The organism is Massilia sp. HP4 (genome assembly GCF_005222695.1).
GTDB lineage: Bacteria > Pseudomonadota > Gammaproteobacteria > Burkholderiales > Burkholderiaceae_D > Telluria.
Genome location: NZ_STGG01000011.1, coordinates 113,072 through 226,245 on the forward strand (window position 1 = coordinate 113,072; position 113,174 = coordinate 226,245).

104 protein-coding genes (1 of these 104 cut by a window edge) are annotated in these 113,174 nt (G+C 66.3%); 42 read left to right on the forward strand and 62 right to left on the reverse strand.

Features of this window, described 5'->3' with window-relative positions:
* Window positions 1-30 precede the first annotated feature (30 nt).
* The 9 genes from E8M83_RS04360 to E8M83_RS04400 all read left to right on the forward strand — a co-directional run bounded on the left by E8M83_RS04360 (window position 31) and on the right by E8M83_RS04400 (window position 6,819).
* Complete coding sequence (locus E8M83_RS04360; RefSeq protein WP_137172166.1) at window positions 31-813, forward strand: hypothetical protein; 783 nt, start codon at window positions 31-33, stop codon at window positions 811-813.
* A complete protein-coding gene (locus E8M83_RS04365; RefSeq protein WP_137172167.1) occupies window positions 810-1,100 on the forward strand; it encodes a hypothetical protein in 291 nt (96 codons plus the stop codon). Before E8M83_RS04360 ends, E8M83_RS04365 begins: the two co-directional genes overlap by 4 nt.
* 112 nt (window positions 1,101-1,212) lie before the next feature.
* Window positions 1,213-1,725 (forward strand): ferritin-like domain-containing protein, encoded by a 513-nt coding sequence (locus tag E8M83_RS04370; protein ID WP_137172168.1) that lies wholly within the window; start codon window positions 1,213-1,215, stop codon window positions 1,723-1,725.
* Window positions 1,726-1,913: 188 nt separating this feature from the next.
* Complete coding sequence (locus E8M83_RS04375) at window positions 1,914-2,360, forward strand: SRPBCC family protein (protein ID WP_137172169.1); 447 nt, start codon at window positions 1,914-1,916, stop codon at window positions 2,358-2,360.
* Window positions 2,361-2,443: 83 nt separating this feature from the next.
* Window positions 2,444-3,913, forward strand: coding sequence for a sorbosone dehydrogenase family protein (locus E8M83_RS04380; protein WP_137172170.1), 1,470 nt, complete (start codon window positions 2,444-2,446; stop codon window positions 3,911-3,913).
* 15 nt (window positions 3,914-3,928) lie between these two features.
* On the forward strand, window positions 3,929-4,372 hold the full coding sequence (locus tag E8M83_RS04385) for a thioesterase family protein (protein ID WP_137172171.1): 444 nt from the start codon (window positions 3,929-3,931) through the stop codon (window positions 4,370-4,372).
* A gap of 121 nt (window positions 4,373-4,493) precedes the next feature.
* Window positions 4,494-5,099, forward strand: coding sequence for an RNA polymerase sigma factor (locus E8M83_RS04390; protein ID WP_137172172.1), 606 nt, complete (start codon window positions 4,494-4,496; stop codon window positions 5,097-5,099).
* Between the two features lie 39 nt (window positions 5,100-5,138).
* Complete coding sequence (locus E8M83_RS04395; protein WP_137172173.1) at window positions 5,139-5,639, forward strand: hypothetical protein; 501 nt, start codon at window positions 5,139-5,141, stop codon at window positions 5,637-5,639.
* A 22-nt stretch (window positions 5,640-5,661) separates the two neighbouring features.
* On the forward strand, window positions 5,662-6,819 hold the full coding sequence (locus tag E8M83_RS04400; protein ID WP_137172174.1) for a hypothetical protein: 1,158 nt from the start codon (window positions 5,662-5,664) through the stop codon (window positions 6,817-6,819).
* A gap of 82 nt (window positions 6,820-6,901) precedes the next feature.
* Here the strand turns inward: E8M83_RS04400 and E8M83_RS04405 are convergent, their stop codons facing one another.
* Entirely contained in the window at window positions 6,902-7,396 is a 495-nt protein-coding gene (locus tag E8M83_RS04405; protein WP_137172175.1) for a DUF3016 domain-containing protein, read from the reverse strand.
* A gap of 165 nt (window positions 7,397-7,561) precedes the next feature.
* Between E8M83_RS04405 and E8M83_RS04410 the strand changes: the two genes are divergently transcribed.
* A complete protein-coding gene (locus E8M83_RS04410; RefSeq protein ID WP_137172176.1) occupies window positions 7,562-8,299 on the forward strand; it encodes a DNA-formamidopyrimidine glycosylase family protein in 738 nt (245 codons plus the stop codon).
* A gap of 192 nt (window positions 8,300-8,491) precedes the next feature.
* Entirely contained in the window at window positions 8,492-9,997 is a 1,506-nt protein-coding gene (locus tag E8M83_RS04415; protein ID WP_137172177.1) for a response regulator, read from the forward strand.
* 56 nt (window positions 9,998-10,053) lie between these two features.
* On the opposite strand, the gene E8M83_RS04420 is transcribed toward E8M83_RS04415, so the two are convergent.
* The 5 genes from E8M83_RS04420 to E8M83_RS04440 form a co-directional block, all read right to left on the reverse strand.
* Window positions 10,054-10,236 (reverse strand): hypothetical protein, encoded by a 183-nt coding sequence (locus E8M83_RS04420; RefSeq protein WP_137172178.1) that lies wholly within the window; start codon window positions 10,234-10,236, stop codon window positions 10,054-10,056.
* Window positions 10,233-10,712, reverse strand: a complete 480-nt coding sequence (locus E8M83_RS04425; RefSeq protein WP_137172179.1) for a hypothetical protein — start codon at window positions 10,710-10,712, stop codon at window positions 10,233-10,235. Before E8M83_RS04425 ends, E8M83_RS04420 begins: the two co-directional genes overlap by 4 nt.
* A gap of 152 nt (window positions 10,713-10,864) precedes the next feature.
* Window positions 10,865-12,814 (reverse strand): GAF domain-containing protein, encoded by a 1,950-nt coding sequence (locus E8M83_RS04430; protein ID WP_137172180.1) that lies wholly within the window; start codon window positions 12,812-12,814, stop codon window positions 10,865-10,867.
* Window positions 12,815-12,904: 90 nt separating this feature from the next.
* Complete coding sequence (locus tag E8M83_RS04435) at window positions 12,905-13,411, reverse strand: hypothetical protein (RefSeq protein ID WP_137172181.1); 507 nt, start codon at window positions 13,409-13,411, stop codon at window positions 12,905-12,907.
* A 117-nt stretch (window positions 13,412-13,528) separates the two neighbouring features.
* Window positions 13,529-13,759 (reverse strand): hypothetical protein, encoded by a 231-nt coding sequence (locus tag E8M83_RS04440; RefSeq protein ID WP_137172182.1) that lies wholly within the window; start codon window positions 13,757-13,759, stop codon window positions 13,529-13,531.
* Between the two features lie 219 nt (window positions 13,760-13,978).
* Between E8M83_RS04440 and E8M83_RS04445 the strand changes: the two genes are divergently transcribed.
* Window positions 13,979-14,350, forward strand: coding sequence for a hypothetical protein (locus E8M83_RS04445; RefSeq protein ID WP_137172183.1), 372 nt, complete (start codon window positions 13,979-13,981; stop codon window positions 14,348-14,350).
* 47 nt (window positions 14,351-14,397) lie between these two features.
* Here E8M83_RS04445 and queC read toward each other — a convergent pair whose 3' ends face one another.
* Window positions 14,398-15,114, reverse strand: a complete 717-nt coding sequence (gene queC, locus E8M83_RS04450) for a 7-cyano-7-deazaguanine synthase QueC (RefSeq protein WP_170976692.1) — start codon at window positions 15,112-15,114, stop codon at window positions 14,398-14,400.
* A gap of 157 nt (window positions 15,115-15,271) precedes the next feature.
* On the opposite strand from queC, the gene E8M83_RS04455 reads away from it, so the two are divergent.
* Genes E8M83_RS04455 through E8M83_RS04475 form a run of 5 tightly spaced genes read left to right on the forward strand, consistent with a single transcriptional unit; the run spans window position 15,272 to window position 23,913 of the window.
* Window positions 15,272-17,137, forward strand: a complete 1,866-nt coding sequence (locus E8M83_RS04455) for an autotransporter assembly complex family protein (RefSeq protein WP_137172184.1) — start codon at window positions 15,272-15,274, stop codon at window positions 17,135-17,137.
* Window positions 17,137-21,606 (forward strand): translocation/assembly module TamB domain-containing protein, encoded by a 4,470-nt coding sequence (locus E8M83_RS04460; RefSeq protein WP_137172185.1) that lies wholly within the window; start codon window positions 17,137-17,139, stop codon window positions 21,604-21,606. The genes E8M83_RS04455 and E8M83_RS04460 overlap by 1 nt, the downstream gene beginning before the upstream one ends.
* Before the next feature lie 12 nt (window positions 21,607-21,618).
* Window positions 21,619-22,650, forward strand: coding sequence for an RsiV family protein (locus E8M83_RS04465; RefSeq protein WP_137172186.1), 1,032 nt, complete (start codon window positions 21,619-21,621; stop codon window positions 22,648-22,650).
* Window positions 22,651-22,669: 19 nt separating this feature from the next.
* Entirely contained in the window at window positions 22,670-22,969 is a 300-nt protein-coding gene (locus E8M83_RS04470; protein ID WP_137172187.1) for a hypothetical protein, read from the forward strand.
* 50 nt (window positions 22,970-23,019) lie between these two features.
* Window positions 23,020-23,913 (forward strand): LysR family transcriptional regulator, encoded by an 894-nt coding sequence (locus E8M83_RS04475; RefSeq protein ID WP_137172188.1) that lies wholly within the window; start codon window positions 23,020-23,022, stop codon window positions 23,911-23,913.
* Between the two features lie 16 nt (window positions 23,914-23,929).
* Here E8M83_RS04475 and paoC read toward each other — a convergent pair whose 3' ends face one another.
* From paoC to E8M83_RS04500, 5 genes are all read right to left on the reverse strand, one after another.
* Complete coding sequence (gene paoC, locus E8M83_RS04480) at window positions 23,930-26,128, reverse strand: aldehyde oxidoreductase molybdenum-binding subunit PaoC (RefSeq protein ID WP_137172189.1); 2,199 nt, start codon at window positions 26,126-26,128, stop codon at window positions 23,930-23,932.
* A 17-nt stretch (window positions 26,129-26,145) separates the two neighbouring features.
* Complete coding sequence (locus E8M83_RS04485; protein ID WP_137172190.1) at window positions 26,146-27,099, reverse strand: xanthine dehydrogenase family protein subunit M; 954 nt, start codon at window positions 27,097-27,099, stop codon at window positions 26,146-26,148.
* Window positions 27,096-27,752, reverse strand: coding sequence for an aldehyde dehydrogenase iron-sulfur subunit PaoA (paoA, locus tag E8M83_RS04490; protein ID WP_137172191.1), 657 nt, complete (start codon window positions 27,750-27,752; stop codon window positions 27,096-27,098). The genes E8M83_RS04485 and paoA overlap by 4 nt, the downstream gene beginning before the upstream one ends.
* Before the next feature lie 101 nt (window positions 27,753-27,853).
* Window positions 27,854-29,053, reverse strand: coding sequence for an MFS transporter (locus E8M83_RS04495; protein ID WP_137172192.1), 1,200 nt, complete (start codon window positions 29,051-29,053; stop codon window positions 27,854-27,856).
* An 81-nt stretch (window positions 29,054-29,134) separates the two neighbouring features.
* A complete protein-coding gene (locus E8M83_RS04500; protein ID WP_137172193.1) occupies window positions 29,135-30,184 on the reverse strand; it encodes an NAD(P)-dependent alcohol dehydrogenase in 1,050 nt (349 codons plus the stop codon).
* A gap of 110 nt (window positions 30,185-30,294) precedes the next feature.
* Between E8M83_RS04500 and E8M83_RS04505 the strand changes: the two genes are divergently transcribed.
* Window positions 30,295-31,284 carry an AraC family transcriptional regulator gene (locus E8M83_RS04505; RefSeq protein WP_229491418.1) on the forward strand — a complete coding sequence of 330 codons (990 nt, stop codon included), beginning with the start codon at window positions 30,295-30,297 and terminating at the stop codon, window positions 31,282-31,284.
* 6 nt (window positions 31,285-31,290) lie between these two features.
* Here the strand turns inward: E8M83_RS04505 and E8M83_RS04510 are convergent, their stop codons facing one another.
* From E8M83_RS04510 to E8M83_RS04520, 3 genes are read right to left on the reverse strand one after another with little or no spacing between them, the layout of a single operon-like run.
* The gene (locus tag E8M83_RS04510; protein ID WP_137172194.1) at window positions 31,291-33,492 is read right to left on the reverse strand and encodes a xanthine dehydrogenase family protein molybdopterin-binding subunit; all 2,202 of its coding nucleotides are present in this window, start codon (window positions 33,490-33,492) and stop codon (window positions 31,291-31,293) included.
* Window position 33,493: 1 nt separating this feature from the next.
* Window positions 33,494-34,486, reverse strand: coding sequence for a xanthine dehydrogenase family protein subunit M (locus E8M83_RS04515; RefSeq protein WP_137172195.1), 993 nt, complete (start codon window positions 34,484-34,486; stop codon window positions 33,494-33,496).
* 3 nt (window positions 34,487-34,489) lie between these two features.
* A complete protein-coding gene (locus tag E8M83_RS04520) occupies window positions 34,490-35,113 on the reverse strand; it encodes a (2Fe-2S)-binding protein (protein ID WP_137172196.1) in 624 nt (207 codons plus the stop codon).
* 191 nt (window positions 35,114-35,304) lie between these two features.
* On the opposite strand from E8M83_RS04520, the gene E8M83_RS04525 reads away from it, so the two are divergent.
* Together E8M83_RS04525 and E8M83_RS04530 are read left to right on the forward strand one after the other, a co-directional pair.
* Window positions 35,305-36,873: a diguanylate cyclase gene (locus tag E8M83_RS04525; RefSeq protein WP_137172197.1), complete on the forward strand. Its 1,569-nt coding sequence runs from the start codon at window positions 35,305-35,307 to the stop codon at window positions 36,871-36,873.
* Window positions 36,874-36,975: 102 nt separating this feature from the next.
* The gene (locus E8M83_RS04530; RefSeq protein WP_137172198.1) at window positions 36,976-38,190 is read left to right on the forward strand and encodes an MFS transporter; all 1,215 of its coding nucleotides are present in this window, start codon (window positions 36,976-36,978) and stop codon (window positions 38,188-38,190) included.
* 15 nt (window positions 38,191-38,205) lie between these two features.
* Here E8M83_RS04530 and E8M83_RS04535 read toward each other — a convergent pair whose 3' ends face one another.
* Window positions 38,206-38,904 carry a YjjG family noncanonical pyrimidine nucleotidase gene (locus E8M83_RS04535; protein WP_137172199.1) on the reverse strand — a complete coding sequence of 233 codons (699 nt, stop codon included), beginning with the start codon at window positions 38,902-38,904 and terminating at the stop codon, window positions 38,206-38,208.
* A gap of 69 nt (window positions 38,905-38,973) precedes the next feature.
* Window positions 38,974-39,168 carry a hypothetical protein gene (locus E8M83_RS04540; RefSeq protein WP_137172200.1) on the reverse strand — a complete coding sequence of 65 codons (195 nt, stop codon included), beginning with the start codon at window positions 39,166-39,168 and terminating at the stop codon, window positions 38,974-38,976.
* Window positions 39,169-39,287: 119 nt separating this feature from the next.
* On the opposite strand from E8M83_RS04540, the gene E8M83_RS04545 reads away from it, so the two are divergent.
* On the forward strand, window positions 39,288-39,806 hold the full coding sequence (locus E8M83_RS04545; RefSeq protein WP_137172201.1) for a hypothetical protein: 519 nt from the start codon (window positions 39,288-39,290) through the stop codon (window positions 39,804-39,806).
* A 160-nt stretch (window positions 39,807-39,966) separates the two neighbouring features.
* Here E8M83_RS04545 and E8M83_RS04550 read toward each other — a convergent pair whose 3' ends face one another.
* From E8M83_RS04550 to E8M83_RS04575, 6 genes are all read right to left on the reverse strand, one after another.
* Complete coding sequence (locus E8M83_RS04550; protein WP_137172202.1) at window positions 39,967-42,789, reverse strand: ATP-binding protein; 2,823 nt, start codon at window positions 42,787-42,789, stop codon at window positions 39,967-39,969.
* An 8-nt stretch (window positions 42,790-42,797) separates the two neighbouring features.
* Window positions 42,798-43,532 (reverse strand): hypothetical protein, encoded by a 735-nt coding sequence (locus E8M83_RS04555; protein WP_137172203.1) that lies wholly within the window; start codon window positions 43,530-43,532, stop codon window positions 42,798-42,800.
* A complete protein-coding gene (locus tag E8M83_RS04560; RefSeq protein ID WP_137172204.1) occupies window positions 43,525-44,904 on the reverse strand; it encodes a hypothetical protein in 1,380 nt (459 codons plus the stop codon). The genes E8M83_RS04555 and E8M83_RS04560 overlap by 8 nt, the downstream gene beginning before the upstream one ends.
* Window positions 44,905-45,091: 187 nt before the next feature.
* On the reverse strand, window positions 45,092-45,853 hold the full coding sequence (locus tag E8M83_RS04565; RefSeq protein ID WP_137172205.1) for a DUF3108 domain-containing protein: 762 nt from the start codon (window positions 45,851-45,853) through the stop codon (window positions 45,092-45,094).
* 1 nt (window position 45,854) lies between these two features.
* Window positions 45,855-46,994 (reverse strand): DUF3108 domain-containing protein, encoded by a 1,140-nt coding sequence (locus tag E8M83_RS04570; protein ID WP_137172206.1) that lies wholly within the window; start codon window positions 46,992-46,994, stop codon window positions 45,855-45,857.
* Window positions 46,995-47,054: 60 nt separating this feature from the next.
* A complete protein-coding gene (locus tag E8M83_RS04575) occupies window positions 47,055-48,605 on the reverse strand; it encodes a winged helix-turn-helix domain-containing protein (protein WP_137172207.1) in 1,551 nt (516 codons plus the stop codon).
* 135 nt (window positions 48,606-48,740) lie between these two features.
* On the opposite strand from E8M83_RS04575, the gene E8M83_RS04580 reads away from it, so the two are divergent.
* The 4 genes from E8M83_RS04580 to E8M83_RS04595 are packed head-to-tail and all read left to right on the forward strand — an operon-like array spanning window position 48,741 to window position 53,480.
* Window positions 48,741-49,508 (forward strand): SDR family oxidoreductase, encoded by a 768-nt coding sequence (locus E8M83_RS04580; RefSeq protein ID WP_137172208.1) that lies wholly within the window; start codon window positions 48,741-48,743, stop codon window positions 49,506-49,508.
* Window positions 49,505-50,941: an efflux transporter outer membrane subunit gene (locus E8M83_RS04585; protein WP_137172209.1), complete on the forward strand. Its 1,437-nt coding sequence runs from the start codon at window positions 49,505-49,507 to the stop codon at window positions 50,939-50,941. Before E8M83_RS04580 ends, E8M83_RS04585 begins: the two co-directional genes overlap by 4 nt.
* Window positions 50,938-52,440, forward strand: coding sequence for an MFS transporter (locus E8M83_RS04590; protein ID WP_229491419.1), 1,503 nt, complete (start codon window positions 50,938-50,940; stop codon window positions 52,438-52,440). The genes E8M83_RS04585 and E8M83_RS04590 overlap by 4 nt, the downstream gene beginning before the upstream one ends.
* A gap of 5 nt (window positions 52,441-52,445) precedes the next feature.
* On the forward strand, window positions 52,446-53,480 hold the full coding sequence (locus tag E8M83_RS04595; RefSeq protein ID WP_137172210.1) for an HlyD family secretion protein: 1,035 nt from the start codon (window positions 52,446-52,448) through the stop codon (window positions 53,478-53,480).
* Window positions 53,481-53,487: 7 nt separating this feature from the next.
* On the opposite strand, the gene E8M83_RS04600 is transcribed toward E8M83_RS04595, so the two are convergent.
* The gene (locus E8M83_RS04600; protein ID WP_137172211.1) at window positions 53,488-54,228 is read right to left on the reverse strand and encodes an SDR family NAD(P)-dependent oxidoreductase; all 741 of its coding nucleotides are present in this window, start codon (window positions 54,226-54,228) and stop codon (window positions 53,488-53,490) included.
* 145 nt (window positions 54,229-54,373) lie between these two features.
* Here E8M83_RS04600 and E8M83_RS04605 point away from each other — a divergent pair, with 145 nt between their 5' ends.
* The 5 genes from E8M83_RS04605 to E8M83_RS04625 all read left to right on the forward strand — a co-directional run bounded on the left by E8M83_RS04605 (window position 54,374) and on the right by E8M83_RS04625 (window position 61,591).
* Window positions 54,374-55,045 (forward strand): TetR/AcrR family transcriptional regulator, encoded by a 672-nt coding sequence (locus E8M83_RS04605; RefSeq protein WP_137172212.1) that lies wholly within the window; start codon window positions 54,374-54,376, stop codon window positions 55,043-55,045.
* A gap of 207 nt (window positions 55,046-55,252) precedes the next feature.
* Complete coding sequence (locus tag E8M83_RS04610; protein WP_206077428.1) at window positions 55,253-55,987, forward strand: PhaM family polyhydroxyalkanoate granule multifunctional regulatory protein; 735 nt, start codon at window positions 55,253-55,255, stop codon at window positions 55,985-55,987.
* Between the two features lie 89 nt (window positions 55,988-56,076).
* On the forward strand, window positions 56,077-59,268 hold the full coding sequence (locus E8M83_RS04615) for a patatin-like phospholipase family protein (RefSeq protein ID WP_137172213.1): 3,192 nt from the start codon (window positions 56,077-56,079) through the stop codon (window positions 59,266-59,268).
* Window positions 59,269-59,380: 112 nt separating this feature from the next.
* Window positions 59,381-60,616, forward strand: coding sequence for an EAL domain-containing protein (locus E8M83_RS04620; RefSeq protein WP_170976693.1), 1,236 nt, complete (start codon window positions 59,381-59,383; stop codon window positions 60,614-60,616).
* A 24-nt stretch (window positions 60,617-60,640) separates the two neighbouring features.
* A complete protein-coding gene (locus E8M83_RS04625; protein ID WP_137172215.1) occupies window positions 60,641-61,591 on the forward strand; it encodes an alginate lyase family protein in 951 nt (316 codons plus the stop codon).
* 102 nt (window positions 61,592-61,693) lie between these two features.
* Here E8M83_RS04625 and E8M83_RS04630 read toward each other — a convergent pair whose 3' ends face one another.
* Window positions 61,694-63,538, reverse strand: coding sequence for a hypothetical protein (locus E8M83_RS04630; protein ID WP_137172216.1), 1,845 nt, complete (start codon window positions 63,536-63,538; stop codon window positions 61,694-61,696).
* A gap of 75 nt (window positions 63,539-63,613) precedes the next feature.
* The gene (locus E8M83_RS04635) at window positions 63,614-64,609 is read right to left on the reverse strand and encodes a LacI family DNA-binding transcriptional regulator (RefSeq protein WP_137172217.1); all 996 of its coding nucleotides are present in this window, start codon (window positions 64,607-64,609) and stop codon (window positions 63,614-63,616) included.
* A gap of 131 nt (window positions 64,610-64,740) precedes the next feature.
* Between E8M83_RS04635 and E8M83_RS04640 the strand changes: the two genes are divergently transcribed.
* On the forward strand, window positions 64,741-65,565 hold the full coding sequence (locus E8M83_RS04640) for an NAD(P)-dependent oxidoreductase (protein ID WP_137172218.1): 825 nt from the start codon (window positions 64,741-64,743) through the stop codon (window positions 65,563-65,565).
* Window positions 65,566-65,671: 106 nt separating this feature from the next.
* Here E8M83_RS04640 and E8M83_RS04645 read toward each other — a convergent pair whose 3' ends face one another.
* The 8 genes from E8M83_RS04645 to soxR all read right to left on the reverse strand — a co-directional run bounded on the left by E8M83_RS04645 (window position 65,672) and on the right by soxR (window position 75,331).
* Entirely contained in the window at window positions 65,672-68,197 is a 2,526-nt protein-coding gene (locus E8M83_RS04645) for a TonB-dependent receptor (RefSeq protein WP_137172219.1), read from the reverse strand.
* A 76-nt stretch (window positions 68,198-68,273) separates the two neighbouring features.
* The gene (locus E8M83_RS04650; RefSeq protein WP_137172220.1) at window positions 68,274-69,521 is read right to left on the reverse strand and encodes a glycoside hydrolase family 88 protein; all 1,248 of its coding nucleotides are present in this window, start codon (window positions 69,519-69,521) and stop codon (window positions 68,274-68,276) included.
* Window positions 69,522-69,717: 196 nt separating this feature from the next.
* The gene (locus E8M83_RS04655; RefSeq protein ID WP_229491420.1) at window positions 69,718-71,526 is read right to left on the reverse strand and encodes a response regulator; all 1,809 of its coding nucleotides are present in this window, start codon (window positions 71,524-71,526) and stop codon (window positions 69,718-69,720) included.
* Entirely contained in the window at window positions 71,523-72,224 is a 702-nt protein-coding gene (locus E8M83_RS04660; RefSeq protein WP_137172221.1) for a sensor histidine kinase KdpD, read from the reverse strand. The genes E8M83_RS04655 and E8M83_RS04660 overlap by 4 nt, the downstream gene beginning before the upstream one ends.
* Before the next feature lie 129 nt (window positions 72,225-72,353).
* Entirely contained in the window at window positions 72,354-74,006 is a 1,653-nt protein-coding gene (gene mnmC / locus E8M83_RS04665) for an FAD-dependent 5-carboxymethylaminomethyl-2-thiouridine(34) oxidoreductase MnmC (protein ID WP_137172222.1), read from the reverse strand.
* A 1-nt stretch (window position 74,007) separates the two neighbouring features.
* Complete coding sequence (locus tag E8M83_RS04670) at window positions 74,008-74,574, reverse strand: DNA-3-methyladenine glycosylase I (protein ID WP_137172223.1); 567 nt, start codon at window positions 74,572-74,574, stop codon at window positions 74,008-74,010.
* The gene (locus E8M83_RS04675) at window positions 74,571-74,834 is read right to left on the reverse strand and encodes an antitoxin Xre/MbcA/ParS toxin-binding domain-containing protein (protein WP_137172224.1); all 264 of its coding nucleotides are present in this window, start codon (window positions 74,832-74,834) and stop codon (window positions 74,571-74,573) included. Before E8M83_RS04675 ends, E8M83_RS04670 begins: the two co-directional genes overlap by 4 nt.
* Complete coding sequence (gene soxR, locus E8M83_RS04680; RefSeq protein WP_137172225.1) at window positions 74,831-75,331, reverse strand: redox-sensitive transcriptional activator SoxR; 501 nt, start codon at window positions 75,329-75,331, stop codon at window positions 74,831-74,833. Before soxR ends, E8M83_RS04675 begins: the two co-directional genes overlap by 4 nt.
* 69 nt (window positions 75,332-75,400) lie before the next feature.
* Between soxR and E8M83_RS04685 the strand changes: the two genes are divergently transcribed.
* Window positions 75,401-75,823: a DoxX family protein gene (locus E8M83_RS04685; RefSeq protein WP_137172226.1), complete on the forward strand. Its 423-nt coding sequence runs from the start codon at window positions 75,401-75,403 to the stop codon at window positions 75,821-75,823.
* 178 nt (window positions 75,824-76,001) lie between these two features.
* On the opposite strand, the gene E8M83_RS04690 is transcribed toward E8M83_RS04685, so the two are convergent.
* Window positions 76,002-76,733 carry a hypothetical protein gene (locus E8M83_RS04690; RefSeq protein ID WP_137172227.1) on the reverse strand — a complete coding sequence of 244 codons (732 nt, stop codon included), beginning with the start codon at window positions 76,731-76,733 and terminating at the stop codon, window positions 76,002-76,004.
* 737 nt (window positions 76,734-77,470) lie between these two features.
* Entirely contained in the window at window positions 77,471-78,832 is a 1,362-nt protein-coding gene (locus tag E8M83_RS04695; RefSeq protein WP_137172228.1) for an MFS transporter, read from the reverse strand.
* A 154-nt stretch (window positions 78,833-78,986) separates the two neighbouring features.
* Between E8M83_RS04695 and E8M83_RS04700 the strand changes: the two genes are divergently transcribed.
* The 4 genes from E8M83_RS04700 (at window position 78,987) to E8M83_RS04715 (ending at window position 82,821) form a co-directional block, all read left to right on the forward strand.
* Window positions 78,987-81,116, forward strand: coding sequence for an ATP-binding protein (locus E8M83_RS04700; protein WP_137172229.1), 2,130 nt, complete (start codon window positions 78,987-78,989; stop codon window positions 81,114-81,116).
* Window positions 81,113-81,712, forward strand: a complete 600-nt coding sequence (locus E8M83_RS04705; RefSeq protein ID WP_137172230.1) for a response regulator transcription factor — start codon at window positions 81,113-81,115, stop codon at window positions 81,710-81,712. Before E8M83_RS04700 ends, E8M83_RS04705 begins: the two co-directional genes overlap by 4 nt.
* A gap of 88 nt (window positions 81,713-81,800) precedes the next feature.
* Complete coding sequence (locus E8M83_RS04710; RefSeq protein WP_137172231.1) at window positions 81,801-82,235, forward strand: GNAT family N-acetyltransferase; 435 nt, start codon at window positions 81,801-81,803, stop codon at window positions 82,233-82,235.
* Window positions 82,236-82,272: 37 nt separating this feature from the next.
* A complete protein-coding gene (locus E8M83_RS04715) occupies window positions 82,273-82,821 on the forward strand; it encodes an FMN-binding negative transcriptional regulator (RefSeq protein WP_137172232.1) in 549 nt (182 codons plus the stop codon).
* Between the two features lie 51 nt (window positions 82,822-82,872).
* Here E8M83_RS04715 and E8M83_RS04720 read toward each other — a convergent pair whose 3' ends face one another.
* The 3 genes from E8M83_RS04720 to E8M83_RS04730 form a co-directional block, all read right to left on the reverse strand.
* Window positions 82,873-83,517, reverse strand: coding sequence for a DUF4142 domain-containing protein (locus tag E8M83_RS04720; RefSeq protein ID WP_137172233.1), 645 nt, complete (start codon window positions 83,515-83,517; stop codon window positions 82,873-82,875).
* 136 nt (window positions 83,518-83,653) lie between these two features.
* Window positions 83,654-85,309, reverse strand: a complete 1,656-nt coding sequence (locus E8M83_RS04725; protein ID WP_137172234.1) for an acid phosphatase — start codon at window positions 85,307-85,309, stop codon at window positions 83,654-83,656.
* 265 nt (window positions 85,310-85,574) lie between these two features.
* Complete coding sequence (locus E8M83_RS04730) at window positions 85,575-86,045, reverse strand: GyrI-like domain-containing protein (protein WP_137172235.1); 471 nt, start codon at window positions 86,043-86,045, stop codon at window positions 85,575-85,577.
* A gap of 104 nt (window positions 86,046-86,149) precedes the next feature.
* On the opposite strand from E8M83_RS04730, the gene E8M83_RS04735 reads away from it, so the two are divergent.
* Complete coding sequence (locus tag E8M83_RS04735; protein WP_137172236.1) at window positions 86,150-86,737, forward strand: O-methyltransferase; 588 nt, start codon at window positions 86,150-86,152, stop codon at window positions 86,735-86,737.
* Window positions 86,738-86,858: 121 nt separating this feature from the next.
* On the forward strand, window positions 86,859-87,488 hold the full coding sequence (locus E8M83_RS04740) for a head GIN domain-containing protein (RefSeq protein WP_137172237.1): 630 nt from the start codon (window positions 86,859-86,861) through the stop codon (window positions 87,486-87,488).
* A 33-nt stretch (window positions 87,489-87,521) separates the two neighbouring features.
* On the opposite strand, the gene E8M83_RS04745 is transcribed toward E8M83_RS04740, so the two are convergent.
* From E8M83_RS04745 to E8M83_RS04780, 8 genes are all read right to left on the reverse strand, one after another.
* Complete coding sequence (locus tag E8M83_RS04745; RefSeq protein WP_137172238.1) at window positions 87,522-87,848, reverse strand: DUF4326 domain-containing protein; 327 nt, start codon at window positions 87,846-87,848, stop codon at window positions 87,522-87,524.
* A 47-nt stretch (window positions 87,849-87,895) separates the two neighbouring features.
* The gene (locus E8M83_RS04750) at window positions 87,896-88,216 is read right to left on the reverse strand and encodes a helix-turn-helix transcriptional regulator (RefSeq protein WP_137172239.1); all 321 of its coding nucleotides are present in this window, start codon (window positions 88,214-88,216) and stop codon (window positions 87,896-87,898) included.
* Between the two features lie 136 nt (window positions 88,217-88,352).
* The gene (gene cydX / locus E8M83_RS04755) at window positions 88,353-88,514 is read right to left on the reverse strand and encodes a cytochrome bd-I oxidase subunit CydX (RefSeq protein ID WP_137172240.1); all 162 of its coding nucleotides are present in this window, start codon (window positions 88,512-88,514) and stop codon (window positions 88,353-88,355) included.
* 23 nt (window positions 88,515-88,537) lie between these two features.
* Window positions 88,538-89,695: a cytochrome d ubiquinol oxidase subunit II gene (cydB, locus tag E8M83_RS04760; RefSeq protein WP_137172241.1), complete on the reverse strand. Its 1,158-nt coding sequence runs from the start codon at window positions 89,693-89,695 to the stop codon at window positions 88,538-88,540.
* Between the two features lie 4 nt (window positions 89,696-89,699).
* Window positions 89,700-91,310: a cytochrome ubiquinol oxidase subunit I gene (locus E8M83_RS04765; protein WP_137172242.1), complete on the reverse strand. Its 1,611-nt coding sequence runs from the start codon at window positions 91,308-91,310 to the stop codon at window positions 89,700-89,702.
* 40 nt (window positions 91,311-91,350) lie between these two features.
* Window positions 91,351-93,033 (reverse strand): thiol reductant ABC exporter subunit CydC, encoded by a 1,683-nt coding sequence (gene cydC / locus E8M83_RS04770; RefSeq protein WP_137172243.1) that lies wholly within the window; start codon window positions 93,031-93,033, stop codon window positions 91,351-91,353.
* Window positions 93,030-94,718: a thiol reductant ABC exporter subunit CydD gene (gene cydD / locus E8M83_RS04775; RefSeq protein ID WP_137172244.1), complete on the reverse strand. Its 1,689-nt coding sequence runs from the start codon at window positions 94,716-94,718 to the stop codon at window positions 93,030-93,032. Before cydD ends, cydC begins: the two co-directional genes overlap by 4 nt.
* Before the next feature lie 54 nt (window positions 94,719-94,772).
* A complete protein-coding gene (locus tag E8M83_RS04780) occupies window positions 94,773-95,174 on the reverse strand; it encodes a DUF2946 domain-containing protein (protein WP_137172245.1) in 402 nt (133 codons plus the stop codon).
* A 265-nt stretch (window positions 95,175-95,439) separates the two neighbouring features.
* On the opposite strand from E8M83_RS04780, the gene E8M83_RS04785 reads away from it, so the two are divergent.
* Window positions 95,440-96,009: a GbsR/MarR family transcriptional regulator gene (locus E8M83_RS04785; protein WP_137172246.1), complete on the forward strand. Its 570-nt coding sequence runs from the start codon at window positions 95,440-95,442 to the stop codon at window positions 96,007-96,009.
* Between the two features lie 85 nt (window positions 96,010-96,094).
* Window positions 96,095-96,667, forward strand: coding sequence for a hypothetical protein (locus tag E8M83_RS04790; protein ID WP_137172247.1), 573 nt, complete (start codon window positions 96,095-96,097; stop codon window positions 96,665-96,667).
* Here the strand turns inward: E8M83_RS04790 and E8M83_RS04795 are convergent.
* Window positions 96,651-96,935, reverse strand: coding sequence for a hypothetical protein (locus E8M83_RS04795; protein WP_170976694.1), 285 nt, complete (start codon window positions 96,933-96,935; stop codon window positions 96,651-96,653). The genes E8M83_RS04790 and E8M83_RS04795 overlap by 17 nt on opposite strands.
* Window positions 96,936-97,048: 113 nt before the next feature.
* On the opposite strand from E8M83_RS04795, the gene E8M83_RS04800 reads away from it, so the two are divergent.
* Window positions 97,049-97,942, forward strand: a complete 894-nt coding sequence (locus E8M83_RS04800; RefSeq protein WP_229491424.1) for a LysR family transcriptional regulator — start codon at window positions 97,049-97,051, stop codon at window positions 97,940-97,942.
* 19 nt (window positions 97,943-97,961) lie between these two features.
* Window positions 97,962-98,513 (forward strand): YdeI/OmpD-associated family protein, encoded by a 552-nt coding sequence (locus E8M83_RS04805; protein ID WP_137172249.1) that lies wholly within the window; start codon window positions 97,962-97,964, stop codon window positions 98,511-98,513.
* An 18-nt stretch (window positions 98,514-98,531) separates the two neighbouring features.
* On the opposite strand, the gene E8M83_RS04810 is transcribed toward E8M83_RS04805, so the two are convergent.
* The 14 genes from E8M83_RS04810 to ubiB all read right to left on the reverse strand — a co-directional run.
* Complete coding sequence (locus E8M83_RS04810; RefSeq protein WP_137172250.1) at window positions 98,532-99,305, reverse strand: enoyl-CoA hydratase; 774 nt, start codon at window positions 99,303-99,305, stop codon at window positions 98,532-98,534.
* Between the two features lie 198 nt (window positions 99,306-99,503).
* Window positions 99,504-100,700 carry an acetyl-CoA C-acyltransferase gene (locus tag E8M83_RS04815; protein WP_137172251.1) on the reverse strand — a complete coding sequence of 399 codons (1,197 nt, stop codon included), beginning with the start codon at window positions 100,698-100,700 and terminating at the stop codon, window positions 99,504-99,506.
* A gap of 27 nt (window positions 100,701-100,727) precedes the next feature.
* Window positions 100,728-103,124, reverse strand: coding sequence for a 3-hydroxyacyl-CoA dehydrogenase/enoyl-CoA hydratase family protein (locus E8M83_RS04820; protein WP_137172252.1), 2,397 nt, complete (start codon window positions 103,122-103,124; stop codon window positions 100,728-100,730).
* A 33-nt stretch (window positions 103,125-103,157) separates the two neighbouring features.
* Window positions 103,158-104,948 carry an acyl-CoA dehydrogenase C-terminal domain-containing protein gene (locus tag E8M83_RS04825; protein WP_137172253.1) on the reverse strand — a complete coding sequence of 597 codons (1,791 nt, stop codon included), beginning with the start codon at window positions 104,946-104,948 and terminating at the stop codon, window positions 103,158-103,160.
* Window positions 104,949-104,994: 46 nt separating this feature from the next.
* Entirely contained in the window at window positions 104,995-105,612 is a 618-nt protein-coding gene (locus E8M83_RS04830; RefSeq protein ID WP_137172254.1) for a TetR/AcrR family transcriptional regulator, read from the reverse strand.
* A gap of 278 nt (window positions 105,613-105,890) precedes the next feature.
* On the reverse strand, window positions 105,891-106,274 hold the full coding sequence (locus E8M83_RS04835; RefSeq protein ID WP_137172255.1) for an RNA-binding S4 domain-containing protein: 384 nt from the start codon (window positions 106,272-106,274) through the stop codon (window positions 105,891-105,893).
* A gap of 18 nt (window positions 106,275-106,292) precedes the next feature.
* Window positions 106,293-107,453 carry a cardiolipin synthase ClsB gene (gene clsB, locus E8M83_RS04840; protein ID WP_137172256.1) on the reverse strand — a complete coding sequence of 387 codons (1,161 nt, stop codon included), beginning with the start codon at window positions 107,451-107,453 and terminating at the stop codon, window positions 106,293-106,295.
* On the reverse strand, window positions 107,441-108,271 hold the full coding sequence (locus E8M83_RS04845; RefSeq protein ID WP_137172257.1) for an endonuclease/exonuclease/phosphatase family protein: 831 nt from the start codon (window positions 108,269-108,271) through the stop codon (window positions 107,441-107,443). The genes clsB and E8M83_RS04845 overlap by 13 nt, the downstream gene beginning before the upstream one ends.
* Window positions 108,272-108,399: 128 nt before the next feature.
* Window positions 108,400-108,609 (reverse strand): hypothetical protein, encoded by a 210-nt coding sequence (locus E8M83_RS04850; RefSeq protein WP_137172258.1) that lies wholly within the window; start codon window positions 108,607-108,609, stop codon window positions 108,400-108,402.
* Window positions 108,610-108,965: 356 nt separating this feature from the next.
* On the reverse strand, window positions 108,966-109,421 hold the full coding sequence (nudB, locus tag E8M83_RS04855) for a dihydroneopterin triphosphate diphosphatase (protein WP_137172259.1): 456 nt from the start codon (window positions 109,419-109,421) through the stop codon (window positions 108,966-108,968).
* A 59-nt stretch (window positions 109,422-109,480) separates the two neighbouring features.
* The gene (aspS, locus tag E8M83_RS04860) at window positions 109,481-111,283 is read right to left on the reverse strand and encodes an aspartate--tRNA ligase (RefSeq protein WP_137172260.1); all 1,803 of its coding nucleotides are present in this window, start codon (window positions 111,281-111,283) and stop codon (window positions 109,481-109,483) included.
* Between the two features lie 69 nt (window positions 111,284-111,352).
* The gene (locus E8M83_RS04865; RefSeq protein ID WP_137172364.1) at window positions 111,353-111,976 is read right to left on the reverse strand and encodes a DUF502 domain-containing protein; all 624 of its coding nucleotides are present in this window, start codon (window positions 111,974-111,976) and stop codon (window positions 111,353-111,355) included.
* A gap of 49 nt (window positions 111,977-112,025) precedes the next feature.
* Window positions 112,026-112,364 (reverse strand): FmdB family zinc ribbon protein, encoded by a 339-nt coding sequence (locus E8M83_RS04870; RefSeq protein WP_137172261.1) that lies wholly within the window; start codon window positions 112,362-112,364, stop codon window positions 112,026-112,028.
* 479 nt (window positions 112,365-112,843) lie between these two features.
* On the reverse strand, window positions 112,844-113,174 hold the 3' end of the coding sequence (gene ubiB, locus E8M83_RS04875) for a ubiquinone biosynthesis regulatory protein kinase UbiB (RefSeq protein WP_137172262.1). It continues 1,232 nt past the right edge of the window; the window shows 331 of its 1,563 coding nt (coding positions 1,233-1,563); the start codon falls outside the window, past its right edge — the gene reads right to left on this strand; its stop codon occupies window positions 112,844-112,846.

Here is a 113,174-nt window from a genome sequence, read left to right on the forward strand (position 1 = left end):
AATCTGCTCCGCGTTATTGCTTCGCTCGCCATGGGCTCCTCGCTCATGGCCGCATCGCTGTGCCTGCAGGCCCACGCTGCCGGCCAGAGCACCGTCACCGTCAAGTCCACCCGCGACCCGGTCGACAAGTCCTACCGCAAAATGATCAAGGGCATGGAGCGCTTCGACCGCGAACGCGCCTTCGCCCCGAATGCCACCCTGCGCTTCCAGCTGCTGCCGCGCCTGCCGTCAGTGGATATGCGCGGCATCACCCTGCGTATCGCGGGCGACACCGTGTCGGTGCCGGTCGAGATCGACGCCAATAATTATTTCGTCTTGCCACGCAACGCCCAGGCCCTCCAACAAGACGCCGCCGTGCTTGCCAGCCGCAAGACTGCCAGCATGACTTGGCGCGCGCGCATCGAAACTCCTGGTTTGCCGCCCGGCACGCGCCGCCTGGGCGACCTGCGCCTGGAATGCCGGGTCGGCAAGGAAGCCGGCCTGGTCTCGAACAGCTCGCCGCTCTTCGGCTGGATCTCGGACGCGCTGAATACACCCGAGGGCGTGTGCACCAGTCCGGATGGCAACTACCTGTTCTTCGCCGAACGGCCGATCTTCGCGGTCACCCTGCGCGCGGGCGAGCGGGTCGAAACCCTGCCCTTCAATATGCTGTATGCCGGCGGCGAACAGACGCCCGACATGCTGCCATTCTGCGATTGCCAGGTGCTGCTCGACCGCACCTATTACGTGCCGCTGTGGGATGCGAGCTGGCCCGACGATACGCTGGTCGAGTTCGAGTACATGGTCGACGCACCGAACGAGGCAGCGCCATGAAGCCGTGTCTTGTCTTGTGCGCGGCGCTGCTGGCGGGTTGCGCGACGCAGCCGGCGCCGCCGGGCGCCGTCATCGCGGCCGAGCGGCTGTCCACGACCGTGGTGGCCGGGCGCACCACGAAGGCGGAGTTGCTGGCCGCTTTCGGCCCGACGAAAAACGTGCGCTTCGACAGCGGCTACGAAGCCTGGGTGTATCAGTCGCCGGCCGGCGGCGGACAATTCTCGGAATTCGTCGTACTGATCGATCCGTCTGGCGTGGTGAGCAAGACGCGCACGCGGTCCCCGTGAACGGTCGCCGAATTCATCTACAGTGTGTCACCTAACAAACACGCTGCGCTAACTCTGCGAAGGTATTGGCAGGGCGATCTTCGCCACCTGTACAAACATTCACGGAGGAATCATGACGACCACTGCAGACGACAACTTCAACGACTGGCTGCGCGATGCCCACGCGATGGAGAAGCAGGCCGAACAGATGCTGACCGCGCAGGCCGAGCGTCTCGAACACTACCCTGAGCTGCGCGCGCGCATCGTCCAGCATATCGACGAGACCCGCTGGCAGCATAGCGTGCTCGACGAGATCCTGGCCCGCCGCGGCACCGACAACTCGGTCCTGAAGGACCTCGGCGGCCGCCTGGCGGCCTTTGGCCAGGCCGTGGGCGGCATGGCGGCCAGCGACGAAGTCGTCAAGGGCGCGATGGCCGGCTATGTGTTCGAGAACGTCGAGATCTCGAGCTATACCGCACTGATCGCCGCCGCGAAATCGGTGGGCGATACGGCAACCCAGGCCCAGCTCGAGCAGATCCTGGAGCAAGAGAAAGCGATGGCGGCCTGGCTGCTGGACCACCTGCCGCAAGTGACCCAAGCCTTCCTGGCGCGCTCGGCGACTCCGGGCGTGGAAGCGAAAAAGTAAGTTTCGAGCGCTTGTAGCCGCCCATTTATTGGGCAAAAACAATGGTTTGGACCGGTGCGGTTTGCGCTGATCCAAACCATTCGTCATTTGGTGCATAAAAAAATCGACCACGCTGTCGAATCCTGGACCGTTGCTTCGTCGTAGTATTAGAGGGTTGTCCTCTGTTACTACTTACCCAGGAGTCCAGCATGTCCACCAGTACCGTTGAGCTGCACCGCGTGATCAAGTCCACGCCAGATCGCCTGTTCCGCGCCTTCACCACTGCCGGCGCCTACGCCAAATGGCTGCCGCCATACGGCTTCTTTGGCACTGTCCATGAGATGGACGGTCGGGTCGGCGGCCGCTACCGGATGTCCTTCACCAACCTCACGAACGGCCACAGCCATTCCTTCGGCGGCGAATACCTGGAACTCGATCCCGGCAAGCGCGTGCGCTACACAGCCGAATTCGACGACCCGCAATTGCCCGGCCAGATGCAGACCACGATCGTCATGCGCGAAGTGTTCTGCGGGGTCGAGGTCCATATCAGGCAAGAGGGTATTCCGCCCCAGATTCCAACCGAGCTGTGCTACCTGGGCTGGCAAGAGTCGCTCGAGCAGCTGGCGAAACTGGTCGAACCAGAAATCAAGGACTGACCCCGCTCTGTAGCCCGCGCGCCACGGTCGTGCTGGCATTCGCTGGCACAATTGCGCAAGTTAACACACCTGTGGAGACGGACATGCTTGCCAGGCGCATGTGGAACCTGCTATTGCTGTTCAGTGCCATGCTTATCGGCATCGGCTTGCTTGCCTGCGGCGGGGGCGGCGGCAGTCCTGGTACGCCCGGCCCGGTCACTCCACCGCCGGCAACTACCGGGTCGCTGGCCGTCACCGCCAGCGGCCTGCCGCCCGGCGTCAACGCCGCCGTGCGCGTCACCGGCCCCGGCAACTACCTGCAAGACCTCACGCAGTCGCAAACCCTCGCCAATCTCGCACCCGGCAGCTACAACGTGTCGGCCTCGCCGGTAACAAACGGCGGCGTCACCTACCAGCCAACACCGGCGTCGCAGGCGACGACTGTCGGCGCCGGCGCCACCGTGACTGCCACGGTGAGCTATGCGAGCAGTGCGCTCTCCCTCGGCCTGACGCGCGTCGTCGACAATCTCGACAACCCGACCTTCCTGACCTTCCAGCCCGGCGACAGCCGCCTGTTCGTCACCGAGCGGCCGGGCCGGGTGCGCATCGTCGAGAACGGCAGCACGCGCGACATGCCCTATCTCGATATCCGTGGCCTCGTCTCCACCGATGGCGAAGGCGGCCTGCTGTCGCTCGCCTTCGATCCGCAGTTCGCGCGCAACGGCTATCTCTACGTCTATTACACCGACCTGGAGCGCCATATCGTGATCCAGCGCTTCGACGCCGGCGCCACGCCGACGGTGGTCAATCCGACGTCCGGCCTCGTCATCCTGCGCATCCCGCACCCCACCTACCAGAACCATTTCGGCGGCCAGCTGGCCTTCGGCCCGGATGGCTATCTCTACCTGGCGACGGGCGATGGCGGCGGCGGCGGCGATCCGCAGGGCAATGCCCGCAACCTGGACAGCCTGCTCGGCAAGCTGCTGCGCATCGACGTGAGCGACGCCACGACCACACGCCCCTATACCATCCCGCCCGACAATCCCTACCGCGATAGCGCCGGGCGCCGGCCCGAGATCTGGGCATCGGGGCTGCGCAATCCATGGCGCTTCAGCTTCGATGGCAGCCAGCTCTACCTGTCCGACGTCGGCCAGGACCGGCGCGAAGAAGTCAATATCGCCGCCACAAACCAGGCCGGGCTGGATTACGGATGGAACGTTATGGAAGGCACCTTGTGCTACGGCGCCGCGACCTGCAATCGCACCGGCCTGACCTTGCCTGCCTTCGAGTACGACCACGGCACGGGCGGCGCCAATGGCTGCTCGATCACCGGCGGCTTTGCGTACCGCGGCCGCGCCCTGTCCGAGCTGGCGGGCCATTATTTCTATTCCGATTTCTGCGGCGGCTACCTGAAGAGTTTCCTTGCCACTGGCAACGGCATCGTCGAGCAGCGCGACTGGGAAATCGGCGATATCGGCCGCGTCGTGTCCTTCGGCCAGGATGCCGATGGCGAGCTGTACCTGCTCACGGGTGGCGGCGCCATCCATAAAATTGGACGCGGCGCGACACAATGAGTTTAGAATAAAGAGATGGCACGCTTACAACTCGATCTTCCCGAAGACCAGTATTACTATTCGACGCAGCTGACAGTCCGGGTCACGGACATTAACGCCGCCAACCACCTGGGCAATGAATCGATGATCGCGATGATCTCCGAGGCCCGGGCGCGCTTCCTGTTTGAATTTGGTGTCGCTGAGACCGAGCGCGACGGCAATGGCATCATCGTCACCGACCTGGCCGCGACCTACCGCGCCGAAGCGTATGGACGCGATCAATTGCTGTTCGAAGTCGGCGTCATGGATTTCAACAAATACGGCGGCGACCTGATCTTTCGCATCACCCGCCCGCGCGACAAGACCCTCATCGCCATGGCCAAGTCTGGCTTCGTCTTCTACAACTATAAATCCAGCCAGGTGTGCTACATGCCTGACGACTTCCGCAACAAATTCGATCGCGTGAACTGGATCGACTAGATCGGCCAACTCGACACCCTATGCACGCCCCGTCCCGGTTTCCGGCACGGGGCGTTTTGTTATTGAAAAATAGTTGGAACTTTTTGGGGCGCTCGGCGGAATACAAGAAAAGAACACTGCCATGACCATGACGACCGAATCCACCGATATCGAACTGCTGCGCCAGGTCCACGCCGGACAGGCCGATGCGTTCACGGCGCTGTACCGGCGGCACCAGGGCCCCTTGTACCGCTACGCGCTGCTGCGCTGCGGCTCGGGCGATGCGGCGGCCGATATCGTGCAGGAGGCGTTCATGGGCTTGCTGACGGGCCGGCTCGGCTACGACCCGCTGCGCGGCCAGTTGCAGCACTTCCTGTTTGGCGTGGCGCGCAATCTCGCGCTCAAGCTCGACGAAGCGCGCCAGCGCCATCCGCAATTGCCCGAGCCGCTAGACGACGACGGCGAGCCCGACATGGATGCGGCCAGCGAATCGGCCGGACCGCTGGCGCGCCTGCTCGGCAACGAGGCGGCGGAAGAAGTGCGGCGCGCGCTGTCCCTGCTGGCGCCGCACTACCGCGATCCGGTGATCCTGTACGAGCTGCACGACCTGTCGTACCAGGAGATCGCAACCGTCTGCCAGGTCGATATCGGCACCGTGCGTTCACGCCTGGCGCGCGGCCGTGCAGCACTGGCCAAGCGCCTGCACGCGCTGCAACCCGTACCGTCGCATGACGCACACCTTGCATGAGGCGAATCGAATGCGGCTGACGCTGGAAGGAAAGACACGATGAAACACGACGACGAATTCAAGGACGACACCATCGACCCCGCATTGGCCACCCGCTTCGCCGCGTTGCGCAGCGAGCTGGCCGGGCATGATGCGCCGCGCTGCGTGGAAAAGGAATTGCTGCAGGCCTTCGCCCGCCAGTTCCCCAAACGGCAGCCCTGGTACCGCACGCTGTCGCTGCCCCAGTGGGGCACGGCCGGCGCCCTGGCGTCGCTGTGCGGCGTGGCCCTGCTGCTGGCGCTGGCGCCGCACCAGGCGATCACGGTCGGCCCGCCGGTGATCGGCATCGACAATGGCGCCGCCTTCATCGCGCTCGAATCGCTGGAGCGGATCGAGAGCGAGCCCCATGCCCGGGTGGTCGAGGCCGAACTGCCGCAGACCGCGCTGGCGTCGCTGGGCATGCCGCTCAATCCGCAGACCGCGGGCGACACCGTGCGCGCCGAGATGCTGGTGGCCGAGGACGGCCATCCCCTGGCGGTGCGCCTGAGCGCCGTCAACTGACAAGATTCATCGTGAGGACTGTATGCAGACCAAAAACATCCTGATCGCCACCCTGCTGGCAACCGCCTTCGCCCCGGCCCTCGCCCTGGCCGAGGATTTCACGCTCGAACAAGGCAGCGACGGCGAACGCCGCATCGTGATCCGCCAGGGCACGGTCACCCTGCCGCCCGGCCAGCAGGCCGCGCAGCGCGCCGGCGACAGCGCCAGCCTGAATGGCGCCATGCTCAGGATTTCCACCTCGGGCATCGTCAAGAATGCGCCCTACAGCGCCGAAGCCGTCTCGGAAAGCATGCAGCAACTGGCCGACGGCAACCAGATCGTGAGCAGATCGAGCTCGATGCAGTACCGCGACAACGCCGGCCGCACCCGGACCGAAGTGCGCGGCGACGACGGCAAGCTGCGCACCATCACCATCAGCGATCCCGTGGACGGTGCGCGCTGGATCCTCAACCCCGAGCGCAAGACCGCGACGCGGATCGGGATGACGTCCGAACGGGCCCGGGCCGAAGCGGACGCGGCGCGCGCCGCGGCGGCGCAAGCCCGGATCGCGGCGGCCCAGGCCCGCGCCGAGGCGCGTGCCGAGGCCGACAGCGCACGCGCCGTGGCCGACCAGCAGCGCAAGATCGCCGAGCAGGCCCGCGTGGCCGCCGACCAGGCGCGCGCCCGCATCGACGAGTTGCGCAAGGAAGGCAAGCTGCCCGAGGGCACGCACATCATCGTCAAGGATGCCCAGCGCGGCGCCGAACTGAAGGATGTGCGGGTGCGCGTCGCCCAGCCGGCGCAGGCGGCCCTGCCCGCGACGCGTGCGATGTCGGCCCAGATCGCGCCGTTGATCGTCGGGGCGGTCAACGACGGCAAGTGGTCGGCCAAGGCGGTCACGCGCGAGCTGGGCGAGCGCGATTTCTCGGGCCTGCGGGCCCAGGGCAACCAGCGCAGCTACACGATCCCGGCCGGCGAGATCGGCAACCGCGCGCCGATCGACGTCAGCAGCGAGACCTGGTACTCACCCGAGCTGCAGGTCACGGTCTACCACAAGCGCAGCGACCCGCGCAGCGGCGAGGTGGTGTACAAGCTGGAAAACCTGAAACGCGGCGAGCCGCCTGCCGCCCTGTTCAGCGTCCCGTCCGACTACAAGGTGCACGATCCGCTCAAGGTGGGCAGCAGCACGACGCGTGGCTAGGCCGACTAGCGCCGGGCGCATCCGGCCCCGAATAGAAACGGCGCCCTGCGGGGCGCCGTCGTGCTTGCCTGGATGACTACACTCAGCTGCCGCGCTTCTTGCCCAGGATGGTCTCGTTGAACCAGTCGTCGATCATGCGTTTTTCGGCGCGCAGGCTGTCGCTGTCCGAGAACCGGTTGATGCGCTGCATATAGCTCATGTCGGCCAGCCGCGCGTCGCCACCCTTGAGCACTTGTCCGTTCTGGGTCAGCGAATAACGCAGGTTCATGATCGGCCAATCCGCCGTGCCCTTCAGGATGCGCAGCTCGCGCCCGCCACGGAAGTTCGGGTACTCGCGGCCGGCCAGGTCGATGTCGGTGACCTCGATCGTCAGGTCCTGTCCTTCCGGCAACTGCGCGCCCAGCTTGGTGAAATAGTCGCTCAATTCCTTCAGCACCTGCTCGCGCTCCCATGGCGCGAAAGGCAGGTCGGCGAACTTGTCGGATTCGATGTAATTCACGGTCACGCCGGCCGATGCGGCGCCGGCTGTCAGCGCGAACAGGCCTGCAAAGGCCGTTTTCATCAATAATGATTTCATCGCATTAGCTCCTTGGTTTTGCTTCCATCTTTCTTCTTGCATTGAAATATACGCCGCTTCAAGCTGCGGTGCTCGTCTCAAATCGTCGTAGTTTGTATCCAAATGTTAGGCCTCGCACATGTCTGATAGATGGTGATGGATGAGAATGGCACAAGGGAGAATGCCATGCCAGAAGGTCCATCGCTCGTCATCTTGAAAGAACAAACCGCCCGCTTCGTGGGCCAGGAAATTGCTCACGCCGGCGGCAATGTCCGCGCCGTCGATCCAGGTCGACTGGTGGGCCAGCGCATCGTCGGCCTGCACACCTGGGGCAAGCACTTCCTCATCGAGCTGCCCGACCTGGTCCTGCGCATCCATTTTTTGCTGTTCGGCACCTACCGCATCGACGAGCGGCGCGACAAGGAGCCCCGCCTGTCGATCGGGACGCAGGATGGCGGCGAAATGAATTTCTATGCCTGCGCGATCCGCGAAATCGACCGCGCGACTTTCGAGGCCTACGATTTCAGCGCCGACGTCATGTCGGACAGCTGGGACCCGAAGCGGGCGCGCAAGAAACTGCGCGCCCAGCCCGACCTGCTGGCTTGCGACGCCCTGCTCGACCAGGACATTTTTTCGGGCGTCGGCAACATCATCAAGAACGAAGTGCTGTTTCGCATCCGCGTCCATCCGCTCTCGACCATGGGTGGCCTGCCCGCGCCCAAATTGCGCGCGCTGGTGGACGAGGCGCGCCAGTACAGCTTCGATTTCCTCGGCTGGAAAAAAGCGTACGTGCTCAAGCAGCACTGGCTGGCCCATGCCAAGAAAACCTGCCCGCGCTGCGATATCCCTTTCAAGAAGGCCAATCTCGGCCATACCAACCGCCGCGCCTTTTACTGCGAGCGTTGCCAAAAGCTTTATACCTGAAGCAAACGCTGTCTGCTGCCCGCAACATGTCTCTCCAGCGATAGAGAATATGTGACATTGACGCCGCATAAATTGAATATTGCCTGTTGTTAAGGGTCATGGGTCGTACTACAATCGACTTGACTCCAGGATATTTTTGCGTAGAAAAAATACCTGTACAGACAACTTATTCCATCGATATCGGATTCGCCCATGTCCTTCCTGTCTTCCGCTGCGCCCAAGCTCGCACCATGGAAAGTATTGCTGGTCGACGATGAACCCGATATCCACGACATCACCAAGCTGACCCTGTCGCGCTTCCGCCTCGACGGCCGCGCATTGTCCTTCGTTCACGCCTATAGCGGCGCCGAAGCGAAGGAAGTGCTGGCACGCGAAAAGGACATCGCCCTGGTTTTCCTCGACGTGGTGATGGAACGCGAGGACAGCGGCCTCGAAGTGGCGCGCTGGATGCGCCAGGAGCTCGACAATCAATTTACCCGCATCGTGCTGCGCACCGGCCAGCCGGGCCAGGCGCCCGAGGAACGCGTGATCGTCGACTACGACATCAACGACTACAAGGAAAAGACCGAGCTCGACCGCACCAAGCTGTTCACCACCACCTTCGCCGCCCTGCGCGCCTACCGCGACATCATGAAGGTCGAGGAAGCACGCCGCGTGCAGCAGACCTACCGCGAAGGCCTCGAGCGCGTCATCGCCGCCTCTGCCCACATCTTCCAGCAACGCAACCTGAAGGACTTCGCCAACGGCCTGCTGCAGCAGGTGGTGGCTTTGCTGCGCCTGGAACAAAGCATGCTGCTTCGCCTGAAGGCGGCCAGCGTGATCACCGGCCAGAGCCAGTACGAGGTGCTGGCCCAGATCGGCGATATGGGCGAGGAAGAAATCGGTACGGAACTCATGTCCCAGCTCGACGACGCACGCCACAACCGCATCTCGCGCCTGCATGGCGACACCTATGTCGGCTACTTCCCGAACAATAGCGGCAAGGCCTCGCTGCTGGTGCTCAAGGGCGTGGACGAGATCTCGGACATCGACGCCCAGCTATTGGAAGTGTTCTGCTCAGGCGTGGCGATCGCCTTCGACAATATCTTGCTGAACCAGGAAATCACCGATACCCAGGCCGAGCTGATCCTGCGCCTGGGCGACGTGGTCGAATCGCGCTCGCACGAAGCGGGCAACCACGTGCGCCGCATGTCCCAGGTCTGCCACATGCTGGCGCAGGCGTCGGGCATGCCGGAAGACGAGACAGCGGTGTTGATGCACGCCGCGCCGATGCACGACGTGGGCAAGATCGCGACTCCGGATGCGGTGCTGCTCAAGCCGGGCAAGCTCACCGAAGAAGAGTGGGAAATCATGAAGCAGCACCCGACCGTCGGGCTGCAGATCCTGGACGGCTCGCAGCGGCCGATCCTGAAGGCGGCGGCGGTGATCGCCCACCAGCACCACGAGAAATTCGACGGCAGCGGCTATCCTCAGGGACTGCGCGGCGAGGCCATCCACCCGTATGCGCGCATCGTGGCGGTGGCCGACGTGTTCGACGCCCTGAGCCACAAGCGCTGCTACAAGGACGCGTGGCCGCCGGCGAAGGTGACCGAGCATTTGCGCGAGGTGGCGGGGCACCATCTGGATCCGAAGTACGTCGACCTGCTCATCAAGAATATGGACAAGGCGCTGGCGATCAATGAGAAGTGGCCGGATTGATGCCATAGCATGGTCGGCGTGAACTGGACCGCAAATGGCTGCTGGCGGTAAAGCAGTCAGGGTTTACGTTTGAACCTGTTGAACGATAGCGCTGTGACAATCGAAATAATGACAAAAGCATTCACAATAATATTGCCAGCCTTTTCTACATACATGGTTGGTTCAACAAACAAGATGGCCATGTAGGCCAGCATTGCGGCTAAAAAGCCTGCGCCCAACGAGACCAGTGTGCGTTTCATGGCGTGAATCTCTCCACACTTGGGCAGTTGAAGTACATTCCGGCCCTGCTTCCCCCAGCTTGTACAATCTGCTCTACGAATGTAGTGCAGTTGTTAGGCAACATCAGCCACAACCATTGCCTGGAAACCGCGTCGAGCAGTTTTCGATGTGCGCCAAGAATGTCAGGAGTATGCACCGTCGTGCGGCGGATTTCACGTTTGTCATTTTCTCGTAGGTAGCGCTGATAGCCTTCCTTACGCATGAACCGAGGCCTGTCATGCAGGCCTGCTACATGGAAGTACCAGCCAGGGCCAACGTGCAGTAACGCGTGGCCACATATATTCCAGCCATCGCCAGACACGATGATCGCTTGAGTATGCTTAAAATCGTCAGGCCGGATCGCGCAATGAAGCATCACGTCTCCGTTGTATGGTCCGACGCTGGGCTTGGGCTGGCTCGCCCGCGCCTGCATTGCACTATTCGTTGCTCTACCCATCTATTTCTCCTTAGCTTGACCCGAGCACGATAATTCTCGTTCGTGCTCCACGGCTCAGATTTGCTAAAGAACAGTAGTGGATTCAATGGCGATCAGAAAAGGAGAAGGTGCCGATGCTTACTACTGGTGCGCCCTACGGCACCGGGTTATTTTCATCGTTCATTCTTGCGCAGCGACTGCGGAAACCGCAGGTGATACCGCAGCCCTTCTCCCGGCGCACTCTCTACCTTCACGGACCCGCCCAGGGCCCCCGTCACCAGGTTGTACAGGATGTGCGCCCCCAGCCCACTGCCCCCCGTCCCGCGCTTGGTCGTAAAGAACGGATCGAACAACTTGTCCAGCGTGTCCCTGTCCATCCCCGCTCCATCGTCGGCATAGTCGAGCACCACCCAGCCATCTTCTTCCACGCTTGCGGCCACCGTGATATTGCCCGGCTGATCCCGCTCGAACCCATGCACCAGCGAATTGACCACCATATTGGTGACGATCTGCGACACCGCCCCCGGGTAACTGTCCAGCACTACATCCTTCGGGCACGCGATGTCCACCTTGATCGGCCGCCCCTTCAGCTTCGGCTGCAATGACAGCAGCACCTCCCTCAGGTAGGCATCCAGGTTGAAGCTGCGGATATCGCCCGACGACTGGTCTACCGCCACTTGCTTGAAGCTGCGCACCAGCGCCGCTGCACGCTGGGTATTGGTCGTCATGATGCGCAAGGACTGGTCGACCACGTCGAAGAAGCCGGCCAGGCTCTCTTCCGTCATCTCCCCCGCCGCCAGCTCCTCGCGCGTGAGCTTCAGTTCCTGCACCAGGTGGCTGGTTGCAGTCACGCAAATCCCCAGCGGCGTATTGATCTCGTGTGCCACGCCGGCCACAAGCCGCCCCAGCGAGGCCAGTTTTTCCTGCCGCACCAGTTCCGACTGCGCCTCTTGCAGCGCATGCAGGGCGTCGTTCAGCGCCGCATTCTGCTGCTCGAGTTCCTGCTTGGCCTTGCGGATCCTGCGGTCGGCCTGCATGCGCGCGATCGCCACCGCCACGTGACTGGCCATGAAGGCCAGCAGGTCGAGGTCGGCCTTGCTGTAGACGATCGCCGGGTCGTAGCTCTGCACCACGATCACGCCATACGGCTTTTCGTGGACCAGCATCGGCGCGCCCATCCAGCTTGCGATCTCGGTGCTGCCCAGGGGCTCGTTGACGATGCCGTTGGCGACCAGCTGCCTGAAGCTCCCCAGGTCGTGCAACTGCGCCTGCTTGCTTGCCAGGACGTACGAACACATGGCCTTCCCGAACGGGAAGCGCTGCATGGGCGGCGAGCTGTCCTTCTGGTCGACGAAATACGGGATGCTGATTTCCTGCGTATCCGGGTGATACAGCGCGATCAGGAAGTTATCGGCCACCATCAGCTCGCCGATGATCCCGTGCAGGCTGGCGCTGAGCAGGTCCGTATCGAGCGCCTGGGCCGACAGGTCGGCGATCTGGTACAGCGCGTGCTGCACCTTCTCGGCGCGGCCACGCACGGCCACTTCGTGGGCCAGCGCCGCGGTGCGCTCCTGCACCGCGCGTTCCAGCCGGTCCATGCTCTGCAAGCCCTGCAGCGCATTCGAGACGTGGTTAGCGATCAGCGCGAACAGCGCCTGGTCTTCCTCGCTATAGGTCTGGTCGCGCGAATAGCTCTGGATGACGATCGCCCCCAGCGCCTGGTGGTTCTGATCCAGCAGCGGACAGGCGACGAAGTGTTCCGGCACGCTGCCATCGCCCCAGCGCCCGCTATTCTTCAGCCGTTCGTGGAAATCGCTCGCGGTCAGCACCAGGGTCTGGCGGTTGAGCAGCACCCAGGCCGTCGGCGACTGCTCGGGCGACGCCAGCGTGATGCGTTCCTCGGGATCGCGGCTGCCGTCGGCCTCGTCGACGAAATAGGGGAAACGTACCGTTCCGTCCTCGCGATCGGCCAGGGCGACATAGAAATTGGCTGCATACATGATGCGGCCCAGCGCCCGGTGCACGGCTTCGATGAATGCGGTGATGTCGCTGCAGCTGGTCGATAATTGCCCGATCTCGAGCAGCATCGATTGGACCGCTTCCAGCCGGTCAAGACGTTCCATGCTTCCCCCACGTAATCTTTAAATGCGTAGAGGAAATAGTAGCAGCTTGATGCCCGCCGCAGCAGCAAGACGGCGGGCAATTGTCGTTTTTTAGCGCGGCGCGCGGAAATCGTTCTCGATCCAGGCCAGGGCCGAGGCCTGGGTCAGCTTGAAGGTCGGAGCGACCCGCACCTTCGCCACCTGTTCGCCCATTTCGTCAGTCGCGGCCAGCATCGCATAGGGATCGTCGTCGTCCGGCACGATATCGAGCGTCACTTTCAGCTCGCCCTCGCCGGTCGACACGAACAGGTTCTTGTGCAGGATCGCGTGCATGTGCTGCTCGTGGCGGCGGATCACTTCGGACGCGGTCTTGATCAGCGTGTTGAAGGCATTCACGTCGAGCGGCTTGGGGTTCTTCTTGTCGCGACCCATGGTCCACGGGCCGACCAGCGCCGGTTCTGGCTCGCCGTCCTTGTACATGGCCACCGCCCAGCCTTCGTCATCGTCGTTCTTGATCACGCGCGCGGTCCAGCCATTGCCCTGCCACAAACGGGGTTCTTGCACCGGGCCGGTGTCCTGTGCTTCTTCGTCGTCGTGATCCTGGATCTGGTCGTTCATGTGTCTGTTTCCTTCGGCAGGACTTGCGCCCAAAACCACGATCATAGAGGAAACCAGACCCATGAAAAAGCCCGCACGGGCTTCGATGCGGGCCTTTTGTGAGGTGACTCGACAATACTAGGCGGGACAGTCGTCCACGATGCGCGGACAGCGCCAGCCTGGTCCCGGCGGCGGCATGACCGGTGGGCCGACGGGAATCGGACGCGGGTCGCCCTCGGGCGCCGGCAGATGCCGGTTGAACGGGTTGATGATGATCGGCGGTATGGCGGGCGGCGCCGATGGCGGATCTTTGGGACCGCACTCGACCACGGCCAGGCGGTCCCGGATTCCTTGGAAAGCGGCTTGCATAGGATCCCCCTGTAACAGAGAGAACCAGTATAGGAAACACAGCCGGCATTACAAGCAAAAATTGCCGACAGTTCTGCCTGGCCCCGCCTATGCACGGTTCGTCCCGCAAAACGTGCGGCCTGTCGCACACCGGTGGATGCGCGGCGCGCGCAGGCATACAGTTCGAGCATGCAAGAACAAAACGTTCAATCGACACACCAACAACCTGCGAGGACCGCCATGAAAAAATACGCCCCCTACGTCATCCTGTTCCTGTTCGCCGCCCTGCTGTTCAATAGCTGGGGCAACGACATGACGGTCCACTTCGACGGCGACGAAATCGACGGTCCGCTGGGCTGGATGCTGGCCACCCTGTTCGCCGGCGGCGGCACCTTGCTGGCGATCTTCATCACCATGATGGTGGGTGTGCTGCTGGCGGTGATCTTCGCCGGCGTGGGTGTGATGCTGCTGGGCTCGCTGGCGATCGGCGCCGTCATCCTGGCGCTGGCGATCTCGCCGCTGCTGCTGCCGGTGGTGATTCCGGTGGCGCTGGTCTGGTACTTCATGAGCCGCTCGCGCAAGGTCAGCCTGGACAAGACCGCCAGCGCCTGAACGACGTCACGATTTCCTCTGTTGGCCGGGGCTCGCCCCGGCTTTTTTCATGCCGATTTGCGCGCCGCGTACTGTTCATAGCCGCGCGCGCGCAAGGCGCAGGCCGGGCAGGTGCCGCAACCATAGCCCCAGGGATGCGCGTCCCCGCGCTCGCCCAGGTAGCAGGTGTGGGTGTCGAAGCGGATCAGGTCCACCAGCATGTCGCCGCCCTCCTGCTGCGCCATTTCCCAGGTTTGCGCCTTGTCGATCCACATCAGCGGGGTCTCGACCTTCAGGCGCGTCGCCATGCCCAGGTTGAGCGCCACCTGCAGCGCCTTCATGGTGTCGTCGCGGCAGTCCGGATAGCCCGAGAAATCGGTCTCGCACATGCCGCCCACCAGCACATTCAGGCCGCGCCGGTAAGCCACCGTGGCCGCCACCGTCATGAACATCAGGTTGCGTCCCGGCACGAACGTGTTCGGCAAGCCGTTTTCCTGCATCTCGATCGCAACATTGCTGGTCAAAGCCGTGTCAGAGATCCTGGAGATCAGCGACAGGTCGATCATGTGGTCGTCGCCCAGGCGCGCATCCCAGCCGGGATTGAGCGCGCGCAGTTTCGTCAGCAGCGTAGGACGTACCTCCAGCTCGATCGCGTGGCGCTGGCCATAATCGAAACCGATCGTCTCGACCCGCGCATAGCGCTGCAGCGCCCAGGCGAGGCAGGTGGTGGAGTCTTGGCCGCCGCTGAACAGCACGAGCGCGGTGTCGCTGGATGGAGTGGTCATGGTCTGGAAAGGAGTAGCTGCTATGTAAGCGGCGCATTCTGTCACAAATCGCCGGCACCGTGTGGGCAGGGCGGCCGAGGCGCACACGCAACGTTTCGTGACGACATCGAGTTTGCCAATCAGTTAAGATGCGAACGAGTATTCTTAGTGGAGCGCCATGTTGTTACGTCGATCGATTCCCCGCCAGCGTACCCTGTCCCGGCTAGTGCGGCATGCGCTGATGGGGCTGGGAACATTGTTATTTGCCACTGCCGTCTATGCACAGGGCACGCAGGGCGTCGACTATACAGTGCGCATCGACGCCCCGCGGGCGCTCGAAGACCTGCTCGAAGATAACCTCGACCTGATGCGCTGGCGCGGCAATGCGCGGGTCGACCTCGAACAATTGCAGCGCCTGGTGAAAGAAGCGCCCGAGCAGGCGCGCACCCTGATCGCCACCGAGGGCTATTACTCGCCCAAGGTGTCCGCCGGCCTGGATACCAGCGGCGAGCGTCCCGTCGCGCGCGTGATCGTCGATCCGGGTCAGCCGGTGCTGGTCGGCGACGTCGACCTGGTGCTGCAGGGCTTCGCCCCGTTCGAGGAAGGCGGCGCGCCATTCGACGCCAACGCCCTGCGCAACCGCTGGACCCTACCGGTCGGCAGCCAGTTCAGGCAAGGCGACTGGGAAGGCGCCAAGCGCGGCCTGCTGCGCGACGTCGCCCAGACCCGCTTTCCGCGTGCGCGCCTGGTCGAGACCAGCGCCACGGTCGATCCGGATACGCGCCGCGCCCTGCTGCGGGTGGTGATCGACTCCGGCCCCGAGATGCGCTTCGGCGAGCTGCGCATCCGCGGCCTGAAACGCTATCCGCGCGAAGTCATCACCAACCTCAACAAGATCAACCCGGGCGACGAATACAGCGAAGCCGCCCTGCAGGCCCTGCAATCGCGGGTGCAGGACACCGGCTATTTCAGCAGCGTCGAAGTCAGCACCGATATGCGCGCCGTGCTCAATGCCGAGATCGCCGACATCAAGGAAGACGCCGACAGCGACGCCAACCCGGCCACGCCGGAGCCTCCGACCGGCCCGACCGTGCTGCCGGTGGTCATCCGCGTCACCGAGAACAAGCAGAAGAACGTCGAGGCCGGCCTGGGCTTCTCGACCGACACCGGGGCCCGCGCCTCCTTGGGCTACGACGACCTGAACGTGTTCGGCAAGCGCTTCAAGAGCGACCTGATCTACGAACAGAAGCGCCAGACCGCGAAGGGCGAGTTCTTCTGGCCCACCACGGCCAAGGGCTATAACGACAGCGTCAGCGCCGGTGTCGAGCGCGAAGACCTGCGCGGCGAGATTACCACCCTGGCCAGCGTGGCCGCACGCCGCAGCTGGGGCTCGCCGCTGCTCGAGCGCAGCCTGACCTTCGAGGTGCTGACCGAAAAGCGCGAGGTCGAAGGCCTCGAAGCCACCCGCGCCAAGAGCCTGCCACTCACCTACAGCATCACCCGGCGCAAGCTCGATAGCCTGATCCAGCCGACCAACGGCTATGTGTGGAACGCCCAGTTCGGCGGCGCCGTGCTGCCGATCCTGACCGATGAAAAATTCCTGCGCCTGTACCTGCGCGGCCTGTACTACAAGCCGGTTGGCGCCGCCGGCAGCCTGATCCTGCGCGCCGAAACCGGCGCCGTGGCTTCGAAAGAAAAACTGGGCGTGCCGAGCACCTTCCTGTTCCGCGCCGGCGGCGACCAGTCGGTGCGCGGCTACGGCTACCAGGAGCTGGGCGTGCAAGAAAATGGCGCCACCGTCGGCGGCCGCTACCTGGCTACCGCCAGCGCCGAATACCAGTACTGGTTCAAGCCGCCCTGGGGCGTGGCCGTGTTCTACGACGTCGGCAATGCCGCCGACAAGTTCGGCGACCTCAATCCCAAGTCGGGCTACGGCGTCGGCGCGCGCTGGCGCAGCCCGGTCGGCCCGATCAATGTCGACCTGGCCTACGGCCACGCGGTGCGCAAGGCGCGCCTGCACTTCTCACTCGGATTCACGTTCTGATGGATACACCTGAAGATAAGCCTGTGACCCCGCAGGCCCCGACGCCTGGCCAGCCCCAGGCTGTCAAGCCCCGCCGCTGGCCGCGCCGTGTCGCGATCGGCGTCGTCGCCACCGGCGTCATCGTCGGCGGCACGCTGTGGTACCTCGGCCGCGAGACCACCCTGCAGATGATCGTCCAGCGCGTGGCCGACGCCACCGGCGGCAAACTCACCGTCCTGGGGGTCACCGGCTCGATCTACGGCGCCATGCACATCGAGCGCCTGGTGTGGCGCACCGACGAGCAGATCGTCACGGCGACCAGGATCGACGTCGACTGGTCGCCGTCCCAGCTCCTGTCGGGCGGGATCCTGGTCGACAAGCTGTGGGCCGCCAGCGTGCGCATGCAAACGCTGAAGGAAACCGACGAGCCATCCGTGCTTCCAGCCAGCCTCGCGCCGCCGTTCCGGATCGAAGCCGACGACGCACGGGTCAACCGCCTGACGATGGTGAACATCGCCGGCGCCGAAACCGTCATCGACAAACTTCGCGTGCGCGCCAAGGGCGACAAGCGCAGCTGGGTGGTGCAGGACGCCGCAGCCAGCACGCCGTGGGGCCAGGTGGCGGCCAACGCCACCGTCGGCGCCCAGCGCCCGTTCAAGATCGACGCCTCGGGCAGCCTCACGCAATCGCAGGCCAGCGCCGGCGCCCGCGCCGCCCAGCTGCAATTGAAGGTGAGCGGCGACATCGAGAACGCGACCCAGATCGACGCCACCGGCCAGGCCGGGCGCGCCATCGGCGACGCCCACTTCACGATCTCGCCCTATGCCGAGATCCCGCTGCGCGCGCTGCGCATCAATGGCCGCAACCTCGATCCCGGCTTCTTCAACCCGGCCCTGCCGACTGCCGACCTGACCTTCGCCGTGGCCGGCAAACTCGACGCCAACCGCAATATCAGCGGCAGCGTCGACATCACCAATACCGGGCCCGAAGGCACGATCGACCAGCAACGCCTGCCGCTGCGCTCCGCGCGCGGCCAGCTGGGCGGCAACCTGAATGCGCTGCAGGTGTCCGACGTGCTGCTCGACTTCGGCGCCGCCGGCAAGTTCACCGGCACCGGCGGCGTCAAGCGCGAGCAGGACGAAGAAGGCCTCGGCACCGCGCGCTTTGCGCTGCAGACGGAGCGTTTCAACCTGCGCGAAGTCCATTCCGCCATGAAGCCGACCGCGATCAAGGGCACGATCGCGGTGACCAACGAAGCCACGCGCCAGACGCTCGAGGCCAACCTGGTGGATGCGGGCCTGCGCCTGTCGGCCCTGGCCACGCTCGAAAACAATGTGGCAACGCTCAACGAAGCGCGTCTGAATGCGGGCCGCGGCAGCGTGACCGCCAGCGGCAGCATGAACCTCGAGGGCGACAAGGCCTTCAAGGCCACTGCCAGCGCAAACCGCTTCGATCCGTCGGCCTTCGGCGACCTGCCGGTGGCCGACATCAATGCCACGATCAATGCCGCGGGCGCGCTGGCGCCCGAGTGGAAAGTCGACGCCGACTTCGTCGTGCGCCAGAGCCGCCTGATGAACCAGGCGCTCGCCGGCCGCGGCAAGCTGAGCGCCGATGCAAAGCGCATCAGCGGCATCGACGCCGACCTGGCGCTGGGCCAGAACCAGGTCGATCTGAAAGGCGCCTTCGGCGGCGCCGGCGACCGCCTGGACTGGCGCCTCGATGGCCGCCAGTTGTCGGCGGTACGCAGCGACCTGTATGGCGCGCTGACCGCCAAGGGCGTCGTCAGCGGCACCATGGAGGCGCCGCGCACCACCTTCGAGGTCAATGCGCAAGACCTGGGCTGGGTCGCGGCCCAGCGCAAGAACGGCAGCGGCGTGCTGCGCGCCAGCGGCGAAGCCTGGCTCGGCGGGCCTGAAGGCGCGCGCGCGGTCGAGGTCAAGGCCAGCGGCGGCACCCAGCGCTTCAATCCGGCCGCCTTCGGCTCTCCGCTGGCCGGCAATATCAATTCGTCGTTCAGCGGCAGCGGCCGCGCCGGCGCCGACTGGCGCGGCGCGCTCGATTTCAACCTGGCCGACGGCTCGACCCTGGCCAACTCGCCGCTGCGCGGTCATGCGCGCCTTGTGGCCGACCGCCGCCATGTGTCCAACGCCGACGTCGACCTGCGCATCGGCCCCAACGTCATCGCCGCCACCGGCGCCTTCGGCGCCGCGCGCGATGCGCTGAACTGGAAGATCGACGCGCCGCAACTGGCGGCGCTCGGCCCCGAGTTCGGCGGCGTACTGCGCGGCTCGGGCGTCGTCTCCGGCACCATGGACACGCCGTCGCTGACCGCCACCATCGAGGGCCAGAACCTCAAGGCGCTGGGCACGCACAATGTGCGCTCGCTGCGCGCCAGCGCCAACCTGGGTTCCGGGCGCGGCGCGGCCGATCCGCTGGTCAGTAATGTCGAGGTGCTCGACTACGTCAGCGGCGAGACGCGCGTGGCGTCGGTGCGCCTGCAAACCGAGGGCACGCGCGGCGCGCACACCGTCAAATTGTCGGCACTGGGCGACGCATTCGACGCCAATACCGAGATCCGCGGCGGCTTCAACCGCGACACCTGGAGCGGCACCCTGGCCGCGCTGCAGAACCGCGGCCGCTATGCGATGCAGCTGCAAGGTCCGGTGCCGGTCACGATCGCCGGCGCGCCGGGTTCCGGCATGAAAGGCCTGGCCAGCCCGGAACGCATCGCCTTCAACGGCGCCGTGATTGCCCTGCCGAACGGCAGCATCACGGTCGATACGCTCACCAAGGACGGCCCGCGCTGGAGCAGCCGCGGCCACGCCGACAAGGTGCCGCTGACTTACCTGGCGCAGTTCTCCCCTGCCCTGGCCGACAATGCGCGCGGCGACCTGACCCTGGGCGCTGCCTGGTCGGTCGATATGCGCGCGCCGGTCGCCAACGGCGCCGCGCCTTCGCTGGCCGGCAATGTACGCGTATTCAGGGAGGCGGGCGACGCCATCGTCGGTGGCGACACGCCGGTGCCGCTGGGCCTGCGCCAGCTGGAAGCGTCCGCCGAAGTGGTCGGCAGCAGCCTGCGCATAAATCTGGACTTCGACGGCGCCCGCACCGGCGTGGCGAAAGTCGAGGCCAATGCCCAGATGCTGAACGGCCGCGTGGAGCGCGACAGCCCGCTGCGCATGACGGCCAATGCCGACATCCCGTCGATCGCCTGGCTCGCATCGCTGGCCGGCCAGCCGGGACTGGAACTGGACGGCGCACTGCGCCTGGCCATGACGGGCAGCGGCACCATCGGTGCCCCCAGCCTGAACGGCAACCTCGATGGCGACAAGCTGGCGGTGCGCTGGGCCGAGCAAGGCGTGCGCCTGCAGAACGGCGAACTGCGCGCCCAGCTCGGCGGCGACCAGCTGCGGGTGGAGCGCCTGACCTTCCAGGGCCGCCAGGGCAGCGCCGCAGCCAGCGGCTTCGTGCGCTTCGCCGACGGCGCGCCGACCATGGACGTGCGCCTGAACATGGAAAAGCTCGAGGCGCTGTCGCGGCCTGACCGCACCGTGATCCTCAGCGGCCAGGCCTCGCTGGTGCGCGACGCCAGCCGCTTCGCGCTGGAAGGTAAATTCCGCGCCGACCGCGCACTGATCGAATTCGCGCCGCAGGGCACGCCGACGATCTCGGACGACGTCATCGTGCTGGGCCGCGGCACGGAGAAAAAGACGCCGGTGTCCAAGGAGAAGGAAGTGCCGCTCACGGTCGACCTCGCGGCCGACATGGGCGACGACTTCCACATCCGCGCGATGGGGATCGACGCCTACCTGGTCGGCAGCGCGCGGGTGCGCATGACCGGCGCCGGCCAGCCGCGCATCAACGGCACCATCCGCGCCATCAACGGCACCTATGCCGCCTATGGCCAGAACCTGTCGATCGAACGCGCGGCGCTGACCTTCAGCGGCCCCTACGACAACCCGTCGCTCGACATCCTGGCAGTGAGGAAGCGCCCCGAAGGCGAGCAGCTGTCCGAGACCAATGTCGAAGCCGGCGTGCAGGTGCGCGGCACCGCGCAATCGCCGACGGCGCGGCTGGTGTCGACACCGAACGTGTCGGACAGCGACAAGCTGTCCTGGCTGGTGCTGGGCCACAGCATGGAAGCGGCCAGCGGCGACCAGAAAGGCGTGCTCACCGCGGCGGCGGGCGCCCTGCTGGGCGGCGCCGGCGGCACCGGCGGGATCCAGTCCAAGCTCGCCAATTCGCTCGGCGTCGATGACCTGGGCCTCAAGCAAAACAACAACGGCGGCGACTCGTCGGGCCTGGAAAGCACCGTGGTCACGGTCGGCAAGCGCATCTCGTCGCGTGCCTACCTGAGCTTCGAGCAGGGCACCAGCACTGCCTCGAGCCTGGTGCGGCTGCGCTACAAGCTCACGCCGCGCATCGCGCTGCAGTTCCAGACCGGGACCAATAGCGCGCTCGACGTGCTGTATTCGTGGGCGTTCGACTGAAGGCCGGCGGACATGAGACTGCTCCCCTGCCTGTTCGCCACCCTGCTGGCACTGGCCGCCGGCCAGAGCGCGGCGCAGGACCATGGCAACCTGCTGCAGGCGCCCGGACGCGTCGAATGGGATGCGGGCGGCCTGTATGAAGGACGGCTGCCGGACGGCACGCCGTTCCAGGTCGCGCTGGCTTACCCCGCACCCGAAGGCTTGCCGGGCGAGGCCGGCAAGATCATGGCCAACAACTATTGGTTCCCGCGTGACTACAAGGGAAAGGCCAGTACGCTGGCCGCCCTGGACGCGCCGCCGGGCGCGCTGCAGCTGGCCCCGCTGCTCGACTCCGGCGCCCAGGGCCCTGAACGGTTTTCCATCGTGCTCGATGCCGACCGGAGTGGCGGCAAGGGCAGCTGGACCCAGGCGGGTGAGGAAAAGGCGTTGCCATTCTCCCTCACGCGCATCGTGCGCTACCGGGCCGTCGCGCTCACCCGCCCCTCGCCCGAGGCGCAGGCCGAAGGCTCGGACCAGCCCTTCGTGTTTGCCGCCCTGTTCCCGCTGTTCAAGGACCGCGCCATGGACGAATGGGTGCGCGCCATGGCCAGCCGCTGCGATGCCGACCTCGAATGCACCAACCGGGTCGTCGTGCGCTGGCACTCGAAGGATCTGCTGTCGCTCGACGCCAGCACCTGGACCTATGGCTACGGCGCCGCGCACGAACAATACGGCTCCGAAATGCGCCACTACGTCACGCACGATGGCGCACCGGTCCACTCCCGCTTCACCGCCTTCGTCGCCGCGTCCAGCGAATGCCGCCAGCGAGTCTCCGCCGCGCTGGTGTCCAGGCTGGGCGAGCAGGGCCTGTCGTGGGCCGAGCAGGGAGCGCTGGACGTGTTCAAGGAACCGAAATTCATTCCGACGCCATCCGGCATCGAGTTCCACTGGGATCCGTATGAAGTCGGCAGCTATGCCCAGGGCATTCCCAGCGTCTTCCTCACGCGGGATGAACTGGAGGGCTGCGCCGGCAATCTGCCGCAGCGCGCGGCAGGCCGTCCATGAGCCGGGGTAGAATCCGGCCATGCCGCGTAAAAACCCCATCTTCCCCGGCCCGCGCACCGCGCGCGGCGCCGTGCTGGCCGTCCTGCTGTCCAATGCCGACCAGGCCGGCGCCGAGCCGCTGCGCGGCCGCGTGACCCTGGCCGCCATCGTCCGCGCGCTCAAGCGCAAATACCACTGGCCGATCGAGACCACCAGCTTCCCGTCGAACGACATCGACGGCCGCGCCACCTGGGCCACGGTCTACAGCCTGCCGCAGGACGTCATCGACGCCGCGCTGGACCCAAAAGGCCAAGACTGGCTCAAGAGCACTCATCCATAAAAATTCTTCATCGATGAACGGCCTGATTGATGTTCCTGTATCATCAATCAATGGCCCGTGACAACATCAACGATATCCTCGTCTTTCTCGCCGTCGCCCGCGAGCGCAGCTTCACGCGCGCCGCGGCGAAACTCGGCATGACCCAGTCGGCGCTCAGCCACATCGTGCGCTCGCTCGAAGCCCGGCTGGGCGTGCGCCTGTTGACGCGCACCACCCGCAGCGTGTCGCCGACCGAGGCCGGCGAGCGCCTGCTGCAGAACGTGGGGCCGCGGCTGGAAGAAATCGAGGCCGAGATCACGGCCGTGAGCGACCTGGGCGACAAGCCGGCCGGCACCATCCGCATCACCGCGATCGACCATGTGATCGACACCGTGCTGTGGCCGCGCATCGCGCCCCTGCTGCCGCTGTATCCCGACCTGCATGTCGAGATCAGCTCGGACTACCGCCTGATCGACATCGCCGCCGAACGCTACGACATCGGCGTGCGCCATGGCGACCAGCTCGAGAAAGACATGATCGGCGTGCGCCTGACGGGCGAGGTGCCGATGCGGATCGTCGGCGCCCCCGCCTATTTTGAACGCCGCCCGGTGCCGACGTCGCTGCAGGAACTCATGAAGCACAACTGCATCACGCTGCGCCTGCCCAGCAGCGGCGGCCTGTATGCCTGGGAACTGGCGCACGAGGGCCAGCCGCTGGACGCGCGCGTGCGCGGCCAGTCGGTGTTCACCAACGTCTATCACATGCTCGACGCCGCATTGCACGGCGTCGGCCTGGCCTTCCTGCCCGAGAGCATGGTCGGCCCGCATATAGAGGCGGGACGGCTGGTCAGCGTGATGCAAGACTGGTGCTTTCCGTTCGAGCCGCTGCACGCCTTCTATCCCAGCCGCCGCCACTCCTCGCGCGCACTGATGCTGGTGATCGACGCCATCCGCCACAAGGAATGACGCCGATCGTGCGTGATCAGACCAACGCCGGCATCTTTTCCAGCATCTTGTCGAGCGTGACCGGATAGTCGCGCACGCGCACGCCGGTGGCGTTGTAGATCGCATTCGCCACCGCCGCGCCGACGCCGCACAGGCCCAGTTCACCGACACCCTTGGCCTTCATCGGCGACGTGGTCGGATCGGTCTCGTCGATGAAGATCACTTCCTGGTGCGGGATGTCGGCATGCACCGGCACCTCGTAGCTGGCCAGGTCGTGGTTCACGAAGAAACCGTGGCGCTTGTCGACCGCCAGGTGTTCCATCAAGGCCCCACCGACACCCATCGTCATTGCGCCGATCACCTGGCTGCGCGCCGATTTCGGGTTCAGGATACGGCCCGCCGCGCACACAGACAGCATGCGCCGCACGCGCACCTCGGCGGTGGCGACATCGACCGCGACTTCGACGAAATGGGCGCCGAAGGTCGATTGCTGCACCTTCTTTTCCAGGTCGCCGTATTCCATCGTGTCCTCGGCCACGATCGCGCCGCCCTTGGCCACCTCAAGCAACGATACCGAGCGGGTGCCCACGCGCACCGCGCCGTCGACGAATTCGGCCTTCGCCGCATCCAGTCCTGCCTTCTGCGCGATCTGCTCGCGCAGCTTGACGCAGGCCGCGTACACGCCGGCGGTGGAACTGTTGGCGCCCCACTGGCCGCCCGAACCGGCCGACACCGGATAGCTCGAATCGCCCAGCCGCACATCGATGCGCTCCACGCCCACGCCCAGCATCTCGGCTGCGGTCTGGGCGATGATGGTGTAGCTGCCGGTACCGATATCGGTCATGTCGGTTTCGACCGTGATCCTGCCGTCGCTTTCCAGCCGCACCCGCGCGGCCGACTTCATGTTCATATTGTTGCGGAAGGCCGAGGCCACACCCATGCCGACCAGCCACTGGCCCTCGCGCACCTGGCCTGCCATTGCTTTTCTCTTGCTCCAGCCGAAGCGCTCGGCGCCCTGGCGCAGGCACTGCACGTAGCGGCGCTGCGAGAACTTGCGGCCCGCCTTCTCGGGGTCGACCGTGGTATCGTTGACGATGCGGAAGGTGACCGGGTCCATCTTGAGTTTTTCGGCCATCTCGTCGATCGCCACCTCGAGCGCCATCATGCCCGGCGCCTCGCCCGGCGCGCGCATCGCATTCCCCTCGGGCAGGTCGAGCGTGGCCAGCTGCAGGCGCGTCAGGCGGTGAGCGCCGGCGTACAGCAGGCGGGTTTGCTGGACCGCGGTTTCCGGTCCTCCGCCCGGCAGGTCGCCCGACCAGCTTTCGTGGGCGATGGCGCTGATGCGGCCTTCGCGCGTGGCGCCGATGCGGATACGCTGGATCGTGGCCGGACGGTGGGTGGTGTTGTTGATCATCAGCGCGCGCTGCAGCGCGACCTTGACCGGGCGCCTGGCCGCGCGCGCGCCGAGCGCCGCCAGCACCGCCTCGGCGCGCAGGAACAGCTTGCCGCCGAAGCCGCCGCCGATATACGGCGAAACCAGGCGCACGTTGGCCGGCGGGATGCCGAGCGTCTTGGCCAGGTCTTGCTTGCCCCAGTCGATCATCTGGTTCGAGGTCCAGACGGTGACCTTGTCGCCGTCCCACGACGCGATCGAGGCATGCGGTTCCATCATCGCGTGCGACTGGTCGGGCGTGGTATAGGTGGCGTCCAGCTTGACCGGCGCGCTGGCGAAGGCGCCGTCGAAATCGCCGACCTTCGACTCGGCATCGCCCGTCTTGGGCGTGACAGCCGCATTCATGGCCGCGGCCAGGTCATACACGCCGTTGGCCTTCGCATACTCGACCTTGACGAGCGACGACGCCGCGCGCGCCTGCTCGAAGGTCTCGGCCACGACCACGCCGACCGCCTGGTGGTAGTGCTGCACTTCAGGGCCGGCCAGCAGGTGGGCGGTATTGAAGTTGCCCTTGCCCAGCTTGCCGGCGTTTTCATACGTGACCACGGCGATCACGCCCGGCGCGCGGCGCGCCGCTGCCGTATCGATCGACACGATGCGGCCCTTGGCAATCGCTGCGCCGATCACATAGCCGTAGGCGGCGTTCGGCGCCGCCGCGTGCTGTTCATACGCGTAGGGCGCAGTGCCGGTGGTCTTCTGTGGGCCGTCGATGCGGTCGAGCGGCTTGCCGACGACCTTCATCTGGTCGATCGGATTGGTGGTTTCTGGTTTGGTGAATTTCATGGTCTCAAGCCTTTCTTTCAGCGCGCGCGGGCCTGCGCCAGGATCGCGTCGAGCGTGCGTTCGACGAGCAGGATCTTGAATGCGTTGTCATTGGTCGTGCGCGCGCCAGCCAGCAACTGCGCGGTGGTGGCCTTGCCGCCGCGCGGCAGTTGGCCCTCGGCCGCCGGCACGCGCCATGGCTTGTGCGCCACGCCGCCCACGGCCACGCGGCCGCTGCCGTCCGGCTGCACCACGGCTGCGACAGACACCAGGGCGAAGGCATACGAGGCGCGGTCGCGCACCTTGCGGTAGTAGTGCTTGCCGCCCAGGGGCTTGGGCAGGGTCACCGCCGTGATCAACTCACCCGGCATCAAGCTGTGCTCGATGTGCGGCGTGGTGCCCGGCAGGCGATAGAAGTCCGCGATCGGGATCGTGCGCGCACTGCCGTCCGGACGCACGGTCTCGACGCCGGCGTCGAGCAGCTGCATGGCCACCGCCATATCGCTCGGGTGGGTGGCGATGCAAGCGTCGCTCTGGCCGACGATCGCATGGCCGCGCGTATGGCCGCCGATGGCCGAGCAGCCGCTGCCCGGCACACGCTTGTTGCACGGCATATTGGTGTCGTAGAAATAGGGGCAGCGGGTGCGCTGCAGCAGGTTGCCGGCGGTGGTCGCCTTGTTGCGCAACTGGGTCGAGGCGCCGGCCAGCAGCGCGCGCGACAGCACGCCGTAGTCCTTGCGCACGCGGGCGTCGGCCGCCAGGTCGGTATTGCGCACCAGCGCGCCGATGCGCAGGCCGCCCTCTCGCGTCGCCTCGATCTTGTCGAGCGCCAGGCCGTTGACGTCGATCAGGTGGGCCGGGGTCTCGATCTCGAGCTTCATCAGGTCGAGCAGGTTGGTGCCGCCCGCGATGAAGCGCGCATTGGGGGTATTGGCGGCAGCGGCGGCCGCTTCGGCCGGCGTGGTCGCGCGTTGATAGCTGAATGCCTTCATGCCTTGACCCCTCCCACTTCGGCGATCGCGTCGATGATGTTCGAGTAGGCGCCGCAGCGGCAGATATTGCCGCTCATGCGCTCGCGGATCTCGTCCACGCTCAGCAAGGGTTTCGCATTCAGGTCGCCGGTCACATGGCTCGGAATGCCCTGGCGGATCTCGTCGATCACCGCCACGGCCGAACAGATCTGCCCTGGGGTACAGTAGCCGCACTGGAAGCCGTCGTGCTTCACGAAGGCCGCCTGCATCGGATGCAGTTTATCGGGCGTACCCATGCCTTCGATAGTGGTGACCTCGGCGCCGTCGTGCATGATCGCCAGGCTCAGGCAGGAATTGATGCGGCGGCCGTCGACCAGCACCGTGCAGGCGCCGCACTGGCCCTGGTCGCAGCCCTTCTTGGTGCCGGTCAGGTGCAGGTTCTCGCGCAGCGCGTCAAGCAGGGTGGTGCGGGTGTCGAGCGTGAGTTCGCGCGGCTGGCCGTTCACGCGCAGGGTGACCTTGCTGGTCACCGGCGCCGGCGTCTGCGCTGCGCTGACTGCGCCCTGCGCGGCCGCCTGGGCACCGGCCAGCGGCAGTGCCGCCGCCGTCGCGCCAAGCGCGCCGCCGATCAGGACACCGCGCCGGGCCTGGTTGATGTTCGTGGAGTCATCCATCGCTTATTCTTCCTTCTGTCAGCGGTTAAAAATCCGGTTGATGTTACGGCAAGCCCCTCCCGCGATTCATGAAGGGCGCAGCATGGGCTTATGTCCCTGGCTCATGAATCGGCGTAACGTGCCGAGCGCCCGGCCAGCAGCGCCAGCACGGCGGCGGCGATCAGCAGGGCCGCGCTCAGGTGGAAAGTCGCGCGATAGCCGCTGGCGTCGAACAGCAGGCCGCCGAGGGTCGCGCCGAGCATGATCGCGAGCTGGATCACGGCCACCATCAGCCCTCCTCCCGCTTCGGCGTCCTGCGGCAGGGTCTGGGCCAGCCAGGTCCACCAGCCGACCGGCGCCGAGGTCCCGACCAGGCCCCAGATCGCCAGCAGCACCGTGACCGCCGCCGCCGAGTGGCCGAAGGCGACCAGCGCGCCGGCGATGGCCGCCATCAGCAGCGGCATCGCGAGCAGCACCGGATACAGCCGGTCCTTCAGCACCGAGCCGATCAGGGTGGTGCCGACGAAGCCGGCCACGCCCAGCACCAGCAGCATCAGCGACAGGGTCGTGGCCGTGACGCCGGTGACGCTCTCCAGGAAAGGCCACAGGTAAGTAAACAGCGCGAACTGCCCCATGAACAGCAGGCTCACCGCCGCCATGCCGAGGACGACCACGGGCCGCTTCAAGAGGCGCAGGATGCCGCCCGTTTCCGCGCGTTCGGTGGCGCGCAGCGCGGGAAGGCTGAACAGCAGCCAGGCCAGCGCGATCGCCGCCACCGGCACCAGGCAGAAGAAGGCGCCGCGCCAGCCGATGAGGGCGCCCAGGTAGCTGCCGGCGGGCGCCGCGATGACGGTGGCCAGCGCATTGCCGCCGTTGAGGATGGCCAGGGCGCGCGGCACCTCGCGCGCCGGCACCAGGCGCATGACGGTCGCCGCCGACATCGACCAGAAGCCGCCGATGGCGACGCCGATCAGCGCGCGGCCGACCATGAACAGGAAATAGTTGGGCGCGAACGCGGCCACGGTGCCCGAGACGATCATCAGGAAGGTCAGGCCCAGCAGCAGGAGCTTGCGGTCGAGCCGTCCGACGACGGCGCCGAGCGCGAGGCTGGTGACCAGGGCGAAGGCGCCGGAGATCGCGATCGATTGGCCGGCCTGGCCTTCGCTGATGCGCAGCTCGGCCGCGAGCGGCGTGAGCAGGCTGACCGGCATGAATTCGGACGCGACCAGGGCGAAGGCGGCGAGCGACATCGCCATCACGGCGCCCCATGCCGCGCTCTGGCCCGGCTTGCTGTCGCAAGCGGCGGAAAGTGTTGGATTCATCGTGGAGTAAACAAGTTGATGCAATCGTCCTGCCCGAGGCAGGACGAGCGGAGGCGGCGCGGGCGCCGCCCGAAAGGAGAATTACGCCGCCAGGCTGGCGTTATCGATCACGAAGCGGTACTTGACGTCGCCCTTGAGCATGCGCTCATAGGCGCCGTTGATGTCGTCGGCGCGAATCATCTCGATATCGGCCACGATGCCGTGCTGGGCGCAGAAGTCGAGCATTTCCTGGGTTTCCGGGATGCCGCCGATCATCGAGCCGGCGATCGCGCGCCGCTTGGTGATCAGGTTGAACACCTGCGGCGACGGATGCGGCGACTCGGGCGCGCCGACCAGCACCATGGTGCCGTCGCGCTTGAGCAGGTTGAGAAAAGCGTCCAGGTCGTGCGGCGCGGCGACCGTATTGACGATCAGGTCCAGGCCCTGCGCCTGGGCGGCCATCGCCTCGGCGTCCTTCGACACCACCACTTCATCGGCGCCCAGCGCCAGCGCATCCTGGCGCTTCGATTCCGAGGTGGTGAACGCGACCACGTGCGCGCCCAGCGCGTGGGCCAGCTTGATGCCCATGTGACCCAGGCCGCCGATGCCGACGATGCCCACGCGCTTGCCGGGACCGGCATTCCAGTGGCGCAGCGGCGACCAGGTGGTGATGCCGGCGCACAGCAGCGGCGCCACCGCGGCCAGCTGTTCTTGCGGGTGGCTCACGCGCAGCACGAAGCGCTCGTTGACCACGATCTGCTGCGCGTAGCCGCCCAGCGTATGGCCGGGCGCGTCCGCGGTCGGGCCGTTATAGGTGCCGACCATATTGTCGCAATAGTTCTCCAGGCCTTCGCCGCAATCCGGGCATGCCTTGCAGCTGTCGACCATGCAGCCGACGCCGACCAGGTCGCCGACCTCGTGGCTGGTGACGTGGGCGCCGACCGCCGACACCCGGCCGACGATCTCGTGGCCCGGCACGCAGGGGTAGAGGGTGCCGGCCCATTCGGCGCGCACCGTGTGCAGGTCGGAGTGGCAGACGCCGCAGAAGTCGATGTCGATCTGGACGTCGTGGGCGCCTGGGGCGCGGCGGGTGATGTCGAGCGATTCGAGGGGTTTGTCGGCGCCGTGGGCGCCGTAGGCTTTGATGGTCATGGGTTTTCCGTGAGTGTTGGGTAGTTATCGTGCGCGCATGACGCGATTTGTCAGGGGAGCATGGTAGCCGCATATTCATGTATAGAACGGGCTCAATCTTGACTGGCCTTATGAGCTCCATTCATGAATCGCGCACATCCCGCTGGACAGCTGCACCAACCGGCGGCACACTGGTCGCCATGAACCAGGAATTACTCGACGCCGTCGCCGCCTACGCCCGCGCCCACGCCAACCGCGACGGCCTGGCGCTCACCTGCGTGCCCGGCCTGCGCATGATGTGCCTCGCGCAGCCGGGCGACAAGCTCGAATCGACCTACCGCCCGCTGGTCTGCCTGGTGCTGCAGGGCGAGAAACACCTGCTGGCCGGGCGCCAGGAAAAGCTGTGCGCCGAGGGCCAGGCGATCGTGGTCAGCGCCGACCTGCCGGTGACGGGCCAGGTGGTGACTGCGTCAACAGAGCGCCCGTACATCGCGCTGGCGATCGAACTCGACATGGCCCTGCTGTCCGAACTGGCCGACCAGCTGCATAAGGTTGCCACTGAGACGCCGCCTCCCGCGCCCGATCCGGCGGTGACCATGCTGGTGCAGGGTGCCGACGCGGCGATCCTCGATTGCGCGCGCCGCCTGATGCACCTGGTCGCGCATCCCGAGGCGGTGCCCATCCTGCACCCCGGCCTGATGCGCGAGCTGCATTTCTGGCTGCTCAATGGTCAGCACGGCCGGCAGTTGCGGGCCTCGATGGCGCAAGATGCGCACCCGGTGCGGCTGAACCGCGCGGTGGCGCTGCTGCGCCTGTCCTACCACCAGAAGCTGCGGGTGGACGACCTGGCCCAGGCCGCGTCGATGAGCCTGTCCGCCTTCCACAAGCACTTCAAGGACTACACCTCGCTCACGCCGGTGCAATACCAGAAGCGCCTGCGCCTGATCGAGGCGCGGCGCCTGATGCTGTACGAAGGCGCCACCGCCAACAAGGCGGCGTTCGAAGTCGGCTATGAAAGCACCTCGCAATTCACGCGCGAATATGCGCGCCTGTTCGGCGCGCCGCCGCGGCGCGATGCGCGCCGTCCGGCCACCGTCGCGGCGCCGGAGCTGGCGGCTTAGCGTTACTTAAAGCACGTCCTCGATCCGGATCGGCAGGCGCCGTATGCGTTTGCCGGTCGCATGGTGCACCGCGTTGGCGATCGCCGCCGCCACGCCCACCATCGCCACCTCGCCCAGTCCCTTGACGCCACTGGTGTTCAGGAGCGGGTCGGGCCGGTCGATGAAGCCGACATCGATGTGCCCGATGTCGGCATGCACCGGCACCACGTACTCGGCCAGGTCGGCGTTCAGGAAGCCGCCGTAGCGCGGGTCGACTTCGCTGATCTCGCGCAGGGCGGCGCCGATGCCCCACACCACGCCGCCGCGCACCTGGCTGTCGGCCGTCACCGGGCTCACCACGCGGCCGCAATCGATCACGCTGACCACGCGCGGCACGCGGATGCGGCGCGTGACCGGCTCCACGTTCACCTCGACGAAGTGGGCCGCGTAACTCATCGACACGAACTCGGGATAGACGGGCCCCGCCGGCGCCGGCATGCCGCCCTGCAGGCGGCCATAGACGGCGTCCGGCTGGCCCGGCGCCTTGCGCCGCACCTCGGCCTCGATGCGCTCGCGCCCGGCCAGCGCCAGCACCTCGGCCGGCTTCAAGCGGGGATCGTGACCGGGCGCCAGCTGCGCCAGCGCATCTAGCAAGGCCTGCGCAGCCTCCTCGGCTGCCGGCACCACGCTGGCCGTGCCCCAGGAGCCGGCGGTCAGGTGCTGCGGCGCGCCGCGCGTGTCGCCGATCTGGATCGCCAGCGCCTGCGGATCGACCCGCAAGCGCCGCGCCAGCGCATTGGCAATCGCGGTGCGCATGCCCTGCCCCATCTCGTGCCCGGCCACGCTGAACAGGATGCGGCCATCGCGGGTCGCCGCGATACGCGCGATCGCCGGGCTGGTCGCAGCCTTGTAGGCGCCGCAGGCCACGCCCCATCCGATCGCGGCGCCGTCCGCCGCCTTCATCGACGCCGGGCGCGCGTCGCGCCGGCTCCAGCCGAAGCGGCTCGCGCCGTCGCGCAGGCACTCGGCCAGGAAGCGTGACGACAGCGGCTTGCCGCTCAAGGCATCCGTTTGCGTATCGTTGCGCAGGCGTAGCTCGACCGGGTCGATGCCGAGCAGCGCGGCCAGTTCGTCGACCGCCGATTCGAAGGCGAACGAGGCCGGCTGCTCGAACGGCGCCCGCATATAGCCCGGCGTCTGCACATCGGTGCGCACCAACCGCTCGCGGCCGCGGAAATTCGGGATGCCGTACAGGCGCGCGCTCATCTCTGCATACGAGGCCGGGAACAGGTCGTGGCGCGACGTCTGCTGGTCGGCCTCGTGCACCGCGGCCAGGATCTTGCCGGCGGCATCGGCGCCGAGTTTGATTCGGTGGCGGCTGGCCGGGCGAAAGCTGGCGTCGTGGAACAGCTGGCTGCGCGGCACCACCAGCTTGACCGGCTGGCCGAGCTTGCGCGCCGCCACCGCCGCCAGCAGGGTCTGCATCTGCAGCGAATTCTTCATGCCGAAACCGCCGCCGCACTGCGGCGAGATCACCTCGATGCGCGCCGGGTCCAGGCCCAGCTGGCGCGCCAGGCCGTGACGGATCGCCCCGCTGTTCTGCGTGCCCTCGTGGATCACCAGCGTGCCCTTGCGCCATTCGGCCACCGTCGACACCAGCTCGATCGGGTTCTGGTGCTGGGGCGGGTGCAGGTATTCGGCATCGATCCGATGAAGCGCGCCGGCCAGAACGGTATCGGCATCGCCCGCCACCTTGTCGGCGAACATCTGCTGCGGCAACGGCGAACCCTGCTGCGCCACGATGTCCTTCTCGGGCGCGTCCAGCGTCACCTGGAATGGCTGCGCTTCATATTTCGCCCTCACTAGCGCGGCCGCTTCGAGCGCCGCCTCGATCGTCTCGGCCACCACCAGCGCGATCGGCTGGCCGCGGTAGGCGATTTTATTCGACAGCATCGGCTGCATGCTCTGGAAGGCGAAGCCGCCGGCCAGCACGTGGCCGGCCGGCTGGTACTCGCCCATGTCGGCGTGGGTCAGCACCAGCCGCACGCCGCTCGTTGCCCGTGCGGCGCGGGTATCGATGGAGAGCACCTGGCCGCGGTTGATGGTGGAGACGGCCAGCGCCGCATGCAGCATGCCGGGCCGCGCCTGGTCGGCCGCGTACAAGGCGGCGCCGCAGACCTTGTCGCGCGCGTCGATGCGTGGAGTTGGCGGGAAAGCGGAATCGTTCATATCAGGTCCTTTGTGCGGCGGTCATCAGGGCCTCGGCCACCGTGCGGGCGCCGAGCTCGATACGGAAGGCGTTGTGGTGGCCGGGCCGGGCGTCCATGAAGGCGGCGAAGCCGGCCGCCAGCGCCGTCTCGAGCGTGAGCGCGCGGCCCACCAGGCCCTGCTCGGCCTGGCGCGCGCGCCAGGGTTTCGTGGCGACGCCGCCCAGCGCGATGCGGGCCTGCTCGACCTTCCCGCCGCTGACCGTCAGCGCCACGGCGGCCGAGCCCAGGGCGAAGGCATACGATTCGCGGTCGCGGATCTTGTGGTAGGTGGAGGCGCGCCCGAGCTTTGTTGCCGGCACCCGGATGCGGGTGATGATCTCGCCCGGCGCCAGCGTGGTCTCGATGTCGGGCCGCTCGCCCGGCAGCCGGTGCAGGGCCTCGACCGGGATCGTGCGCACGCCGCCCGGGCCCAGCACATCGACCACGGCGTCGAAGGCGACCAGGGCGACGGCGAAGTCGCCCGGATAGGTGGCGATGCAATGCGGGCTCGTGCCCAGCAGGGCGTGGCCGCGGTCGATGCCCTCCAGCGCCGCGCAGCCGCTGCCCGGCGCGCGCTTGTTGCAGGCGAACGGCTCGCCGCCACGGAAATAGGCGCAGCGCGTGCGCTGCAGCACGTTGCCGCCCAGGCTGGCCATATTGCGCAGCTGCTGAGAGGCCGCGCGCCACAGCGATTCCGACAGCGCCGGATAGTCGCGCACCAGGCGCGCATCGGCCGCCACATCGCTCATGCGGGCCAGGCTGCCGAACACCAGTTCGCGCGCGCCGGAGGTGTCGAAGGCGCCGAGTTCGTCGACGCCGTTGATGTCGACGATGGCCGGCGGGCGTTCGACGCCCAGCTTCATCAGGTCGTACAGGGTGGTGCCGCCCGCCATCAGGCGTGCTTGCGGATGGGCCGCCATGGCTTGCACCGCTTCTTGCGCCGAGCGGGCGCGGATCAGGGTGAATTCACGCATGGATCAGGCCTTTCCCATCGCGCCGGCAGCCTGCTGGACGGCGGCCACGATGCCGTTGTAGGCGCCGCAGCGGCACAGGTTACCGCTCATGTATTCCTTGATGCGCTCGGGCGACGTCGCATTGCCTTCGCGGACGCAGGCGATCGCCGCCATGACCTGGCCGGGCGTGCAGTAGCCGCACTGCAGGGCGTCGTGGTCGATGAAGGCTTGCTGCATCGGGTGCAGGCTGCCGTCGGGCCGCTGCAGGCCTTCGATGGTGTCGAGCCGGCGCCCGTCGAGCTGCGAGGCCGGCGTCAGGCAGGACACGACGCGGCGGCCGTCGAGGTGGACGGTGCAGGCGCCGCACTGGCCGTGGTCGCAGCCTTTCTTGGCGCCGGTCAGTCCCAGGTGCTCGCGCAGCAGGTCGAGCGTCGAGGTCCGTGGGTCGAGCGTCAGGGTGCGCCGCTGGCCATTGACGGTAACGGCGAGCGGCACGCCGCCGGCGTGGACCTCGGGCGCGGCGTCCGCGGGCTGGGCCGGGGCCGCATTGGCGACGCCGCTCGCGGCAGCCGTGGACAGCACCGACAACACGAACTCGCGCCGGTTGACCTGGGCAGGCTGGCTGGATGGATCGGGGCCGGTCGTCATGGCGAACTCCTTTTGTCTGGGGTGGGTATGGCCGTGAATGTAGACCAAGCGCCCCGCGCGCACGAGCCGCAAAAAAGAAAAGGCAACAAGTGTGCAGGATCAGGCAAGCCGGCGCAGTCCGGCGACATGCTTTTCTTTCTAATGGCACAATTTTTTGGACAAGGATCGCAACCACGCATTGGTGAGGCGCATTGAATTCAAGCAACGACAGCCTGGACAGCCATGTGGACCGCCTGAGCGGCAAGCGGCGCCCGGTCGTGCGCCTGGTGGTGGCCGCGACCACGCTGGGCTGCCTGCTGCTGGTCGCCTTCGCCACCTGGTTCGTCTGGTCGTCGCGCCATACGCAGATACGGCAGACCGAGGTGGCAACCTCGAACGTGGCGCGCATGATCGGGGTCCAGGTCGAGACCGCGATGAAGGCCACTACCATGGCCCTGGCGAACGTGGTCGAGCGGGTGGAGCACGACGGCATCGGCGACGAAGCCCTGGCGCGGCTGCAGGCCCACCTGGTCGTGCTGACCAAGACGACGCCCGAGCTGCACGGGATCTTCGTCTATGCCGCCGACGGCCGCTGGCTGGCGACCTCGCTCTCCGGTACACCGCAGGGCAATAATTCGGATCGCGCATACTTCCAGCACCACCGCACCCACGCCGGTCGCGAGGTCTACGTGGGCCACCCCGTCAGGAGTCGCTCCACCGGCGTCTGGGTGCTGCCGGTCTCACGCCGCATCGACCATCCCGACGGCAGCTTCGCCGGCGTCGTGCTGGTGACCCTGAAGGTCGACTTCTTCGAACGCATCTACGATGAGATTGACGTTGGAAAGACCGGCACAGTCCTGCTGGCCCTGGAAGACGGCACGGTGGTCTACCGGCGTCCCTTCGACGACAAGCTGATCGGCACCAACCTGGCCGAAGGCGCGGTATTCCAGGCAATCAGGAAGCAAGCGGCCGGCTCGGACTTCATGGTGGCCCGGGTCGACAATATCGAGCGCCTCTACAGCTACCGGCGGGTGGACGATTTCGCCTTCGTGATCGCCGTGGGTCAGGCCAAGGACGAGCTGCTCGGCCCCTGGAAGCGGTCAAGCATGCTGATTGGGGCCGCCGTCCTGCTCATTGCAGCGATCTTTGCGGCATTCGCCCGCAAGCTGATCCGGCAATTCATCATCCGCGACCGGCTCGACCAGAAACTGCGCGCCTATTCGCACCACCTGCGACGCGACAACTTCGGCCTGCAGGAGCTGGCGCACACCGACACCCTGACGCGGCTGGCCAACCGGCGCCGCTTCGACGAGGTGCTCGCCCACGAGCGGGCGCGCGCCGTGCACGGCAACACCCCGCTGGCGCTGATCATGCTGGACGTGGATTACTTCAAGAAGTTCAACGACCACTACGGCCATCCGGCCGGCGACGCCTGCCTGCAGGCAGTCGGCCGCATCCTGGCCGCCCAGGTCAACCGCAACCGCGACCTGGCGGCACGCTACGGCGGCGAAGAGTTCGCGGTCATCCTGCCGGATACCGGCCTGGCCGGCGCCATGGCGGTGGCCGAACGGCTGCGCCATGAAATCCAGGCCCTGGGCCTGCCGCACCAGCCGTCGCCGTTCGGCGTCGTCACCGCCAGCCTGGGGGTGGCGGCCCTGGGGCCGGATTACCCGCCGAAAGGCCTTCCGGACGCGGGAGAGATGGTCGCGCAGGCCGACCGCCAGCTGTACCACGCCAAGCACGCGGGCCGCAACCGGATCGAAGGCGCCGCGGCAGCGTAATCCTTCCTCCATCGACTTCAATATCGATCGATACAAAAATCATTGACAGGGCGCCTGTGCCACCCTTACATTTGTACCGATTGATAAATAATAGGAGCATCGATGGAAGCAGCACAATCCCGCCGCGCCGCCAGCGCCGACCGCCTGCCGGTAGCGGCCTTGCTGGCCCTGGCCATGACCGGCTTCATCTGCATCGCCACCGAGACCCTGCCGGCCGGCCTGCTGCCGATGATCTCCGGCGGGCTAGGCGTGAGCGGTTCGATGGCCGGGCAAACCGTCACCGCCTACGCGCTCGGTTCGGTGCTGGCCGCCATTCCGCTCACCATCGCCACCCGGCGCTGGCGCCGCCGCAGCGTGCTGCTGCTGACGATCGTCGGCTTCCTGGTCTTCAATACGCTCACCGCCCTGTCGGCCGACTTCACGCTCACGCTGGCGGCCCGCTTCTGCGCCGGGATGGCGGCCGGCCTGGCCTGGAGCCTGCTGGCCGGCTACGCACGGCGGATGGTCGCGGTCCACCAGCAGGGACGGGCCATGGCCATCGCCATGGTCGGCACGCCGATCGCGCTGTCGCTCGGCGTGCCGCTCGGGACCTGGCTCGGCGGCGCGGTCGGCTGGCGCACGGCCTTCGGCGTCATGTCGCTGCTATGCCTCGTGCTGATCGCCTGGGTGCTGGCCAAGGTGCCCGATTATCCCGGCCAGGCCGACCGCCAGCGCCTGCCGCTGCGCGAGGTGCTGGCCACGCCCGGCGTGCGCCCGGTGCTGGTCACAGTCATCGCGTGGATGCTGGCGCATAACATCCTCTACACCTATATCGCGCCCTTCGTGGCGCAGGCCGGCCTGCTCGACCGGGTCGACCTGGTGCTGCTGGTGTTCGGCATCGCCGCGCTAGCCGGGATCTGGATCGCCGGCCGGCTGGTGGACAGCCACCTGCGCGCCGCGGTGCTGGCCAGCCTGGGCGGCTTCGCCATCCTGTCCCTGCTGTTCGCCTGGCTGGCGGCGGCGCCCCTGGCCGTGGTGGCCGGCGTGGCCGCCTGGGGCTTGAGCTTCGGCGGCGCCGCCACCCTGCTGCAAACCGCGCTGGCCGATGCCGCGGGCGACGGCGCCGACGTGGCGCTGTCGATGAACGTGGTGGCCTGGAATGGCGCGATCGCCGGCGGCGGCCTGCTCGGCGGCTTCCTGCTCGACCGCTGGGGCGCGGCGTCCTTTCCCTGGGCCACCGCCGTGCTGGCGGCGGCAGGCTTCACCGTCGCCTGGTCGAGCCGCAGGCATGGCTTCCGGCCGGGCGCGCGCAGCGGGCCGGCGGTCGCCGGGCACTAAAATCGTCTACCCGGGTCAGGCGGCCAGGCCGCGCAGCGAGGCGACGATATCGTGCAGGCTGTCGACCTCGCAGCTCGGAATCGCCTGCGAATCGTTGGCCAGGCGGCCCGGATTGAACCAGCAGCTCTCGATGCCGAAGCGGTTGGCGCCGAGGATGTCGGCGTCCAGGCGGTCGCCGACGATCACGGTCTCGTGCCTGGCGAAGCTGCGCGCCATCTTGCTGGTGAACTCGAAGAAGCGGCTGTCGGGCTTGGCGAAGCCGCAGGCTTCGGACGTTGCGACGAAGGACAGGTGCCCTTGCAGGCCCGAGCTGGCGATGCGGCGGTGCTGGATGTGGTGGGCGCCGTTGGTGATGATGCCCACTTCGCCGATGCCGGCCAGGGTTTCGCACAGCTGGGCGGCGCCGTCGACCAGCACCACGGTATCGGCCAGCGATTCGATATACAGGTCGCTGGCGCGCTGCGGATCGAGGTCGATGCCGTTGTCTGTAAAGGTCTTGCGAAAGCGCTCGACCTTGAGGAAATCCTTGGTCACGGCGCCCTGCTCGAACTGGCGCCACAGCGCGAGATTGGTCAGCTGGTATTGGTGGAACAGGTCGGCCACATGCTCGCGCACGTCGAGCTGCTCCATGGTGCGCATGAAGGAGCGCTGTTCGGAGGCGCGGAAATCGAGCAGGGTGTCGTCGAGGTCGAACAGGAAGAGTCGGTGTTTCATGTACGTCGGGATGAGAGTGCAACTGGATTTCATGGTAGCACGCTCATCCCGGACGTGCCGGGTACCCTCTCAGCTCGGCTTGGGATCGGGCACCGGTTCCTCGTCGTGCGGCAGGTGCACCGGCGGGTGGTGCGGGTGCGGGGTATCGAAGGGCTCGGGCGCCGGTTCTTCGATCGGCGCCGGATCGGGGGCGCGGTGGGCGTGGATCGGACTGCGCAATGGCATCCGGGGCGCCTGCCGGGTGGCATGGGGGGCTGCGTACATGATGCGGTCTCCTTGCGGGAATGCGGATCGGATCACCTTATCACGCGGCCTGGTGGCGCGGCGCGCGCCCGGCAGTGGGCTACAATGCGCTTTTCCTGAACACAGCCTCCTTGCCGCACATGGAATTTTCGATCACCACCCTGGCCCTGCTCGTCCTGACCCCGCTGCTCGTGTGGCGCATCTACCGCCGCATCAAGACGCAAATGCAGCGCCAGCGCTCGATCGTCTCGCGCCACTATACGGGCGTGCTGGTGTTCGGCGCCATGATCCTGGTGCCGCTGACGCAGCTGTTCGACACGCCCTACAACCTGGCGGCGCTGCTGGTCGGCGCCGGCGGCGGCATCGGCTATGCCGTGTGGGGCCTGAAATTGACCCGCTTCGAGGAAACCCCGCAGGGCTACTTCTTCACGCCGAACATGCGCCTGGGGCTGGTGATGGCCATGATCCTGGTGGCGCGCCTGCTGTACATCGGCATCGAGGTGTATGCCAACCAGGGCAAGGGCATTGTCACGCCGCGGCTGACCGACAGCCCCTTGAGCATGCTGTGCGTGGGGATCACGGCCGGCTACTTCGGCTATTACTCGGCGGCGCTGCTGCGCTGGCGGCGCCGGGTGCGCAAGGCGATCGACCAGGTGTAGGGTTGGCGGCTCTGCCGCCGACGCGGTGATAGTTGGCGGCCAGATCATCCGGCACGATATCGGAGGGCGGTAACAATCACCGCGTCGGCGGCGTAGCCGCCGACCCTACGGTCGATAGGCGCGTGCTGATATAAGTGGATCCATCCGGATCCCCGTTCCATCACGCGGCCTTCGCCTCGTCCTTCCTTCGCTGCAGCACGAAGATCGGCTGCGCCCACTGCATGTCCTTCTTCTTCTTGCTCGTGATGAGCGTCAGTTCCGAAGGATCGTAGACGTCGGTATTGTGCGTCAGCGGGGTCGTCATCAGGTACTGGGCGTCGGTGTTCTTCAGGAACTCGCCGACCAGCTGGATATTACGGATATCCAGGTGCGCGAACGGTTCGTCGATGAACACGAAGCCGCCCGAGCCTTCTTCCGATTTCAACAGGCCGATCAGCAGCACCAGCGACTTCATCACCTGCTGGCCGCCCGAGGCTTCGCCGTCGTTCATCCCGATCTGGTCCTTGCCGTCGAACTTGAAGCGCACGTGCAGGCCGGCCTGGGCCAGCTGCACATCGTCGTTCTCGAGCCGCACCGGGTCGGCCTGGACGTCGATGCCGGCCAGCGAACCGAGTTCGCGGATGTTCTTGGTATAGGTCTTGATCGTGTAGCGCAGGCGCTCGATATAGGCTCCGCGCGCATTGCCGGTGGCCTCGATCGCGCGGTTGTTCTGGTAGCGGCGCTCCTCGGTCTCGCTCTGGCGGCTGTCGAGCTGTTCGTGCAGGCGCGCGTACTGGTCGATCACGGTCGGATCCAGTTCCCAGTCCTCGCGCGCCAGCGAGTGTTCCAGGGAACCCAGGCGCAGGTTGACCTGGTGCGCGTTCTGGTGCTTGGCCACCAGGTCGCCGCGCCAGTCGGGGTTTTTCCAGGTGCCCGGCACCGCGCGCCAGCCGCGGCGCAGCTCCAGCAGCGCCTTGGCGTGCTCGCTGCGCTGCTCGATCTGGCGGCGATGGTTCAGGCGCATGCCGGCTTCGGCTTCGGACAGCGCCATGCGCGCGTTCTGCCACACGGTGTCGGCGCGGGTACGGTTCACGGTCGCGTTCTTGCTCAGGGTCTGCAGCTCGCCCAGGCGGGCGCCGACTTCCAGGCGCTCGGCCTTGAGTGGCGCAATCGCGCGCGCCGCTTCCTCGAATTCCTCCTGGCGCGCCGACAATTCCTTGGCGGCGTCGACCCCGGCGATGCGCGCCTTCAGGCCACCGACTTCGGCCGCCAGCTTCGAGATCGCCAGCGTCAGCTCGTCTTCGCGTTTTTCCAGCGCCGGCATCAGTTTCTGGATTGCTTCCAGGCGCTGGGTCTTGCCCGCGGCACCGAAGCGATAACGCGAGGCTTCGACGAACAGCGAGCGGCCGCCGCGGCGTTCGCGGTGGTAGGCATCCGGCGTGATCCATTCGTCCGAGCGGCTCTTGAAACCTTCGTCGACCGAGTCGACGCGCTCGATGCGTTCCAGCTGGTCGATCAGCCAGCCCGGCGCCTTGCCGGAGAAGCGCACCACCGACAGCAGGCTGTCGTCCTTCACCACCGGCGCGTTGACGCAATCGGGCACGATGAAGTGGCGATAGCGTTCCTTCTCCGCCAGGCGGTAGGCCGCCGGCGCATCCTTTGCATTTTCCAGCAGCACCACCGAGGCGTAACCGCCCAGCACGCCCTCGACCGCACCCTGCCACTTCGGATCGGTCACCTCGACGATGTCCGACAGCATGGCGTGGGCGATGCCCTCGTCGCGCAGCGCGCGGCGCATCAGGCGCTGCGCTTCCGGCTCCGGCATCGAGGTCTTGCCCTGCAGCGCAGAGATGGTCGCCATCTCGCCCGCGATCTTGTTCGACACCGCTTCGCGCGCGCTCTTCTGGCGCGCCAGCTCGACTTCTTTTTCCTCCAGCTGCCTGGCGACTTCGGCGATGTCGGCGCCGGCATCCGCCGACAGCTTCTGCAGGCGGTCGCGCTGCTCGAGCAGGCTTTCCAGCGGTTTCAGGCGCGTGTTGACTTCACTGAGGCGCTTGGCCAGTTCGCCACCCTCGGCTTCGAGTTCGGTTTCCTGCTTCTGCGCCTCGGTCAGCGCGCGCTGTTGCGCCGCCAGTTGGCTACGCTTCTCGGCCAGCTGGCCGTCGGCCTGCACCAGCGGTTTCTTGGCCTCGCGCAGCATGCGGCTGTTGTTGCCGGCTTTTTCGCGGGCCTCATGGTATTGCAGCGCCGGCAGCACTTCTTCTTGCAGCTCGCGCTTTTCCTGGTTCAGGTCGGACCACTGGTGGTGATTGGCCACGCGCAGGCGCAAGCCTTCCAGGTTGGTACGCGAGGTCTCGAGTTCGGTCTCGAAGCGTTTCAGTTCGACCTCGGTATCGCGCTGGTGACGCTTGGCTTCGTCGTAGGCGTCCAGCACTTCCTTGTCGCCGAAGACCTGGAACACCAGGTCCAGCAACTGGCGCGGCGCATATTCGCACAGTTTATCGGTCTCGCCCTGCTCCAGCGCCAGCACTTTCGACATGGCCGGCGACAGGCCGGCCGAGGCCAGGCGCTTACGATAATTCTCGACGCCCAGCCAGTCGGTCGCTTCGGTCACTTCCTCGATCTCGACATTCCCCGGGCGCATCAGGTACTGGCGCTTCCAGTCGCCGCCGTTCTTCTGCACCTGGCAGAACAGCGTCACCTCGTCGTCCGCGAAGAAGCCGGAGTGGCGGAACGGGCGGTTCGACAGCTGGCGGCCGACCGGCTTGTTGTCGACCACGGCGCGCAGCCAGGCGCTTTGCTGGCCCGAGTGGCGCGCATAGTGTTTATAAGTCCGCCCCATCGAGCAATCGAGGCCGAACAGGGTGCGCATCGCGTCGAGCAGCGTGGTCTTGCCCGAGCCGTTCTGGCCGGCGATCGTGATGATCTTGGCGTCCAGCGGGATGTTCTTGATCCGCTGCCAGTAATCCCAGTGGACCAGTTCGAGTGATTTAATGTGGAACATCGGCTATCTCAATTCGGGGTATCGGGGGCGTCGTCGGACTGCTCGGCGACGGCCGCGTCGTTGGCGGCTTCGGCCTCGGGCATGTCTACCGTGGCGACCTTGCGCGGCGCGGCCGCCAGCGGCGCGCGCTTGAAGACTTCGGACAGCGCGCCGTTGATGATGCGCTCCTTGAGCACGTCGGTATCCATCATCAGGTCGAGCAGCGGGCCTTCGAGGATCACGTCGCCGCGCCGTTCGATGAAGCCCAGCTTGGACAGCACGCCCAGATTCATGTCCATGCGGGTCTTCTTGCCGAGCTTATCGCCGAAGTCCGACAGCAGCGCGGTATATGAGATGCCGATCGAGGCATCCTCGGCGCGCGGGATCGGCGTGTCCTTCTCGAACATATCGTTCTGGTCGTCGTCGACCGTGGTGTGGGTTTCCTGGCGCTCGCGCTTGGGCAGGATGATCTGCGCCCACAGCACTACCAACAGGGCCACGCCGTCGCGGGTCAGGCCGAAATTATTGTTCTGCCAGATGTCCTTGGCGCCGAAGATCTTCGGCTCGACGTTGCGGTGCAGGGCCACGGTCACGTGGTCGGCATAGACGTTGTCGAGCAATTTGAGGCCCGATTCGAGCAGGCGCTTGTCGACTTCGGCGCGGAACTGGTCGTCCGACAGCGCGCGCTTGACCATCTTGTCGTCGCGGCGCAGGGTCTGGTGCGTCAGCAGGCGCGCGATCAGGATTTGTGCATCGTCATTCATTGGGCGTGCCGTCCGAAGGGATATCTGGATTAATGGAGAGGGTCGCGATCGACATGGCCGCCACTTCCGGGTCGTCGAGGGCGATCATCTGGTCCTGGGCCTCGAAGGTCAACGGCAGGCGCGCCAGGTCGGCGGTCGCGCCCTGCAGGCTGGCCTCGGCCGCGTCGCCCAGCAGCGGCAGCAGCGAAGCGCGGTACGACGCCAAAGCGAAGCTGGCCGGCAGCAGGGATTCGTGCAGCTGCACCCGACGGGGGCCGACCTCCGAAAACTCGGGGAAGTTGCCCAGGTTGGCGAAGTCGGCCAGCTTGTTGATCCAGTCGTTCAGCTCGACCATCATGGCCGGGTTGTCGTTGATCGTCAGCGGCGCATCCTGGCCGCTCGGCAGGCCTTTGGGGCCGGTCGAGATCACGCGCTCGGCCAGCAGCTCGGTTTCGGCCACGTCGATCATCTCGGCCGGGGTGCCGAACAGCGGCGTCACCGGGCGGTCGATGGCGTCGGCCGCCAGGCTCGCCAGGTCGTCGTGGGCCAGCAGCCAGCGCTTGACGTCGGTGGTCGACAGGCCCGACTGGCCAAGGTGCACGCGCTGGCGCTCGATCTGGTTCAGCGCGCGCGAGAACATCCCCTGCATATTGAGCAGCGCGCTCTGGGCGCGGCCGATGGCCTGGGCCGCGCGATGGGTGGCGCTGTCGGCGCGCTCGTCCGAGGTGATGGCGCGCAGGATGACGGAACCCTTTTCCACCCAATCGCAGGCCATATGCCATTTGGCCTGCGAGGTACGCAGGCGGAACTCCGAGCCCGAGGCGATCGCGTCGCGGAATTCCTCGGTCAGCTCGATCAGGCGGCCCAGCAGGTGCTTCAACTGGTCGACGGTGACGCCGCCGACCGCCTGGGCGCCGGCCACCTGCGACAGCAGGAAGCCCATCTCGGCGTCGTCGTCTTCCGGTTTGCCCAGCGCCAGCAGGGTCTCGAGCGCCGACAGGACGTTGCGCGCCAGCGGCGTGATGCGGTAGACGGCGGCCGGGGCGTCCCAGGCCAGGAGGCCGTGGCCGCGCAGGCGGTTCAGCACCGTCTCCAGGCTTTCCGGGATCAGGTAGGCCAGCTTCTGGTTGATGTCGGCGCGCGAGAACGCCGAGCTGGCGGTGTCGCCGGCCAGTTCGCGCAAGACGAGCAGGCGCACCAGCACACCATCCTGGGTGCCGTGGAACAGGGCCGTGAAGGCCGACAGCATCGGCTGGGCACGCTTGAGATGGAAGACTTGCTCGATCTCGTCGGGAGCGATGCCTTCCTGGAAGTGTGCCTGCAGCGGATCAAGTTCCGGCGCCAGCGCCGGGGAGTCGGCAGCGAGGGCCGCGCCGGCTTGTGGATCGATCATCGTTGTTACCAGTCTCTCGTGCGCGGTCGAGACGGGCCTGGATGGCCAATATTGACAATATTGACACAAGCGTACGTACAGGCCCGACCGGCGTCGCGGGGGCGTCAGTATAACAGGCTGGGCAGGTCAATCAGCGATTGTCGGCCCCGACCGGCGACCGACAATTGCAGGAAAGACACAGAGGAGTTTATGGCTTGGCAATACTCTTGAGCGTCTGCTCGATGGTCTCCTTATCCCCTTCGGTGAAGCGGATCTTGACCGGATACCACTCGTGTTCCGGCGCCAGCCAGACCTCGATGCTCTGGTCGCGGCTGCCCGGCAGGGCTTCACGGCTCACCAGCACGGCGTCGACCTCACCGAGCCCGGTCTTCACCTGTTCGCGCTTGACCACCTTGAAGGTCCAGGCTTCGGCGCTGCTGCGCCCGGCCACGAAGAACGGCCATTCCGTGCCCGGCTTGAACTTGTCGCCGGCGGCGCGCGCCACGGCGGCCAGTTGCCAGGTGATCGATACCCGGTCCTGCTCACCACCCTTGAGCGGATAGGTGTTCTCGCCCTCGGAGAAGCTCATGCGCTTCTCGCCACGGTCGAAGGCGATCGAGGTCGGGTCCTTGCGCATGCGCTTTTCGGAAAATTCCGCCGGCGCCAGGCCGAACTCGTCGATGGCGCCCTGGCTGCGGTTATCGAGCAGGGTGCCGAGGATGGCCACGCGCGATTCGACCTGCACATCGTATTTGCCGTCGCCGGCGCGCCAGGTGACGGTGGCGTCGCCCTTGAGCGACAGGCCGCGCTGGCGCGCGCTCAGGTCGTAGTGCAGGTCGGCCGACGGCGGCAACTCGAAGGGGCGCTTGATCGCTGGATGCGCCGGATTGGCGGCCTGGGCGGTGGTGCTGCCGAGGGCGAGTGCCAGCGTGAACGTCACACCGGCTTTTCGAATGTTGTCTAGAAGCATATCAAGATCCTGAATGGTCCAAGACGATATTATTCACTGTTTGCGTGGTTACTGCTCCATTCGCCTCGGTATTGCGAATCCGCACAGGGTACCAGCCGTGTTGCGGGGCCAGCCAGATGTCCAGTTGCGACTTGTAGGAACCGGCCAGCGGCGGGCGCGTCAGGTGCCAGGTTTGCAGCTTGCCCAGCCTCGTATCGATCTCTTCCTGCCCCACCACCTTGAACCTGTAAACGCTGGCGTCGCGGTCTTCGCCGACAAAGATGTCTATATCGCCGCTCAATTGCTTGGCGTCGCCGCGCGCGATCGCCGACAGCTGCAACGGGATGCTGGCCTTGTCCTGGGCGCCCGGCACCAGCGGATAGGCGGCTTGCGAGCCCGAGAACGTCAATTTGTTGTCGCCCCAGTTGAAATGGGTGGCCGTCAGCGAGCGGCCGCGCCGTTTTTCGGTCATCTTGATCGGCGCGAAGCCGGTAGCGGCCACCGCGCCCTCGCTGGTCAAGACCACCAGGTTGACCCGCGTAAATACGACGCGAATGCCGGCCTCGACCTTGATCTTGTAGGTGTCCTCGTTCAATTGCCAGGCCAATACAGCCTCACCCGACCAATCGGTGCCATCGGCATCCTTGCGGGCGACGTCGAGCGTGATCGTGGCTGGAGGCGGCATGTCGACCGCGTAGCGGCGGATTTCGGGCACCGCCGGGGCGGCCGGCGCGGCGGGCGGCGCGGGCGTTTCCGGCACAGGGGGCGGCGGCGCCTCGACCGGCGCCGGGACGGTGGCCTCGGGCTCGGCAGCGCCGCCCCCCCCGGGAACACCATCTGCCGCGGCCGGCAGGTTGCCCAAGGTAATTCCCTCAGCCGGCGCCGGCATGCCGAGTTCGACAGGCAAGGGAGGAATCACGGGCAGCGGCGGCGGTCCTGCGTCCGGCACCGGCAGCGGCGCGGGCGGCGGCGGCGGTGGCGGGACAGCGGCCGGCAAGACTTGCGCCAGGATCGTCGCCGCTCCGCCGTCGGCAGGGCCATGGCGCGGCAGTTCCAGCTTCACATCGAGCAGCACGCCCAGGACGAGCCAGTGCAGCAATACGACCAGCGCGACCGGCAGCAGCCGGCGGCGACGCGGAAGAAGAATTGGTGCAGATTGCATACCGCTAGTGTAGCGCGGGTGCAGCCAGGCCTGCACGAGGCTGGGACAGTCGCCTTGGCCTCATGGAGGCAGGCCGGCCCGTTCCAGTCCTTCCAGCAGCACCGACAGGTGTTCCGGACGGCGGATCGGCAGCCAGGCGGCGACGGCCGACAGGTGCAGGCCCGGATCGAGCTCGCGCACCTGCGCCATCGCGCGCCGCGCGTCCAGCGTGCGGCCCGCCAGCGCATGGCTGGCCGCCAGGACGGCGACGGCCAGCAGGAAACCCGGAAAATCGCGGCGCGCGGCCTCGGCCCAGACCGAGGCCGCGTCGAACTGCCGCTCGAGCAGGTGGGCCACCGCCATCCCGGCCTGCATCCGGTACAGCTCCGGGTCGAGTGGGCTCAGGCGCATCGCGCGCCCCAAGTGGGCGATGGCGGCCGCGGTATCCCCCTGCCACAGCCGCAGGTAGCCACCCAGGTAGCGCGCCGCCGCCAGGTTCGGGTTGAGCACCAGGGCCTTGTCGATCAGGCCGATGCCGGCCTGGATGTCGCCGGCCAGGTAGCCCAGCACGTGGCCGCTGCGGGTCAGGGCCACCGCATCGCCCTTGTCGAGGTCCACCGCGCGCCGCGCCAGCCGCACCGCCTCGGCGACTTCACCGTCATCGCTCATCCAGCCGTTGCCCTTGCGCCAGGAGTGGCACCAGGCGGCCATCGCATACGCCGATGCGAACCCGGGGTCGGCATCGATCGCCTGGTGGAAGAAGGCCAGCGCCCGCTCGCTGGTTTCCCTGCTGGCCTCGTGCAGCTCGGCCAGGCCGCGCAGGTAGTAGTCGTAGGCATCGAGGCTGCCGGTCGGCTTGTGGCGCGCGCGCTCGATCTCGGCACGCTCGAGTTCCGGCGCCACCGCGCCGATCACGCTCTCGGTGATCTGGTCCTGCAGCGCGAAGATATCACCCAGCACGCCCTCGGCGCGGCCGGCCCAGTGGTGCTCGCCGGTGGTGGCGTCGATCAGCTGGCCGGTGATGCGCACCCGGTCGTTGGCCTTGCGCCAGCTGCCCTCCAGCACATAGCGCACGCCCAGCTCGCGGCCGACCTGCTTGATATCGAGGACGCGCCCCTTGTAGGTGAAGCTCGAATTGCGGGCGACCACGAACAGCCAGCGGTGGCGCGACAGGGCCGCGATGATGTCCTCGACCACGCCGTCGGCCAGGTAATCCTGCTGCGGATCGCCGCACAGGTTCACGAAGGGCAGCACGGCGATCGACGGCTTGGCCGGCAGGATGGGGGCTGCTGCCGACGGCGCCTGCGCCGCGTCGGCGGCCCCGGTTTCGCGCACGTCGGCGACGAAGCGGAAACCCTTGCGCGCCATCGTGCGGATCACGCGCTGCTCCTTGCCGCAGTCGCCGACCGCCTTGCGCACGGCATTGATGTGGCTGGCCAGGGTCGATTCAGACACGATCCGGCCGGCCCAGATGGTGTCTGCCAGCTCGTCGCGGCCGACCACGCGCTCGCGGCAACGCACCAAAAGGGCCAGCAGGTCGAATACCTGCGGCGCGGTCGGCACGATGCGGGATTCCCGCCGCAGTTCGCGCCGGTCCAGGTCGAGCACGCAATCGTCGAAGGCGATCAGCATGCGCCGCTCCCGGCTGGACGGAAGCCCAAGCGAAATCCAATGCAAATCCAAGGCCGCGCCAAGGACTTGCGCCCGGCTGCCAAACATACTGCCTTGATCGATCGCCAGGATCGACACTGAATCGAGGAGCGGAACATGAAAATAGTGGTTATCGGCGGCAGCGGCCTGATCGGAGCAAATATTGTAGATCGGCTGCGCCGGAATGGGCATGCGCTGGTGGTGGCATCTCCCTCCAAAGGGGTAAATACGGTCACCGGCGAAGGCCTGGACGCCGCCCTCGCCGGCGCCCAGGTCGTCGTCGACGTGGCCAACTCGCCGTCGTTCGCGCCAGCCGAGGTGCTTGCGTTCTTCGAGACCTCGACCCGCAAGCTGCTGGCCGCCGCCGCCGCGGCCGGCGTCGAACACCACGTCGTGCTCTCCGTCGTCGGCGTCGACCGCCTGCCCGACAACGGTTATTTTCGCGCCAAGCTGGCCCAGGAAGAACTGGTGAAAGCCTCGCGCCTGCCCTACACCATCCTGCGCGCCACGCAGTTCTGCGAATTCATCGAAGGCATCGTCAATGCCGGCGAGGCCGATGGCGCGATCCATTTGTCCCCCGCCCTGATCCAGCCGATCGCCGCCGACGACGTGGCCGCGGTGCTGGCCGACCTGGCCGTCGGCGCGCCGGTCAACGGCATCATCGAAGTGGGCGGGCCAGACCGCTTTCCGCTCGACGAACTGGGACGCAAACTGCTCGCCGCGCGCGGCGATGCGCGCCCGGTCCTGGCCGACGTGCATGCGCGCTACTTCGGCAGCGAGCTCGATGACCGTTCGCTGGTGACGAGCCCCGGCGCACTGGCGGCGCCAACCCGCTTCTTCAACTGGCTGAACCGCGGCGCGGCGCGCCAGGCCAAGCCGTCATGAAACCATGGCTCGTACTTGTCGCAGCAGGCGCCCTGCTGGCCGGCTGCAGCGCCGGTCCCGATTTCGTGCGGCCCGCGGACGCGCTGCAGGCCGCGGCGCTGCAGGCGCGGGAAGACCATGCGGATCCAGCCCCGGTTTCGTCCGAGGCCGTACCCGCCGACTGGTGGCGCCTGCTCGACGATCAAGTGCTGGCCAGCCTGCAGGCGCGGGCGCAGGCCGGCAACCTCGACCTGCAAGCCGCCACGCTGCGCATCGAGCAAGGCCGGGCCCAGCTCGGGATCGCCGCCGCCCAGCTGCTGCCCAGCGTCGGCGTGGGCGCCAGCCATGCGCGCGAAGGGCTCAGCGAGCATGGCAAGTTCGCCGCGCTTGGCGCACCGACCAGCCCCAGCGACTTCTGGCAACTGGCCTTCGATGCCAGCTGGGAGATCGATTTGTGGGGCCGCGCCCGGCGCGCGCGTGAAGGCGCGGCTGCGGCGCTGCAAGCATCCAGCCATGACCGCGAGGCGGTGCGCGTGGCCCTGGCGGCCGAAGTCGCCCGCACCTACCTGCAACTGCGCGGCACCCAGGCCCAGCTCGACATCGCCCGCGACAACCAGGCGCTCGCCGAGCGGCTGCTGCGCCTGGCCGACAACCGCGAACGCCACGGCGTCGCCACCCGCTTCGACAGCGCCGCCGCCCGCGCCCAGCTGGCCACCGTCAACAGCACCATCCCCGATCTCGTCGCGCGCCGCAACACCCTGCTCAATGCGCTGGCCCAGTTGCTGGGCGAAGCGCCACGCGCACTCGACGCGAGCCTGCGCGCGGCCATGCCGCTGCCCACGATGCCGGCCAGCCTGCCGGTGGGCTTGCCGTCCGAACTCGCGCGGCGCCGTCCCGACATCCTGCGCGCCGAAGCGCGGCTGCATGCGGCGACGGCGGCGATCGGCGCGGCCAAGGCCGATTTCTATCCGCGCGTGGGCCTGCGCGGACGGTTCGGGCTCGAAGCCTTCGACAGCGGCGACCTGGCCGGCTGGGACGCGCGCTTCTTCTCGGCCGGCCCGACCGTCTACCTGCCGCTGTTCGAGGGCGGACGCCTGACCCAGCGCCTGGCGCTGAGCGAGGCGGGGCAGAAAGAAGCCGCCCTTGCCTACCGGCAGACGGTCTTGCGCGCCTGGCACGAAGTCGACGATGCGCTCGACGCCCTGGCCGCCCAGCGCGGCCGCCATGCCGCGCTGGAGACCGCGGTCGAACAAGACCGCCAGGCGCTGCACGCCGCGGAACGTGCTTATCAAGAGGGCGCCGCCGACTACCTGGGCGTGCTCACCGCCCAGCGCCAGCTGCTGGCCAGCCAGACCAGCCTGAATGCCAGCGCCACCAATGCCACGCTCACCCTGGTCAACCTGTACAAGGCGCTCGGCGGCGGCTGGACGCCGGATGCCGGGACCACGCCATGAGCGGCGCCGCCACGTCGTCCAAGCGGCCCATGGCCGGCCTGCTCGGCATCTTCATTGCCGCCATGATGGCCGGGATGAACAACCGCGTGGGCGCGCTGGCGCTGGCCGACCTGCGCGGCGCCGGCGGCTTTGGTGTCGACGACGCGTCCTGGCTGGCCACCGTGTACAACGCCGGGGAGCTGATCGCCATGCCGTTCGCGGCCTGGTTCGCCATCACCCTGTCGGTGCGCCGCTTCGAATTGTGGATGCTGGCCGCCTGCGCCGTGCTGGCGGCGCTGCTGCCTTTTATTCGCGACCTCGACCTGTTGCTGGTGCTGCGCTTCGTGCAGGGCGTGGCCAGCGGCACCACGATCCCGCTCCTGATGATGGCGGCCCTGAAATTCCTGCCGCCGCCGGTGCGCCTGTATGGCCTGGCGCTGTACGCGATGACCGCTACCTTCGCCCCCAACCTGTCGATCTGGCTGGCCGGCTACTGGACCGACGGCCTGGTGGACTGGCGCTGGATCTACTGGCAGAGCGTGCCGCTGGCCGTGCTGGCCGGCCTGCTGGTGGGGTGGGGTTTGCCGCGCGAGCCGGTCCAGCCCGGGCGCTTCCGCCAGGCCAACTGGGCCGGCATGGCCTGCGGCGTGCCGGCCCTGGGCGTCCTGGCGGTGGTGCTCGACCAAGGCGGGCGGCTGGACTGGTTCCATTCGCCCTTGATCAATGCGGCGGCGCTGGCCGGCTGCGCGCTGCTGGCGGTCTACCTGCTCACCGAGTGGCACCACCCGTCTCCGTTCATCAAGCTGCAGATCCTGGGACGGCGCAACCTGGCGCTCGGCTTCACCGCCTTCCTGCTGCTGCTGACCGTCCTGATGTCGGCTTCGCTGCTGCCGTCGGCCCACCTGGCGCGGCTGCACGATTACCGGCCCTACCAGCTGGCGTCGATCGGGCTGATGGTGGCCCTGCCGCAGCTGGTGCTGGGGCCGGCGGTGGCCCTGCTGCTGTACCGGCGCTGGGTCGATGCGCGCATGGTGTTCGCGGCGGGCCTGGGCCTGATCGCGCTGGCCTGTTTCTCGGGCGCGGGCTTGACGGCGGACTGGAACCGCGAGCAGTTCGTGCTGGCCCAGGCGCTGCAGGCGTTCGGGCAGCCGATGGCGGTGGTGTCGATGCTGTTCCTGATTACCAGCGTGGTCCAGCCGCCCGAGGGCCCGTATGTGTCCGGCGCGGTCAATACCTTGCGCGCCTTCGGCTCGCTGGTCGGCGCGGCGGTGGTCGGCCAGCTCATGACCGTGCGCGGGCGCTTCCACGGCGACGTGATGATCGCCCATGCCGCGTTGGCCGACGCCAGCGGCGCTCCGGAGCCGGCCGAGCTGGCGGCCATCATCGGCCAGCAGGCGCTGGTGCTGTCAGTGGCCGACGCCTACCGCGTGCTGGGCGTGCTGGCCCTGCTCCTGATCCCGCTGGTGCTGCGGCTGGCCTACATCCCCGCACCTTCCATTCCACCCTCGAACCACGGATAACCATCATGGCATTACCGAACAACGCCCGGATCGCCGGCGCCGTGCTGCTCCTTGCAGCGGCGGCCGGCGCCCTCTATTACCTTGGCCGTCCCGAATCGGACGGCGCGAGCCAGTCCACCGACCACGCCTATGTACAGGCCGATTACACGGTCGTCGCGCCCGAGGTGGCGGGCACGATCGCCGCCGTCCACGTGCGCGACAACCAGGTGGTCGAGAAAGGCGCGCTGCTGGCCACCATCGACGAACGCGACTTCGTGGTCGCGCTCGATGCCGCCAGGGCGCAGGTGGCCAGCGCCCGCGCCGGCATCGCCAGCCTCCAGGCCCACCTGGCGCAGCAGCAGAACGCGATCCGCCAGGCCCGGGCGGCGCTGGCGGCCGACGAGGCGGCCTTCAGGCTGGCCGATGCCAACCAGGCGCGCTATCGCAACCTGGCCAGCGACGGCTCGGGCTCGGTGCAGGCGCTACAGCAGGCCGAAGCGCAGTTCGGCATCCAGGGCGCCACCCGCGACAGGAGCCGGGCCGCGCTGCAGGCGGCGCGCCAGGTGGTCGCCATCCTGGGGGCCGACCTGGACAAGGCCCGGGCCGCGCTGCTCCAGGCCCAGGCGGCGCAGGCGGCGGCTGAACTGAAGCTGTCGTATACCCGCATCACGGCGCCGGTCGGCGGCACCGTCGGCCAGAAGGCGGTGCGGGTCGGCGCCTACGTCAATCCGGGCAAGCCGCTGCTGGCGGTCGTCCCGCTTGACGCGGTGTACATCAGCGCCAACTTCCGCGAAACGCAGCTGGCCCGGGTCGCGCCCGGGCAGCCGGTGGAGATCGAGGTCGACGCCCTGCCCGGCGTGGTGTTGAAGGGCAGCGTGGACAGCCTGGGGCCGGCCAGCGGCGCCACCTATTCGGCCATCGCGCCGTATAACGCCACCGGCAACTTCACCAAGATCGTGCAGCGCCTGCCGGTGCGCATCGCCATCGTTCCCGGGCAGGCCGCGGCCAGCCGGCTGCGCGCCGGCATGTCGGTGACGCCGACGATCCGCACCGAATCCTGACGCTTCGTCAGGTGATCGCGCCGCCGTCGACCGTGAGGACGGCGCCGGTGACCTGGCGCGCCGCCGGGCTGGCCAGGAAGGCCACCGACGCCGCCACGTCGCGCGGCGTGCCGAAGCGTCCCAGCGGAATCAGGGATTTCTGGAAATCGGCGAACTCGCCGCTGGCCGGGTTCATGTCGGTATCGGTCGATCCCGGCTGGACCAGGTTGACGGTGATGTCGCGCGGGCCCAGTTCGCGCGCCAGGCCCTTGGTAAAGGTCTTGAGCGCGGCCTTGGTCAGGAAGTACACGGTGGCGCCATCGCCGACGATGCGGTCGGCGCCGGCCGAGCCGATATTGACGATGCGCCCGCCCGCGCCCAGGTGCGGGATGGCCGCCTGCGCCGCCAGGATCGGGCCGCGGATGTTCACGCCCAGCAGCGCGTCGATGTCCTCGACCGCGATGTCGGCGACGGCGCCATACCTGGCGATGGCGGCGTTGTTGACCAGGATGTCCAGGCCGCCCAGGGCCCGCGCCGCTTCGTCGACCGAGCGGCGGATCGCCGCCGGATCGGCGCTGTCGGCCTGGATCGCAATCGCCTTGCGGCCGAGGCCCTCGATGGTGCGCACGACTTCCTGGGCCCGGTCGGCCGAACGTTCGTAGGTGATCGCCACGTCGGCGCCCTGCTCTGCCAGCACGATGGCGATGGCGGCGCCGATGCCGCGCGATGCGCCGGTCACGATGGCGCGTTTTCCTTGCAAATCAGTCATGATATCCCTTTCTGTAGTGATTGACACAGAAATAGTAAGACCTGCGCCCGCACGCTGTCAATTGATTTATTTAGTGATCGACACATATATAATGATACGCTGTGCGGCGTTGTCCCGACCTGCCGCCGGACATATACTGTGCGCGATGCAAACACCCGAACCAGCCGTCCATACCGAAGCCGCCGAACCCACGGCCAAGGCGCGCACCGCGCGCGCCCGCGGCCGGCCGCGCGCCTTCGACCGCGAGGCAGCCCTGTCGCAAGCCATGCGCCTGTTCTGGGAAAAAGGCTTCGAAGCCACCTCGCTGGCCGACCTCACCGCCGCGATGGGCATCGCCTCGCCCAGCCTGTACGCGGCCTTCGGTTCCAAGGAAGCCTTGTATGCCGAAGCGCTGGAGCATTACTGCACCACCTACGGCGCCTGGGGCTGGAAGAGCTTCCTTGCCGCCGCGACGGCGCGCGAGGCGATCCAGGCCTGGCTGATGGATTCCGCCGCCTTCTTCACCGGGAACGTCGTCGACGTTCCGCTCGGCTGCATGGTGACCCTCTCCAGCATCGGCACCGCAGGTCATACGGAACTGTGCGAGCTGACACGCACGGCGCGCACCGCGCCGCTGGCGGTCGTCAGGACACGCCTCGAACAGGGCGTCGCCGATGGCGACATCCCGGCCTCGGTCGACCTCGATGCGCTGGCCCGCTTTGCCCATACCGTCCAGAACGGCCTGTCGCTCCAGGCGCGCGACGGCGCCAGCCGCGCCGAACTGGAAGCCGTCGTCCAGGTCGCGATGCGCGCCTGGGACGGCCTGGTCAAGGGCTAGGGCGCGGCTGGCGCGCTTGAAAGTGCCCCCCCAGGCGCTTGGCCCTCCATCCCGGCCACAGCATGGCCGTGCTCAATAGACAATATTCCTTTAGTCAATTCGGTCTTGATTGCAGCGCAAGTTCCGCGTCTGTACCCCGCGCCTGCCGCATGGCCCATCCGGGCTTTATCTGCTACGCTTGCCCCACAACCAATGGAGACCCTACCCATGCTGAATCAGCCCATGCCCGGAATGAACGACACGCTGGAATTCGTCAAGAACCTGTGGGGCGGCATGAACATCCCCGGCGCCATGTCCGGCATGGGCGGCATGCCGATGCCGGGCGCCGGCCTGTCGGTCGAAGACCTGGACAAGAAGATCGCCGACCTGAAGGCGGTCGAGTCCTGGCTGAACCTCAACCTGAGCATGTTGCGCGGCTCGATCCAGGCGCTGGAAATCCAGCGCGGCACCTTGGCCACGCTCAAGGCGATGGGCGACAGCATGGCCCAGGCCATGAGCCAGACCGGCGCCGCCAGCGACGCCGCCATGGCGCCGTTCGCGCAATTCTTCACCCAGGCGTCGCAGGCGGCCGCACCAGCCCAGGCCGCCAAGCCGGCGGATGCGCCAGCCGCGCCCCCACCCGAATCCCCGGCGCCGCCGCCAGCCGGCACCGATGCCCAGGCAGCCGCCATGCCGGCCGCCGTCGCCTGGTGGAACCTGTTGCAAGACCAGTTCCGCCAGGCGGTGGCCAGCGCCATGCCGCCGGAAGGCGCCGGCAGTCCCGACGCCGCCCCGCGCGCCGGCGGCGACAGCCCCGCAGCCCCCACGCCGGCGCACGGCGCTGGAGCGACGCCTGGCAAACCGGCCAGTGCCGACAACGGCGCGCAAGACAGCGCCCAGGATGCTGGCGGCGCCCCGGCGTCCGGCAAGCGCACCACCCGCGGCAAGGCCGACAAGGCTTGAGCTTGATCTGAACGCTGGCGGCGGTCTCCAAACCGTGCTGAACTGATCCGGCGGCCCGGCCTGTCCGGCCGCGTCCAGCCGGAGGAGCGATGCTGCCGAGCGACCTGACCCACCTGACGCCTTCGCAGGTCGACGACCTGCGCCGCAAGCTCGCCGCCGCCGGCTGCGATCCGCCGCCCGGCGCGCTTACGGTCGCCGAGCTGCGAGACGCTTTCGCCCTGCTGCGCAAGCGCCACGGGCTGCCCGCATCGGACAAGATCGACCAGGACCTGCTGCGCGTCCTCGACGCCAGCGCCGGCCACCTGTTCGGCGAAGTGCTGCGCGACGAACTCGATATGCTGCGCCCAGAAGACGGCGCCATGCGCGGCGAGGCGCAGGACGCCGCCCTGCCGCCCGACCGCGAGCGCCTGTTGCAGCGCGCCCACGGCGGCATGCTGACCGGCCTGGCCCTGTCCGGCGGCGGCGTACGCAGCGCGACCTTCAGCCTGGGCGCCCTGCAGGCGCTGGCGCGCTGCGGCCTGCTGCGCCATATCGACTACCTGTCGACCGTGTCCGGCGGCGGCTTCGTCGGCGGCTGGCTATCGAAATGCCTGCACGCCAACGGCGGCGACATCGCCAGAGTGGAAAGCATGCTGGCGCCGCCGGCCGGCAGCTTTGAGGCGCCCGAGCTGCGCTTCTTGCGCCAGTACAGCAACTACCTGTCGCCGCAGGGCGGCATGTTCAGCGCCGACACCTGGACCCTGGTCGGCACCTATGTGCGCAACACCGGCCTGAACCTGGCCATGCTGCTGGCCTGGATGTGCGCCCTGCTGCTGCTGCCGCGCTTCGCCGTGTGGGCCGTGCACCGCGTGGTGACGCCTGGCGGGCCCTGGTCGCACCTGGCCGACATCGCCTGGATCCTCGGCGTGCTGCTATTCCTGTTCGCCGTGTTCTGCATCGCCCTGTCGATCTCGAGCAAACCCGAGAGCTCGCGCGGCATGCGCCGCTTTCCGCTGTCGCAGGGCGCGGTCCTGTGGTGCATCAACCTGCCGCTGCTGCTGGCGGGCTTCCTCGGCAGCCTGGGATTGTGGCGCCATGGCGGCGCCGCACCATCGAACTTCCTGCCGGCCCAGCTGGCGGGCCGCTGGCACTGGCTGCTGGCCCCGGGCCTGGTCTATTTCATCGTCTGGGCCTGCGGCTGGTACCTGGCCCACGACCGCTCCAGCCCCTACCGGCGCACCGGCTACACCGTGTGCGCGGCAGGTGCGGCCAGCGTGCTGCTGGTGCTGCTCGAAGCCGGCCGCGCCTTCGCACCCGAGATCCTGGCCCTGCTGCCGCTGGATGCCGGCACCTTGTCGCTGCTGCTGTGCTGGACGGTCGGCCTGCTGCTGGCGCTGGCCGGCTGGCTGGCCATCTATACGCGCCTGCACGCCGATCCACCGCTGCGCGACCTGTCGCGCGCCGAACTGGGCGAAGGCCTGTCGCACTTCCTGTGCGCGATGGGCGCGCTCACGCTCGGCACCCTGCTGCTGCTGGCCGGGATGGCGGTGCTGCCCGATCCCGCCGGCCAGCGTGTGCTGAACGATGCGATCGCCCTGTCGACCTTCGGCATGCCGCTGATGATGGCGCTGTTCGCCGCCACCATGACCCTCATGATCGGCCTGGTCGGCCGCCTGTACAGCGACGCCAGCCGCGAATGGTGGAGCCGGCAGGGCGCCTGGACCGCCATCTTCGCCCTGGCCTGGCTGACCGTGTACGGCATCTGCTTCTTCTTTGCGCCGCTGCTGCACTGGGCCTGGCTCACCTATGAACCTTGGTCGAACCTGGGCACCCTGCTCGGCTGGCTGGCAATGACCGCCTTCGGGCTCAAGGCCGGCAGCGGCATGTCGACCGGCGCGCGCAGCGGCCCGGACCCGAAACTCGAGCTGGTCGCGCGCCTTGCCCCGTATGTATTCACGGTCGGCGTCTTCGCCCTGTTGAGCAGCATGGTGCAGGCCGCGGTCGCGCTGCCCCGGGTGGTTTGCCCCAAAGCGCAGCTGGCTTGCGTGATGCGCGCCCATGCCGACGCTACCCTGGCCACCGGCGGCACGACCCTGCTGCTGGCCTTCGGCGCCTTCCTGGGCGCCGCCCTACTGCTCGGCTGGCGGGTCGACATCAACAAGTTCTCGCTCTATATGCTGTATCGAAACCGCGTGGTGCGGGCCTGGTTCGGCGCCGGCAACCGCGCGCGCCAGCCGCATCCCTTCACCGGCTTCGATCCGAACGACGACATGCTGCTGGCCGAGCTGCGCTACGGACGGCCCTACCCGATCGTCAACACCGCCCTGAACCTGGTCAGCGGCGCCGAGCTGGCCTGGCAGACGCGGCGCACCGCCTCGTTCGCATTCACGCCGCGCTGGTGCGGCTACGAGCAGGCCTCGCCTTCACCGACCGGCGACGGCGCACCATCCGGCTGCTACCGGCCGACCGACCAGTATGCCTCGCGCTCCGGCGTCGGCCTCGACGACGATGCCGGCGTGCGGCTCGGGATGGCGGTGGCGCTGTCCGGCGCCGCGGCCAGCCCGAACATGGGCGCGCATTCGTCGCCGCCCCTGAACTTCCTGATGACGATGTTCAATGTGCGCCTGGGGCGCTGGTGCCCCAATCCGGCGCGCCGCGCCTGGACCAGCGCCTCGCCGCCGATCGGGCTGTTCAGCCTCTTGTCCGAATTGTTCGGCCAGCTCGATTCCGACGCCGCCTATGTGCACCTGACCGACGGCGGCCACTTCGACAACCTCGGCATCTATGAACTGGTGCGGCGCCGCTGCCGGCTGGTGATCGCGGTCGACGTCGGCAGCGACCGCTACCTCGCCTTCGAAGACCTGGGCAATGCGATCCGGCGCTGCGCCACCGACCTGCACGTGCGGATCGACCTCGACGTCTCGCGCTTGGCGGCAATGGGCGAGACCGGCATGTGCGGCGCCAGCTGTGCGGCCGGCAGCATCCGCTACAGCCAGGCCGACCGCGGCGCGGCCGACGGTGTGCTCCTGTACCTCAAGCCGGCCATCGTCGGCAGCGAGAACGCCGACCTGCTCAACTACCGCAAGCTGCATCCCGACTACCCGCACGAGAGCATCGCCGACCAGTGGTTCGACGAGGCCCAGTTCGAAAGCTACCGCGCGCTGGGCGACCACATCGTCGATTGCGCGCTGCGCGAAGCGGCCCGCGCCACCGTGCGCGCCGATGGCGAGCAGGACATGGCTGCGCTGTGCGCGCAGTTGCTGCGCCAGCATGGCCCGGCGCCACGTACGCCATCCGGCTAACCGCAGGCAGACCGGGCGTCCATTGCCCCTAAGGCCGATGACCCGGCACTTGACGAACTGGCAAGCTCGGCGGATAACGTCTCTATCGCATTCACCGCCAACCGGACCTGCCATGACCATCGTGACCGCGGATGACATCGCCTCCGGGCTGAACAACCGGGAATTCGTCCTGTACTACCAGCCCAAGGTGTCCCTGATCAGCAACCGCATCACCGGTGCCGAAGCCCTGGTGCGCTGGCGCCGCCGCGACGGCGAGGTGCTGCCGGCCTCGATGTTCATTCCGGTGGCCGAGCAGGCCGGCCTGCTGCGGCCCCTGACCCTGCAGCTGTTCCCGCAACTGGTGGCCGACCTGGCCGGCAGCGGCCTGGAGCACCTGTTCCGGGTTTCGTTCAATGTCAGTTCGTGCGACCTCGAAGAGCGCACCCTGACCGCGCTGATCCTGGAGGCGGTCGGCGCCGGGCGCCTGCCGCCATCGGCGCTCGAACTCGAGATCACCGAGACCCAGGCGCTGCAGGCCGCGCCCTGCGTGCTGCACAACGTCCAGGCGCTGACCGAGGCCGGTATCGGGCTGGCGATGGACGACTACGGCATCGGCTACTCGAGCATCGACACGCTCAGCCAGTGGCCGTTTACCAGCATCAAGCTGGACCAGGGCATTGTCGAGCGCATGCTCGACTCGCCCAAGAACGCGACCATCGTCCGTTCCTCGATCCGGCTCGGCCACGAACTGGGCATGGAAGTGGTCGCCGAGGGCGTCGAGACGGTGCCGCAGCACGACTTCCTGGTGGAAGCTGGCTGCGGCGTGGCCCAGGGCTTCCTGATCAGCCGCGCCCTGCCGCTCGATGAATTCAAGGCCTTCTGCGCGGCGGCCAGCAAATGCCGCGGCCTGCCGGTCGGCCTGGTGCACATGGCGATCGTCGACCACGTGCAGTGGCGGCGCCAACTGGCCAGCTTCGCGATCCGGCGCGCCGCCCTGCCGCCAGGCGCGCCGCTGCGCCAGTCCGGCGGCCATCCGACCCTGTGCTTCACCAAGTGCGCGCTCGGCCGCTGGTACTTCGGCGAGGGCCGCTATTTCGCGGGCACGCCGATGTATGGCGCGCTCGATGCGCCGCACCGCAGGCTGCATGAGATCGGCGCCCTGATCGTCGAGCGCATCCGTCTTGGGGCTGGCCAGGCCGACATCGCGCCGCTGATGCGCGAGCTCAAGCAGGTGTCGCTGGTCCTGATCGGGCTATTGGAAGATATCGAGGATGCCGGCTTCGAGACCTTGTTCACGCCAGCGCCGCCACCCGGCGCACATGACGGCGCACCTGCCCGTTTACTACCTGCCACGACCGATCTACAATAAGTTAAACGTTTTCGTGGAGGTGTCGTGCGTTCCCTGGTCCCAAGCCTGCTCACTCTCTTGGCGCCGTGCGCCGCGCTTGCCTGCAACGTCCCGCCGCCGGCAGTTCACGACATCGACGCCAACCGCTACTACGTCGATGACAAGAGCTCGATCGTCGACCCGGCGCTCAAGGCACGCAACGAGGCGGCGGTCAAGCCGGTCAACGACTACCTGGGCGTCATCGCGCGCTCGGCCAGCCACTGGCAGGCGGGGAGCGATCCCGATGGCGCGCGCTGCGCCCTGGCCTGGCTGGACGCCTGGGCCCGGCACAATGCGCTGCTCGGCACGATGACCACCCGCCAGTCGTACTACACCCGCAAATGGACGCTGGGCGGCCTGGCGCTGAGCTATGCGCGGGTGCGGCCGGCGGCCACCCCAGGCCAGCGCGAGGCGATCGACGCCTGGCTGCGCCGGCTGGCCGACGCCACCATCGAGCACGCCGAGCAGCACAAGGGCGTGCGCAACAACCACTATTACTGGGAAGGCCTGGCGGTGACGGCGGTCGGCGGCGTCACCGGTGAGGCACGCTACCTGGACTGGGGCCGCAAGGTGTTCCGCCACGCGATGGGGCAGATCCAGCCTGACGGCTCGCTGCCGCTCGAGGTGGCGCGCGCCGGCAAGGCGCTCAGCTACCACCTGTATTCGGCGGCGCCGCTGGTGATGATGGCCTCGATCCTCGAACTGGACGATCCGGCCCTGGAGCGGCTGCTGCGCTTCTCGGTGCAGTCGGTGGCCGATCCTGCGGCCCTCGAACGCATGGCCGGCGCACCGCAAGAGATGCCGCCGCGGGTGCCGGGCTGGATCGCGATCCACGAACGCCGCAGTGGACAGCGGATCGCGCCGCAAGCGCCGCCAGCGAACAACTGGGATGCGCGCATGGGGGGCGATCGCAACCTGGCCAATCCGCTCGAGCATCCGCGCGCCGCACAGGGATAAAAAGAGCGCCCGGACCGGCAGGGAGGTTGCCGGATACCGGGCGCAAGGAGATGACTTGTCGCTGACGTATCGGGCGCCGTGGGCGCCCGCCCTTCTGCATCCTTACTGGTAGCGGATCGTCCAGCTCACCACCAGCGGCTCGCGCAGGCTGAACGCGCCGCTGGCGCAGCTGACCACCGTGTTCATCTGGCCATACGGCGCCTGCCAGGCGGCGTCTCCGGCCGCCGGCCGCGCCGTGCACGCGGCCAGGCCGCCCACCTCGAAGGCCTGCACCGCGCCCTCGCTGAAGCGCACCTTGTTGCCCGCGACCGTGGCGCCGCGCGAGAACGCGCCGAATTCCAGCGTCAGCTTCGCCACCTCCAGCGGCGCGGCCGGGGTATAGCGGTCGGTGCGCGTGATGGCGCCCGGCTGCAAGGTGTATTCGGTCTCGACGCGGATGCGCGGATCGGCAACCGGCAGGTTCTTGCCCAGCCGGGTCAGGGCGTCCTGGCGATACGTGACCGCATGGCCGGCGCCCTTCTCGCGAGTCTGGATATCCTTCAGGAAGGCGGTGGCGATCAACTCGCTGCCATCGGCGAGGGTAAATTTCGGCATCAGCTGCGCATGCGCCGGGCCGCTGTCGGCCACGCCCGACACGATGCCGTGGGCAAACGGCAGCGGGTAATACGGGCTGTTCGCATGCTGGCTCTGGCCGCCGTTGATCAGGGACAGACTGAACACATGGCCCTTGTCGCGCCAGATCGCCAGCGCGCGGTCATGCTCGCCGCGCGCAAAGCGCGTCAGGCTGAATGCGGGCCGGCTGCGTTCTAGCCAGGCCGCCAGGTCCTGGCGCGGCGCCACGTCCTTCATGCCGGCCCGGTTCCACATCTCGTTGGTGGCGATGAGCTGGTGCAGCAGCGAGAAGTTCTCGCCCAGGATGCGGTGCTTGCCGCGATAGGCGTCGGTGCGCCGGCCGTCGTTCCACATATCGACCGAGCGCATGTCGGCGCGATACCAGAAGTTCATGTAGCGCTCGGCGATGCGGGCCGAGTAGGCGTAGGCATACTCTTTTTCTTCGGGCGTGAGCACGTCGAGATAGGCCGCGGTCGACAGGATCTCGAGCATCGCGGTCTCGCCATACGGCCCCAGGCTGCGGCCCATCGTAAAGCCCGTGCCGTCAGCGCGCGCGCTGTTCAGGGCGACGTCGGCCGACTTGCGCAGCAGCGCCTTCAGTTCCGGCGTCACTTCCAGGCCGGTCTCGATGAAGCGTTCGCAGATCTCGGCGCTGAGCAGGATGCTGTAGCGGTCGAAGCGGCCCTGGCCGTCGGTCTCGTCGCTGAAGCCGTATTCGCCCGAGTATCTGGCGTAGTGCTTGAGCATGCGGTCGAGCAGGACCTCGCTGCCGGCGGTATCTTCCCATCCCATCAGCATGCGCAGGCGGGCGATGCTGAAGGCGACGCCGTAGTAATTGGTCGGCAAGTCGATCAGCTCGTAGCTCGGCACGCGCACGAAGGTGCGCCAGTCCAGTTGCTTGCGCAGGCGCTCGAGGGTGGCGGGCCGTACGGCGCGCTCGAGCAGGCCGGCCTTCTTGAGGCGATGCAGGGCGCCGATATAGTAATAGATGCCCCAGGATTCGTTGTTCATGCCGATCGTCATATCGGCCAGGTCGGCGTAGTCGCGCAGCATGCCCGGCAGGCGCGGATCGTTCGCCGGCAGGTGCACCAGCAGGTCGGCCAGGCCGGTGGCGATCTTCCCGGGCAAGAACTTGTCCTTGCTATTCAGGGCCTTCTCGCCGTCCATCACGATGTTTTCCCGTTCCTTCACCAGTTTCTGGATCAGGTATTCGAGCTGCGGGTAGGCTTGCTCGACGCTGCGCTGCAGCGGTGGCGTGGCCGCCGCTGCAGCTGCGGCATGGATGGGAACGGCCAGCAGGGATGCCGTCGCCAGCAGGGAACAGACGTGACGCATGCGAAGTCTCCGATATAGTTAAACGTTTTCCAAAGAATATGGCAACGCTACCGGAAAGTAAAGAAAAAATACCCGCTAGGCGGCCCGGGCCTGGGTCGAGGCGCGCAGCACCAGTTGCGGCGCGACCTTGGTGAGCTTCTCGACCGGCTCGCCGCGGATCACCGCCAGCAGCTTGGTCATCGCGGTCGCGCCCATGCGTTCGCTCTGCAGGTCGACCGTGGTGAGCGCCGGCGACACGTACTTGCCGTAGGCGATATTGTCGAAACCGACCACCGACAGGTCGCGCGGGATCGACAGGCCGAGATTTTCGCACTCCTTCATGAAGCCCAGCGCCATCAAGTCGTTGTAGCAGATGACGGCGTCCGGCCGCTGGGGCCCGAGCACCACGCCCGAGCACAGGCGCTCGCCCTCCGCCATCGACGGGTTCTCGCCGTCGTGCACGGTCAGTTCGATGCCGGCAGCATCCAGGCATTCGCGGATGCCGCCCAGGCGTTCTTCGTCGCGGCGCGAACGCGAAAAACCCAGGTAGGCGATGCGCTTGTGGCCCAGCATGCGCAGGTGCTGGGCCAGCATGAAGGCGCCGCCATGGTCGTCGCTGGCCACCGTCGGAATCGGCAGTTCGTTCAGGGAGCCGAAGAACACCAGTGGTTTATCGATGCTGGCCATCCACCCCATCTCGTGCTCGCGCATGCGCGAAAACACGATCATGCCGTCCACGCGCCGGCTCAGGTCTTCCAGGGTGCGCCGCTCGCGGCTCGGGGTTTCCTCGGTGTCGACCAGCAGGACCGAGTATTCCTGCTCGTGGGCGACCCGGTTGGCGCCCTTCAGGATGCTGCTGAAATGGGGGTTGTTAATGTCCAGCACCGACAGCCCGATGGTGTTGGTACGCCCGGTGATCATCGACTTGGCCAGGGGATTGGAGCGGTAGCCCAGGGTCGCGATGGCCTCGTCGAGCGCCGCCTCGACCTTGGGTGAAAAGCGCTGCGCACCGTTGATGTACTTGGAAACCGTGGCGGTGGATACCTGGGCGGCGGCGGCGACGTCGCGGATGGTCGGTGCGGAGCTCTTCATGATCGGGTAATCGTTATTTGACCGGCCATCTTAGCATGCGCCTGCTGCTCCAATACCCTATTGGCGGCATTGACGCACCACGGTATCGGAGGTAATCTAGTTAAACGTTTAACATACCCTGGAGCCCATTCATGAACGAAGCGATCCCGCGCAAGCCTTTCAAACGTCTGCTGCTGACCGGCGCCGGGGGTGGCCTCGGCACGCTGCTGCGCGAGCGCATCAAGCCCTGGGCCGAGGTGGTGCGCCTGTCCGATGTGCGCGACATCCCCGCCGCCGGCGAAGGCGAGGAAGTGGTGCGCTGCGACCTGGCCGACCGCGATGCGGTGCTGGAGCTGCTCGAGGGCGTGGATGCGGTGCTGCATTTCGGCGGCGTCTCGGTGGAAGAAGAAGTCGACAAGATCGTGCAGGCCAATATCGTCGGCCTGCACCACCTGTACGAGGCCGTGCACAAGAAGGGCATCAAGCGCGTGATCTACGCCAGCTCGAGCCACGTGGTCGGGTTCTACCCCACCACCGAGCGCATCGACGCCAGCATGCCGCTGCGGCCCGACTGCATCTATGGCGTCTCGAAGTGCTTCGGCGAAGCGCTGTCGCGCTACTACTATGACCGCTTCGGCATCGAGACCGTGTGCCTGCGCATCGGCTCCTCGTTCGCCGAGCCGCGCAATGCGCGCATGATGGTGACCTTCCTGGCCCACGACGACCTGGTCGAACTGGTGCGCTGCGCACTGTTCACGCCGCGCGTCGGCCACACAATCACCTTCGGCGTCTCGGACAATCGCGTCAGCTGGTGGGACAACAGCCAGGCCGCCCACCTGGGCTTCGAGCCGCAGCACAGCTCGCGCGACTTCGCCGAGCGCTTCCCGCACGACAGCCACTGGCCGCCGGCCGACGAGATCACCGCCACCTACCAGGGTGGCCCGTTCGTGCTGGCCGGGCCGATCTACAAGGATTGATCGAACCAGGCGATCTGACAAGGCTTTGCCGTCGTGTTTCGCACGGCGGCATATAAAAAGCGGCACTTTCCATCCGGAAGGCGCCGCTTTCGTTGATGACTACCGATCAGAACTTCACGTCGAGCTTCATGCTGAAATAACGGAACACATCGCGCGGCGGCACCCAGCTGTTGACCGTGATCGACGGCGAGGTCGAGGTCGGGCCGGCGCGGAAGCTCGGGCCGCTGGCGTTGGCGTTCGGGATGTAGAAGCGGTCGAACAGGTTCTTGATCTGGAAGCTCAGGCGGTAGCGGTCCTTGTTGTCGCGGATGCCGAAGCCCAGGTCGGCGATCGTGTAGCTGTCGTTGACCGAGCGCGGATCGTTGTTGATATTGGTCTGGTAGTCGCTCTGGTAGCGCACATTACCGTTGATGAAGGCGCCGAACGGCAGCGACGGGAAGCGGATGTCGTAGTTGCTGCCGATATTGACCTTGATCTTCGGCGTGCCCGGGAAGATCCCGCCCGACAGATCCTGCACGCCGGTGGTGGCGCCGGGTCGGATCGCGAAGCAGTCACGGTTCCAGCCGCCCAGCGAACCGCCCTCGCCCGCCCCGGTGCCCGGGATCACCGGATTGGTGTTGTCCTGGTAGCAGGGGCCGTTCTTCCAGTCCTCGATGGTTGGCCGGGTATAGGCCATCGATGCATTCATCGACCAGTTCGTGGCCAGCAGCATATTGGCATCGATCTCGAAGCCGCGGGTGCGGATCTTCGGAATCGAGTTCAGTTGCGTGTAGATGGTCGGATCGTCCGGCAGCACGAAGGAGGTGTTCTGCTGGTAGTGCCTGAAGTCGGTGTGGTACACCGTGGCCGCGATCGACAGGCGGTTGTTGAGCAGGTTGGCCTTGGTGCCCAGCTCGTAGGTGCGGCTCTTCTCGGGGTCGACCGGGAACGCGGCCGAGGGCTGCAGGCCGCTGGTCACGTCATACGCCTTGCCCTTGTGGCCGGTGGCGGTCATGGCGTACACCATCCATTCGCGGGTGAGCTGCTTCTGGAGACTGAGCTTGCCGGTGGTGGCCCAATCCTCGTTGCCGGTGTTCGAGAACACGTCCTTGCCGACCGGGCCGGGCACGAAGGTCGAGCGGTCCAGCTGGTCGGTATAGAAGTTGCGCGCGTAATTGAAGCCCGATTCTTCCAGGTTGCGGCGCAGGCCGGCCACCAGGGTCCAGGTCGGCGCGAAGTCCCAGGTCGCCTGGCCGAATACCGCCTTGTTCACGTTGTAGATATCGGTGTAGTAGTTGGTCGGGCTGGATGGCGAGTTGGCGGCGCAGACTGCCGGCGCCACGCAGAAGCCGCGAATGAAATGGCGCTCGATCTCGTTACGCGCCCACCACAGGCCGGCCACGTAGCGCAAGTTGCCGGCGTCGGGCGAGACCAGGCGCAGCTCCTGGGTCTTGGACGTGATGTCGTAGCTGCCGAACTGGAGGTTCCCGACCGAGAACCGGGTCTCGCCCGGACGGGCGATGGTCGGCACGTCGGTGAAGTCCTGGTCGCGCGAGTCGTTGGCCTTGTAGCGCTGGTAGGACGAGATCGACATCAGGGTCGCATCGTTGGGCAGCGTGTACGACAGCTTCAGGCCGGCGCCATGTGTGCGCGACGCAATCCCGGTCGGGGAATCGCGCCGCACATAGCGGTTGTTCGGGTTGGTCGGGTCGATGCCGGCCAGGACCAGCGAGGCTGGCAGCTGCGGGTTGCCGTTCATGTAGGCGGTCGAGATATCGACCGGGATCCGCTCCAGGTTGCCGGCTGCGGCCGAGCCGGTGGTGCGGTAGAAGCCGTTCACCGCCGTCACGCCGCGCGTGTTCTCCTGCTCGTTATATTGCGGCATGAAGTCGATGTCGAGGTTCTTGATCGGAGTCCAGGAGAACTTCGCCATCATGGTCTTGCCCGACGAACCGTTGACCTTCTCGCCATTGGTCAGGTTGGTGAAGTTACCCGGCATATCGCTCTTGTTGACGGCGATGCGCATGCCGAAGGTGTCGGTCATGCGGCCGCCCACCGAGGCGGCCAGGCGCCATTCCTTGTCGTCGGTGTAGTAGGCGCTGCCGCGGTAGATCACCGGTCCCGAGATCGGCTTGGTCACGATATTGATCGCGCCGGCCACCGCCGACTTGCCGAACAGCGTGCTTTGCGGTCCCTTCAAGACTTCGACCCGCGCCACGTCGGCCAGGTCGCGGAAGGCCTGGAACTGCACCGCGATCGGGATATCGTCGAGGATCACCGAGACGTCCGATTCGACGCCGATGCCCACCGAGACGGTGCCGATGCCGCGCATGAACAGCGCATTGTTGGCGGCGGTGGTGCCCGAGGCCTGGGTCAGCGAGGGCGTCAGCGCCACGATGTCCTCGATCTCGCGCACGTTATTGCGCTGCAGCTCGGCCTCGGAAATGACGGAGATCGCCATCGGCACGCTCTCCAGTTTCTCGACCCGCTTGTTGGCGGTGACGACCACCGATTGCAGCCCGGTGGCGTTCTGCTGCCCCTCCCCGAGTTCCTGGGCATGGACGGGCAAGGCCCATTGCGCAACGGCCAGCGCCACCACGGCCGCCAGCGGTTTCACCGCCATGTCGAAGCCTTCGATTTTGTTCTTGTCCAACGTAGTCTCCTCCGGTTTCCAAAAAAAGTGGCCAGGCGCGGGTAGCGATGTCGATCCCGTGCTCGGGCCGGATGCTTCAGCGTCCCGCCTGCGTGCCCTTCAGGCGCAGCAGTGCCTCGAGAAAGTAGTAGTCCGCATAGTTGAGCGGCACGTCGATCTCTTTCCCGGCCGGCTTGTGGCCGGTCGCATGCTTGAGCAGGAAGTTGCCGTTGTTGTCACCACCTTCGCCGCCGCTGGCCAGGTAGGCCGGCGACGCCAGGCTGCGCAGCTGCGCCTCGGCAAACGTGTGGTAGGCGCGCGCCTGCTCGGCGTTCGAGAAGCCCGCCAGTTCAAGCAGGCTCGATGCGACGATGGCGGCGGCCGAGCTGTCGCGCGGCGCATTCGGGATGCTGGCGTCGTCGAAGTCCCAGTACGGCACCTTGTCGGCCGGCAGGCGCGGATGGTGCATGAAGAAGGCGGCGATCTTGTGCGCCTGGGCCAGGTAATCCTCTTGTTTCGTTTCGCGGTACATCATGGTGTAGCCGTACAGCGCCCAGGCCTGGCCGCGCGCCCACGACGAGGCATCGGCATTGCCCTGCACCGTCACGCGGCTGCGGATCTTGCCCGTCTGCGGGTCGTAGTCGACCAGGTGGAAGCTGGAACCGTCGGGGCGGAAGTGGTTGCGCAGCGTGGTGTCGGCGTGGGTCACCGCGATCTCGCGGTAGCGCGGCTCGACGGCGGTGCGCGCGGCCCAGGTGAGCAGTTCCAGGTTCATCAGGTTGTCGACGATGACCGGGAAGGCCCAGGTGCTGTTCTTCCACAGGTCCCAGGACTGGATGCTGCCGACCTTGGGATTGAAGCGGGTGACCAGGGTGGTGGCGCCGGCCAGCAGCGCGTCGCGGTAGGCCGGGTCGCCCGTCAGGCGGTAGCCGTTGCCGTAGCCGGCGCCCAGCATGAAGCCGAGGTCGTGCTGGCTCTTGTCGAACTTGGCCGGCGCGGTGCGCGCCGTGTAGTCGGCGGCGGCCAGGCGCCATTTGGCGTCGCCGGTCGCTTCGTACAAGTACCACAGCGAGCCGGGGAAGAAGCCGGCGGTCCAGTCGCCAACGCCGACCAGCACCACTTCGCCCTTCTCCACGGTGCGCGGGAAGCCTGGTTTGCGCTGGACCTTGTCCAGCATGCCGCCGTATTGCGCGGCCGCGGTGTCGAAGCTGCGCTGGACCAGTTGTGAAACGGTTTCCTGCGCATTGGCACCGGCTGTGGCGCCGGCAGCGGCGCCTGCCAGCGCCAGCGCCAGCGCGGCGATGAGGCGCACGGCAGCCGTCCCCACGGATGGGTAGCGTGTCATTCCCTGTCTCCTGTTATTTTTTTGCTTGAGTAAATGCTAGTCACAAGCGAAACCAAAGTCAACAGATTTAGGAAAACGATTAACTAGATTGTTTTACGTGTGGTTTTTGGGTTAAAGCCCGTGCAGGCCGGGTCTTATCTTGCTTTTGGGAGAGGAATTTGCGGGATGAGAGAAAACGTTTTTGCTGAGTTTTGCGTCATGGCTTTCTGGAAGGCGCAGCGTCGTCTTGCGCGTCCTTCTCGTCCTTCCCGGCCTCTGGCGGCGCCGGATTGGCCGGCTCGGGCTTTGGCTGCAGCGCGCCCAGCTGCTCCATCAGCTGCGCGAAACGCTGCTGGCTCGGCTGCAGCCGGTCGACATGCTCCAGCACCTCGCGCGCTTCCACGTCCAGTTCGGGTTCGTAGCCGCGCTGCTGCATGTGCGAGATCAGGATCTGCACCGCGTTGAACAGCACCCGCACATTGTCCGGCAGCCGTTCGCGCGCCTTGCGCATCCATTTGACGGCATCGGGCAGCTTGCCGGTCTTCCACAGCACCACGCCCTGGTTCATCAGGTCCACCGCCTCCTTGCGCGCGGTGCGGATGATGAGCGCGCCTTCGTCCGGCAGGCGTGCGCGGTCGAAGATCTTTTGCACCTCGTCCTGCAGCAGGGTGTTGTCGTGGTTGTTGCGGATCACATAGGCCAGCACCTCGTTCGGCGTGCCCTTCACGCCAACCGCGAAAAGCAGGGTCGCCATCTCGATGCAGATCGCGGTGCCCGGCCGCCTGGGATCGGCCTGCAGCATCCCATCGAGCTCGTCGCCGGCGCGGCGCGCGTTCAGGTAGTCGCCGCTCTCGTGGTAGACGTGGCCCTCGGTGATCTTGGCACGCAACACCATGTGTTCGTGCTCGCTGCCGAACTCGCGCTGGACCAGCAACAGCAGCTGCAGCGCATCCTTGGTATTTCCCTTCAAGCCGCACACGCGTGCCAGGCCGAGGTAATCGTCGGGCGCCTTGCGGATCGAGTATTCGCCGATCACCAGGCATTTGCGGAAGGCCTTCTCGGCCATCGGCACATTCCCCAGGCGCAGTGCGGCCTGGCCCAGGTGGCGCTGGCGCGGCACGGAGTTGGGCGACATCTTGGCCGCGCGCTCGAGCACCGCGGCCGCTTCCTCGTGCTGGCCCATGCCCTGATATGCCTTGGCCAGCTGGTCGTAGGCGTCGATATAGTGGCGGTTCTCGGCGATCACGGTCTGGAACATCTGGCGCGCCTGCTCGAAGTCGCCATCGGCCATGCGGATCTTGCCCAGGCCCGCGCGCGCCCAGTGGTATTCGCGCTGGGCCAGCACTTTTTCATAGACTTCGCGCGCGCGCGCCGGCTGGCCGCTGCGTTCCAGCATGCGCGCCTTCATGCGCAGCAGCTCGATCTCGTGCACCCGGCTGGCGGCGATCTGGTCGTCGCACAGGCGCGCCGCGCGCAGGTAGTCCTTCTCGATGAAAGCCTGGTCGATCAGGCGGAAGATCTGCTTGCGGCGCCACACGCGGTTCAGGCGCGTGAGCAGCACGCCTTCGGTGATCGGCTTCACCAGATAGGCATCCGGCTGGTGCTCGGCCGCGCCCATCACCGATTCCACGCTCTTCTCGGCCGACACCATCACGAACACGGACGACGGCATCAGGAGCTGGCGCATGCGCGCTTCCTCGAGCACCTGCTGGCCGTTCTTGCCCTCGCCCAGGTTGTAATCGCATAGCACCACGTCGTAGCGCAGCTTGTTGAGCAGGCCCATGGCTTCGCCGCCGCTGGAGGCCTGGTCGATATTGCGCGCGCCCAGGCTGCGCAGGCTTTCGCGCAGCAGCTGGCGGATGCCGACGAAGTCGTCGACGATCAGGTAGTGCTTGCTGGCCCAGTCGATCTCTTCGAGCACCTTGGGCTTGGACAGCGCCGCCGCCGCCGGCTTGGCGTCGGGCTTGGCGGCGGGGTTCGGGGCCGGATTGGCATCCGGCTTGGGGAGGGCGGCAGGCGTGTTCATGGCAGGGTCAGGATGAAGCAGCCGCCGCCGAGCGGGCCGCCGTTCTCGAGCCGCACCGCGCCATGGCGCTCGCGGTGGCGGTGCATGCGCGCCACCTCGCCCGAGAAGTACAGCCCCAGTCCGGCGCTATTGGTCAGGAAGTTGACGCCGCTGTCGCGGCTGCCTGGCGTACCGGCCGCCAGCAGCGCGGGCGGGAATCCGGCCCCGTTGTCCTCGACCCGGATCTCGAGATCGCCGTCGACGTCGCGCGCCGACAGGCGGATGCGGTCGCGCGTGTAGTGCAGCGCATTGTTGATGGCGTGCGAGACCACGCCCACGATCAGGTCTTCGTCGACATGGGCGATCAGCTCGGGATCGACGTCGAGTTCCAGGGTGACGCCGCGCGACTCGAGCAGCACGCGCTCGAGGGCCACGACCTGCTCGACCAGCTGGCTCACCTCAAGCGGCTGGACATCGAACGGATACGCCGGCTTGCCGACCTGCTTGTACAGCGCCAGCAGCTGCATCAGGTTGTCGTTCAGGCGGCGCGTCTGGTACAGCATCTGCGCCATCTGCGCATACGCCTTCTCGGTCTCGGGCGAGGCGCCGTCGAGCAGGCGTTCCAATGTGCCCGACACGACGCTGATCGAGTTCTTCATATCGTGCGCGGTGGATGCCAGGAACAGGAACAGCTCGGGCGAATATTGTGCGTCTTCCATCCGGACAGGCCCCCTTCGGCCGAAAAAGTTGCTACTGATAAATTATACCCGCAGGCATCCGCTAGTTTCCCCGCAGATGCCCATACCGTGCGCACGTTTGCGCCAACGCAACGCTTAGTCGTCGAACCGTCAAGGGCCGATATCGGTGGCGTTCGGGTCAGGATGGCGGCTGTTACGACGCGCGCGCAGCACGAAACGGGCCGGATCGAGGGCGTCGACCAGGGCCATCTCGAGCGGCAGCGGTTCACCCTCGAGCTGGGCGGCCAGCACTTCGGCCGCCAGCGGCGCCCAGATCAGGCCGCGCGAGGCATAGCCCAGCAAGCCGTACAGGCCGGGATGGCGCGGCACGTCGCGCAGGCGCTCGGTGGCGCCAGCGGCGGCGAAGTCGGGCAGGCGGCCGACCAGCGGCAGGCGGTCCGGCGCCACGCTGCGAAAGCCCACCCGGCCCGCCAGCGGCGCGCCCTCGGCGGCCCGTGGATCGGACACCAGGCCACGCAGGCGCGCCAGGTTTTCTTCGTGGCTGGCGGCGCGCAACAAAGGGTCGGCATCGAGGTCATAGGTCGCACCGGCGCAGGTGATGCCGTTGGCCGCTGGCGTCAGGTAGGCTTCGCGGCACAGCACCAGCGGCAGTTGCGGCGCGTCTTGCGGCGCCAGGTGCGTGACCTGGCCGCGCAGCGCCTGCAGCGGCAGGCCGGCGGTCTGCGCCATGTGGCGGGCGCCGGCACCGCTGGCCAGCACCACGGTCGGCGCCTGGCCGATGACATTGCCGTTTGCAGCGCGCGCCAGCCATTCGTCGCCGAGACGCTCCAGTTGTACATCGCCGGCATCGAAGCGCCTTGTCAGAAGCTCGCCGCAGGACGCCAGCAGCGCCTCGCATACGCCGCCCGGACGCGCCCAGCCGCCTTGCGGGAACAGCCAGCCGCCGTCCGGCGCGGGCAGGCCGAGCAACGCTTCGGCGTCAGGCGGCTCGAGCCAGCGCGCGAAGTCGGGCGGGACCCTGCCCTCTTGCGCAATCGCGCGCGACACCGCCGCGTGGCCGGCATCGCGCGACAGCTGCAGCACGCCGCACTGGTCGCCGTCGAAGGCGCGGCCGATGCCGCCCAGTTGCTCCCACAGGCGCAGCGCATACAGGTAGGCGGCGCGCGCCAGGCGGGTCGGGATATTGTCGTCGCGCGAGAGCAGCGGCATGAAGATGCCGGCCAGGTTGCCCGAGGCTTCCATCGCCGCGTGCGGATGGCGTTCGATGAGCGTCACCCGCCAGCCGCGTGCGCACAGGCGCGCCGCGGCGGCGCAGCCGGCCACGCCGGCGCCCAGCACCAGCGCGCAGCGGTCAGGCTCTGGTGTCGACGGCAGGCGCGGCTTGCGGGTCGAGAAAGTCGCGCCATCGCCATCGAAGGCGAAGCCCTGGGCCGCGAGGGCGGCGCGCTGCTCGGCATCGAGTCCGCTTGACGCCAAGCGGGCGCCGAGCTTTGTCAAGCGCGCCAGCGGGCGGACGAAATGCGTGCCCTGGGCGCCGTGCAGGTAGATGAAATCGGGATGCACGTTCAGCTCGGCCAGCGCGGTCTCCAGAGGCGCCGCGACCAGGTCGAGCGTCAATCCTTCATCGGCCTGCGGGATGCGGTGAAAGCCAGGCTGCAAGCGGTCGGTGAGCGCCACCAGGTGCAGGCGCGCGGGCCGCTGCGCATCCAGGCGCCAGGCGTCGATCAGCGCCTCGACATGGCTGCCGTCGCTGTCGAAGACGGTGTAGCGCGCACGGCCGCGCCAGTGGTCCTGCACCTTCATGTCAACGGCGCCGGCTACGGCAATGGCATTCGCGGTCGTGGTCGTCCACCAGGCCGATGCCCTGCATATAGGCATAGACGATGGTCGAGCCGACGAACTTGAAGCCGCGCTTGGCCAGGTCTTTCGAAATACGGTCGGACAGCTCGGTGCGCGCCGGCCGGGCATGGTCGGGCCAGTCGTTCACGATCGGCGTGCCGTCGACGAAAGCCCACAGGTAGGCTTCGAGCGTGAGGCCCTGCTCGCGCATCGCGAGATATGCCCTGGCATTGGTAATCGCGGCGGCGACCTTCAGGCGGTTGCGCACGATGCCGGGGTTCAGCAACAGCTCGGCCTTCTTGTCGTCGTCATAGGCCGCGATCTTGTGCGCATCCCAATCGTCGAAGGCGGCGCGGTAGGTATCTCGCTTGTTCAGGATGGTTTCCCACGACAGGCCGGCTTGCGCGCCTTCGAGATTGAGCATCTCGAACAGCGTGTTCTCGTCATGGCAGGGCACGCCCCACTCGTGGTCGTGATAGGCGATGTAGCGCGGATTGGCCATATTGGCCCAGGAGCAGCGCTTGACCGTCATCGCGCCGCTCCCGGCTTGGCTGCACGCAGGCAGGCCATGACCTCATCGGTGCGGCCGTCGGCCACCAGCCCAGCCGGCGTGCGTCCATCCAGTGCGGCCTGTGGGGCCTTCATCCAGGCATCGGCGGCATCGTCGTTACCGAGGATCTTGCGGGCCTCGTGCATGACGGCGTAATAAGCCTGGGCCTTGCGCGAGTGGCCGTCGAAACGTGCCTGCAGCGCGGCGATGGCGTCGGGAGAGTGTCGTTCGGGATCGGTCATGGCGTCGGTTTTTCATTCGAGACCGCATCATACCGCGCCCCAACCGGGCGATCGAGGAAGGCCGCGCCGGCGCTGTCTTCGCCGAGCACGTCGGCCGGGTTGCGCAGCGGGCAATCGGTCAGCGAAAGACAACCGCAGCCGATGCAGGTATCGAGTTCGTCGCGCAGCCGCTGCAGCCGCGCGATGCGCTCGTCGAGTTCCGCCCGCCAGCCCGCGCCCAGCACCCGCCATTCCTTCGCGCTGATGGTACGGCCTTCGGGCAGCCCGGCCAGGTTCTCCCGGATCGTCTCGAGCGGGATCCCGGTGCGCTGCGCCACCTTGATGATGGCGATATGGCGCAGCACCTCGCGCGCATAGCGGCGCTGGTTGCCGTCGGTGCGCCAGCCCTTGATCAGGCCTTTCGATTCATAGAAATGGATGGTGGACACCGCCACGCCGCTGCGGCGCGCCACCTCGCCCACCGTAAGGGCCTTCTTTTCGGGATCGATCGTCGTCATTGCGCTTGACCTCAAGTTAAGTTGAGATTTTATACTTTTTTTCACTCCCATCACAAGCAAGGAAAAAGTATGAGCAATCGGATCGACGACATCCTCACCGGCAAGGCATCCTGGCTCGCGGCGCGCGTGTTGCTGACGATGGTGTTTGCCCTGTCGGGCGCGGCCAAGATCGTCGACTTTGGCGGCGGTATGACCGAGATGAGCCGCGCCGGCCTGGAGCCGGCCTGGCTGTTCAATATCGCGGTCGCCCTGGTCCTGCTGGCCGGGACGCTGGCGATCTGGTTCGACCGTCACCTGTGGCAGGCGACGGCGCTGCTGGGAGGCTTCCTAGTCGCGACCATTTTTGTAGTCCACCATTTCTGGAGCTTACCGGAACCTCGCGCGACGCTTTCCATGTACGTCGCGCTCGAACACATATCGCTGGTCGGCGGGCTGGCTTGTGCGGCGGTGGCGAGTGCCTGCCGAAGGACGCTGGTGCGAACGGCTGGGTGAATTCATATTCAACCGCGCTGGGATTTCGCTATCTGCTACATGCTAACCTACGCGACACGTGCCAAACAAAATCTACATTCTTAAAAAAGAGAAAGGTTCGTACCCTATCAGGGATTCGAAGCCACATCTCTCCGCCAGAATGTTTGAAATCTCGTTTGCAGGCCTTCATTACTTTACCCTATCCCCGCATTTTGGTGGGACTGGTCTTCAGTAGTCGAGCACGTCGGATAATAGTTGGCGCTTTTCTGTAGCGATTGTTTACGCCCATCAGTAACTCTGTCTGATGTGCATGACTGAACTGCTCAATCCGAGACAACACTTCTTCTAATTCTAAGCTGAAGCAGCCGCAGTGCGACCTTATGGCTATGCTGTTACCACCAGAGGACGTTAATCCATGCTGCAGCAGTATCAACGGACCATCGTAGCGATTATCACTTATGGATATCCCAAAGCGACCGAGAAACCGAACGTGGAGTCTTCCTTTCCATTCTGGACGCCTCATGTACTCTTCACGAGCCCACGAAGCCGCCTCATAGGATACGTCGCTAAGCAGTATTTCGCCTGATGGCATGCGTAGATCACACAGCTGATCACGACCAAACAGCGCATGGACGTCGAGGCCATAATGACTCGCAGCACTGGCAAGTGGCTGATCACGGCAGCACCCTTCGGCAAAACTGTCGATATTCTTTAATAGCCATTCAACAGAATGGGTTAGGAAGCGCTTGCTGTTGTCATCAGTAAAATAGATCCATGGTTCTCCTCGATTGCCTAAACCAAGATCTCCGCCGTCGTAGCGTAATGGCAAACGAAACGTCAAGCCACCATCAATCAAAAAAGCTGAGAAAACTGAGGCGCCACTATCGCACGCTTCACTTGTTTCTTCGAAGAACTTGCCTTCATGCTCCATTTTCGTGCTCCAGATTGAAATTATTAGAGTTCATCTGGATCGATCTCATCCGCGTGCACAAGTTCGGCTGGGGAGCATGTCGCAAGATCAAGATCAGTATTTCGATCTGTCCTGCCCACATAAAACGACATTTAGACACGCCCCCAGCTTTGTCCCGGTGTAGCGGCGCAGGCGCTGGGCTGGGCTGGTGTAGCATCCCGTCTTGTCAATTCGAAGGTGCAAAGGAAGTTATTCTGCTATCTGGCTCGGCTGCGCAGTTGTCTGCTGGGTTGTCGCCAATAGCAAAGGGCGTTTCGCCGGTGGTTGGTTCCTACTGAGACTGGTCTTCGGCCCTATCGCAGTTTTGGCGTAGCCATTCTCCCATCGAGAGAGCGAGACAAGAATGCGCCATCGCCAAACACCCATTTGCGGTGCGGAGACTGCCGCGAGCTCGTGCGGCGCGACGCGCGTCCGCAAGCATTGCAGCTGTAAGCTAGTGCCGCAATAGAAATAACCAAGGCCGCCGAATGCGGCCCGATCACCACGCCATACACATGCTTGGTCGGGTCGTAGCCACGTTAGTAACTAGGGACGGCATCGCTCCGGCTTTGGTGGAGGCCGATAAGTGTAAGTCAGGTCGGGATGGCCTGACCTTCCAGTCGTCGACGTTGATTGAACCAGAACCTCTCTGCGGCGTGACCAGCCTCTCTCAACATCAGGATCGCATCCCTGAGGACAAGATGGGCAAGTATTTCAGCTTAATGCCCGTGCATCTCCGCATCGATCTTGGAATGCGCCGCGGTATCGCGCATGAACCAGCACACGACCAGCGTGCAGGCGATGACGCCCGTAACATACCAGTAGAAGCCCGATTCCATATCGACCGACTTGAACCACAGCCCGACGTATTCGGCCGTCCCACCAAAGATGGACACGGCGAACGCATACGGCACGCCGACGCCGGTGGCGCGGATCGACGCCGGGAACATCTCGGCCTTTACCAGCGCATTGATCGAGGTGTAGCCCGAGACGATGAGCCAGGCGCAGGCGATCAATCCAAACGCTTCCCATGGACCGCTGGCGTGGCGGATGGCCGTCAACAGCGGCACGGTGAAGATCGTGCCGAGCAGCGCGAAGCCCACCAGCAGCGGGCGGCGGCCGATGCGGTCCGACAGCGCGCCGTACAGCGGCTGCAAGCACATGGCGAACAGCAGCGAGGCGGCCGAGACGGCCGTGGTCTGCGAGTCGGTCAGGCCGACCGACAGGCGCAGGAACTTCTGCATGTAGACGGTGTAGACGTAGAACGCCAGCGTGCCGCCCATGGTCAGGCCGACCACCAGCAGCACTTCCTTCGGGTGCTGGGCCAGCTGCTTCAGGCCACCCATCGGCTTGGCCTTCTTGCGCGCCTTCTCGAACGAATCGGTCTCGGGCATATCGTGGCGCATCATCAGCGCGATCAGGGCCAGCAAGGCGCCGCACACGAAGGGAATGCGCCAGCCCCAGGCGCGCAGCTGCTCGTCGGTGAGCAGGAAGTGCTGCAGCACCAGCAGCAGGACCAGGGCCAGCAACTGGCCGCCGATCAGCGTCACGTACTGGAAGCTGGCGTAGAAGCCGCGCCGTTTCGAGTCCGCCATCTCCGACAGGTAGGTGGCGCTGGCGCCGTATTCGCCGCCGAGGCTCAGGCCTTGCAGCAGGCGCGCCAGCAGCAGGATGCAGGGCGACAGGATGCCGGCGGTGGCATAGGTCGGGGCGCAGGCGATCAGCAGCGAGCCGGCGCACATCAGCAGCACCGAGGCCATGAGCGCGACCTTGCGGCCATGGCGGTCGCCCAGGTGGCCGAACAGGATGCCGCCAATCGGGCGCACGAAGAAGCCCAGCGCGAAGATGCCGGCGGTCGACATCATCTGCGCCGTCGGGTCCTGGGCCGGGAAGAACGAGCTCGCGAAGTACAGGGCGAACGCCGCGTAGCAGTAGAAGTCGAACCACTCGACCAGGTTGCCGGCCGAGCCGACGAAGATGGCGCGCAGGCGCGCGCCGGAAATGGGTTCGGCGGCCTGCAAAGCGGGGTCGGCCGCTTGCGGCCGTGCGCCGGCGGCCGGATTGCCGATGGTTGTCGTCATGGGGTGTCTCCTCTATCAGAGTCCCCATTGTCGGCACCGCTTGAAGGCGACACATCCGCAATGTTGGCGCGGCCTCCTCCGTAAAAATACGGAGAAGGCCGCGCGACGCCCGTGCAGCTGCTATTGTTGGCGTTTTTTGGCCAAGGACTATTCGATGCCATCCTTGTTCAAACGACATCCCTGGCGCACGTTGCCGGTCGTGGCGGTGGCGCTGGCCCTGATCTTCGCGGCCGGCCACTTCGCGGAGCAGCGCGAGCTGCAGGCCAAGATGGATGCGCTGCACCAGGCGACGGCGGCGCATGTGCTGGGCCTGCGCGGCCTGGTGGAGAAGCACGACTTCTTGCCGCATGCGGCGGCCCGCCATCCCGACGTCCAGCACCTGCTGCAGGCGCCGCGTGACGCCGACCTGCAATCGCGCGTCAACGCCTATTTCGCCGACCTGCAGACGACGACCGGCGCCGCCGCGCTGTTCCTGATCGATCGCGAAGGCCTGACCATCGCCTCCAGCAACTGGAACCTGCCGTCGAGCTTTGTCGGCGAATTTTACCGCCAGCGCCCCTACTTCGAGGATGCGGTGGAGGGCCGCCGCGGCCTGTTCTTCGGCCTGGGCCTGACTACCGGCCAGTCCGGCCTGTTCATCGCCGAACCGGTACGGTCGGGGAACGCCATCATCGGCGTCATGGTCGTCAAGATCAGCCTCGACCCATTGGAGCAGACCTGGCGCCATGGCGCCAATCCGGTGCTGCTGCGAGACAGCCGCGGCGTGGTGTTCCTGAGCGGCGTGCCCGAGTGGCTGTTCCAGAGCATCGCACCGGTCTCCACGAACGACGCCGCCTGGATCGCCGACCACGGCCAGTACGGGGCCCGCCGCCGCTTCGACGTCCTGCCCTGGACGATCCGGGTACGCGACGACGTGCCCGGCTTCGTCCTCAGGACCAGCATCGATGGGCGAACGCGCGACTACCTCGCGCTGGATACGCCGCTTCCCGGCCTGGGCTGGACCCTGACGGTCGCGGAGGACATGCGCGAGGTACGCGAAGCGAGGCGCCTCGCGCTGGCCCTGGGCACGCTGGCAGTCGCCCTGCTGCTGCTCGGCGTGCTGTACTGGCGGCTGCGAGAGCGGCGCTACGCCGAACAGCAGTCGGCCCGGCTCGAACTCGAACACCGGGTCGAGGAGCGCACCCGCGACCTCCAGCAGGCGCACGCCTTCCGCAAGGCGATGGAAGATTCCCTGCTGGTGGGCATGCGCGCGCGCGACCCGGAAGGCAAGATCATCTATGTGAATCCGGCCTTCTGCGCGATGATCGGCTACAGCCCGGACGAATTGCTCGGCTGCCGTCCACCCTACCCCTACTGGCACCCGGACGACCTGGAAAAACAGGCGAAGGACAGCGACGACGCCCTGAACGGACGCGCCGCCCCGCACGGCTTCGAATCACGCATCCGCCACAAGGACGGGCATGACGTGCTCACCATGGTGTACACCGCGCCCCTCATCGACGCCGATGGCGTGCACCGCGGTTGGATGAGTTCGATCGTGGACATCACCGCCCAAAAGCAGGCCGAGGCCCGGCAGCGCGACCAGGAATTGCGCCTGCAGCGCAGCGCGCGCCTGGCCAGCGCCGGCGAGATGGCCTCGACCCTGGCGCACGAACTGAATCAACCCCTGATGGCGCTATCCAATTTTGCGCTCGCCTCGCGCGCCCTCGCCGCCCGCGGCGAAGCGGCCATGCTGACCGGCGCACTGGATGACATCGTCGAGCAATCGCGGCGCGCCAGCGAGATCGTCAAGCGGGTGCGCGCGATGATCAACCCGCAGCGCGCCGACTATGCGACCCTCGCCCTCGGTCCCGTGATCGACCACGTCGAAGCGCTGCTCAAGCCCGAGCTGAACGGCCAGGGAGTGCTGCTGCGCCTGATGCTGGACGACCCTGCCGTGAAGGTGCGCGGCGACAGGGTGTTGCTCGAGCAGGTGCTGGTCAACCTCATTCACAACGCGGCGCAGGCGATGCTGGACCAGCCGCGCCATCGCCGCCGCATCGTGCTGGCCACGTGCCGGGTCGCGCACGGCGTGCGGATTGCCGTCGGCGACCAGGGTCCGGGGATCCCGCCGGAGCAGCTCGAACAGATCTTCGCCCCCTTCTTTACCACCAAGCCCGACGGCCTTGGCCTGGGGCTGAACATCTGCCGCACCATCGTCGAAGCCCATGGCGGCGCGATGACGGTCGCGAACGACGCCGATGGCGGCGCCACTTTCTCATTCATCCTGCCCATCGTCCAATGAAAGATGCACCACTGACCCTGTACGTCGTCGACGACGACGAAGCCCTGCGCCGCTCCCTGCTGCTCCTGCTGTTCTCGCAAGGACTGGCGGTGCAGGCATTCGATTCCGGCGAAGCCTTCCTCGAGGCGGTCGACCCGAGCCAGCCGGGTTGCGTGATCCTCGACCTGCGCATGGGCGGCATGAGCGGCCTGGCCGTGTTCGAGCGCCTGCGGGCGGCGCACAGCCCGCTCGTGACGGTCTTCCTGTCCGGGCATGGCGACATCCCGATGGCCCTCGAGGCCGTACGCAGCGGCGCCTGGGATTGGGTGGCCAAGCCGGACACCCAGCAACTGCTGGACAAGCTGCCGGCCGCGATTACGGAAGCGCGAGCGCGCGGCCACGCGGGCCGGCTATGGGAAGAATTGACGCCTCGCGAGCGCGAAGTCGCCCGCCTGGTCGGCCTGGGTCAGCCGAACAAGGAGATCGCCCGGGTGCTGGTGCCGCCCTGCGGCCCGCGTTCGGTCGAGACGCACCGCGCCAATATCTTCCACAAGCTGCAATGCGCCAACGACAACGAGCTGGGAAGGTGGCTGGCGGCTTACCCGTGGCTGCGATAAAGTGTGATCGGACCGACGGCTGCAGCAAGATCGATCGTCGGCGATCGGTTTGCCAACATCAGTGATGAACCAGTAAGGATGACCTCGAATGAACGAACCGCTTCTCGACAGGCACAGGGAACTATTCCCACACTTTGCCGACGAGATTGATGCTTTCTATCGCCAGCAGTTTAGATACAAGAAAAGCTGTGCAGACGCTCGTTTTCCCACCGTTGGCATCAGACGTGCGGCAATCGACCTTTATTTGCGCTTCGAGCAATCGGAAGTGGCAATCGGTCATACCGTTGTCATTGCCAGAATCGGGTTCAGGCACCAACGCCAGGGGCATGGAACCCGGCTGCTTGCAAAACTGGTGGCGATGTCGGAGGACTACGGCATCCGCTCGATCGGCGTCGAACAGACAGGCCCAGACCCCAGCATTCAGAATTTCGTCCGCAAGTTCGGCTTTAACAATCACGTTGACCAGCAGAACTGGATCCTCCCGGTGGATTCGCTCAAGGAACGCTTGCAGCAAGTATCCTGAAACAACACCGCGTCGCAATTCGAAGGAGACTCACTAGATGTACTGCCCTACCCGCTTCGCGCAATCCGACGCGCGCCTGCTGCACGCCCTGATCGCCGACCATCCGCTGGCCATGCTGGTCACGCAGAATGAAGGGGCGCCCGATGCCGACCACCTGCCCTTCGTGCTGCTGCCTGGCGAAGGCGTGCTGCGCGCCCATGTGGCGCGCGGCAATCCGGTGTGGCGGCGCGCCGGGCAGCAGGTGCTGGCAGTGTTTCGCGGGCCGTCCGGCTACGCAACGCCGGACCGGGTCGAGAAGGCCGAGAACGGCGGCAGGGTGGTTCCGACCTGGACCTACAACGTCGTGCATGTGCACGGCCGGCTGCGCACGATCGACGATCCGGCCTGGTTGCGCGCACTGGTCGAGCGCCAGACCGATCATCAGGAAGCGGCGCAGCCAGACCCCTGGTCGGTCGACGACGCGCCGCTTGAATACACCAGCAAGCTACTGGCGGCGATCGTCGGCATCGAGATCGCGATCGAGCGCATCGAGGGGAAGTGGAAGACCGAGCCGCCGCCGCGCGTGGCGGCGGCCCAGCGCGCTTGAGCAAGCGCGCTTCAGCCCTGGCAAGGATTGCCAGGGGCATGGACAAGCGGTTTAGTGGCTGGAACCGGTATGGCCCGCGGCGCCCGAGCTGCCGCTGCTGCCCGACTTGCCCTTCGCCAGTTGCTCTGCGTGCTTCAGGTGTTCCTGGACAACAGGGATCATCTTGTCGACCTGGCCCTTGACGTCCGGATCCTTGGCGCCTTTCGAGGCCGCCTGCAGCTTGGTCAGGGTTTCCTTGTGCGCACCGACGCCGCCCTGCTTGACATAGGCCTTGTCGAAGGCGTCGCCGCTCGCTTTCTCGAGCTGGGTCGACATGGCTTTATGCTTGGCGTCGAGTTCGGTCGGCAGGGTCACGCCCTTCGACTGGGCCAGGGTCTGCACCTCGGTCAGCGCCTTGCCGTGGTCGTCGACCATCTTGCTGGCGAAGGCCTTCACGTCGGCGTTCTGGCTCTTGCTTTGCGCCAGCTTGCCCATTTCGACCTCGGCCATGTTCGACATCGCCATGTCGGTAATGGCCTTGCGGTCGGCGCTGGTCAGCTTGGCGGCGCCGCTGGCGGTGGCGGCCGTGGCGCTGCTGCCCGACTGCTGGCCGGCCTGGCTGGATGCGCCGGTCTGCGCCTGCGCGCCGACGGCGCCGAACATCGCGGCGGCGATCGATACCGCCATCAGGCGCTTGAGGATGGGTTGTGTTTGCATTTGGCTCTCCGTTGAAATAGTTGGATGAGCCGAGTGTAGTCTTGCTTGTTCAAGACTAGCGCGCGTTAGCCGACAAGCAATTTCAAGCAAAAAAACCAGCCCGATCGGGCTGGCTTGCGCGGCAAGATACCGGCGATCAACGGAAGCTGAGCGCCGCCGTCAGGTCGCCCGGCCCGCGTGCGCCGCGCGCCGCGAAAGCGGCGTTGCGGCTGGCCAGGCCCTCGAGCAGCGGCAGGCCGTGCAGGCGCGTGATGAAGCGCAGGATCGAGGTCGTGTCGTAGAAATTGTGGTCGACCGCGCCGCGCTTGGCGTGCGGCGACACCACGATCGCCGGGATGCGCGAGCCCGGGCCCCAGCGGTCGCCTTGCGGCGGCGCCACGTGGTCCCACCAGCCGCCGTTCTCGTCAAACGTGATCACCACCACCATGTCCTTCCACTGCGGCGATTTTTTCAGGTGCTCGATGATATTGGCCACGTGGGCGTCGCCCGACTCGATGTCCGAATAGCCGGCGTGCAGGTTCAGGTTGCCCTGCGGCTTGTAGAAGGCCACCGCAGGCAGCTTGCCCGCAACCGCGTCGGCGATGAATTTGTTGGAGATCGGGCTGTCGCCCAGGCCGCCGTCGCGCAGGTGTTCCGCGCGCTCTTTGGTTCCCGGCGCGAATTGCTTGAAGTAATTGAACGGCTGGTGGTGGTACTGGAAATTCGGCCGCTCGCCGGCGCCGCGGCCGTCGAGCGCCGCCTGCATGCCGCCGCCATACCAGGCCCAGCTCACGCCCTTCTTCGACAGCAGATCTCCGATCGTGTCGTAGGTTTGCGGTGGCAAGGTGGAGGCGTCGGCCGGATCGGCATGCAGCGGGTCGCCGTCGAAGGCCGGACGCACCCAGCTCGGCTGGTACGGCGGCGCCATCGTGTTGACGGCGTAGCCGTCCGGCGTCATCGCGCCGTTGCGCACGAACTTCGGTTTGCCTTCCAGCGCCGATGCCGGCGAATCGGGCGCCAGCGCCAGGCGCACGCCCTGCGGGCCGTCTTCCAGCACCGCGATCTTGTTCTTCGCCGCGGTCTCGGCCGCGTTGAAGTACTCGGGCACGCGGCCGCTGACCAGGAACTGGTGGTTCAGGTAAGAGCCGCCGAAGGCCGCCATGAAGAAGTTGTCGCACAGGGTGAACTCGCGCGCGATCTGGACCAGGCCCAGGTTCTTCGACGTTTCGCCGTAATAGCCCATCACCATGCCGCCGGCATCGGACCAGGCGGCGAAGCAGTCGTTCTTGCCGCCGTTGATCTGCATCTGGTTGTGATAGAACTGGTGCACCAGGTCGCGCGTGATGATGCCTTCGGGCAGCGGCTTGCCTTCGGCATCGACCAGCTTGTAGGGCGCATTCGGCAGGTCGGCCGACTGGGCTTCGGTGGTGATGTAATCCTTGCCGCCGATGTTCTGGCGGCCCGGCACCACGCCGCCCCAGGTCTTGGGCAGCGTCGACAGGAGCGAGCCGTCGCGGTCGCGCTGCTGGACGCTTGCCGCCGGCACGCTCGCCAGCGGCACGGCCAGGCCGGGGAAGTCGGAGAAGAGGTTGTTGAAGCTGCGGTTTTCCAGGTAGATCACGACCACGTTCTTGACGTGGGCGCGCAGCTTGGCGTCGAGCGAACCCCTGGCGACCGGCCTGGCCGGTGCTGCGTTCGTCACGCCCGGCAGGGTGGCGGCGGCGCCGACCGCGGCGGCGGCCTGGAAAACACGCCTGCGCGCGGGATTGTCAGGCTGGGTGGACGCCTCGGGTCCGTGATCTTGCTCTTGCACGTGTCGCTCCTCTTGCTGTCGGCCATGGCGGCCACAAAGGAAGTATTATCCACGCGATTTACAAATGGAAACAATCAGAAACAAATAAAGTGTGGTTCGTCAAAGAGACGTCATATTTTGACGGCACAATGCAAGTGCTCCTTGGGAAGGGCACTCGGCGGTGCAAACCGCCCTACCGGCGCCGGCGGTCGGGAAACATACCGGCACCAATTCCTCCAATGCAGGCCCATTCGTGGGCCTGCATTTTTTTTCTCAGCCGTATTTCTCAGCCGTAGAGCGGGATCAGGATGTCGTAGGCATTGTCGGGCCGCGCATCTTCGTCCACCGTTGGCGTGTAGCGGCGGTCGTAGCGCTCGAGGCGGATGCCGTCCTGGTCTTCTTCCATGCCCAGTTGTTCCATGGTGGCGATGCCGGTCACGGTGCTTGCCTGCGCATGCACCATCGGGCCGCGGTGGGTCATCAGGGCGTAGCGGCGCGGCGGGATGCGGATGCCGATCATGCCGGGCGGTAGATTGTTGAGATCGGCGACTTCGACGGCGATGCACTCCAGCTTGACGCCGCCATACTGCGGCATGCGCACGCCATAGTGCAGGCCATCGGTTGCGCCCAGTTCGGATTCGCGGGCGAGGAAGGATTTCCAGATCTCTGGCAACTCCGTTTCCAGAACCGAGGCGGGCCCTGCGACAGGCAGCCCGACGAGCTTCATTTCAGGTAGTGTAACGGTTGAGATGTGCATGATAGTGGCTTGCTGATAGACGAAAAGATTATAGCCTTATCGCTTCGACAATATTAGCGTCCACGCAATCGTGCGGATCGATTTCTCGTGTCAAAAGGAGAACAATGTTGCCTACTTCACTCAAAGCCCTGCTCAAGGAACTCGAAACCTTCGGCATCAGTCATGACGCGGCGCCCGACAACCGCGCGCGCCGCCTGCTCAACATCACCCACGACACCGGCGAATTCCTGGCCGTGCTGGTGCGCGCCATGGGCGCCCGTCGCGTCCTCGAGATCGGCACCTCGAACGGCTACTCGACCTTGTGGCTGGCCGAGGCCGCGCAAGGCATCAACGGCAGCGTCACGACGGTCGAGCTGTCGGCGGCCAAGGTCGCCATGGCACGCGAGAACTTCGTGCGCGCCGGCCTGCAGGACCGCATCGTGCAGGTCGAGGGCCAGGCTGGCGACTTTTTGGCAAGCAGCGCCGACGAATCCTTCGACCTGGTCTTCCTCGATTCCGAGCGCGCCGCCTACGTGGGCTGGTTGCCGCAGATCGAGCGCATCCTGCGTCCCGGCGGGCTGGTGGTGGTCGACAACGCCACCTCGCACGCCCAGGAACTGGCTCCCTTCATGCAGGCGTTGCGCTGCGCGTCCAGCTGGAGCACCAGCCTGGTCCCGGTGGGCAAGGGCGAATTCCTGGCCACCAAGCATTAATCCGCCCCGCCATCCCGGCGCCCGTGCAGTTCAGGCACGGTTTTATGCAGTCCATCGCACGGGACGCGCGGGGCAAGGACGCGCTCCCTAGAATGGACTCATCAACTTACCGGAGACCACCATGAAACGCGCAGCCATCGCCGCCCTTCTCGCCCTTGCTTCCCTGTCGACCCAGGCCGCCGACCAGGTGCGCAACGTGACGCCGTTCAAGACCATCGATGCGCGCGGCCCGGTCAGCCTGGTGGTCGAGGTCGGCAAGGCCCATTCGGTGCGGGTAGAAGGCAGCCAGAAATTCATCGACCGCGTCACGACCGAAGTGGTGCGCGGCGAGCTGCGCCTGAACTTTGAAGACGAGCGCAGGGGCAACGTCAATATCAAGGATGGCGAGCGGGTCATCGTCACCATGCCCGAACTGGCGAGCTTCCGTGGCGAAGGCGCCGGCCTGATGATCCTGAATAATATTCGCGGCGACCAGTTGGACGTGAACTACCGCGGCGCCGGCAGCCTGCAGATGAATGGCCGCGTCGGCCACCTGCGCCTGAACGCCGAGGGCGTGGGCGAGGTCCTCGCCAAGGACCTGGTGGCGCAAGATGCCGATGTGACCTTCCGCGGCATCGGCGAAGTGTCGGTGCATGCGAAGAACCGGCTCAATGCCAGCGTGCAGGGCCTGGGCAACCTGACGTATTACGGCAAGCCGCAGTCGGTCAGCCGTTCGGTGTCGGGCATCGGTAATGTGACCGCGGCCAAATAACGCAGCCCGCCCCGTTGCGGCGCCGCGCGGGGTTCAACCGTTGACGAGGTCGAGCAGCACCTGCGCATGGCAAGGCCCGTCGAGTCGGCACCAGCAGGCCAGGTGATGCCCGCGCAATATGCTTTGCGCCTCGTGCGCCAACTGGCGGCCGGCGGGATCGTCGTGCAGCCAGCGGCGGTAGGCCGCCACCGCGGCATCCACCGTCGGCATCGCCACGTAGCGGCCAACCGCCGTCCCCGGCGCCACCTCGGGCAGCACCGAGAACGGATTGCCCCAGCGCCCGGGACGCGCCACCGAGATCGTGTTCGGCGGCATGCGCCACCCCTTTTTGCGACTCAATTGCACGCGCTGCGGCGTCATCGGCGACCTCCATGGCTGATTTGCGCCGGCTCATCCGGCGCAAGCCATCATACCGTGGCCAGCCTGTCGTGCATCGACTGCGCGCCAGCGCTGCCGCAAGTGAAAGCAAGGAACTCCATCAGGCGCTGCAAGGTCTCCAGGCGCGCGGCATAGATCACGTAGCGGCCCTGCTGGCGCGGCGATACCAGGCCGGCATGGGTGAGTTCCTTCAGATGGAAAGACAGCGACGAGGCCGGCATTTCCAGCGCGGCGGCGATATTGCTGGCGGACTGGCCCTGGGGGCCGGCCTGCACCAGCAGGCGGAAGGCGGCGAAGCGCGATTCCTGGGCGAGCGCGGCAAGCGCGGCGATGGCGAGATTGGTTTGCATGCGGACAGTACTCATTTCGATTCAAGGACCAGCGCACAGGCGCTGGAAGCCACGGTTCGAATACTGTCGAATTACTTTGACAGGGTGATGACAAACGCGCGCCGGCGCCAACAAAGCCGCCGGCGCGCGTCCTTCGTCAGGCGCGCTTGCGCGGCGCGTCCGCGGCCGGCGCCTGCAGCGGCAGCAGGGGCGGATTCTTCTGGCGCGCAGCGTCGTCCATCAACTCATACCACATCGCGTTCAGCACGCCGAAGGCCGCTGCCAGCGGCAATCCCAACAACCAGGCGAAATACCACATGATGATGTCCTTTCTGTGTTCGGTTAGTAGGCGTGGCCCTTGCCATCGCGGATCTCGGCCGGGTTCACCTTGCCCCACAAGACCTTGTAGACCCAGCTGGTATAGAGAACGATGAGCGGCAGGAAGATGCTGGCGCAGACCAGCATGACGAACAGGGTCAGGTGGCTCGACGACGAATCCCACGCCGTCAGGCTGGCCTGCGGCTGGATCGACGACGGCAGGATGAACGGGAACATCGAGGCGCCCACGCTGAGCACGATGCCGGCCACCGACAAGCTCGAGGCCAGCATCGCCACGCCTTCCTTGCGCCTGGCCAGCGCCAGCCAGGCCAGCAGCGCGCCGGCGATGCCGGCGCCTGGCGCCAGCTGGGTCCAGGGATGGGCGGCGTAATTGGCGAACCAGGTGCCGGCCACGCCCGACTGCACGGTCTTGAACAGCGGATTCGACGGACCGGTCGTCACCAGCGCGCTCGTGATGCGGTAGCCGTCGACCACATTCCACAGCAGCACGCCCGCCACCGCATACAGCACCACGGTGGCGAGCGCAGCGCGGATGCCCCATATGCGCGCGCGGCTGGCCACCAGGCCGTCGGTCTTGAGCACCAGCCAGGCCGCGCCGTGCATCACCAGCATCGCCACCGACACCAGGCCGCACAGCAGCGCGAACGGGTTGAGCAGGCCCAGGAAGCCGCCTTCGTAATAGATCTGCATATCGGGCGCGATGCGGAACGGCACGCCCTGCAGCACATTGCCCATGGCGACGCCGAAGATCAGCGCCGGCACGAAGCCGCCGATGAACAGGGCCGCGTCCCATACCGCGCGCCACCGTGTGCTGTCACGCTTGCTGCGGTACTTGAAGGCGACCGGACGCAGGATCAGCGCCAGCAGGGCGGCCGCCATGGCGAGGTAGAAGCCCGAGAACGCTACCGCATACAGCTGCGGCCAGGCGGCGAAGATGGCGCCGGCGCCCAGCACCAGCCAGACCTGGTTGCCTTCCCACACCGGGCCGACGGTGTTGATGACCACCCGCCGTTCAAGGTCGGTCTTGGCCACGAAAGGCAGCAGGGTGCCGGTGCCGAGGTCGAAACCGTCGGTCACGGCAAACGCCACCAGCAGGACGCCCAGCAGCGCCCACCAGATGACACGCAGGGTGTCGTAGTCGAGAAGCATATGAAGAACCATGTTGTTACTCCGCAGGGATCATTGGCGCAGTGCGCATTGCCGGCGTGGCGCCGGCCAGGGGGCTGTGGGCGCCGGGGGCGAGTTCGAGTTCCTTCTCGGGCCCCTTGCGGATCGCTCCCAGCATCAGCTTCATCTCGACCACGATCAGGATCGAGTACAGCACCACGAAGCCGATCAGGGTGGCCAGCACGGTCTGGACGCCCACGTTCGACACCGCCAGCGCGGTCGGCAGCACGCCTTCGACGGCCCACGGCTGGCGCCCCAATTCAGCCACGATCCATCCCGCTTCGGCCGCGACCCATGGCAGCGGGATCGACCACACGGCCACCTTCAAGAGCCACGGATAGGCATCCAGGCGGCGCCGCGCCGACAGCCAGAAGAAGACGGCGGTGAGCACGATGAAATACATGCCGAGTCCGACCATGATGCGGAACGACCAGAACAGCGGGGCCACTTGCGGCACGGTGTCGTTGGCGGCTTGCCTGATCTGGGCCTCGGTGGCCTGGCGCGGATCGTCGACGTAGCGCTTGAGCAGCAGCGCATAGCCCAGCACCTTGCCGTGTTCTTCGAACTTCGCCTGCAACTCTGCCGGCACCGGCCCCTTGCCGCCCAGCGCGCGGATCTGCTCCAGCGCGTCATAGGCCAGGATGCCCTGGCGTACGCGCACCTCGGCCAGCTTGACCAGGTCGTTGATGCCCGGGATCTCGGTCGAGAGCGAGCGGGTGCCGATCAGGCCCATGACCCAGGGGATGTGGACGGCGTAATGGGTCTCGCGCGCCTCCTGGTCGGGAAAGCCCACCGCGGTGAAGGCGGCCGGCGCCGGCTGGGTGTCCCACATGGCTTCGACCGCGGCCAGCTTCATGCGCTGGTGCTCGGTGGCCAGGTAGCCGCTTTCGTCGCCCAGGACCACCACCGACAGCGAGGCGGCCAGGCCGAACGAGGCGGCCACCGTCATCGAGCGCTTGGCCAGCTCGGCATGGCGCCCCTTGAGCAGGTACCAGGCCGAGACGCCGAGCACGAACAGTGCGGCGATCACATAGCCGGCCGACACCGTGTGCACGAACTTGGCCTGGGCCACCGGATTGGCCAGCACGGCGCCGAAGTCGGTCACTTCCATGCGCATGGTCTGCGGATTGAGGGCGGCGCCGACCGGGTTCTGCATCCAGCCGTTGGCGATCAGGATCCACAGCGCCGAGAAATTGGTGCCGAGGGCGGTCAGCCAGGTCACCATCAGGTGCTGGCGCTTCGACAGCCTGTCCCAGCCGAAGAAGAACAGGCCGACGAACGTCGCTTCGAGGAAGAACGCCATCAGGCCTTCGATGGCCAGCGGCGCGCCGAACACGTCGCCGACGTAATGGCTGTAGTAGCTCCAGTTCATCCCGAACTGGAACTCCATCACCAGGCCGGTCGAGACCCCGATGGCGAAGTTAATACCGAACAGCACACCCCAGAACTTGGTCATCTGGCGCCAGATCGGGCGGCCGGTCATCACGTACACGGTTTCCATGATGGCGATGACCATCGACAGCCCCAGTGTCAGGGGAACGAACAGGAAGTGATACAGCACCGTCAAGGCAAACTGCAGTCGGGAGAGCCCGACGACGTCGAGATCCATGGTGAATCCTTTCTTCTAAGTGTGAATCGATGGTTGTGTTCTAGTCGTGGCGAAGCGCATCGAGCGCCGCGTCGAATCCTCGTGTCCCGCGCCGGTGGTCGGCGACCAGCCGCCCCGCCCGCATCACGAGCAGACGCTCGGCCAATGCAGCCTCGCGCCGCAGGTGGGTAGCCAGTAGCACCGTGCGGCCGCTGGCATGCTGCGCCAGGCGCGCCAGCACGTCGGCGGCGGTGGCGGCGTCGAGCGCCTCGGTCGGTTCGTCCAGCAGCCAGAAATCGGCCCGGAGCAGCAGCAGGCGCGCCAGCGCCAGGCGGCGCGACTGCCCGCCCGACAGGCCCAGGCCGCCCTCGCCCAGCGGCGTGTCGAGCCCGCGCGACAGTTGGCGTACGTCGACCTCGAGGCCGGCGGCGCGCAGCGCGTCCCACAGCTGTTCGTCGCTCGCCTGCGGATCGGCCAGGCGCAGGTTGTCGCGCAGGCTGTCCTGGAACAATTCGGTGCGCTGGGTCAGCCAGGTGGCGGGCAGCGCCCTCACCTGCCCGGCATGGGGCGCCAGCTCGCCGGCAACGAGCCCGAGCAGGGTCGACTTGCCGGCGCCACTGCTGCCGACGACCGCGACCCGCTCGCCGCGCGCGATGCGCAGGCTGACGTCGTGCAGCGCCGCGCCTTCGCGGCCCGGGTGGACCACGCCGGCGTCGCACAGCAGCAGCGCCTCGCCGTCCCCCGGCGTGCCGATCACGATGCCGTCATCGGCTTCGCGCTTCAGGCGTGGCCCCACGCGGCGCGCCGCCAGCCAGCTGCGGCCGGCCTCGATGGCGCCGCGGCGCATCGCGGCGAACGGCTCCAGCGCGGCCAGGGCGATGAGCAGCGCCAGCGCGGCGGCCGGCGCGCCCAATCCACGATGCTGGGCCAGCGCGCCCACCGCCAGCAGGGTCGCCGCCACGGTCAGGTGGCCGCCGACCGCATAGGTCCAGCCGGCGCCGGTCTCGAGCCGGTGCAGTGCATCGTCGGCGCGAGAGAGCGTGTCGTCGGTACGGGCCAGGCGTGCGCACTGGGCCGGCAGGCGGCCGGCCATCGCCAGGTCGGTCTGGCCGGCGACCAGGTCGATGGCCTGGGCCCGCAGCCGCTCCAGCGCGCGGGCGCGGCGCAGCGCCAGCGGACGGGCAAGGCGGGCCACGACAGCCGCCGTACCCCAGCCGAAGGCCAGCAGCCAGACGAAGATCGCCAGTCCGAGCCGCCAGTCGAGATTGGCCAGCACCACGCCGGCCAGCAGTGCAGCACCCAGGGCCGCGATGGCCGGCACGACCAGGCGCAGGTAGATCGATTCGAGCGCGTCGATGTCGCCGGTCAGGCGGAACAGCAGGCGCGACGGACGGCGCAGCAGGGCGCGCGCCGCCTGCGGGCCGGCCCAGCCGCGAAACAGCCGTTCGCGCAGCGCGGCCAGCACGCCCAGGGTGGCGTCGTGGGTCACCATGCGCTCGGCGTAGCGGCCGAAGGTGCGGCCCAGGGCCAGCAGGCGGATCGCCGCGCTGGGCACGAAGACGTTGAACATGGCGCCGGCCAGGCCTGCCAGCGCGGTAGCGGTGATGAACCAGCCCGAGGTGCCCAGCAGCGCCATCCCGGCCAGCACCACCAGGGTGGAAAGGAAGGCGCCGAGCGCCATGCGCCGTCCGCCGGTCCTGGCGAACAGGACGAGCACCTGTTCCAGGTCGTCGGTGGATTTCATGCCGCCCTCCGTTTGGTCAAGGGATCGCCGATGCGCACCACGCGTTGCATGCGCGCGGCCAGGGCCAGGTCGTGGGTGGCGACGATCAGGGTGCGGCCCTGCGCCAATGTCACCAGGGCGTCGATCACGCCCGCCGCGGTGTCGCGGTCGAGGTGGGCCGTGGGTTCGTCGGCCAGCAACAGGCCGGCGTGCGGCGCGCACACGGCGCGCGCCAGCGCCAGGCGCACCAGTTCGCCGCCCGAGAGGCCGAGACCGCCCTCGCCCAGGCGGTCGCCCGGCGTCGCATGGCCCACGTGTCCCAGCCCGGCGCGATGCATGGCCACGCCGACCGCCTCGCTATCGATGCCGTCGCGCTCGAGCGATACGTTGCCGCGCACCGAGCCCGAAAATACGTGCGGCTTCTGGCCGATCCAGGCCATGCGCGCGCGCAGTTCGGCGGCCGCGCGTTCATCCTGCGGCACGCCGCCGATGCGCACCGCGCCGCCATTCGCCGGGGCCAGGCCGGCGATGACCGACAGCAGCGTGGTCTTGCCGCTGCCGCTGGGGCCGACCAGGGCCACGTGTTCGCCGGCGCCGACATACAGATCCTCGCCATCGAACAGCGGCGCTTCGCCGGGATGCCGGAACACCAGTCCCTCGACCTCGACCGACGGCGCGCCAGGTGCGCGACCGGCGCGCAGCTGCTGCCGTTGCGGCGCCAGCGCGCCGGGCAGCGCAAGGCCGGCGTGGCGGAGCTGTTCCAGTTCTTCCAGCGCCGCCTCGCCCGAGGCCTTGTCGTGCCATACAGCCGCCAGTTCGCGCAGCGGCTCGAAGAAGGCGGGCGCCAGCAGCAGGATGAACAAGCCTTCGGCCAGGCTCAAACGCACGCCCCAGCTGCCCGGCCCGATCTCGCCCAGCAGATGAAAGCCCACGTAGACGGCGACCAGCGCCACGCCCAGCGCCGAGAACAGTTCCAGCGCGGTGGACGACAGGAAGGCGATGCGCAGCACGCGCATGGTGCTGGCGCGCACGCTTTCGGCAGTGGCGCGCACGCGCTGCGCGGTGGCGTCCACGGCGCCCAGCGCGCGCAGGGTCGACAGGCCGCGCAGGCGGTCGAGCAGGAAGCCGCTCATGCCGCCGATCACCTGCAGCTGCGCTTCGCTGGCAGCCTTGGCGCGCCAGCCGATGACGGCCATGAAGACCGGGATCAGCGGCGCGGCCACCACCAGGATCAGGGCGGCGGTCCACGAGTAATAGAAGACTGCCAGCGCAATCGCGGGCGGCACCAGCATCGTGCGCATGCGCGCCGGCTGGTAGCGCACCAGCCAGGGCAGCACGGCCTCGGCCTGCTCGGCCAGCGCGCTGGCGGCGCGGCCGCTGGCCAGGCGCTCGGGGTCCAGCGGCGAGCGCGCTGCCAGGGCCTGCGCCGCCTGTGCGCGCAAGGTGGCGAGATGCCGGCGCGACGCCGCGAACAGGCGGCGTGCACCCCAGGCTTCGCTGCCGGCGCGCAGCAGGCCCAGCGCCAGGAAGGCGCCGGCTGGCGCCAGCATGTCCTGCAGGCCGGCGCCATGGGCAAGCCGCTGCACGGCATGGGCCAGCAGGGCTGCCTGTGGGATCCACAGCAGTGCCGCCGCGCTCATCACCAGGGTGGCGCTGCGGGTAGTACGGGCGTGCGTGGCCGGGCCACGGCCTTGACGGCGAAGCATGGTGTTTCTCCAGACGGAAGATGGGTGCGGCGCTCGGCCGCGCTGTTGCCGGGGTCAGGCCGGCAGTGGCGGGGCCCGGCTGCGGTGGGCGGCGCGGATGGCCGCTGCGGGGGGCAAGGCCGGCCCGTGGAGACGCAGGATGCGCTCGACCGGGGCGGCCAGCAGCATCAGGGTTCCCGGTGGGTGGGCGACCACGGCCAGGTCGTATTGCGCGACGCAGGCCGGGCAGTGCATGCCGGGATGGACAGCCTTGTCCTTGCCGGCGTCGTCATCCAGGCCGCCAAGGTCGAGCGCTACCAGCCTGGTGCCGGCCGACATGCAGATGTCGATCCAGGTCTTGCCCTGGTGCGCCGGATTTGACGCAAACGTCGACGCAATAGTCGGTGCAAGCATGCCCCACAGGATCGCCAGGGCGGCGAGCCAGAGGATGATGGAGCGGTTGCGTTGCGAGTTCATGGTGTTCAGTCCAGCGGTGAAGCCGATTCCTTGCTTGCCCTGCGAAGTGCGCGGTGTTGGTCGCAAACTTCAAAACATTTTGAATTTTCAGAAAACATTGAAATTATGCACCGAAACTTCAAGTTTGTCTCGATAGGAGAGTGACTTTGTCGGAAATTGCTCATGTATTAACAATCGCTTGCACCGCAATGGGGAGGCGGTCCGTGTGCTTAAGCTAAGGGCGTGGGATAATCCCTCTTTCAAAAGCATCGAAAAGTTCTCAATCATGACGCCACTCGTCCAAACATTTGTCAGTCACTTCGGTGAGATGGGCAGCCGCTGGGGCATCAACCGCACAGTGGGGCAGATCTATGCGCTGCTCTTCGTGACCGAAGAACAGCTGCATGCCGACGATATCGGCGAAAAGCTCGGCATCTCGCGCTCCAACGTCAGCATCGGGCTCAAGGAATTGCAGTCCTGGGGGCTGGTGCGCCTGTCGCGCATCCCCGGCGACCGGCGCGAGTACTTCACCTCGCTCGGCGACGTGTGGGAAATCTTCCGCGTGGTCGCGGCCGAACGGCGCCGGCGCGAAGTCGCCCCGACCCTGTCGGTGCTGCGCGAATCGCTGATGGCCAACGCCAGGACGCCCGAAGACCAGTTCGCGCAAGAGCGCATGCGCGAGATGCACGAGCTGGTCGACCTGGCCAATAACTGGTTCGACGACCTGCAGCGCCTGTCGCCCGAATCGATGTCGCAGCTGATGAAGATGGGCTCCAAGGTGCAGAAGCTGCTGTCGGCCAAGGACCGCCTGTTCGGCGCGGCCGGCAAAGACGCCAAGGACGCCAGGGAAGAATAAGGCCGTCCTTACGGCCTGGATAGCCGTGCTCGCCGCTTTTGCATGAGCGGATAGACTGGGGTTTTGATTGCCAGGCTATCCACTCATGAACATCGTCTGTATCGCCTGGGGCTCGCTGTTGTGGAAGCCCCAGGGTCTCAAGCTGGCCTCGGGCTGGCATCCCGGCGGTCCGCCGCTTCCCCTCGAATTCGTGCGCCAGAGCGACGACAGCCCCGAGCTGGCGCTGGTGCTGTGCGAGACCGCGCGCCTCGCGCCGACCTACTACGCCTACCTTGCCACGGGCGACCTCGATGAGGCCCGCGCCATGGTACGCGAGCGCGAAAAAATCACGCTTGAACGGCCCGAGTGGATCGGCAGCATTCCGGCGCTGGAAGGCTCACCGGAAGACCAGCGCGTCAGCGCCTGGCTGCGGGCAAAGCGGATCGATGCCGCCGTCTGGACCGCCGTGCCGCCCAAGTTCGATGGCCAGAACGGCCGCGTGCCGACGGCCGACGAAGTCGTCGCGTGGCTGGACAGCTGTACTGGCGAGCAGCGTGCGGCGGCCGAGGACTATATCCGGCGCACGCCGGCCCATATCGACACCCTTTATCGGCGCGTCATCGAAGCGCGGCTGGGATGGCGGCCGCTGCGCGAGGCGCACGTCACGCAGCGGCGCTGACAGCGGAGGACGACCTGCGGGTTTTCTCGCCACGCGGCGACATGGCCTTCATGCTGGCCGCTACGCCGCGTAAGGCCGTCATGCGCTGCGCGCGGAGCGTGCCTTGCAGTGACGATGCCAGCGCGATGAGCAGCACGCCCGCGCCCTGCGGCAGCGCAAGCACAATGAGCGAGCTGAGCAAGCTACGCACCACGACCAGGACCGGACCGGCCGACTGCTGCCGTTTGTCTTGGCCGTCCACTAGTAATGAAGTCTTCTGGATGTCCATTCCTGCCTCCCCCTGGTTGACGATGAAGACATACTGATGCATGCTTGGCTAGTTTGGAATTGCATGCGCTGATCTACCAGCTATGCAAATTCGTATACCTTGGGGATGCCGGCTTGATCGAGTGGGAACTTTATCGCAGCTTCTCGCACGTCCTGCGCGAGGGCTCCCTGTCGGGCGCGGCCCGGGTGCTCGGCATGGCCCAGCCCACGGTCGGGCGCCATATCGCGGCGCTCGAGGACGCGCTGGGACTGGTATTGTTCACCCGTTCGCAGACCGGCTTCCTGCCGACCGAAGCCGCCCTCGCGCTGCAGCCGCACGCACGCGCGATGGAAGCCATCGCCGCCACCCTGGAGCGAACGGCCGGCAGTCTCGGTGATGGCGTCCGGGGGACGGTCAGGGTCAGCGTCAGCGAGTGGGTCGGCGTCGAAGTCATGCCGGCCGTAATTGCGGCATTGCGCGAACGCCATCCCGACGTCAGGATCGAACTCGTCATCGCCAACCACGTGCAGGACTTGCTGCATCGCGAGGCGGACATCGCCGTGCGCGTGACGCGGCCCACGCAAGAGCAGCTCATTGCACGCCGCGTCGGGACGATCGAGTGGGGCCTGCATGCAAGCGCCGGCTATCTGGCGCGGCATGGCGAGCCGATCGAGCTCGCGGACCTGTCCAGCCACACGCTGATCGGCTACGACCGCGGCACGCCTTTCGTGCGCGACGCATTACAGCAATGGCCGCAGTTCCAGCACGCGAACCTTTCGCTGCGCACCGATAACGACCTGGCGCAACTGGCGCTGATCCGTGCCGGCGCCGGCATCGGCATGTGCCCGGCGGCCCTGGCATGCCGCAGCCCGGACCTGGTGCGCGTCCTGCCAGCCGCGTTTGCGATATCGCTTGAAAGCTGGGTGACGATGCACGAGGATTTGCGCGAGAGTGCCAGCTGCCGCGCGACGTTCGACGCCCTGGTCAATGCGATGTCGTCTCTTGCGTCGCCGGCATCGGGGCGATGATGTGCCAACCGGAGGATGTATGCCACACGCCGCCACCCAGTCACGTTTTGAAGCCGTGTTATGCCGCCCTGTGGATCCGCAGGGAGACGACGGCTGGGCATTTGTCGTCTTGCCGAAGCTCGCCAGCGACGCCTTCCCCCGCCGCGGCCGCACCAGCATGCAAGGCACGATCAATGGCCGCCCATTCCAGGCGACTCTGGAGCCGGACGGGCAGTTGAGCCACTGGTTCAGGGTGCCGGCGCCGCTGATGGAAGCAGCCGGAGTGGCGATCGGGGATACGGTCACGCTCGACGTATCCCCTGCACCGGAGGAGCTTGAACCTCCCGTGCCCCCGGAACTGGACGAGGTGCTCGACGCATCGCCGCCGGCCAGGGAGACCTGGGACGCCACCACCACCATTGCCCGCATCGACTGGGTCCACTGGATCGAATCGGCCAAGCAGTCCAAGACCCGCTTGAAGCGCGTGGCCGACGCCGGCCACATGCTCGCTTCCGGCAAGAAGCGGGTCTGTTGTTTCGACCCGTCGGGGTATTACAGCAAGAGCCTCAATCCGCCGCGCGAGGCGAAGTGAGGCCCGGCATCATCGGGTTCAGTCGAACTTGCTGAAATCCGGCTTGCGCTTCTCGAAGAAGGCGGTGAACGCTTCCTTGGCCTCGGCGCCCGTCAGCATGGCGCTGAAGCGCTCGTTCTCGGCGGCGATGGTCTCTTTCACCAGCGCGCCGCGTGCGCGCTTCATCAGCGCCTTGGTGGTGCGGATCGACGCTGGGGGCAGCTTGGCCAGCTTGGCAGCCTGGCCCTGGGCGAAGAACAGCAGCTCGGCGGCCGGCAGCACGCGGGCCACGATGCCCATCTCCAGTGCTTCCTGGGCCACGAACGACTCGCCCAGCAGCAGCTTCTCTGCCGCACGCGTGTAGCCGGCCGACTGCGCCACCAACAGCGACGAAGCGAATTCCGGGCACAGGCCAAGCTGGGTGAACGGCATCGAGAACTTGGCGTTGTCGGCGGCGTAGACCAGGTCGCAGTGCATCAGCAAGGTGGTGCCGATGCCGACCGCGGCGCCGGCGACCGCCGCCACCACTGGCTTGCTTGCGCCTTCCAGCGCGGTCATGAACTGGAATACCGGGCGCTCGGGCGTCATCGCGCCTTCGCCGACGTTGTTCAGAAAGTCGTCGAGGTCGTTCCCGGCGGTGAAGATCTCGGGCTGGCCGGTGATCAGGATGGCGCGCACCGAGGCATCCTGCTCGGCGTCGCGCAGCGCATCGGCCATGGCCTGGTACATCGCGCCGGTGATCGCGTTCTTGCGCTCGACGCGGTTGAATTCGATGGTGAGGATGCCGTCGGCTTTAGTGAGGCGGATGGTCATGCTGGTGTCTCCGGGGTTGTTCTTGCGTTGGTTGGACGCGTCGGCGGCGCAGCCGCCAACCCTACATGGGTTCGTGCGTTGCCTGGACGCGTGGGCGGGAGACCCGCCCACCCACCGTCACGCTCGCGGCATTGACGTCGGGTGCTTGGATGTCCCGCCCACGCTTGAAATGCGGCGGCGGCGATGCCGCCATGTCGCCTAGACGCGCTCGATGATGCCTGCGGCGCCCATGCCGGCGCCGACGCACATCGTCACCATGCCGTACTTGAGGTTGTTACGGCGCAGCGCGTGCACGACGGTCGCGGCGCGGATCGCGCCGGTCGCGCCCAGCGGGTGGCCCAGGGCGATCGCGCCGCCCATCGGGTTGACCTTGCTGGTGTCCAGGCCCAGGTCGCGGATCACGGCCAATGCCTGGGCGGCAAAGGCTTCGTTCAGCTCGATCCAGTCCAGCTGGTCCTGGGTGATGCCGGCGGCGGCCAGCGCTGCAGGGATCGCGACCTTGGGGCCGATGCCCATGATTTCCGGCGGTACGCCGCGCACGGCGAACGACGAGAACTTGGCCAGCGGGGTCAGGTTGTGCTCCTTCAGGATCTTTTCGCTGACGACGATCAGCGCGCCGGCGCCGTCCGACATCTGCGACGAGGTCGCGGCGGTGACCGAACCCTTGGCCGCGAACACAGGCTTCAGTTTCGCCATGCCTTCCGCGGAAGCGTCGGCACGCGGGCCTTCGTCGGCATCCACGGTGCGCTTCTTGATGCTGATCTCACCGGTGGCCAGGTTCGGCGTGCGGGTGATGACTTCGACCGGGGTGATCTCGTCCTTGAAGTAGCCGGCCTGCTGGGCGGCGATGGCGCGGCGGTGCGATTCCAGGCCGAAGGCGTCCTGGTCTTCGCGCGAGATCTTCCACTGGTTGGCGACATTCTCGGCCGTCAAACCCATGCCGTAGGCCAGGCCCACGTTCTCGTCCTTGAAGGTCTCCATATTGATCGACGGGTGGTGGCCCATCATCGGCACCATCGACATCGATTCGACGCCGCCGGCGATCATCACGTCGGCTTCGCCCACGCGGATGCGGTCGGCCGCCATCGCAAGCGCGGTGATGCCCGATGCGCAGTAGCGGTTGACGGTGACGCCGCCCACGGTGTTCGGCAGGCCGGCCAGCACCACGGCGTTACGTGCCACGTTGAAGCCCTGCTCGGCCTCGGGGAACGAGCATCCGATGATGGCGTCGATGATCAAGGAAGGGTCCAGGTTCGGCACGGCGGCCATGGCGCCGCGGATCGCGTGCACCAGGAGGTCGTCCGGGCGGGTCTTGTTGAACATGCCGCGCGGCGCCTTGCCGATCGGGGTACGGGTCGCTGCGACGATGTATGCGTCTTGAAGTTGTTTGCTCATGTCAGTAGTCCTGTTCTGTCGTCAGCGTTAGTTGCGGACTGGCTTACCGGTCTGCATCATGCCCATGATGCGTTCCTGGGTCTTCGGATTGTTCAGCAGCGCCACGAAGGCACGGCGTTCCAGGTCGAGGATCCACTGTTCGCTCACCACGCTGCCCTGGTCGATGTCGCCGCCGGTCACGATCTCGGCGATGGTGTCGCCCAGGTGGTAGTCATAGGCCGAGATGAAGCCGCCGTCGCGCATATTGACCATCTGGCCGCGGATCGTGCCCCAGCCATAGCGGCCGGTCACAGGGAAGGTGCGGCGCGCCGGCGCACGGTAACCGGCGTCGAACATGGCGCGCGCGGTGGTTTTCGCCACGTGCAGCAGTTCATACGCGTTGAAGACGATGACGTCGTCCTCTTTCAGGTAACCCATCGCCTTGGCTTCCAGCGCCGACTTCGACACCTGCGCGGTGGCCGCGTTCATGAAGCCGTTCTTGAGGAATTGCAGGATGTCGTTGCCCTTGGCTTCATTCGCCGCGCGCAGCGCTGCTTCTTTCAGGCCGCCGCCGGCCGGCACCAGGCCGACACCCACTTCGACCAGGCCGATATACGACTCGATCGACGCCACGCGCTTGGACGCATGCAGCGCCAGCTCGCAGCCGCCGCCCAGCGCCAGGCCGGCCACTGCGGCCACGACCGGGATGTTCGAATACTTCATCGCCATGAAGGTGTCCTGCAGCTCGCGCACGATCGGCTCCATCGCCTTCGCGCCGCCAGCCATGAAGGCCGGCAGGGCCGATTGCAGGTCGGCGCCGGCCGAGAAGGCGCCGCCTTCGGCCGCGTCGGTATTCCAGATGACGATGCCCTTGAAGCCCTGCTCGGCTTCTTTCAAGGCGCGCTGGATGCCCTTGATGACGCCATCGCCGATGACGTGCATCTTGGTCTTGAGCGAGATGACCAGGATCTCGTCGTCCGAGTGCCACAGGCGCACGGAGTCGTCTTCGAACACGGTGGTGCCGAAGGTCTTCGCGTCGGTCGTGGTCGAGCCGATCACTGGTGCGCGGAACTGCTGGCGCTTGTAGACCGGCAGGTCCGAGACAGGGACGTAGGCGTTCTTGGTGACCGAGTACGAACCTTCAGCGGTGTGCACGCCCTTCTCTGCAACCGAACCCTCGAACACCCAGGCCGGCAGCGGTGCGTCGCTGAGCGCCTTGCCGGCGTCGATATCTTCCTTCACCCACTGCGCGATCTGGGTCCAGCCGGCAGCTTGCCAGGTCTCGAACGGACCGACGCTCCAGCCGAAGCCCCAGCGCATCGCGAAGTCGATGTCGCGCGCATTGTCGGCAATCGTGTCCAAGTGGAACGCGATGTAGTGGAAGGCGTCGCGGAAGATCGCCCACAGGAACTGCGCCTGCGGATTGGTCGAATCGCGCATGGCCTTGAATTTCTTGACCGGGTCTTTCTCTTTGAGGATGCGGCCGACGATGTCGGCGGCTTTCGCGCCGCCGGCGACGTACTCGCCACTCGCGAAGTCCAGGCGCTGGATCTCCTTGCCGACCTTCTTGTAGAAGCCGGCCCCGGTCTTCTGGCCCAGCGCGCCCTTCTCGATCAGCTTGGCGAGGATGTCAGGCGTCTTGTAGACATTGAAGAACGGATCGTCCTTCAGGTTGTCTTGCATGGTCTTGATCACATGGCCCATGGTGTCCAGGCCGACCACGTCCGCGGTGCGGAAGGTGCCCGACTTGGCGCGACCGAGCTTGGCGCCGGTCAGGTCGTCGACCACGTCGACCGACAGGCCGAATTTCTCGGCTTCGACGATCGTGGCCAGCATGCCGAAGATGCCGACGCGGTTGGCGATGAAGTTCGGGGTGTCCTTGGCGCGCACGACGCCCTTGCCCAGGGTCGAGGTCAGGAAGGTCTCGAGCTGGTCCAGGATTTCAGGACGGGTAGCTTCGGTCGGGATCAGTTCCACCAGGTGCATATAGCGCGGCGGATTGAAGAAGTGCACGCCGCAGAAGCGCGCCTTCAGTTCGCTGTCGAAGCCTTCGGCCAGCTTCTCGATCGACAGGCCCGAGGTGTTCGAGGCGAAGATCGCATGCGGCGCGATGTGAGGCGCGACCTTGGCGTACAGGTCGTGTTTCCAGTCCATGCGCTCGGCGATGGCTTCGATGATCAGGTCGCAGCCGGCCAGCACGTCGAGGTTGTCCTCGTAGTTGGCCACTTCGATCAGGGCCGCGTCATCCTTGTTGCCCAGCGGGGCCGGCGACAGTTTCTTCAGGTTCTCGATGGCGCGCAGGACGATGCCGTTCTTGTTGCCGTCCTTTGCAGGCAGGTCGAACAGCACGACCGGCACCTTGGCGTTCACGCAGTGGGCGGCGATCTGCGCACCCATCACGCCGGCGCCCAGCACGGCGACTTTCTTGACGATGAAATTGGACATGTAAGTATTCCTTAATTGAGCTCGGCGTGATGGTTAGAACAGTTCGGCGTCCAGCGCCGTCAGGTTCGCGGCGCCCGAACGTGCCTGGCGGATCAGCATCGCGGTTTCCGGATACAGGCGCGCGAAGTAGAAGCGGATGGTCGCCAGCTTCGATTCATAGAACTTGTCGCCCGAATCGAGCTTGGAGAGCGCGATCTTGGCCTGTTGCGCGAACAGGTAGCTGTACACCAGGTGGCCGGCCACGCGCAGGTAAGGCACGGCGGCGGCGCCCACTTCGTCCGGGTTCTGGAAGGCTTTCATGCCGATTTCCATGGTCAGCTTGGTGACCTTGTCGCCCAGTTCGCCCAGCGGGGTCACGAATTCGGACAGCTGTTCATCCAGGCCGTTGTCTTCGACGAACGACTTGATCTTCTCGCCAAACTTGCGCAGCTTGGCGCCGTTGTCCATCAAGATCTTGCGGCCCAACAGGTCCAGCGACTGGATGGTGTTGGTGCCTTCGTAGATCATATTGATGCGGGCGTCGCGCACATACTGCTCCATGCCCCATTCGGCGATGTAGCCATGGCCTCCGTAGACCTGCATCGCTTCCGAGGTGGCGATCCAGCCGTTGTCGGTGATGAAGGCCTTGATGATCGGGGTCAGGAGCGCCACTTCGTCGGCCGCTTCCTTGCGCACGTCTTCGTCGGTATGGTTCAGCTCACGGTCGATCTGCAGCGCGACATACGACGAGAAGGCGCGCGCGCCTTCGGCGTAGGCTTTAGCCGTCAATAACATCCGTCGCACGTCCGGGTGCACGATGATCGGATCGGCCGGTTTGTCCGGTGCTTTCGGGCCCGACAGGCTGCGCATCTGGATGCGGTCCTTGGCATAGGCCAGCGCGTTCTGGTAAGCGACTTCGGTCAGGCCCAGCGACTGCATGCCCACGCCCAGGCGCGCCGCGTTCATGAACACGAACATCGCCTGCAGGCCCTTGTGCGGCTGGCCGATCAGGGTGCCGCGGGCGTTATCCAGGTTCATCTGGCAGGTCGAATTGCCGTGGATGCCCATCTTTTCTTCGATGGCGCCGCAGGCGATGCCATTGCGCTCGCCCAGCGAACCGTCGTCAAGCGGCAGGAACTTCGGCACCAGGAACAGCGAGATGCCTTTCGAGCCTTCAGGGGCGTCCGGCAGGCGCGCCAGCACCAGGTGGACGATGTTCTCGGACATATCGTGTTCGCCGGCCGAGATGAAGATCTTGGAGCCGGTGATCAGGTAGGTGCCGTCGGCCTGCGGTTCGGCCTTCGAGCGCAACAGGCCCAGGTCGGTGCCGCAATGCGCTTCGGTCAGGCACATGGTGCCGGTCCATTCGCCCGAGACCAGCTTTGGCAGGTACAGGCGTTTCTGGTCATCGGTGCCGTGTTCCAGCAGGCACTCATAGGCGCCGTGCGACAGGCCCGGATACATCGACCAGGCCTGGTTCGACGAATTGAGCATCTCGTAGAACGAGTTGTTCAGGGTGATCGGCAAGCCCTGGCCGCCGTATTCAGGATCGCAGGCCAGCGCCGCCCAGCCGCCTTCGACGTACTGCTGGTAGGCTTGCTTGAAACCCTTCGGGGTGGTGACGGTTTTATCGGCCGCATTGAAATGGCAGCCTTCGCGGTCGCCCGAGTGGTTCAGCGGGAACAGCACCTCTTGCGTGAACTTCGCGCCTTCCTCGAGCACCTGGTTGATGATGTCGGTATCGATCTCCGAGTACTTTGGCAGATTCTTGAATTCTTCGGTGACGTTGAGGAATTCGTGCAGAACGAACTGCATATCCCGGATTGGCGCGACGTACTGACCCATGGTTATCTCCTGAACGAGGGTAAAGATGTTGGACGTGGCAGGCGGCTCATGCCGCCTGATGGTCTTGCGGTAGTTGGGGCTTGCGGTAATTCTCGACCAGGCGTTCGAAGGCGGCCCGTGCGCGTTCGACCGCGCCTGGATTGCGCAGGAAGCGGGCGTCGTGGTGCAGGGCCAGGATCAGGCCGTGCATCTCGAACACCAGCTGGGCGGCATCGAGGTCCTTGCGCAGGTGGCCGAGCTCGACCGCCTGCTGCACGCTGCGCAGCAAGGCCTCTTGCCAGGCGCGCACCATCGACACCAGCTGCTCGCGGATCGGGCCTTCGCGGTCGTCATACTCGACCGCGCCGCTGATATAGATGCAGCCCGACGCGATCTCGACCGACACGCGCTTGACCCAGCGGGTATACATCGCCACCAGGCGCGGCAGGCCGCGCGCTTCCTTGATGCTCGGGTAAAACACCTCCTGCTCGAAGCGGTGGTGGTAGAGCTTGACCACTTCGAGCTGCAGGTCTTCGCGCGAGCCGAAGTGGGCGAACACGCCCGATTTGCTCATGCTCATCCTGTCGGCCAGCAGGCCGATGGTCAAGCCTTCGAGGCCGTTGCGGCTGGCGAGTTCGAGCGCGACGTCGAGGATTGCGGCCCGCGTCTGTTCGCCCTTGCGCATGAATTTTGCTGAAGTACTGATAGCTTCCCCTGAATCGAAAAAAATCCGAACGCTCGTACTATTATCTATCAGCCGAGGAATGTCAAACGGGAACTTAGAGGTGGCGTTCTATTGATGCAAGACAACGATCGGTGCCTGGAGAAGGCACCGTGGAGCGCATCTGCCCGGCCACCGTAGGTGGCAGGCGGATTTTGTTGTTTCAGCTATAAAGGTACAGCATTTTTGAGGATTGGGATATCCCATTGATGGAGTGCATCGCGAGGCATATCACGACCCGTTCATTCCTCGCCCACGCGCTCCATCGCACGACGGTCGCGCTTGGTCGGCCGACCTTTGATCTCCATGCTCGGCTCGGGGTACAGCCGGCGCGCCGTCTTGTCGTTCTCGCGCCGCGCGATGCTCTCGTCGGTCTCGAAATACAGGGTGCGCGCCACCGGCGCCGGGCCGCGCGAACCCGAGATCGCGGCCACGATCACTTCCCAGCGATCCGACCCGTTGTCGATCAGGATTTTGTCGTTCACTTTCACCGCGCGCGACGGCTTGACCGGCTCGCCGCCGATCCTCACTCGGCCGCGATCCACCGCGTCCTGGGCCAGCGAGCGGGTCTTGAAGAAGCGCGCCGCCCACAGCCATTTGTCGATTCGTACGTTGTCGTTTTCCATATGTCTTCCAAATAATCCCTAGGTGTAGCCGAACGTGACCACCCGCATCACCAGCTTGTACATCATATAAGCCATGCCATAGGTGGCGCGGCGCAGCCAGCCGATATGCGCGAACTCCTGCGGGCAGACCTCCTTGCCATCGGCAATGCCGCGCTCGATATGCGCGCGCATGGTGGCCGCGAACACGGGATCGAGCACCACGACATTGGCCTCCTGGTTCAGGAACAGCGACAGGCCGTCGCAGTTGCTGGAACCGACCGTGGCCCAGTCGTCGTCGACCACCGCCACCTTCGCATGCAGCTGGGTCTTGCGGTATTCCACCACGCGGATGCCGTCGGCCAGCAGCTTGGGATAGAAGGAATGCGCGACCGCGTCCTGGATCCTGAACTCCCCTACCCCGATCAGCAAGGTCACCTGCACCCCGCGCCGCGCGGCATGCGCCAGCGCCTTGCGGAACTTGCGGCCCGGCGCGAAATAGGGCGTCGCCAGCAGCACGCTGTGGCGCGCATGTCCCAGCGCATGCAGGTAGGCTTTCTGGATCGTGCTGCGGTTACGCAGGTTGTCACGCACCACAAATGCGGCCCGGGCCGGGCTTTCGCAAGAGGGAATCGGCTGCTTGCGCATCTCGCGGAACAACTGGAAGCGCTTGCGCAGCTTGAGGCGGCCGGAGCGCGTCCACTGCACTTGCGCCTCGTGGTGGATCTGGGCCACCAGCGGCCCGCGCACGCGCACCGTGAAATCCCAGCGCGGCGCCGGCAGGCGGTGGCCGTCGGCATGGTCGCACAGCCAGTCGTCGTTGACGTTGATGCCGCCGACAAAGGCGACGGCGCGGTCGATCACGGCGATCTTGCGGTGCGAACGGGCGATGCCGCGCCGGCACCAGGGATTGAAGACGCGGTACTGGGCGCCGGCCTCGAGCAGGATGGGGCCGAGCCGGCCGCAGCAGCGCTGGCCGGTGCCGAACCAGTCCACCAGCACCCGCACCTTCACCCCGCGCCGCGCCGCACGCGCCAGGGCGTCGCGCACGGCCGCACCAGTCTCGTCTTCGGAGAAGATATAGGTTTCGAACAGCACCTCATGCTGGGCGGCGTCGAGCGCTTCGATCAGCGCCGGGAAAAAAGCAATACCGCTCTGGAGCAGCGTGATGTCGTTATCGTCGACAAAGGTCAGACTGCGCATGGCCCTTGTGTGAGCTCGAGCTCGGCCACGATAGGCGCGTGGTCGGACAGCTTGGCCCACAGCGCGCCGTGCAGCACCTTGGCGCTGTTGACCTTGAAGCCGCGCACATAGATGCGGTCGAGCCTGAACCACGGCAGCATGGCCGGGAAGGTGCGGGCCGGCGCCAGGCGCGGCTGGCGGCCGGCCCAGCTGCGCACCATATCGCCCATCGGCGAGCGCGGTCCCAGCTTGTCGAACACTTCTTCCACACCCAGCGCATTGCGCAGCTTGTCGCTGAGCGTGTTGCGCCAGTCGTTGAAGTCGCCCGCGATGATCACCGGCTCCCCATTCGGCGCCGAGGCGTTGACGGCCTCGATCAGCGAGGCCGTCTGGCGGCCACGGCTGCCCTCGAACAGGCCGAGGTGAACCACATAGCAGTGCACCTGGCATTCGGGCGCGCCCAGGATGCAGTGCAGGATGCCGCGCTGCTCATAGGCATGGTCGGAAACGTCGTGGTTGTGCGAGTTCTCGATCGGCCAGCAGCTCAGCAGCGCATTGCCGTGGTGGCCGTGGTCATAGACGGCGTTCATGCCGTACGCCGTGTGGTGGGCGTCGGCGGCAAAGTAATCGTACTGGGCTGTTTCTGGCCAGTGGCGGTGACCGCGGTCCTCCTTGCCGTAGCGTGCCTGGAAGCGGTCGTGCCGCCCTTGCACCTCTTGCAGGAAGACGACGTTGGCGTCGAATTCGGCGATGGCTTTCTTGAGCGCGATCACGCGTGGCGTGCTGCGCAGCGACGAGACGCCCTTATGAATGTTGTAGGTGGCAACACGAATTTTCATAAGAACATTCTACCCGGATCGGACCGGCGTTCTCGTGAAACGGGCCCAATCGTGCGCTCCAGCCAGCATGGCGCCGAGCGCGGCGGTCGGCGTCAAGCCGTCGCGCTCTTACTCACTAGCTGGAGCATTCAGGCGATGGCAAGCGAGGTGTCGTACACCGCCTCGTGGCCCGACACGATCATGCGGCGCGGGCGACTCTCTTGCTTGGCCTGTTTCTCCTGGCGCGGCGCCAGTGGGCCGCAGAGGCGCAGCCCGTCGAACAGGTCGATGAAGATGCAGTCGTCCCCTAGGGTGATTGCCTTAACTTTCTTGTCGCTATTCGGTTCGAGGTTATCCATTTTATCTCCCAGAATCATCCACTTAAAAGTTGCACATCAAAAATTCACCATGGGTGAACAGCTGACCTTAATCCACACATTTACAACTGTCAAACGTGGAAAATCTCGTGCAAATACCAAAATGCAAAATTTCCTACTGTTATCAAAAAAGCACTTCAACTGTAATCAAATGTATTTTCATAGGAGAGAATGCGCTTGAGCGAGCGCATGTGCGTGGCGGCGCACAGACGATTTCCTAAAAAAGTACCTACGTACTTTTGTTAAAAAACGTCATTTTATTGCTCAACTATGTGATATTTCAATGATGATTTTGCGCAAAAGAACTGCATTTAGGAAATTTTATTTTCCTTGGGCAATCATTGCGGGAAGTGCCGGGGTAGTTGCAGGATGGCTTCGGCGTTCGACGACGAGAAGCAGCGGTCGGCGGCTTCGAGCCAGGGCAGCCAGGCATGGTTCACGTGCTCACGCGGGCTGAGGAGGATGGGGATGTCGCGCGGCACGCAGACCGAGAACACATGCTCGGTATTGTGGGTCACGCCGGGGGCGTAGCGGTGACGCCAGACAGGGTAGATTTCGTAGATATTGGCGAGCTGCCAGTCGCGCAAGGCGATGCGTTCGCCATCGGCGACGATGCCGGTCTCTTCGAACAGCTCGCGCGCCGCGGTCTGCTCCAGCGGCTCGTCGGGCGCGTCGAGCGAACCGGTGACCGACTGCCAGAACCCCGGCCGGTCGGCGCGCTCGAGCACCAGCACTTCCATATCGGAAGTGTAGATCACGACCAGCACCGACTCGGGGATCTTGTGGGGCTTCATAAGCCGTCGCTGAGCGTGGGGCGGACGGCTGCGCCGCCCACCCCACGTCCAGTCAACCCTCAGGCCACCTTCGGCTCGTTACGCAGGCGGATATGCAGCTCTTTCAACTGCTTCTCGTCGACTTCCGACGGCGCATTGGTCAACAGGCACTGCGCGCGCTGGGTTTTCGGGAAGGCGATCACGTCGCGGATCGACTCGGAGCCGGTCATCAGGGTGATCAGGCGATCCAGGCCGAAGGCCAGGCCACCGTGCGGCGGCGCGCCGTACTGCAGCGCGTCCAACAGGAAACCAAATTTGAGCTGCGCTTCCTCGGCGTCGATCTTCAGCGCGCGGAACACCTTGCTCTGGACTTCTTCGCGGTGGATACGGATCGAGCCGCCACCCAGTTCCCAACCGTTCAAGACCATGTCGTAGGCCTTGGCGATGCAGGCGCCAGGGTTGGTCTCGAGCATGTCTTCGTGGCCGTCCTTCGGTGCGGTGAACGGGTGGTGGGTCGCGGTCCAGCGGTCGCCGTCTTCGTCGTATTCGAACATCGGGAAGTCGATCACCCACAGCGGCGACCACACCTCGTCGAACAGGCCGGCCTTCTTGCCGAATTCCGAGTGGCCGATCTTGACGCGCAGCGCGCCGATGGCGTCGTTGACGACCTTGGCTTTATCCGCGCCGAAGAAGATCAGGTCGCCGTCTTGCGCGCCCGTCAGTTCCAGGATCTGGGTGAGCACTTCGTCGGACAGGTTTTTCACGATCGGCGACTGCAGGCCGTCACGGCCTTTCGCCTTCTCGTTGACCTTGATATAGGCCAGGCCCTTGGCGCCGTAGATCGCGACGAACTGGGTGTAGGCGTCGATTTCCGAACGCGGCATCGAACCGCCCTGCGGCACGCGCATGCCGACCACGCGGCCGTTCGGCATGTTTGCCGCGCTGTTGAACACCTTGAACTCGACCGACTTCATCAGTTCGGTCAGTTCGGTGAATTGGAGCTTGACGCGCATGTCCGGCTTGTCCGAGCCGTAGGTGCCCATCGCGGTGGCGAAGTCCATCACCGGGAACGGGTTCGGCAGTTCGATACCGGTGGTGTTCCTGAACACGACGCGCATCATCTCTTCGAACAGGTCGCGGATTTCCTGTTCGGTCAGGAACGAGGTTTCGCAGTCGATCTGGGTAAATTCGGGCTGGCGGTCGGCGCGCAGGTCTTCGTCGCGGAAGCACTTGGTGATCTGGTAGTAGCGGTCGAAGTTGGCCACCATCAGCAGCTGCTTGAACAGCTGCGGCGATTGCGGCAGCGCGAAGAAGTTGCCGGCGTTGACGCGCGACGGCACCAGGTAGTCGCGCGCGCCTTCCGGGGTCGACTTGGTCAGCATCGGGGTCTCGATGTCGATGAAGCCCAGGTTGTCCAGGTATTTGCGCACTTCCATCGAGACTTTATAACGCAGCTTCAGGTTGTGCTGCATCTGCTGGCGGCGCAGGTCGAGCACGCGGTGCGTCAGGCGGGTGGTTTCCGACAGGTTGTCGTCGTCCAGCTGGAACGGCACCGGCACCGAGGCGTTCAGCACTTCGACTTCGCTGGCGTTGATCTCGATCTTGCCCGACTTCAGGTTGTTGTTGACCGTGCCTTCCAGGCGGTTGGTCACGGTGCCGACGATGCGCAGGCAGTACTCGTTGCGTACGTGCTCGGCGGCCTTGAAGACGGCGGCATTGTCCGGATGGCAGACCACCTGCACCAGGCCTTCGCGGTCGCGCAGGTCGATGAAGATCACACCGCCGTGGTCACGGCGGCGGTGCACCCAGCCGCACAGGCTGACGGTTTGGCCCAGCAGTTCCTCGGTCACGAGGCCGCAGTAGTTGGTACGCATGGTGGACATAGTTTTCGTTCCAGGTTGGTTGATTGCTCGCGCCGCCATCGAGGGCGGCCTCTGTTCTTTGATTCGGTGTTACTTGATCGCTGCGGCCTGGGCATTCGCCGGCACCTCGGCCGGCGCGACCACGCCCATCGAGACGATGTACTTCAGGGCCGCATCGACCGTCATGTCCAGCTCTTTCACGCGGCTGCGTTCCATCATCAGGAAGAAGCCGGAAGTCGGGTTCGGCGTGGTCGGCACGTAGACGCTCACGTAGTCGCCGCCCAGGTGGCCCGCCACTTCGCCGCCCGGCACGCCGGTGAGGAAGGCGATGGTATACGAATCGGCATGCGGATACGGAACCAGCACGGCCTGGCGGAAGGCATTGCCCGACGGCGAGAACAGCGTGTCCGACACCTGCTTGACGCTGCCGTACAGCGAGCTCACCACCGGCACCCGCTTGAGCAGGCGCTCGCCCAGGCGCACGATGTAGTTGCCGACCAGGTTGTTGGTCAAGAGGCCGGTCAGGAACACGATGGCCAGGGTCAGCACCGCGCCGAAGCCCGGTACGTCGACGCCGAACATGGTGCGCGGCTGCCAGGCATCGGGCACGAACAGCAGCGACTGGTCGAGCGTGCCGATGATCAGGTTCAGGACCCAGGCCGTAATGACCAGGGGCACCAGGACCAGCAAGCCGGTGATGAAATATTTGCGCATCGGATTCCCGTTGTTCTTGTTGGCGCGCGGCATCGAGGCCGCGCCTGGATCAGGTGCCGCTCTTGTCGCCGCCGCTCGGCGTGGCCGGCGCCGCAGGCGTGGCCGCAGCCGCCGGGGCGCTGGACTCGGTCGACGCTACCGGTGTGGCGCCGTTGCCATTGCCGGCGCCATTGCCATTGCTGGCCGTGCCGGTGGCCGGAGGCGTGCCGCCACGGAAATCGGTCACATACCAGCCGCTGCCCTTGAGCTGGAAGCCGGCGGCAGTCACCTGTTTCTTGAAGGACGACTTGGCGCAGGACGGGCAAACGGTCAGGACCGGATCCGATATTTTTTGCAGTACATCTTTGGTAAAACCGCATTCTTCGCAGCGGTAGGCGTAAATCGGCATGCTGAGTGCTCCGCAAAAATCTTCAAAACCCTGAATTATAAAGCTTTTACACAGGGATTTGCCGTTTGGGGCTGCAACGGCTGGCACAGACTCGGGATCGGGGCAAGCGCGCACGCAACGATGTTGTTTTTCACCATCGTCAACAAGTGTTTCGTTTGCTCAAGCATGCCGCAGATGTTTTAATACGGCCTTCTTCACCGAATGTTGGTGGTTGGAAATACCAGCCACTCCCCGCAAAGAAGAAACAGAAGACTGCGCGATGCCTGCATCAGCGCGGTCCGTACAAGAACACTAGCTTGCCAAGCCCGCGTATGCGGGCTTTTTCTTTTGGCGCCGTGGCTGCGCGGACGTCAATTGAACGCGTGCCGATCGTAGGGTTGGCGGCTTCGACGCCGACGCGGTGATGGTTGGCAGCGAGATCATCCTGAGCGAGAACAGCGTCGATAACAATCACCGCGTCGGCGGCATAGCCGCCGACCCTACAGCAGGTACAGCGCCACCAGCCCCACACCGAACCCCGCCGCCATGCAGGTCAGGAACGCCAGCATGCGATTGGTCCGCCGCTGCTCGAGCAGCACCATCGCCAGCATGTCGCCATTGCCCACATGCGGGTTGGTCAACTGCCCTTTCGCTTCGCGCTCCAGCACCTGGTGCACCAGGCGCGGCAGTTGTGGGAAGATCTGGGCATAGCGCGGCGCCTCGGCGCGCAGGCGCTCGGCCAGGCCTTTCCAGCCGACCTGCTCCGTCATCCAGCGCTCCAGGTAGGGCTTGGCGGTCTTCCACAAGTCGAGATCGGGATCGAGCTGGCGA

Coding starts and splice junctions, on each gene's coding strand:
- E8M83_RS04360 (WP_137172166.1), top strand. CDS start 31: ATGGGCTCCTCGCTCATGGCCGCATCGCTGTGCCTGCAGGCCCACGCT.
- E8M83_RS04365 (WP_137172167.1), top strand. CDS start 810: ATGAAGCCGTGTCTTGTCTTGTGCGCGGCGCTGCTGGCGGGTTGCGCG.
- E8M83_RS04370 (WP_137172168.1), top strand. CDS start 1,213: ATGACGACCACTGCAGACGACAACTTCAACGACTGGCTGCGCGATGCC.
- E8M83_RS04375 (WP_137172169.1), top strand. CDS start 1,914: ATGTCCACCAGTACCGTTGAGCTGCACCGCGTGATCAAGTCCACGCCA.
- E8M83_RS04380 (WP_137172170.1), top strand. CDS start 2,444: ATGCTTGCCAGGCGCATGTGGAACCTGCTATTGCTGTTCAGTGCCATG.
- E8M83_RS04385 (WP_137172171.1), top strand. CDS start 3,929: ATGGCACGCTTACAACTCGATCTTCCCGAAGACCAGTATTACTATTCG.
- E8M83_RS04390 (WP_137172172.1), top strand. CDS start 4,494: ATGACCATGACGACCGAATCCACCGATATCGAACTGCTGCGCCAGGTC.
- E8M83_RS04395 (WP_137172173.1), top strand. CDS start 5,139: ATGAAACACGACGACGAATTCAAGGACGACACCATCGACCCCGCATTG.
- E8M83_RS04400 (WP_137172174.1), top strand. CDS start 5,662: ATGCAGACCAAAAACATCCTGATCGCCACCCTGCTGGCAACCGCCTTC.
- E8M83_RS04405 (WP_137172175.1), bottom strand. CDS start 7,396: ATGAAATCATTATTGATGAAAACGGCCTTTGCAGGCCTGTTCGCGCTG.
- E8M83_RS04410 (WP_137172176.1), top strand. CDS start 7,562: ATGCCAGAAGGTCCATCGCTCGTCATCTTGAAAGAACAAACCGCCCGC.
- E8M83_RS04415 (WP_137172177.1), top strand. CDS start 8,492: ATGTCCTTCCTGTCTTCCGCTGCGCCCAAGCTCGCACCATGGAAAGTA.
- E8M83_RS04420 (WP_137172178.1), bottom strand. CDS start 10,236: ATGAAACGCACACTGGTCTCGTTGGGCGCAGGCTTTTTAGCCGCAATG.
- E8M83_RS04425 (WP_137172179.1), bottom strand. CDS start 10,712: ATGGGTAGAGCAACGAATAGTGCAATGCAGGCGCGGGCGAGCCAGCCC.
- E8M83_RS04430 (WP_137172180.1), bottom strand. CDS start 12,814: ATGGAACGTCTTGACCGGCTGGAAGCGGTCCAATCGATGCTGCTCGAG.
- E8M83_RS04435 (WP_137172181.1), bottom strand. CDS start 13,411: ATGAACGACCAGATCCAGGATCACGACGACGAAGAAGCACAGGACACC.
- E8M83_RS04440 (WP_137172182.1), bottom strand. CDS start 13,759: ATGCAAGCCGCTTTCCAAGGAATCCGGGACCGCCTGGCCGTGGTCGAG.
- E8M83_RS04445 (WP_137172183.1), top strand. CDS start 13,979: ATGAAAAAATACGCCCCCTACGTCATCCTGTTCCTGTTCGCCGCCCTG.
- queC (WP_170976692.1), bottom strand. CDS start 15,114: ATGACCACTCCATCCAGCGACACCGCGCTCGTGCTGTTCAGCGGCGGC.
- E8M83_RS04455 (WP_137172184.1), top strand. CDS start 15,272: ATGTTGTTACGTCGATCGATTCCCCGCCAGCGTACCCTGTCCCGGCTA.
- E8M83_RS04460 (WP_137172185.1), top strand. CDS start 17,137: ATGGATACACCTGAAGATAAGCCTGTGACCCCGCAGGCCCCGACGCCT.
- E8M83_RS04465 (WP_137172186.1), top strand. CDS start 21,619: ATGAGACTGCTCCCCTGCCTGTTCGCCACCCTGCTGGCACTGGCCGCC.
- E8M83_RS04470 (WP_137172187.1), top strand. CDS start 22,670: ATGCCGCGTAAAAACCCCATCTTCCCCGGCCCGCGCACCGCGCGCGGC.
- E8M83_RS04475 (WP_137172188.1), top strand. CDS start 23,020: ATGGCCCGTGACAACATCAACGATATCCTCGTCTTTCTCGCCGTCGCC.
- paoC (WP_137172189.1), bottom strand. CDS start 26,128: ATGAAATTCACCAAACCAGAAACCACCAATCCGATCGACCAGATGAAG.
- E8M83_RS04485 (WP_137172190.1), bottom strand. CDS start 27,099: ATGAAGGCATTCAGCTATCAACGCGCGACCACGCCGGCCGAAGCGGCC.
- paoA (WP_137172191.1), bottom strand. CDS start 27,752: ATGGATGACTCCACGAACATCAACCAGGCCCGGCGCGGTGTCCTGATC.
- E8M83_RS04495 (WP_137172192.1), bottom strand. CDS start 29,053: ATGAATCCAACACTTTCCGCCGCTTGCGACAGCAAGCCGGGCCAGAGC.
- E8M83_RS04500 (WP_137172193.1), bottom strand. CDS start 30,184: ATGACCATCAAAGCCTACGGCGCCCACGGCGCCGACAAACCCCTCGAA.
- E8M83_RS04505 (WP_229491418.1), top strand. CDS start 30,295: ATGAGCTCCATTCATGAATCGCGCACATCCCGCTGGACAGCTGCACCA.
- E8M83_RS04510 (WP_137172194.1), bottom strand. CDS start 33,492: ATGAACGATTCCGCTTTCCCGCCAACTCCACGCATCGACGCGCGCGAC.
- E8M83_RS04515 (WP_137172195.1), bottom strand. CDS start 34,486: ATGCGTGAATTCACCCTGATCCGCGCCCGCTCGGCGCAAGAAGCGGTG.
- E8M83_RS04520 (WP_137172196.1), bottom strand. CDS start 35,113: ATGACGACCGGCCCCGATCCATCCAGCCAGCCTGCCCAGGTCAACCGG.
- E8M83_RS04530 (WP_137172198.1), top strand. CDS start 36,976: ATGGAAGCAGCACAATCCCGCCGCGCCGCCAGCGCCGACCGCCTGCCG.
- E8M83_RS04535 (WP_137172199.1), bottom strand. CDS start 38,904: ATGAAACACCGACTCTTCCTGTTCGACCTCGACGACACCCTGCTCGAT.
- E8M83_RS04540 (WP_137172200.1), bottom strand. CDS start 39,168: ATGTACGCAGCCCCCCATGCCACCCGGCAGGCGCCCCGGATGCCATTG.
- E8M83_RS04545 (WP_137172201.1), top strand. CDS start 39,288: ATGGAATTTTCGATCACCACCCTGGCCCTGCTCGTCCTGACCCCGCTG.
- E8M83_RS04550 (WP_137172202.1), bottom strand. CDS start 42,789: ATGTTCCACATTAAATCACTCGAACTGGTCCACTGGGATTACTGGCAG.
- E8M83_RS04555 (WP_137172203.1), bottom strand. CDS start 43,532: ATGAATGACGATGCACAAATCCTGATCGCGCGCCTGCTGACGCACCAG.
- E8M83_RS04560 (WP_137172204.1), bottom strand. CDS start 44,904: ATGATCGATCCACAAGCCGGCGCGGCCCTCGCTGCCGACTCCCCGGCG.
- E8M83_RS04565 (WP_137172205.1), bottom strand. CDS start 45,853: ATGCTTCTAGACAACATTCGAAAAGCCGGTGTGACGTTCACGCTGGCA.
- E8M83_RS04570 (WP_137172206.1), bottom strand. CDS start 46,994: ATGCAATCTGCACCAATTCTTCTTCCGCGTCGCCGCCGGCTGCTGCCG.
- E8M83_RS04575 (WP_137172207.1), bottom strand. CDS start 48,605: ATGCTGATCGCCTTCGACGATTGCGTGCTCGACCTGGACCGGCGCGAA.
- E8M83_RS04580 (WP_137172208.1), top strand. CDS start 48,741: ATGAAAATAGTGGTTATCGGCGGCAGCGGCCTGATCGGAGCAAATATT.
- E8M83_RS04585 (WP_137172209.1), top strand. CDS start 49,505: ATGAAACCATGGCTCGTACTTGTCGCAGCAGGCGCCCTGCTGGCCGGC.
- E8M83_RS04590 (WP_229491419.1), top strand. CDS start 50,938: ATGAGCGGCGCCGCCACGTCGTCCAAGCGGCCCATGGCCGGCCTGCTC.
- E8M83_RS04595 (WP_137172210.1), top strand. CDS start 52,446: ATGGCATTACCGAACAACGCCCGGATCGCCGGCGCCGTGCTGCTCCTT.
- E8M83_RS04600 (WP_137172211.1), bottom strand. CDS start 54,228: ATGACTGATTTGCAAGGAAAACGCGCCATCGTGACCGGCGCATCGCGC.
- E8M83_RS04605 (WP_137172212.1), top strand. CDS start 54,374: ATGCAAACACCCGAACCAGCCGTCCATACCGAAGCCGCCGAACCCACG.
- E8M83_RS04610 (WP_206077428.1), top strand. CDS start 55,253: ATGCTGAATCAGCCCATGCCCGGAATGAACGACACGCTGGAATTCGTC.
- E8M83_RS04615 (WP_137172213.1), top strand. CDS start 56,077: ATGCTGCCGAGCGACCTGACCCACCTGACGCCTTCGCAGGTCGACGAC.
- E8M83_RS04620 (WP_170976693.1), top strand. CDS start 59,381: ATGACCATCGTGACCGCGGATGACATCGCCTCCGGGCTGAACAACCGG.
- E8M83_RS04630 (WP_137172216.1), bottom strand. CDS start 63,538: ATGCGTCACGTCTGTTCCCTGCTGGCGACGGCATCCCTGCTGGCCGTT.
- E8M83_RS04635 (WP_137172217.1), bottom strand. CDS start 64,609: ATGAAGAGCTCCGCACCGACCATCCGCGACGTCGCCGCCGCCGCCCAG.
- E8M83_RS04640 (WP_137172218.1), top strand. CDS start 64,741: ATGAACGAAGCGATCCCGCGCAAGCCTTTCAAACGTCTGCTGCTGACC.
- E8M83_RS04650 (WP_137172220.1), bottom strand. CDS start 69,521: ATGACACGCTACCCATCCGTGGGGACGGCTGCCGTGCGCCTCATCGCC.
- E8M83_RS04655 (WP_229491420.1), bottom strand. CDS start 71,526: ATGAACACGCCTGCCGCCCTCCCCAAGCCGGATGCCAATCCGGCCCCG.
- E8M83_RS04660 (WP_137172221.1), bottom strand. CDS start 72,224: ATGGAAGACGCACAATATTCGCCCGAGCTGTTCCTGTTCCTGGCATCC.
- mnmC (WP_137172222.1), bottom strand. CDS start 74,006: ATGAAGGTGCAGGACCACTGGCGCGGCCGTGCGCGCTACACCGTCTTC.
- E8M83_RS04670 (WP_137172223.1), bottom strand. CDS start 74,574: ATGACGGTCAAGCGCTGCTCCTGGGCCAATATGGCCAATCCGCGCTAC.
- E8M83_RS04675 (WP_137172224.1), bottom strand. CDS start 74,834: ATGACCGATCCCGAACGACACTCTCCCGACGCCATCGCCGCGCTGCAG.
- soxR (WP_137172225.1), bottom strand. CDS start 75,331: ATGACGACGATCGATCCCGAAAAGAAGGCCCTTACGGTGGGCGAGGTG.
- E8M83_RS04685 (WP_137172226.1), top strand. CDS start 75,401: ATGAGCAATCGGATCGACGACATCCTCACCGGCAAGGCATCCTGGCTC.
- E8M83_RS04690 (WP_137172227.1), bottom strand. CDS start 76,733: ATGGAGCATGAAGGCAAGTTCTTCGAAGAAACAAGTGAAGCGTGCGAT.
- E8M83_RS04695 (WP_137172228.1), bottom strand. CDS start 78,832: ATGACGACAACCATCGGCAATCCGGCCGCCGGCGCACGGCCGCAAGCG.
- E8M83_RS04700 (WP_137172229.1), top strand. CDS start 78,987: ATGCCATCCTTGTTCAAACGACATCCCTGGCGCACGTTGCCGGTCGTG.
- E8M83_RS04705 (WP_137172230.1), top strand. CDS start 81,113: ATGAAAGATGCACCACTGACCCTGTACGTCGTCGACGACGACGAAGCC.
- E8M83_RS04710 (WP_137172231.1), top strand. CDS start 81,801: ATGAACGAACCGCTTCTCGACAGGCACAGGGAACTATTCCCACACTTT.
- E8M83_RS04715 (WP_137172232.1), top strand. CDS start 82,273: ATGTACTGCCCTACCCGCTTCGCGCAATCCGACGCGCGCCTGCTGCAC.
- E8M83_RS04720 (WP_137172233.1), bottom strand. CDS start 83,517: ATGCAAACACAACCCATCCTCAAGCGCCTGATGGCGGTATCGATCGCC.
- E8M83_RS04730 (WP_137172235.1), bottom strand. CDS start 86,045: ATGCACATCTCAACCGTTACACTACCTGAAATGAAGCTCGTCGGGCTG.
- E8M83_RS04735 (WP_137172236.1), top strand. CDS start 86,150: ATGTTGCCTACTTCACTCAAAGCCCTGCTCAAGGAACTCGAAACCTTC.
- E8M83_RS04740 (WP_137172237.1), top strand. CDS start 86,859: ATGAAACGCGCAGCCATCGCCGCCCTTCTCGCCCTTGCTTCCCTGTCG.
- E8M83_RS04745 (WP_137172238.1), bottom strand. CDS start 87,848: ATGACGCCGCAGCGCGTGCAATTGAGTCGCAAAAAGGGGTGGCGCATG.
- E8M83_RS04750 (WP_137172239.1), bottom strand. CDS start 88,216: ATGCAAACCAATCTCGCCATCGCCGCGCTTGCCGCGCTCGCCCAGGAA.
- cydX (WP_137172240.1), bottom strand. CDS start 88,514: ATGTGGTATTTCGCCTGGTTGTTGGGATTGCCGCTGGCAGCGGCCTTC.
- cydB (WP_137172241.1), bottom strand. CDS start 89,695: ATGGTTCTTCATATGCTTCTCGACTACGACACCCTGCGTGTCATCTGG.
- E8M83_RS04765 (WP_137172242.1), bottom strand. CDS start 91,310: ATGGATCTCGACGTCGTCGGGCTCTCCCGACTGCAGTTTGCCTTGACG.
- cydC (WP_137172243.1), bottom strand. CDS start 93,033: ATGAAATCCACCGACGACCTGGAACAGGTGCTCGTCCTGTTCGCCAGG.
- cydD (WP_137172244.1), bottom strand. CDS start 94,718: ATGCTTCGCCGTCAAGGCCGTGGCCCGGCCACGCACGCCCGTACTACC.
- E8M83_RS04780 (WP_137172245.1), bottom strand. CDS start 95,174: ATGAACTCGCAACGCAACCGCTCCATCATCCTCTGGCTCGCCGCCCTG.
- E8M83_RS04785 (WP_137172246.1), top strand. CDS start 95,440: ATGACGCCACTCGTCCAAACATTTGTCAGTCACTTCGGTGAGATGGGC.
- E8M83_RS04790 (WP_137172247.1), top strand. CDS start 96,095: ATGAACATCGTCTGTATCGCCTGGGGCTCGCTGTTGTGGAAGCCCCAG.
- E8M83_RS04795 (WP_170976694.1), bottom strand. CDS start 96,935: ATGGACATCCAGAAGACTTCATTACTAGTGGACGGCCAAGACAAACGG.
- E8M83_RS04805 (WP_137172249.1), top strand. CDS start 97,962: ATGCCACACGCCGCCACCCAGTCACGTTTTGAAGCCGTGTTATGCCGC.
- E8M83_RS04810 (WP_137172250.1), bottom strand. CDS start 99,305: ATGACCATCCGCCTCACTAAAGCCGACGGCATCCTCACCATCGAATTC.
- E8M83_RS04815 (WP_137172251.1), bottom strand. CDS start 100,700: ATGAGCAAACAACTTCAAGACGCATACATCGTCGCAGCGACCCGTACC.
- E8M83_RS04820 (WP_137172252.1), bottom strand. CDS start 103,124: ATGTCCAATTTCATCGTCAAGAAAGTCGCCGTGCTGGGCGCCGGCGTG.
- E8M83_RS04825 (WP_137172253.1), bottom strand. CDS start 104,948: ATGGGTCAGTACGTCGCGCCAATCCGGGATATGCAGTTCGTTCTGCAC.
- E8M83_RS04830 (WP_137172254.1), bottom strand. CDS start 105,612: ATGCGCAAGGGCGAACAGACGCGGGCCGCAATCCTCGACGTCGCGCTC.
- E8M83_RS04835 (WP_137172255.1), bottom strand. CDS start 106,274: ATGGAAAACGACAACGTACGAATCGACAAATGGCTGTGGGCGGCGCGC.
- clsB (WP_137172256.1), bottom strand. CDS start 107,453: ATGCGCAGTCTGACCTTTGTCGACGATAACGACATCACGCTGCTCCAG.
- E8M83_RS04845 (WP_137172257.1), bottom strand. CDS start 108,271: ATGAAAATTCGTGTTGCCACCTACAACATTCATAAGGGCGTCTCGTCG.
- E8M83_RS04850 (WP_137172258.1), bottom strand. CDS start 108,609: ATGGATAACCTCGAACCGAATAGCGACAAGAAAGTTAAGGCAATCACC.
- nudB (WP_137172259.1), bottom strand. CDS start 109,421: ATGAAGCCCCACAAGATCCCCGAGTCGGTGCTGGTCGTGATCTACACT.
- aspS (WP_137172260.1), bottom strand. CDS start 111,283: ATGTCCACCATGCGTACCAACTACTGCGGCCTCGTGACCGAGGAACTG.
- E8M83_RS04865 (WP_137172364.1), bottom strand. CDS start 111,976: ATGCGCAAATATTTCATCACCGGCTTGCTGGTCCTGGTGCCCCTGGTC.
- E8M83_RS04870 (WP_137172261.1), bottom strand. CDS start 112,364: ATGCCGATTTACGCCTACCGCTGCGAAGAATGCGGTTTTACCAAAGAT.